Source organism: Legionella cardiaca (assembly GCF_029026145.1).
Classification (GTDB): Bacteria; Pseudomonadota; Gammaproteobacteria; order Legionellales; family Legionellaceae; genus Tatlockia; species Tatlockia cardiaca.
In genome coordinates this window covers 152,501-267,843 of record NZ_CP119078.1, presented here as the reverse complement: position 1 = coordinate 267,843, position 115,343 = coordinate 152,501, and the positions used below count along the sequence as shown (strand labels likewise).

Here is a 115,343-nt window from a genome sequence, read left to right as displayed (position 1 = left end):
ATCACAGCAGCCTCATATTGAGCCTTTAAAGATGCTACAATTGAATAAAAAGCAGCAAACAAACTTGCCGTAGTAAACAAGTTTGGCAATAGATAAATTCCTGAATGACTCTCTTTCTGATTCACGGTATCGGCTCAATATAATTAACCGCCCAAGATCCTATCATAATCTCTCCCTTCCTTGCTATTACCTCGTTGTTTTTACAAGATGATGCTATACTACGCATACTGTTTTCAAAGTATATAAACTCTTAACTTACTAGCATGACCGACTCGAAGACCAAAAAAATTGTCATTGAAGGTGTGACGGAACAAGGAAAACCGTTTCGCCCTAGTGATTGGGCTGAAAGAATGAGCGGAACCCTTGCGAGTTTTAAAAACAGACGAATTCATTACTCACCGCTTTTACAACCCAGCGTTAATACTGAAGGTTATAAATGCGTTTTACTTGACCCCAAACTTAAAGAATCCAGCCCGCAAGTCTATCAAGCAATTATTGATTTCGCTAAAGCAAACAATCTTAAAATTTGTGGCGAGGATGAGTAAGCTTGTCCAAATCAAAAGCCCTGATAATTCTTTACGGCTAACGTTAGCTGTGTCAGATGAGTCAAAATGGCATTTAACATATTAGTCGTATTCTGAAAATTCATCGCCAATACGCCTGCACATAGAAAAACCAATCCCTTAGGCCCCCACTGCACACCTGGCTCACTGGCGTGAATTAGTAAGACGCAACCACGAATGAACCAAATAAGACCTGCTGTTTGAATCACAAGTCCCATCGAACTATAAATATTATAGGGACTATAAGGAATATACTGCAAAACATTACCGACACCAAAGGCAGAATTTGCCAGTATCGTTAGCGCCGAAGGCAAATAAAGAAGCATCGCCGCCCCAGCCAGGTAGGCCATTGGAACAAAGATTTTTTCATTAGAAGATTGCTTCCCGGCCCCACCTATTTTTTTTAGTTTGGTTAAGGCAATGATAAAAAATGTAATCCCAAGTAGATACGCCAGCCCCGTCAAAAGATGCTGGACTGGAAAGAGAGATCGGCTGACATTGCCAATCATTGTGATTAAATCAGTGCTCATAGTCTAATTATATACCAATTCACATCTGGCTCTTGCAATGCATAAATTTTCCCCTATATTAGTGAACTTCCTTATTATGTTGTTATTATTATGCAAATTAAAACCTTTCCAATTACTTTACACGATGCCTTTATGCTTTCTCCTAAGGTAAAGCATTTTGTTTTTCGTACCGAACAATCGCCCGCCTTTAATTATCTGCCCGGACAATTTATTACCATACATTTTGAAAAAAATGAGAAAATGCTGAAGCGCAGCTACAGTATCGCCAATGTCCCAACACAAAACAATCAGATTGAGTTTGCAGCAGGTTATGTTGAGGGAGGTCCTGGAACTGAGTTATTGTTTAATTTAAAACCTGGGGACAAAATTAATATTAGTGGCCCCTTCGGTCGTTTAATTTTAAAAGACGAATTACCTAAACGATACATCCTGGTAGCAACAAGCACAGGTGTTACTCCCTATCGTGCCATGATAGAAGAATTGAAACGACGTTTGCAAAATAACCCTGAATTACAAGTCGTCATTCTACAAGGTGTGCAAAAACATGAAGAAATTCTTTACCCCGCTGAATTTCATGCCTTTGCCAAAGAATTCCCCCAAGTTACTTTTCGTGCGCATCTGAGTCGTGAGGCGGCTGGTAATTTACAAGCCTTTGAATATTCCGGCTATGTTCAACATGCCTTCCCCGATCTATCCTTAAATCCCGAGAATGATGTAGTTTATTTATGTGGAAATCCCGGTATGATCGATGATTCTTTCAGTTATTTGAAAGAAAAGGGATTTAATATGCAGCAAATTATTCGAGAAAAATATATTTCAGCCCCTGGTAAATAATATCTGGGAATACCTAAACAGGAGAATAAAACATTATGTATTATGATGAATTATCAGCGACCATGGAGCAACTACTGCAAGATGGCAAAGGCATTTTGGCCGCAGATGAAAGCACAAGTACCATCGGCAAGCGTTTTAATAGTATTGGTATTGAAAATACAGCGGAAAATCGTCGCGATTACCGCCTATTGCTCGCAACTACCCCTGATTTAGAGCAATATATCAACGGGGTTATTCTCTTTGAAGAAACTTTTGAACAAACAGATGAAAATGGCAAACCCATCGCTGATATCTTCACTGAAAAAGGCATTGTCCCGGGCATTAAAGTCGATAAAGGCTTAGTCACTCTCTCGAATACAGATAATGAACAAGTGACTCAAGGGCTGGATGGTCTTGTTGAGCGCCTGGAACACTTTAAAAAATTGGGCGCGCGCTTTGCTAAATGGCGCAACGTTTACTCTATTACCGAATTTACGCCAAGTTTAACTGCTATTAAAGCTGGCGCTGAGGTTTTAGCTCGTTATGCAGCAAGTTGTCAGGCTGTTGGTATTGTTCCTATTGTAGAACCTGAAGTACTCATGGATGGTGAGCACTCAATTGAGCATTGCGCAGAAGCCTGTGAAATGGTCTTGCATGAAGTTTTCCATGCGCTCTTTGTTCATCAAGTAGAATTGGAAAATATTGTGCTGAAACCCAGTATGATTACTTGTGGAAAATCAGTTAAGCCATTTAGTACTCCGGAAGAAGTGGCTGATTACACTATCAGTGTATTTCGTAATAATGTCCCGGCTGCGGTTCCCACGATTAACTTTCTTTCTGGTGGACAATCTCCTCAGCAAGCCACAGCCAACTTAAATGCTATTAATAGCACAGGCTATCAACCCTGGAATTTAAGTTTCTCTTATGGACGAGCATTACAAGAAGATTGTTTGCAAATCTGGAAAGGTAGCAAAGCGAACGTTAGCGCAGCCCAATCTGCTTTATTAAAGCGTGCTCGTCTTAACAGCGCTGCCTGTTTTGGTGAGTATCAAGCTGATATGGAATAATAACAAGGGGCTTTTTGCCCCTTATTTTTTACAAGTAACCTCAAATCGGGCTAACAGTGGAACATGATCGGATAACAAACGCCAAGGCTTTCCTTGCAAACATTGAACGTCTGCGACTTCCATACCCCGAAAATAAATTCTATCCACACAAAAAGCAGGTTTTATTGCGGGAAATGAGCGCGCATGTTGTCCTTCCACACGATAAAAAGCTTCGTGAATCCCCAATTCTTCTGCCAATGGTCTGGATAAATGATGACGCCAATCATTAAAATCTCCGGCCATGAGCAAGGGTTCATTTTCCGGCACAACGTCATTAATACGAGCCATTAAAGCTTTGCATTGCGAAGCACGCTCTGTTTTGAATAGGCCTAAATGCACACATAATAAATGGATAGTTATCGGCGATTCGCCCCCTACCTTGATTTGCCCATGAAGAATACTTCTTGAAGCTCTGTTCATTGAAGACAGATTCACATTCTCGAATTCTTCAAAAGCAAATTTACTTAAAATAGCATTTCCATGGTGTCCTGATTGATACACCGCATTTTTAGCATAAAGATAATGAGGCCAGATTTTTTCAGCAATGTATTCAAATTGCGGCAAGTCAGGCCATGCATCAATCCTTTTTTCACGGCGTCGATGCTCTCCTTGTACTTCTTGCAGAAAAACAAAGTCGGGATTTAACGAAGACAAAGCCTCTCGCATTTCTGGCAGCAAAAAGCGAACCCGGCCTAAACTAAAACCCTTATGAATGTTATAAGTTATCAAGGATAAATTGTGCTTTTGTGGTTGCATACAAGTTAATCAGATTAATCTCTTGTATAAAGCATACACCAGCTTTACTTCATTAGAATTAAGAGAATTAAGCTAAATTTTTCTCCATTATTATTTAATGTAACATATAGACTATGATTATGAAAAATATTCGAGCTCATCTCTATGAAAACATTTGATATTGCAATTCCTGGTTTTAATATTTCCGGTAAAGCTTTTGGTAATCCTGATTTACCACCGATGATTGCTCTTCATGGGTGGTTAGATAATGCCAACTCCTTCGAATTGCTAGCACCTTATATTACAAATCATTTTTATCTTCTGGCTATCGACTTACCAGGCCATGGCCATTCTTCTCATTTACCAGAAGGTTGTTATTATCATTTTACCGATGGCATTTTTACTTTTCTAGAAATTATTAAAGCATTGCAATTAAAACAAGTTCATTTATTAGGTCACTCAATGGGTGCTTGTCTTGCAAGCCTCATCGCCGGTGTCGCTCCAGAAAAGATCCTATCAATGGTTTTAATTGAAGGCTTAGGCCCTTTTTCAAAATCGGAAGAAACTTGTCGCAAACAATTGGCACAATACTTACAACATACTCAGCATAAAGAAAAAGAAGCAAAACCTTATGCATCACTGACCCTAGCCGCCCAAGCACGAGCTAAACGAGGTTATTTATCCCTGGAACACGCAGAAATTCTCTGCCAAAGAGGAACACGAGAATTTCAGGGCGCTTTTTATTGGCGTCATGATAGACGTCTTTTAACACCTACACCACTACGGATGACCGAGGGCCAGATTCTTTCCTGTTTGCGAAACATTACAGCAAAAAGCTGCTTGATATGGGCAAAGGATAATTCCATTTTTAATGAGTATGACATGGAGACTCGCACTCGCGCTGTAGCCAATTTAAAAGTTTATCACTTGGCAGGTGGCCATCATCTACATATGGAACATCCCGCAGCAATTGCTCAGTGTTTAGCTGAGTTTTATGGCTTTTGAATAGACCCCACGTCATCCAGAGGAGTTTACGACGAAGGAGCTCCTGAATATGGCATTCTCGTTAGGTAAGTACAAAATACCTATGCCGGATTCAGGGGATCCTTCGCTTCGCTCTAGATGACGCAGATGGTTAGAGCATAGAAGCATTTCTGCTCCTATGCATACTCGGTTCATCTTAGGAAGGATTGGTTAAATTGCAAAAATCATACTTCACGGCAACTTCGCCAAGAGAAGCCTTTACATCTTCCAGCGAATAATTTAGGTCTCTGGCAGCAGTTAGTACGCCACAACCACCTTCATCAAAAGTTGATGACGGCGTCCAATAATCCATATTCGCTTTCACCATCACATCAAACGCTTTACGCGTATCCCAACCAGGTTTGGTAGCTAGAATATAGAATAAATGATTAAAGACACCACTAGAAAAATGCACGTCTAAACCACTGTTATATTCATCTGCGGTATCAATAGACATCCCATCACGACTTGGCTTATCCATATAGCGAAGAGCATCCCATCCACTATCTTCTTTCATAATTTCTGGACCAATCTGCCAGCTATTTTTGCCCGTAGAATAAAATTCCGCAGCTTGTGCAGCCATATCAGAAAAAGCTTCATTCATTCCACCTGATTGGCCGTAATATTCAAGATTAGAATGTTGCTCTGTAAAACCGTGACTGACTTCATGACCACCTACGCCTAAGGAAACCAAAGGATACATCATGTTTTCGCCGTCACCAAAGGTCATTTGCTCACCATCCCAGTAAGCATTTTCATAACCCTCACCATAGTGAACTCGCATCACAAGCTGCATGGGTGAGCCATCAGCTTTAGTTAAAGCCTGCACACCATACCAATCCTGATACATATGCTTAATTACATAACCGGCATAAAGCGCATCGTTTGTGGGAGAGAAGGCGCCATTGTCTCTGTCATAACCATCCCCTTTATAGCCAGTCCAGAAAGTAAGTGTCCCGTCCGCAGGTTTTTTACAGGTAAATTTCATGGGTCTATTGTTGGAATAATAATCGTGCTTCATGTCAACTACTCTAACATCCGTATTTTCCATGTAACAAGTACTGCCTCGTTTTTCACGGGTAATATCGAGTAGAGGATAATTTTTACCGAAAGCATACTCACCAATTTTGCTGTTACCACCGAAACCCATTCCTTTTGCAGGTACACGAGCCGTTTTAATATCATTCCATTTAACAAAAGGCTGATAAGTGTTGGCATCAACAATTGCTGTAGGCCTTTCAGGGATTCTATCGGTATGGCGTACAAAAATACTGACCTTATAGGCCCAATGAGCTTGATGCTGTTCATCAATATAAACAACAGGAGTTACTTGTTCTGCACTAACATTTTTATCTTTGTATTGATCTTTTAATTGTTGCAGGGCGATTTGGCCATTTTTTACAAAATCGGCAGCAGGTTGTCCTAAGTCTTGTTGCAAACCACGATAGACAATACCATTCATGGTAACTGCGTTTTGCGTATTTAGGAGAGCAGCCATATTACCTTTACTATGGACAATAGCATAACCCCCAATCACTGGAAAACCAGCATATTGCTGTTGCATGCGAATATGAGTCACATGATTGCGGTCAGTGTGCTGTCTAAGAAATTGCAAGTTATCGACAGAAACCGCAGACGTTGCTTGTCTTACACCTGGGAGTGAAAGGTGAAATTGTTGCTGCAAATTTTTGAATGATTCAGACTGCAAAGATATTGGCTCTGCGGCCTTGACCGATGAAGCCATTGTTAATGCCAAAGAGGCAACCAGTGGTGATAAATAAAAATTAGGGTGCATTAATCTACTCCTTAAGTATATGAGGCAATCTCATCCGGGAGTGCCATGTTGTTAACATTTTTCCATGCTTGTCTTAACGCAAGTCTCAATGTTAGAAAAAGCATGATAACAACCCCTTGAACATATCCCGTTGAGCTGAAATTCGAATTTTAGATTAAGCAATTTCCTTGAGGTTGTCCTAGCTAAAATCCGAACGCCAATCTTAACAGGTATTGGTCAAACTAACATAATTTTTCTTTTTTTCAAATTAGGGCGAGCTCTCAATTATGCGCAATTAAAACAAAATAAGAAAAACTCTGTGCTAAAATTACTCATTTAAAGCGACAAGCTTTGTTTATTTTGGTCAAATGTGTATAAAATTCATCAACCAATTCAGCTACTAGAAAAAGTTTAACTTGTTGAGATATTTTTTTTACAATATTACATAAACACTGAATAAATTTGTCTAGTTGCTGTAATCAATGCATAAATACGGGACGTTTTATTTTTTATGAGCACCATAACTACTGATATTGAATTAGCAAAAACTTACCTAACGCGCGGAGATATTGTTGCCATCCCTACAGAAACAGTTTATGGCCTTGCCGGCAACGCCGAAGATGAAACAGCCATTCGTAAAATTTATGCGCTAAAAAACAGGCCATTAAATCACCCTTTAATTATGCATGTGGCTCAACATTGGGATTTATCCAGGTGGGTTTCTTTTCTCCCAGATTATGCACAAACGCTGATTGATCATTTTTGGCCCGGACCATTAACCCTAGTCCTGCAAGCTAATATGGCTGAAGTTAGTCCACTTATAACCGGCGGCCAGGATACAGTTGCCTTACGTTGTCCCAAACACCCTATTGCCCAAAAACTGTTAACCGAGTTAGGCTTTCCTTTAGTGGCTCCTTCTGCCAATCCCTTTGGCAAAATTAGTCCAACAACCGCCGAACACGTCCGAGATAGTTTTAATAATAAGGATTTGCTCATTCTCGATGGTGGACGTTGCCAGGTAGGAATTGAGTCTACTATTCTTGCAGCAACAGCACCTGAGCATTATCAACTTTTACGACACGGCGTGATTACGGAACAGGAAATTATTGCCAATTTACCAGGTAAATCTTCGCAGGCTGACAGTCCAATTCGCGCTCCCGGAAAATTGGCAAGTCACTATCAACCAGAAAAACCACTGCATTGTTTTTCAGATGTCAACGCCATTCGCCAATTTTGCAAAGAAACACCTTCTTTAGTTTATGTAATTAGCTTTGCTGATCCAGACAACTTTCCTGCTCATTTGCATTATCAGCTTCCACTCTCACCAGAAAAGGCAGCATTTGAGTTGTATTATCAACTTCGACGAGCAGATCAATCAAAAGCCGCGGTTATCGCGATTGAATTACCTCCCGAAAATGATGGCTGGCAAGGCATTCGGGAGCGAATTGTAAAAGCTGGGCATCGATAACAACAAGCTACCCTTCTTTCTGCACATGCATTAAGACTTGTGCAGGAGTGACTTTATCTCCTTTCTGGCAAAATATCTCAGCAACCCTACCATTAAACGGCGCTTGGATTTCAGTCTCCATTTTCATCGCCTCAAGCACTAATAACACTTGCCCTGTAGTTACTTGTTGTCCCACTTCAACATTAAGATTAACGATAGTTCCAGGCATAGCAACGTTAATATCTCCAGGTCCAGAGGTTCTTTTTTTACCAGCTATCACTGCTTCTTCTGCATCGTCATTCAGGTCAATAATAACTTCTTCAGGCACGCCGTCTACCCATAAAAAACAAGCTTGCTGTCCGCTTTCACGTTCACCATAACCTGCCACCTTCACATGATAACTCTCACCGTGTAATGTAATATCAAACTCTGACATACTACTTCCCTGGACATCCGCTGTTTTGGAGATGAGTGGCTCTGGTGAAAGCGCATTATTTTGTCGTTGCTCTAAAAATTGCTTACCAATTTCTGGGAACATGGCATAAGAAAGAACATCCTCATCGCTTTTTGCAAGCTCGCCAATTTCCTGTCGTAAGCGGCTAAGTTCCTGGGGAATTAAATCAGCCGGCCGAACATCAATAATTTCCGTGCGACCAATGGCTTTTTTACGTAAACTTTGACTAATTTTTCCAGGAGCAGCACCGTATTTGCCTTGGCAGTACAGTTTGACCTCATTGGTAATGGTTTTGTAGCGTTCCCCTGTTAAAACATTCATTACCGCTTGTGTACCAACAATTTGCGATGTTGGCGTCACTAATGGAGGATAACCTAAATCATGGCGTACGCGAGGAATTTCAGCATGCACAGCATTTATTTTATCCAGAGCTTGTTGTTCTTTTAATTGGCTGTACAGATTCGAAATCATTCCTCCTGGCACTTGGTAAACTTGTACTCGGGGATCGATATCTTGGGCTTCACTTTCAAATTGTTGATATTTTTTACGGACTTTTTTGAAATACTCACCGATATCAAGAAGAATATTTAAATCTAAACCAGTGTCATACTCCGTTCCTGCTAATGCCGCCACTAATGATTCAGTCGCAGGATGAGAAGCGCCCCCGGAAAAGGAGGAAATAGCTGTATCAATATGCCTGCAACCGGCAAGAACGGCTTGGTAGTGGCACATACTAGCAAGTCCGGAAGTAGAATGACTATGAAGATGAATAGGTAACTGCGTCGCATCAGCCAAGGCCTTGTATAAAGCCACCGTCGCAGCAGGTGTTAATAAACCGGCCATGTCTTTAATAGCAATGCTATCGCAACCCATCTCAGCAAGTGCTTTACCTAATTCAACAAAATTATCCAGGGTGTGAACCGGACTCGTTGTATAGCAAATTGTTCCTTGCGCATGTTTTTTATTTGCTTTGACTGCTTCCAGGGCCACCCTTAAATTACGCACATCATTTAACGCATCAAAAACACGAAAGACATCAACACCATTATTCGCGGCAAGTTTCACAAAAGCTTGCACCACGTCATCAGCATAATGACGATAACCCAATAAATTTTGACCGCGCAATAACATTGATAAACGGGTATTGGGTAAAGCATTACGTAATTGCCGCAATCTTAGCCAGGGATCTTCTTTTAAAAATCGCAAGCAGGCATCAAAGGTTGCCCCTCCCCAAACTTCCATTGCCCAAAAACCAACCTGATCCATTTTAGGACATACAGGCAGCATATCTTCCGTACGCATTCGAGTCGCTATCAAGCACTGGTGTGCGTCACGCAAAGTAACATCAGTAATATAGGTAGTCGCCATAAATCAATCCATTGCTTATCACAATCGTTTAGAATTTATTGACATCTCAAATCAAATTCCTGGTGCAACTATGATCGAAACATCAATAGCATTATACTAGAAGCTTATCATTATTAAGGTATTTCAAAGTGTTATTGAAGTACAGCCTTTATCGCTTTGCAAGAAAAGTGTTGTGTTAAATTTTCTCGATACTAAACTGCTCTATCATCAACGGTGACGGTGTTGCATAAAATTGACATAACTCCTGACGAAAGTGAGCAGCTCGTTGCGGCAATCCTCGTTCACAATAAGAAACTACTTGTTGATAAATAGCTTGTTTAAACGCATCAACATCCAAGGCTTGCCCATTTAAATTATCAACACTAACGTAGAAACGATATCCTGCAGCAACGGAGAGTATCCATTCTAAAGCCTGTGGTTTCGCTTCAACCCGTTGAAAAATAATTTGTTGCTCTGCCGTGCGGCCATCAGGCTCATACCAATAACCATAATCAACTTGTTTTCTGCGCTCCTTGCCTGCGATAAGCCAATGGGCACACTCATGGAGCGCACTACTAAAAAAGCCATGCGCAAAAAAAATGGCATGATAGGGTTGTTTTCCGTTGGCAGGAAGATAAACAGGTTCTGTATCCCCTTTAACTAATTTCGTGTTGTATCTCGCTTCAAAACAACGGTTAAAAATGGTAATTAAATCCTGATATTGATGCCTTACACCACTCAATACAATGTCTCCAAAAATTAGTGATTTTAATTTGAGCCTTCACTTAATTACCAGTGAATTTACGAAATTTGCCTACTTTTTGCCGTAAATAGTTTCTAAATTGCCTCCATCTGTCATTCTCCTTCATAACGTCATAAGAAAATAACTCCTTCGCACAGCATGACTGGAAAAAAACTGCTATCGTGCTGACATCATGCCGATATCCTCGGACATCTAGACATTATTACAAAGATCAGGCAGAATCCCTTCAATTTTGTCAAATCTCCTTATGATGAAGAAAATACTTGTTCTCCACGGGCCAAACCTGAATCGTCTAGGATTACGCGAGCCTAATGTCTATGGCTCAATGACGTTAAAGGAGTTAGATGTCTTGTTAAATCAAGAAGCCAAAACTGCTGGCATCTCGCTTACCAGCAAACAAAGTAACAATGAGGCTGAATTGATTGAGATGATTCATCAGGCAGCAGACGATAAAATGGATTATCTCATTATTAATCCTGCCGCTTTTACCCATACAAGTATTGCCTTACGCGATGCCTTATTAGCTGGAAATCTTCCATTCATTGAGGTTCATATCAGCAATATCTATGCGCGCGAATCTTTTCGCCATCATTCTTATTTTTCCGATATCGCCAAAGGCGTTATCAGTGGGTTAGGAGTTAAGGGATATTCCCTGGCTCTGCAAGCAATTATCAACGAATTAAATTAGAGAGTTATTATCAATGGATATTCGCAAAATCAAAAAATTGATCGAATTATTAGAAGAAACCGGTATCTCTGAAATTGAAATTAAAGAGGGCGAAGAATCGGTTCGCTTAAGCCGCCACAATTACTCAGGCGAACATCCTGCGCAAATACGTTATGTCGCTCCGCCAGTACACTCGACCCCACCACCAGCAGCACCTGCAGCAGCACCGAGTGAAAATAAAGCTACAGCACCAGTAACTGCAGGCCATAAAGTTCGCTCGCCAATGGTAGGAACAATGTATACATCACCCTCTCCCGATGCGGCACCTTTCGTAACTATCGGGCAGTCAGTCAAAGTCGGCGATACACTCTGTATTGTTGAAGCAATGAAAATGTTTAATGAAATTGAAGCGGATAGAGCAGGGAAAATAGTGGATATTCTGGTGGCTAATGGTGAACCCGTTGAATATGACCAGGCCCTATTTGTCATTGAAGAATAAGAGAGTTAATTGATGCTTAGTAAAATTGTTATCGCCAACCGTGGCGAAATTGCACTTCGTATTTTACGTGCTTGTAAAGAGCTTGGCATTCAAACTGTTGCAGTCCATTCTGATGTTGATAAAGACTTACTCCATGTACGCCTTGCTGATGAAACAGTATGTATTGGGCCTGCCAGTTCCCAAAAAAGCTATTTAAATATCCCAGCGATTATTTCGGCGGCAGAAATTACCGATGCTGTTGCAATTCATCCAGGCTATGGTTTTTTATCTGAAAATGCAGATTTTGCAGATATTGTTGAGCAGAGTGGATTTCGCTTCATTGGACCACGCGGAGATACCATTCGCTTAATGGGTGATAAAGTCTCTGCCATTGCTGCCATGAAAAAAACAGGCGTTCCCTGCGTTCCAGGTTCAGATGGTCCACTAACTGACGATGATGCCCGCAATCTTGAACTAGGTCGTCAAATTGGCTATCCGGTCATTATTAAAGCCGCTGGCGGCGGTGGTGGTCGTGGCATGCGCGTTGTGCATACAGAAGCAAATTTGCTGAATGCCATCGCACTAACTCGTAGTGAAGCAAAAGCAGCTTTTAATAACTCCATGGTCTATATGGAGAAGTTTCTTGAAAATCCACGGCATATTGAATTTCAGGTGCTTGGTGATGGCAAAGGGAATGCCATTCATTTAGGTGAGCGCGATTGTTCCATGCAGCGCCGACACCAAAAAGTCGTTGAAGAGGCACCTGCTCCTGGTATTAGCCCTGAATTGCGCCAAAAAATTGGTGAATCAGTCGTTAATGCCTGCCGTGAATTAAAATATCGTGGCGCAGGAACCTTTGAATTTTTGTATCAAGATGGTTGCTTTTATTTCATTGAAATGAATACCCGTATTCAAGTTGAGCACTCAGTCACTGAAATGATTACCGGTATCGATATTGTAAAAGAACAAATTAAAATTGCCAGTGACATACCCTTTACGTTACAGCAGGAAGATATCAAATTTCGCGGTCATGCTATCGAATGCCGAATCAATGCTGAAGATGCAAAAACCTTTATGCCTTCACCTGGTACTATTCGTTTACTGCACCAACCAGGGGGACCAGGCATTCGTTTTGACTCTCACATTTATAGTAGTTATACCGTACCACCGAACTATGACTCCATGATTGGGAAACTAATCAGTTATGGCGAAACACGGGCAGAAGCCTTTGCCAGAATGCGCAATGCGCTCGATGAGATTATTATCGATGGCATTAAAACAAATACAGAATTACATCAACGTATTCTTAAAGATAAGGCTTTTATGCAAGGTGGAACGAATATCCATTATCTAGAAAAAATGTTGAAGGAATAATTTCGTGTGGTATGAAGTAAAAATTGATCAATGCCACCGTGATGATGTGGATGCATTAAGTGAAGCGCTGGAAGAAACTGGCGCTTTATCGATTACCCTTACTGATAAACATGATGATCCTGTCTTGGAGCCAGAACCAGGAACCATGCCCCTTTGGCCTGATGTGATTATTAATGCCCTGTATGCCGAAGAGAATGATGCAAAGCAAGCGATGCAAAATTTAAGTTCGCAATATCAGAATTTGCAATTTTCCCTCCATACCTTGGCTGATCAGGATTGGGAACGCGCCTGGATGAAAGATTTCAAACCACAGCGCTTTGGCCAGAATCTATGGATTTGTCCTTCATGGATGGAGCCGCCAGAACCGAACGCGGTTAATTTGATTTTAGATCCCGGATTAGCATTTGGCACAGGAACTCATCCAACAACCTTTCTTTGCTTAACTTGGCTTGACCAGGCGCCATTGCAAGATAAAACAGTGATTGATTATGGTTGTGGCTCAGGAATTCTTGCTCTTGCTGCATTAAAACTTGGTGCTGCCAAGGTGTATGCTGTAGACATTGATGAGCAGGCTTTGCAAGCAACTACCAATAATGCTCTTGCCAATGTGGAGAATGCCTCCCAACTAAGCATAGGGTTTCCTGAGAATTTGGATAGTAAGGTTGATTTATTAATCGCTAACATTTTGCTAGCACCACTGCTTGGTTTGCAAAGCAAATTTAAAGACTTGCTTAAAACCAATGGGACCCTGATAATCTCTGGAATTTTGGAAGATCAGGCAGCCTCGTTAATTGAGGCCTATCAAACTGATTTTAATCACCACGACTCCAAAACAATGGATGGCTGGTGCTTATTAGTTTTTACCCGCCGCTAATAGACTTTGGTCCAACACGCCGCGGAATATATGCACTGAACTATAAATTGCGTTTTAATGGATCTCATAATCATGACTGACCAGAATTTTGTTCCTTTCATTCCCAAAAGAGCATTGTTAAGTGTTTCTGACAAACGGGGCATTGTAAAATTAGGGCAGGTACTTCACAGTCATGGAATTGAACTGGTTGCGACGGGTAATACAGCAGCGCTTTTGCAAAGTCATGACTTACCAGTAACGGACGTTAGTTCTTGTACCCATTTCCCTGAAATGCTTGATGGTCGAGTCAAAACATTACATCCGGCAATTCATGCAGGTCTTTTAGCACGTGGACAAGAAGATGAAATTCTCTTACATGAACACCAAATCGAAAGATTTGATTTATTGGTGGTAAATCTATATCCATTCGAACAAACTATTAGCAGCCATGATTGCGATTTTCAAAAAGCTATCGAAAATATCGATATTGGTGGACCAGCCATGATTCGCTCGGCTGCGAAAAATCATGCTCATGTCTTTGTTGTAATTACTCCTGATGATTATGATTCAGTGGAAACGTATCTACGTACTAAAAAAGCTCCGAAAAATTGGGGATTTTTATTAGCAAAAAAAGCTTTTGCTCATACAGCAGCCTATGATGCCGCTATCGCTAATTATTTAGGCACATTAAATGATGCTAAAGAACCTTCTGGTTTCCCCTCTGTATTGACATGTCAGTTTAAACAACAATCTGAGCTGCGTTATGGTGAAAATCCTCATCAGCAGGCCATCTTTTATCGAGATAAAAATCCCCCGCAAGATTCCTTAGCTATGGCGGAAGTAATTCAAGGAAAACAACTCTCTTATAATAACCTGCTTGATGCCGATGCCGCTTATGATTGCGTTCGTTCATTCCCGACAACAGAAGCAACCTGTGTGATTGTCAAACACGGCAACCCGTGCGGAATAGCTCTAGGTGACACAATTGGAAATGCTTATTTACGTGCCTTCCAGGCTGATCCAATCTCAAGTTATGGTGGAATTTTAGCCTTCAATCAAACGATTGATGAAGAAACCGCCAAACTTATTCTGGAAAAGCAATTTGCAGAAGTCATCATTACTCCTGCTATTACTGAAGCAGCCAAAGCTATTTTTGCCACAAAACCAGCGATTCGTATCTTAATCACCGGCGAATGGCAGGTACGAAATGAATCCAGATTAGACCTGCGTAGCATTCATGGTGGATTACTTGTGCAAGAGCATGACGACTATTTAATTAATAACAAAGAATTTAACTTCATAACTGAAAAAAAACCGACAAAGCAAGAGATTCAAGATTTAATGTTTGCATGGATAGCAGTCAAACATGTCAAATCAAATGCCATTGTTCTCGCTAAAAATACGGCTACTTTGGGTATTGGTGCCGGACAAACCAGTCGCGTCATGAGTACACGCATCGCTTTATGGCAAGCAAAAGAAGGGGGATACTCTACCACAGGTGCAGTTCTGGCATCCGATGCATTTATTCCTTTTACAGATACAGTCGATATGGCCATTGAAGCAGGTATCACGGCTGTTATTCAGCCAGGAGGTTCTATCCGTGATAAACAAATTATTGAAAGAGCAAATACTGCTGGGATAGCAATGGTGCTGACGGGTTATCGCCATTTTAAACATTAATTAACTTTTTAAGTTCTTAGCGCATCAATTAGAAGTTGACGCTGATGCTGATGTTTGTTCTAGGGTGGCTACTGTTGGCCCATTGTCTTCTGTGCTTGAAAACATAGAAAGATTAGTCAGAGCAGATCGATTATCTTTGTATATTTCAAAAGGCCTATTGATATCAAGTACTCGTTTATCCTTAAGAATTGTTGAACTGTCATGATCTGCACGGATTAGAAAGCCTCTACCTTCAGTGCCATCATAAACAGGAACTTGACCAAAAGACGTTAGTAAATGAATATCTAATCCTTCCAGAGGCTTTTTTTCTCCCTTTGCTGCCTTTTGGTGATCGGCACAAATTTCCAAGCCAAAACGAATACCCTTGATGGTAAATTCTGGTGAGAAAAGAGCTTTATCAGTTAAATCAAGTTGACGTAACAAAGCACCTTCTCCAGGCAAAGGAGTTTTTCCAAACATCACTACCCTGGGGACCAAGTGTTCCAGCTCATCCTCAGCATAGCTAGCTACTTCTAAACGCTCACAATTAGATCCTAGAGCTTCAACAAAATCCGCTTCCAAACATAAGGACTTGCGTATCAATCGAGACTTAGCAGTTTTAGTAACACTTTTTAAATAATCCCCTTTTTTGATTAGCCTTAATAACTGTCCCTGATAAAACACTGGACTAATATTCTGTACGTAGAGCCCAGCATTATAATTTTTTGATTTATTCTGACGATAAAATTTGCGATCAGTTATTTCTTTCTCAACGGATAAATAAATAGTTCCAGGAATAAGCAGAATATTGGGGTAGTTCTCACTGAGCTTAGCAAGTTCCTCTACAAAATAATTTAATCCTTGGGCTTGAGAAACACATTGAATGTGTTTTCCACCACTTTCAAAAAAATCTTCATGCCCAATTACAATTCCCATGCAATCAGACTCTTCACTTATCAATTCATTCGTATGATCCATAGCCAGTTTTATGACTTCTCTGGCTTCCATCAAAAATAGGTCTGTCTGCTTTTCAATGGTTAAGTTGGAATCAATATCAAGCGGTTTAAATACAGGTAAGAAAGTAACGCGAAACTTCATTATTGTCACAAAAAGATTAATAATTGATCATTATGTCAAACCAAATCCAATGTGGCAATAATTAAATCATAAAGTATCTTAAATAATCTTTATTATAATCGACACCACACTAGTTACTGCAGCATCGATTAAGACAAAGAAACTAGTTAATACCTGTCATGATTAAGTGCTTTATAAATATCTATAAACGTAGATACCCTATTAATATCGATGGGGACGTGAAGACGACGCGCAATATCACTTGCAGAAAGAATACCGCGTATATGATGGATATCCTCTTCAATAACTAAAAAATGTTGCTTTCCTTCATTCTTCAATGTTTCGACCACATCTCTTATCCTACACCGCTGCAAATCATGAAAGGCAATCGCTTTTAAACCAGTCCGGGGTGTCATCACGTCACTAACTAAAATTTGATGTCTAGGGGTATGGTGAGAGAGCGCCATCATTTTCTCGCCAACCAAGTCAGCATAGGCCACAGCACCAACAAACTCGTCATTTTTCATAACTAGCTTTAATCTGACATGTGTTTTCTTCATCAAATCTTCCGCTGCCACCACGCTCAGGGATTCATCAATCACTAAAGGTTCTATTTTTTGGAAATCTGTAAAAATATCTAATGCAGGGGAATCCAGTGTAATGGGCAAGGCTTCCTCAGGTGTAGTCAAGTGATCTATTTTGTTAATGTCATAAGTTTTTAAAATCATAATATGGCTTCCTTGTACAGCGATTATCTAATAACAGCTAACAAACTAATTATTTCATAAAGATAGAATTTTGTCCCGTTGATTACTAATTCCTCACTTGACAATATACCCCTTGGGGTATATACCTTATAGGGTATATTGGAGAAAAGTATGTTGAAACATCCTACTCATGAAAAAGAACTTTCACGGATTAATCGTGTTCTTGGACAACTTGAAGGCATTAAAAAAATGATTGAGGAAAAACGTTATTGTGTCGATATCATGACGCAATTGCGAGCCTCTCGTAATGCGCTAAAGACAATTGAGTTGAGCGTTTTAGAAACTCATATTGGTCACTGTTTAGCGCAGGCTTGTACTACAGGTTGCGAAGCCGACAAAAATGAACGTATTCGCGAAATTATTAATTTGCTGCAAAAATACGAGTAAGTAAATTATGAATCATGACCATCAGCATCATCATTCTAAAAAATCCAAACATCAACATAGCTGTTGCCATGCTCAAGCAACCTCACAATCCGTGAAATCATCTCGCACACTGCAAGGAGCAATTTATACCTGCCCCATGCACCCTGAAATTCGCCAAAATAAACCAGGGAATTGCCCAATTTGCGGCATGGCATTAGAGCCTGAGACCATTACTCTGGAAGAAGAAAAAAATCCTGAATACACAGATATGCGTTTTCGTTTCTGGGTTGGATTCATTTTATCATTGCCTGTTTTCATTCTTGCTATGGGTGAAGCACATTTATTTCCCAATTTTCCAGCACGACTTTCAATATGGATTCAACTATTGCTAGCGACTCCCGTTGTTTTATGGTGTGGCTGGCCTTTTTTTCTTCGTGGCTGGCAATCATTGAAAACCAGACATTTAAATATGTTTACACTTATTGCCATGGGTACGGGGGTAGCATGGGGTTATAGCGTTATTGCCACCTTGTTTCCAGCGCTCTTCCCTTTAAGTTTTCACAATGACCAGGGCGTTATACCAGTCTATTTTGAAGCAGCAGCGGTAATAACTACCTTGGTATTACTAGGTCAGGTTTTAGAGCTTAAAGCTCGCGAAAAAACCGGTGGGGCTATACGTGCTTTATTAAAGTTAGCCCCAGATACCGCTCATCGATTGGACGATAACAACCTTGAGAGTGAAATTAGCCTGGATAAAATTGCAACAGGCGACAAACTGCGTGTCCGCCCCGGAGAAAAAATCCCAATTGATGGGGAAATTATCGAGGGATATAGCAACATTGATGAATCAATGATTACCGGAGAACCCATTCCCGTCACCAAAGAATTAGGTGCAAAAGTTATTGGTGGGACTATTAATCAAACGGGCAGCTTTATTATGAAAGCTACTCATGTAGGTAGCGATACCATGTTACAACGCATCGTCCAAATGGTGAGTGAAGCGCAACGCAGCCGTGCCCCAATACAACGCCTTGCAGACACCGTTGCTGCCTGGTTTGTTCCTATTGTTATTTTGGTGGCACTTTTTTCCTTCGGTATCTGGTTCGCAGTAGGTCCACAACCCTCTATAAGTTATGGGTTAATTGCTGCCGTTTCTGTTCTTATTATTGCTTGCCCCTGTGCTTTAGGTTTAGCAACGCCGATGTCCATCATGGTTGGTGTGGGCAAAGGTGCTGGTACAGGCGTACTCATTAAAAACGCAGAGGCTTTGGAGCGTTTAGAAAAGATCAACACGCTGGTAGTAGACAAAACAGGAACACTCACCGAAGGACATCCCAAACTCACACAAATCATTACACCCCAATTTTCACAAGAAGAAGCCTTATCACTCGCAGCTTCCTTGGAAAATAACAGCGAACACCCCCTGGCTCGCGCGATTGTTTTGGCAGCCAAGGAGAAAGAGTTAGCTCTATTGACTGTTACAAATTTTGACGCACCTTCAGGAAAAGGAGTCCGTGGCATCATTAAAGGTCAATCTATCGCCATTGGCAATGCAATCTTGATGAAAGAAGAGCAAGTCGACATTTCCGCTTTTCAAGTGAAAGCAGATGAATTAAGAGCGACAGGCGCATCTGTTATGTACATGGCAGTTGAACATGAAATTGCAGCCATGTTAGTCATTGAAGATCCCATTAAAGACAACTCGAGCAAAGCCCTTAAAGCCTTACAAGAAGAGGGTATCGAGATAGTTATGTTAACGGGTGACAATCGCAAAACAGCGGAAGCAGTCGCAGCCAAACTTGGTATTCAACAGATTGTCGCTGAAGTGTTGCCAGCCGATAAAAGCCGCATTGTTGCTGAGTTACAACAGAAAAACAAACTCGTTGCTATGGCTGGTGATGGCGTAAATGATGCCCCTGCACTTGCTAAAGCAGACATTGGCATTGCCATGGGTACAGGAACGGATGTGGCTATAGAAAGTGCTGGAATTACCTTGCTCCATGGTGATTTACATGGCATCGTTAAAGCTCGACGCCTCTCAGAAGCAACTATGCGCAATATTCGGCAAAATCTATTTTTTGCATTTATTTATAATGCCTTAGGCATTCCTGTCGCCGCAGGAATCTTGTACCCATTAACAGGCTTATTACTCAACCCAATGATCGCCGCTGCTGCGATGTCATTGAGTTCTTTCTCAGTGATTATTAATGCATTGCGCTTGAAGTGGACTACGTTATGAGGTTTTGTCGAGTACATTTTACAAGAGCACTCTGCACTATAATCGGCTTGGTGCCAGCCTTAAGCGTGGCTGCTTCGCCTTTGAATTTAAATCAACTAACAAAAATTGCTATTGAAAATAATAAAGATTTAAAAGCAGCACAATATAATGTTTCTCTTGCAGCAGCTCGCATAAAGCAGGCAGGATTATGGCCAAATCCAAGTTTACAACTGGCAACAACCGATGATCGTTTTTTTACTAATGAAGGCGAATATACACGCAGTGTAGGGTTTAGCCAGGCGTTCCCGGTTTCTGGGCGTTTGGGAAAACAGAAGAACGTTGCTCGCGTAGATATTGCCATTGCCCTGGCAGAAATCAGAAATGCTAAACGACAACTTAGAGGTCAGGTTGCTGACAGTTTTTATGCAATTCAAATTACCGATAAACGCTTAAAGCAATTGAATAATCTTTTAGTTATAAATCAGCAGTTAATGCAGGTTAGTCAAAAACGTTTTTATGCTGCAGAAGTCTCGGAACTGGATGCCAACACCGCTAAATTGGAATACCAACGTATTTTACAGGAAAAGCAGGGCCTGGATAGTTTGAAAATAAATCAAGTGGCCCAACTTAATCAATTGTTAGGACGCACCGAACAAACCCCATTAATCCTCGATAAACGCCTGGTAAAACCTGGAGTATTACCTGCTTTAGCGGAACTACAAACCAACGCCTTACAACAGCGGCCAGAGATACAAATTGCCTGGCTAAATTTTCATCGTGCCCAAGCCGACCACCAGCTTGCTCGTGCCGAACGATGGGCAGATTGGACCGTGGGCTTAGGGGTACAACAAGATAAAATTGCAGTCGACGGGGCTCCAGTGCAAAAACCCGATCGCGCCCTTAATGTGAATTTAGCCATTCCCCTACCGCTATTTAATGCGAACCAGGGACGGATTAGAGCTGCAGCACTCACCGGCACTCAAAATCTTATCAAAGTACAAGCTCTTCAACTAGCGATTAAAACGGAGATTGCAAGCAGTTACGGGCAAGTAAAAGCGTTACAAATGACGTTAAGTCAATCGCAAACTGGTGAAACCAGCAAACTAATTCAGCGCAATGTGAAATTAGCCCGAGAAGCTTATCGAAATGGCCAAATCTCTTTACTTGAGGTCCTGCAAATCCAACGGCAACAGAATGAACTGCAGACAACCAGACTCAATATTCTTGAAAAATACTTACAAGCCGTAGTGAAATTATGTACAGCATTGGGAAATAACAAGTTGGCGCTATGTGCCCCCTTTTCAGATAACAGGATTATCAATGTGTGCATTCATCATGAAATTTCTTAAAAGACCATTACCCTTTTGGCTCATTTTTTTGTTGCCCATGACTTATAGTGTGGCCATCTTTGCCCATGGTGAAAAAATTGAAATATCAGATAAACCCCGTGGACCTGTTTTTTTGACGAAGGAACAAGAGAACATCATCGATTTAAAACTTATTAAAGCAAGTAAGAGCCCATTGGTGCAAACACTTGGCCTTAATGGAGAAATTCAACTTTTACCTGATGAACAAGCAGATGTCAGCGTAAGAATTAGCGGTAATGTTGCGGCCTTATATGCCAATCTTGGCGATCAAGTAAAAACTGGACAACCATTGCTCAAAGTGCAATCGCGATTAATTGGAGATCCTCCTCCAAGTATTGTCATTAATGCGCCCATGTCAGGCATTGTTGATGCGCGAAATGTCACGCTTGGACAAGCAGTAGAACCCAATACCATTCTCTTTCATATTAGTAATCGAAATCGTCTTCTCATGATTGCTAAAGTCTATGAAGAAGATCTAGGGAAGGTAAAACTTGGGCAAAAGGCTTACCTGCATGTATTAAGCTATCCCAAGCAAACTTTTATCGGCAAAGTGATTTTGATTGAGCCGAACCTTGATTCCATTACAAGAACCGTCAATGTGCAAATCCTTCTTGATAATTCCGACGATTTATTAAAGCCTGGTATGTTTACACGGGCTAGTTTGGTTTTACAAGAAAATAAAGAGGCACTTACCGTTCCTAATACCGCTATTTTGGAAGCAAACGATGAAAAATTTGTTTTCCGCCGCAAAGGCAATCAGTTTCAACGTGTCGTTGTCAAAACGGGTATGAGCGATGACATGAATACGGAAATTATTGAGGGTCTTGTTGAAGGTGATGAGGTTGTTATTCAAGGAAATCGGCAACTTTATACTCTTTGGCTAACCGGTGGACAACCATCAACAACAGAGGATCAGCAATAGATGTTTAATCGTCTCGTCGCATGGTCACTTGCCAATCGTGCCTTGGTGCTGGCCCTGACCCTTGCCTTATGCATTCTGGGTGGTTACGTCTTGCAAAAAATGCCAGTCGATGTTTTCCCCGAATTTGCTCCACCTCAAGTGGTTGTACAAACCGAAGCGCCCGGCATGGCCCCTCAAGATGTTGAAGCTCTAATTACCTATCCCTTAGAAAGTGCAATTAACGGTACTCCCGGGGTAACGAATGTCCGTTCAAGAACATCCGCAGGCTCATCAACCATTGTGATTATTTTTGATGATAAAACAGATATTTATCGCGATCGGCAATTAGTTAATGAGCGTATTCAACAGGTTGCCAGTAAACTGCCACCCGGCACAACGCCTCCTGTCATGTTACCCGTTATTTCTGCTGTGGGCTGGATGATTAAATATGCGCTAATCAGCGACAGCCTCTCTCCCGAAGAATTAAGAACCATTTCAGACTGGGTAATTCGTCCACGAATCCTGGCTTTAGGAGGCGTTGCGTCTGTCGTTTCTTTAGGCGGGGAAGTAAAGCAATATCAAGTTCTTTTAGACTCTCAACGTATGCTTGCCTATCGTATTAGCATTGAAGAAGTTCGCCAGGCATTAGAAAATTCCAACCGCAATGTTCCCGGTGCATTTCTGCAAAAATCAGGAAGAGAATTAATTGTGGGAACCATCGGTAGAATAAAAACATTGGAGGACATACGCAAAACGATTATCACAACACGCAAAGGTATTCCAATCACGATTGGTAATGTTGCAACAGTTACTTTCGGTGGTGAAATAAAACGAGGTGATAGTGCTTATGGGACTCAAAATGCCGTTATTGGCACAATTTCCAAATCTTATGGAGCAGATACTCTTACCACGACTCATAAAGTGGAAGCTGCTTTAGCGGAAATTAAAGCCTCTCTTCCACCTGGCGTACAATTTATAACAAATGTTTTTCGTCAAGCCAATTTTATCGAAGCAGCCATTAAAAATCTTAGCCTTGCGCTTTTAGAGGGCGCATTAATTGTGATTGTTGTTCTCTTTATTTTTTTAATGAATATACGCGCTTCATTGATTACTTTTATCTCTATGCCTATTTCTTTTGTCATTGGTATCCTAATCCTGAGTTTATTTGGTCTTGGCATTAATGCAATGACTCTTGGCGGCATTGCGATTGCTATTGGCGAGGTCGTTGATGATGGCATTATTACTGTAGAAAATGTCGTGCGGCGGTTACGTTTGAATCGCCTGTCAGCCAACCCTCTTCCAAGTTTATCGGTTATTTTTGGTGCCGTACTTGAAATCAGGAACTCCGTTATTTATGCAACCATTATCATTTGTTTAGTATTCATCCCCATTTTCTTTCTTTCCGGTGTTACAGAGCGAATCTTTACTCCCTTAGCCGTTGCCTATATCGCCTCAGTTTTGGGTTCCCTCGTGGTCTCGATAACAGCAGTCCCAGCGCTTTGCTATCTTCTCTTAGTCAATAAAAAAGAGAAACAAAATGATGAACCTGTTCCCTTACGGGAGTTGACACAGCAACAAACTTCGCCGGTATTATTGCCAATACAAGAGAATGATTATGAAGAAAAAGAATCGCGTTTTGCGCTTTGGCTTAAGCATCATTTTCAACGTATTTTGCATTGGTCACTTCATCATTTCTGGTTAATTATTAGTGCAGCTCTCTTGGCTTTAGCATTGACTTTAGCTCTCTTTCCATTTTTTGGCTCAGCCTTTTTACCTGAATTTCATGAAGGGAATTTCATCATTGCCATGACAACCTTACCGGGAACCTCTGTTGAAGAATCGATGCGTTTAGGTAAACAAGTTCGCAAACGCTTATTAAAATATCCTCAAGTTATTTCTATCGCACAACGTGCAGGACGTAGTGAATTAGATGAGGATGCATTGCCACCTAATGTCAGTGAATTCGATCTTTATCTTGACTTTGATAAAGATAAAACCATGCCCCCGGCAGAGTTATTAAAACGCATTCGTCAGGATTTAGCATCTATTCCCGGTGCCGTGTTTAATATAGGCCAATTCATTGCCCATCGTATGGATGAAGTACTCTCTGGTGTACGAGCTCAAGTCGCTATTAAAGTTTTTGGCGATCACCTGGCAACCCTCAATCAATTAGGCGACTCTATTACCAAGCTACTTAAAGAAATCCCAGGGATCGTTGATATTAACAAGGAACAGCAAATTAACGTACCGCAGTTAATTATTAAAATTGATCGTGAGAAAGCAGCTTATTACGGTATTAATGTCGGGCAAATTTCTGAAGATATACAAACCTTACTCAATGGTATCCGGGTTTCAAGCGTACTTGAGGGACAGCGTACCTTTGATCTCTATTTACGGCTAGCTGAGTCTGGACGGTACAGTGTTAAGGCGGTTCAGGATATGCTAATTGATGCCCATGGTATTGTCTCCTCACAAACAGAAAAAATTCCCTTACGTGCAGTTGCTGAAATTTCAGAGCAGGAACAACCTTTTTTGATTAATCGTGAAAACGTGCAACGCATGATTGTTGTAGCCTTTAACGTAGAAGATCGTGATTTAGGTGCAGTGATTGGTGAGGTTAAGCAATTGGTGAAAGAAAAAGTAAAGCTTCCCGCTGGTTACTTCATTCAATACGGTGGACAATTTGAAAACCAGCAACAGGCTGCTCGTATCATCATGCTTTTAGGTGGCTTGGCTATTCTTGCCATGTTATTACTGTTGTATAAAGCATTTGGCACCCTACGGGAAGCGATTTTGGTACTTTTTAATTTGCCTCTCGCTTTAATTGGAGGCGTTCTGTCACTCTTTATAGCCAGTGGCGAAATGAGTATTGCAGCTATGATTGGCTTTATCACGCTTTTTGGTATTGCAGCTCGCAATGGCATTATTCTGGTTACTCGTTACAATCAATTACAAGCAGAAGGAAGACCATTACAAGAGGTGGTCATCCAAGGCACCATGGATAGATTGATTCCTGTATTAATGACAGCAACTACAGCAGCGCTCGGTTTAATCCCTTTATTGTGGGGTTCGCCAGTAGGTAAAGAATTGGAACGACCGTTGGCACAAGTTTTATTAGGTGGCCTTTTCACATCGACCTGCTTAAATATGATTGTCGTGCCAACGGTATATAATTTTATTGAACAGTGGCGAGCGCGACGCAGTGAAATATAAGCCATCTTCACGCCTCACCAGTAAAACGAATTTTTATATAAACCACAAGTGGAGTCATGTTGTGAAAAAACTGAGTCGTATTTTTAAGAAAAAACCTTTACTTATTTTTCCCTTGTTGACCATGGCTTATCAATCTTTTGCTGCTAATATTCATTCAGAACATCAGCATCATCATCAACATCATGTAAAGTCTGTTTCGTTAAAAAAATTACCTACTGTCCATTTAACAATTGAAAAAATAATTGATCGTAACGGAAAAAAAGTTGTCTTTTTTAAGCTTATTGAGAGTGCAACTAATAAACTTGTTCGCTTAAGTGATCTTCAAGAAATTCACACCCAGAAAATTCATTTATTAGTCATTGATGACAGTCTGTCGGATTACAGTCATGTTCATCCACAAGCGACACAAGAACCAGGCGTGTATCAATTTGAATGGCAACCCGCTCGAAAAAATGCCACTTATCGAGCCTGGGCGGATCTCGTTCCACTCAAAACAAACACACAGGAATATATTATCACTGATTTAATCACTCCCAAATCCGCAAACATCACGCACAAAATTAATAATCAACCATTTTATGAGAGTGTCGTTGATGGCTATCACTTCAAATTATCCTTTGATAAAGCCACACTGGAAGTTGGGCAACCAGCCATGGGAAAAATAATAGTAACTAATGCTAAGGGACAACCCATTCATTTCTTACAACCAATCATGGGAGCTTTTGCTCATATCGTTGGCTTTAATGATGATCTCAAAACAGTTGTTCATCTTCATCCTATGGGTAAAGAGCCCACAAAGGCAACTGACCAGGGAGGACCTGAATTGCTATTTCATCTAGAACCTGAAAAAGCTGGCTTTACGAAAATCTTTGCTCAGGTAAAAATCCATGGAAAAGAGCTTTTTGCTCCCTTTGGAGTCATTATTGAAAAGACTACCCAAGGGTAGGACTGTTGTAAATTAGTCTTTATGCAGCATGTCACTCCCGCCTTCGCGGGAATGACACAGTATGGACAATAGATTTGTTTAAGCTGCGGGTGCTGCTATAGGGGCCAAATTTTTATCCAATTCCTCGATATGTTGCTGCGTTGCCGTTTTTGCAAAGAACAGGCAAGAATTAAACGACAATTTATTATCCTTGATTCCGGAGTAAAGTGTTTTGCCTATTATTGCTACAGCACCAAATACAGTCAGTGCAAGACCAATATTGATTAAGATAGGTTTCCAAATTTCCCGATGCGTATTCATTAAGTCGTCCTGTGAATGCAAGGAATCATGAAATTGTTTTTTCATACCCTTAATTTTTTCTTCATCACGATCAGATTTTTGCACTTCAAAATAAAGAGCTTCCCACTGTTTTTGTAGGTCAACGGCAAGTTTTTTCGCAGCAATACCTTTTACGCCAATCAACGTATTCCCTACTCTCTCTATTTCTTTAATTCCTTGCGATATGGGTAGATTATCAAAATCCGTCAATTGCTGAGAGAGCCTCTCGATAAGAGAAGGAAATAAAACAAACGATTTAAACTTGCTATAAAAGATACGCTTTAAAGCTATTGTACTATCGTTCCCCAAAAGAATTGGTTCAACCGTATCCTCAATTTGTGACTGAAGTTTAGCTTTTTGACTCATAACCTCTTCTTTGTCACCATTTAACTGTAACGATTTATAGTACAGTTCTTGCCATTGCCGCAGAAAATCCGCTGATTGAAGATCTTTATATAAGGCATGAAAAGCCATCATTCCATTGAGCGCTACAGTAAGGTCTTGCTCGTAAAACTCGATGATTCGAGCATTAATTTCCATAGTAATTGGTTTAAGCACAATTTCTGCGGAAAAGACATTGGCAAATTTACTCATGATGGCCCAAGAACTTTGTTCTAAAATAAAATTCTTAGTCTCATTTACTAATTGCTGCTTGAATTTAATTTTCATCTCTTGAATAAGAGTAGAGTTTTTATTCACTTTTGCAGATTCTTTTAGGATAGATCCCCATTTTAATCTTAAATCAGCCAGAAACCTTAAAAACTCTGCTCTTTTTTCTACATCACACTCCCTCTGACCAAACTCCTCCATTTTTTTGATAAGTTCATGGGTATCATCTGGATTTTCAAGATCAATTAAAAAAGCAGCAAATTCTGGTGACTCAGTAACATCCAGATCGCAGCAGTACTCAGAAAATGATGGTATAGCAGAAGGATATTTAGCAAATAAACCTTTTATTTTGGAAAGATTAACGTCAGCTTGAAACTGTAATTCATGAAAAACTCTTCTCTCTAATTGATTTAACAGATAGTTAATCGCCTTGTCTTCGTTCGATATAGACCCTTTAGTAGTAAATTTTTTACGACCTGTAGCTATATCCTTGCTAACCTGTGCAATATCCCCCGCCAAGTTTAAATCTTTGGTTAATGACCGACACAAATCAATGAAATCTGCGTTCCAAAAAGCGCTATCTTCATTGACTTTGCTGTAAATTATTGCAAGACCTAACACATACTGCGAAAACTCGGCCAAGTTAACAGCACCATCCTCACTGCTTTGAAATTTTTCATATGCTTTTTCGATAACCCCTAATAACATGCCTACTGGAAGTTTTTCCTTATGAACGTCATTTCTTAAACCGGAAAACAATTTTTTCAAAAAAGATTTCGCTTGCTCTTGTTGAGCAATTGTTATTTTGGCCACTAAAGGCTGCATCAGATCGGTATACCACATACATTATTCAGGTTGTTGCTTTGTAGCAAAGATAACATTTGAATATTAAGGTATTATTAAAGAACAAATTGCCAATCTCATTACCAGACAACACAAATGAAGCTCATGCTTTACGCGTGGATGAAGATCGCTATGTGTGCTAACTTAAAGTCATTACTATTAGAATCATGAGCTTGCAAAAAAATCGTTCCTATTCCAGAACCAAAGTTCCCGCCTCTGGGAACTCCCAGGCATCCAGTTTTTTTGCTTTATCAAGCGCATCTTCCCCAGACAAACTGTGAAAAAAAGTAAGGAAGTATCTCTCGCAGCGATCTTGTAATTTATAATTATCGGCAGATATATCTGAGGGCAACATAACGTTTCCTTGACCACCAAATTGACAAATCTTCTTCGTTGGATTGGCTGCAAATCCAATAATCGAATTTTCAATATCCAGAGGCAATCTCAGCCGTTTTTTGGAAACTTGTTGCAATAAACTGGCAATGGATATTAACGATGCTTTTTCTTTGTTAGGTTGAGACTGCATCCTACTCTTCATGGCTGCAAGATTTTTTCTTATTAAAAGCAAATTGTCTTCTTGATTTTCTTGCATGCACAGTTGCATTTCTTTATCAAGAATTTTTCCATACAAATGCAGACGCCTTAGTGTCGCTTTTATTTGTAACTCAAGATATTGTGAGTGAAATTCATCAATAATTTTTTGTAAAATAGAGGCCTTATACCGTTCAGTCAAACTCCATGATATGGTTGATTCTTCATAACGCTCAATCATTGGCATTTCACCTGTACAACTCCCAGGGCAATCATTTGTAAAATAGATTGGCTCATTTGATACAACAGTAATTTTTCTCGTTAACAGTTGCTTTAATTCTTCAGGGTTACTCGGGTACACCGCCAGATGGTCACAGGTTCTTTTAAACCAGTAAAAATCGATTTGACTCCCTATTTTGAGTTTTGTAAATAGAGGTGCCCAAAGTTGTTGATAAACTAGACCTGAGTCATCTGCCTGGAGTGCCTCTTTAATCCGTTGACTCAGTTCACATAGCTCCGTTTTAATTTGAGATTGCAGTAAAGTTACACGTAGTTTTTGCTGGTAACGAGCCAGACTATCATTGATATAAGAGAGGTTAATCTGATATAGCGGTTGAACAGCGTCCTGAAGATGTTTTAGTTTTTTCCCAATATCACCTTCAAAATTTTTGATTTCTCTATTCGTGATTTTGATTTTATCAATATACTTTGCCAACTCATGGATATTAAGATAAAAATCATCGCTTTGTTCTTCAGTAACTTCTGCAATAAGACGGTGATATAAATCGTTCAACCTGCCCAGTGCTTTTTTACGACTCTCTTTTCTGCTCTTTTTGTCTCCAAAACATTGCTGCAAAGCATTAATGCCTGTTGTTCTTTCAGGGTATTCATTATTGGCATTTAAAATATCAATAAAAATAATTGCCTTCAGTAGTGACTTTCTTGAACTTTCGTCCCTTTTTAAAAAAGAAGGAAGATGAACGGCCTCATTTCCATTTTTATCTATTTCTTTGTTACGTTTAGTAAATAGTATTTTGATGCCAGGCATAGCAAGTCTCCGAAAACAATTTGCGTAGTATTTTCTCGACAATTATTTGGCTGAGGATCTTGGTTAGCACTTCACTAATATCTTAGTGGTTGCTCTCTAGCAGTTAGAACTTGATAGGTAACTGCCAGAGATATTACGATTTTTGACAAGTTAAATCGACGCTTCAATTAATCAAGTAAGCCCAATTCCTTAACGGTATCGCGTTCTTGACGTAGTTCCTCTAAAGTAGCGTTGAACTTGCCCTGGCCATAATCATTAAGTTGCAAGCCTTCGACAACTTGAATTTCGCCATGTACACGTCGACAAGGGAAAGAGAAAATTAACCCTTCATCAACACCGTACTCTTCTTGCGAACTCAAACACATTGAGAATGATTCATTGGCAGGCGTATCATTGGTTAGATGATTAACTCCCTGAATAATTGCATTAGCAGCTGAAGCAGCTGATGATGCACCGCGCGCTTTAATGATTGCCGCACCACGTTGTTGTACGGTTGGAATAAAGGTATCCTTTAGCCAAACTTCATCATTAATCACTGACGCAGCAGGTAAACCATTAATTTTTGCATTATAGAAATCTGGATATTGCGTGGAAGAATGATTTCCCCAAATGGTCATTTGACTCACTTCAGTAATATCAACACCCGCTTTTTTAGCAAGCTGTGTGCGAGCACGTAATTCATCCAGGGTTGTCATCGCGTAGAAGCGATCATTAGGAACATCTTTAGCATGGTTCATTGCGATTAAACAGTTGGTATTACAGGGATTTCCTACAACAAATACGCGGATATCATCGGCAGCATAATCATTAATAGCCTGCCCCTGCTTTGTAAAAATACCACCGTTAATTTGTAGTAAATCAGAGCGCTCCATCCCTTGTTTGCGTGGTACTGAACCAACTAATAAAGCCCAATTTACTCCATCCATAGCTTGATTTAGGGAAGACGTACAAACAATGCGCTTTAATAAGGGGAAAGCACAATCGTCTAATTCCATTGCCACCCCTTCAAGTGCTGGCAATGCGGCTTCCAACTCTAATAATTGCAGCTCAACATCCGTATGGGGTCCAAACATTTGCCCTGAAGCAATTCTAAATAATAAGGCATAACCAATTTGCCCGGCAGCACCGGTGACTGCAACTCTCACACGTTTATTCATTATTCTTTTCCTTTCTCCACCATTGTTTGACTAAGAAAAGCGCAGCAATACTTCGCGCTTCCGAAAAATCAGGCCGTAGCAATAATTCATCCATAGCATCCAAGGGCCACTCCACCACCTCAAGCGGTTCAGGTTCGTCACCGGGTAGGGGTGAATGATATAAATCATATGCAACAACCAGATCTAGCGCTGCACCAAAATAACCAGGTGCTAACGTCATTCTTCTTAGCGAGTGCAATTTTTTGGCTGCAACACCCACTTCCTCACGTAATTCACGATTGGCAGCCTCCAAGGATGTCTCTCCCTGGTTGACCACCCCTTTGGGAAAGCCCAACTCATAAGCATCCGTTCCAGCCGCATACTCACGAACCAAAAGTAACGATTCTGCAGCAGTAATCGCTACAATGAGTACGGCGCCATGACCATGACTGCGAATTCGTTCATAAACTCGTTCTGCACCGTTTGCAAAATGAAGCTGCATTTGCTCAATGGTAAACAGATTGGATTTAGCAATCACCACCTTTTTTGAACAAACTGGCTTCTCTCGCATCTTCTCATTACCTTCCTGGAAATTATCAAGTAGAGCAAATACCAACGACAAAGATCAACTAAAATAGAAAATTAATTCCTTTTTATTCATCCACCTTCAGGCATGGAATCGCTGTAAAGGAGAATTTGTTAGTCAATGCTATGTTTTGTAAAATTTATAGTCATGATACTATTGCATGCTCCAACAAGCCAGTCCGATTTAAAACAATGCTGCCTACCTCCCTGTATATTCATATTCCGTGGTGTATCCGCAAATGCCCGTATTGCGATTTTAATTCACATAAAAGTCCAGGGAATTTACCTGAAGCTGATTATGTCCAGGCATTGGTAAATGATTTTAAAGAGGATTTGTTATTTTTTCGCGCGTCTGAAATTAACAGTATCTTTATTGGCGGTGGAACACCGAGCTTACTATCGGCCAAAGCGTATGAATCCCTATTCAACCAATTGAGTCATTTAATCTCGTTTTCAACGAATATAGAGATAACGCTTGAAGCCAATCCAGGCACCGTCGAGCAACAACGCTTTAATGATTACCGTCAATTAGGAATCAACAGACTTTCTTTAGGTATACAAAGCTTTAATGCAGACCATTTAAAACGTCTTGGCCGCATTCATGATGATGAACAGGCTCATCGTGCTATTGACGCAGCGCGGCGGGCAGGATTTGATAACATTAATATCGATCTTATGCATGGCCTGCCTGATCAGTCCATTGAACAGGGCCTGGAGGATTTAACCACTGCTATAAATCATCAACCTGAGCACCTGTCCTGGTATCAATTAACCATTGAGCCCAACACTGTTTTTTATAAGCAACAACCTGCTTTACCTAATGAGGATGATGCTTATGAACTAGAAGAACAAGGGTTAGCTCTCCTGGCATCCATGAATTTTTCTCGCTATGAAATATCAGCATTTTGTCGCGCTGACAAATCGGCCCAACATAATTTAAATTATTGGCTCTTTGGTGACTATTATGGCATCGGTGCCGGTGCTCACGGAAAAATCACCACAGCAAACGGCCAGATTTATCGAACACGAAAACATCGTCAACCCGCAGATTACCTGGACAGGAGCAAACCTTTTCTCGCAAGCAAAGAGGAGATAGAAGCTAGTTCTTTATTGTTTGAATTTATGCTCAACACAACACGCCTGCAACAACCGATTCCTTACGCTCTTTTTCGTGAACGAACTGGACTTTCTTTGACAATGTTAGAACCTTTGCTTGCAAAAGCTGCCCACAAAGGATTAATTAGCCTGCATGACACCTACTGGCAAATTACTGATTGGGGGCGACGCTATACCAATGATCTGCAAGGTTTATTTCTACCAGAATAAGGACAACCTCCAGCAATAGCCATGATATTTAATTAGCCATTTAGTATTATTTTAATAAGAAATTACTCAATTTTATCATTGCATCTCATATCTCCTATCTAGATATCTTCACAACGATTCAGCTTTCATTAATAATGAAGTTCTTTTTCTTTGCTTGGAGGCGTGATGTTATCAGCCCTGTTGTTTCTTTTCGTTGTCGTGGTTGGCTATTTAGCAGGCTCCGTTTGCTCGGCTGTTATCGTTTCTCGCATTTTTTCACTTCCCGATCCGCGCAGCACTGGTTCTCAAAATCCTGGTGCCACCAATGTTTTAAGACTTGCAGGCAAAAAATATGCTGCCATTGTTTTATTAGCGGATGTTTTTAAAGGTCTTCTTCCTGTTTTATTTGCCAAAGCACTCGGTGCAGGCCCTATAGCAGTGAGTTTTACTTGTTGGGCCGCCGTAATGGGCCATATGTATCCTGTTTTTTTTGGTTTTCGTGGTGGGAAAGGTGTTGCCACAGCCATCGGGGCATTCTTGGGATTGCATTTTATGCTTGGCGTTTTAGTTATTGCGACTTGGTTACTCGTTGCTAACTTTACTCGTTACTCCTCCCTGGCTTCTATCGTTTCCATGACAATGGCTCCATGGTATAGCCTTTTTATTCCTGATGGCTTATTAATGTTTCCTCCATTATTTTTTATTGCGATGTTTGTGCTTTACAAACATCGAGATAACATCACTCGATTAATTGATCGCCAAGAGCCAAAGATCAAATTTACTCGTTCGTCGCTAAGAGAGGAAATTAGCGCAACATTACTTGAACAAGAAAAGGAACAAGAGCTGGAGCAAGAGCAAGCTCTTGAAAATTCTACTCCTATTCCGCCAGCATTACCCACACAAGTAACCCCTGCACAATCATTACAAATAGAAAACTCAACGCAGTCGAAAGAAAAGAAAGAGCCAGCAACAACCGCAACCAGCGGAAAAACAAAAAAGAAAGCGCCGAAAAAGGCAGCCGAAAAAGTGACTGCGAAGAAAGCTGGTGAAAAAGCACCAAAGAAGACTGCACCGAAAAAAGCTACAGAAAAAAAGCCCAAAAGACCGACTTAATTTAACTTGCTGGTTCAATCATTTGTGTAGGTAGGTTGGGTCATTTTGACCCAACAAACTTTATGCTAAAGGCCAACGTGCTTTGACTTCAATTGCTTGGTAACCGTCTTTTTCACCACGCAATAAACGCAAGCACCCTGCATAAGCAACCATTGCCCCATTATCGGTGCAGTATTCTGGACGAGGAAAATAAATTTCCCCTCCCGACTTTTGCATGAGCATAGTTAATGCTGCTCGCAGAGCCTGATTCGCCCCTACCCCGCCAGCAACGACCAGACGATTACTGCCAGTTTGAGTGACTGCCCGCTTACATTTAATAACAAGCGTTTCAACGATTGCTTCTTGAAAGGCGTGAGCAATAGCAGCTTTTGTTTGTTCATCTTTTTTACTATTATTCCAGGTCGTCAATGCATGCGTTTTTAATCCACTAAAACTAAAATCCAGACCAGGTCTGTCCGTCATTGGACGAGGAAATGCTGGTAATGCCTTCGCTTCAGGATTTGATGCCTTATCGGCGAGACTCGCTAAAATCGCCCCTCCAGGGTAAGGTAATCCCATTAACTTTGCTGTCTTATCAAAAGCTTCCCCTACTGCATCATCCAAGGTTTCACCAATAATATGGTAGTCTCCTAAAGCACGAGCTTCTATTAATTGGGTATGTCCACCAGAAACTAATAAGGCGAGAAAAGGAAACTCAAGTTCGGGGGAATCAAGTTTAGCAGCCAATAGATGGGCCTCCAGATGATGAATAGCCAATGCTGGAATCTGAAGTCCAAACGCTAAACTTTTAGCGAAACAAGCTCCTGTCAATAAAGCACCAATTAAACCAGGGCCACCGGTGTAAGCTATCGCATCAATATCTTTTTTAGTAATTGCCGCCTGATGAAACGCTTCATCTACTAAAGAGACAATGTATTTAACATGATCACGTGAAGCCAGCTCAGGTACCACCCCACCATAACGCTGATGTGTCGCCATCTGTGAATGAAGAGCATGTGCCATTAACCCCTTCTTGGAGTCGTAAATCGCTATTCCCGTTTCATCACACGATGATTCAATACCCAGTACTCGCATCGATACCTCTTCACTATGCTCAAAAAATAATCTGTCATTATAATACGAAAGATAGAACGCAAACACTAAGAATGCGCAGACAAGTTCATTGCAATTTAATTAAATGAATTTAAAATTCAGTATGACAATAAAACTTGACGATTGCCTTAACTGGCACTAGAATTGCCAGCCTATTATATTAAATTAATCAGAGGAAATAAGTTAATGCCTACCGTTCGTGTGAAAGAAGGCGAAAATCCTGAATACGCACTGCGTCGCTTTAAGCGCTCTTGTGAAAAAGCAGGAATTCTAACTGAACTACGTCGTCGCGAGTTTTACGAAAAACCAACTGCAGAGCGTAAGCGCAAGCAAGCTGCTGCTGTAAAACGTCATCTTAAGAAAGTTTCTCGTGATGTATCCATGTCTGCTCGCCGTAACGCTAAGCATAGACGTAAATAATCATGACCATTAAAGACCGTATCAGCAATGACATTAAAGACGCGATGCGTGCCAGGGACAAAATGAAACTGGATACGCTTCGCCTCATTACTGCTGCAGTCAAGCAAGTTGAAGTTGATGAACGCATCGACGTAGATGAAGAGCGCATGCTCGTTATTCTTGATAAACTTGCGAAGCAACGGAAAGAATCAATCGCACAATTTCAAGCTGCAGGACGTGATGATTTGGTTGCACAAGAGCAATTCGAGTTGGATCTTATCAGTCATTATTTACCTGAGCCGCTTTCTCAAGAGCAAGTTGAAGCGCTAATTGGCAAGGCAATTGCTGAAGTTGGTGCTGAAAAAATGAGCGATATGGGTAAAGTCATGGCTCTTCTAAAGCCTCAGCTTCAAGGTCGTGCCGATATGACAAAAGTCAGTGCGTTAATAAAGGCAAAACTGAGTTAATTCCTTATCATGTCTGGCTTAATTCCGCAGCCATTCATTGATGAACTGCTTACTCGCACCGATATTGTTGAGTTTATTGATAGCTACCTTCCCTTAAAAAAGAGTGGCCACGCTTTTGTGGCATGCTGCCCTTTTCACAATGAAAAAACCCCTTCTTTTAACGTTGTCGCCAGAAAACAGTTTTATCATTGTTTTGGTTGCGGGGCGAGTGGCAATGTCATTAGCTTTGCCATGAATTATCTCAATCAAGGCTTTATTGAAGCCGTAGAAACATTAGCTTCACGACTCGGGCTTCAGGTACCCCGAGAAGGGCGCACAGAGAAAAACCAACAATCACTCAGCCTTTATCAATTATTAGCGCAAGTTAGCCAATTTTATCAACAGACACTTAAAACCAAAGGGCAAGCTGCCATTAATTATTTACGTCAGCGCGGACTTACCGGGGAAATTGCCAAGCTTTATCAAATTGGTTATGCCCCTCCCGATTGGCAAAATCTCGAAAAACAATTCAAGAGTCATCGCAGCGAACTCATTGCAACAGGAATGCTTATTGAAAAAGAAGATGGCAAAACCTACGACCGTTATCGTCATCGCATCACCTTTCCCATTCATGACAGGCATGGTCGCATTATTGGTTTTGGTGGACGGGCCATTGATGCTCAACAAAAGCCTAAATATTTAAATTCACCTGAGACGGTTATTTTCCAAAAGAGTCGCGAACTTTATGGTTTACACCAGATTCTGCAGAAACAAAAGACAATTGATAATATCATTGTCGTTGAAGGTTATATGGACGTCATTGCCTTGGCACAACATGGCATTGACAATGCCGTTGCCGCCTTAGGCACCGCCACCAGCATTTATCACATTCAGTTGCTGCTTAAACATACGCAGCATTTGATATTTTGTTTTGATGGTGATGCAGCTGGACGACAGGCAGCCTGGAGAGCTTTAGAGAGTTGCTTGCCCCAATTAAACGCCGGACTTAATGCAAGTTTTATTTTTCTGCCAGAAGGCCATGATCCCGACAGCCTTGTGCGCGAGGAAGGCAATCAGCAGTTTATGGCTCGTTTAAAGCAGGCAAAGCCCTTAAATCAATTCTTCTTCGAAACGCTTTCTCGTGACATTGATTTACTTTCCGTTGCCGGTAAAAGCCAATTGGTTAATGCAACCAAACCTCATCTATTGAAAATGCAGGATGGTCCCTACAAGCAACTGTTGTTGAATGAATTAGCACGCATTAGCCATATTGAAGCTCATCGGCTCTTACAAATGATAAGCGATAACACCCCACAAACGAATCAAGCTACTAAAACCATTACCCGCTCACCGATTCGTCTTGCCATAGCCTTGCTTCTGCAAAACCCGGAAATTTTTAGTGCGAGTAAAAATTACATCGATCCTAATCTTTTAGACGACAAGGAACAGGATTTATTAAAAAAACTATTACTGCAAGTTGCAAATTCACCAGAAATTAATACAGCCACACTCATTGAACAATGGCGTAATACGCCCTATTTTGAGGCGTTAGGAAAATTAGCTGGTTGGGACCATCAAGTCCCTGAGCAAGCACTGGTAAAAGAATTCATTGATATTATTTTATTTTTGCAAAAACAAAATTTAGAAAATAAAATTAACTTATACATTGCAAAATCTCGTAATCAGGGCTTAACTTTATCAGAAAGGCTTAAATTACAAGAGATGCTGAAACAACGGCATCAAAATGTTGATGATAAAAAATAACGCAAAATATACTGGCATGTTTGCCATTGCGGGTTTATAATCAAGACCTTTTTGTGGCCCTTAACCTCACCAATGCCTATGACGACTATGAATGATCAAGAACAGCAGCACTCGCAAATCACAAAAGTCATCCGTTTAGGGAAAGAACAAAATTACCTAACTTATGCACAGATTAATGATCTGTTACCCAATATCGTCGATACCGAACATTTTGATGTCATCATCAGCATGTTGGAAGGCATGAATATTAAAGTCTTCGAGGTATCACCCAGTGAAGATGAATTAGCCCTACTCGGCACAACTGAAGAGGCACCTGAAGACGTTGAAGAAGCAGCCGCTGTTCTTGCTTCTGTCGACAAAGAAACAGGCCGTACTACTGACCCAGTCCGTATGTATATGCGGGAAATGGGAACAGTCGAGCTTCTCACTCGTGAAGGTGAAATCCGCATTGCCAAACGTATCGAAGAGGGAATTTATCAAGTCCTCAAATCTCTGGCGCACTACCCAGAAACAGTACAATTGGTTCTTGAAGATTATGACCGCGTTGTCACTGAAGAAATTCGTCTTAGCGATATCATTAGTGGTTTTGCTGATGTCGAAGAAGAAGCACCTGCATCCAACATTGGCTCTATGCTTGATGAGTCACAGCAGGAAGAACTTCTTCTTGATGAACTTGATGAAGAAGGCGAAGAAGGTGAAGGTGGTCTTAGTGAAGCTGATGAAGGCCCCAATCCTGAACAAGCGAAAGTTTATTTCGACGATTTACGTGAATGCTTTGCGAATGCCATGAGTGCAATGAGAGAGCATGGTCGCACGTCGGCAAAGACGGTTGCATTTTTAGATGCAATGTCTGAATCTTTCTTGAAATTAAAACTGACTTCAAGACAAGTTGACCGATTAACACGCCATTTTCGACAATTGCGTAATCATATTCGTGAATTCGAACGCACCATTATGCGTTTATGTATTGAAAAAGCACGCATTCCTCGTAAGTTGTTTATTGATACCTTCCCCGGTCAGGAAACTGATTTAACCTGGCTGGAAACCATCATTAGCAAGCATGCGAAAAAACTCGACATGACTCGCATCGAAGAGTACAGCGAAGAAATTAAGCGCTTACAAGCTAAACTAGCCAGCTTCGAAGAAGAATATGGTTTGATCATCAGTGAAATCAAAGACATCAACCGTAAAATGTCTATTGGTGAAGCGAAAGCCAGACGTGCTAAAAAAGAAATGGTTGAAGCCAACCTGCGTTTGGTTATTTCTATCGCCAAAAAATACACCAACCGCGGTTTACAATTCCTTGATTTGATTCAGGAAGGAAATATCGGCTTGATGAAAGCGGTTGACAAGTTTGAATACCGCCGTGGCTATAAGTTTTCTACCTATGCCACCTGGTGGATTCGTCAAGCAATCACCCGTTCAATTGCCGACCAGGCACGAACCATTCGTATTCCAGTGCATATGATTGAGACGATTAACAAACTCAATCGTATTTCACGCCAGATTCTCCAGGAAACAGGCCGCGAAGCAACACCTGAAGAATTGGCAGAAAAAATGGATCTGAGCGAAGACAAGATACGAAAAGTCTTAAAAATTGCGAAAGAACCCATTTCAATGGAAACCCCTGTGGGTGATGACGACGACTCACATTTAGGTGACTTTATTGAAGACAGCAATATCGAATCACCCATTGAGCGCGCCACAGCCGAAGGCTTGCGTGAAGCAACGCTGGAAATTCTGGAAACGCTAACACCACGCGAAGCCAAAGTGTTACGTATGCGCTTCGGTATCGAAATGAACACCGACCATACGTTGGAAGAAGTAGGTAAACAATTCGACGTAACCCGCGAACGTATCCGCCAAATTGAAGCCAAGGCCCTACGTAAACTACGTCACCCATCACGCTCAGAGAAGCTCCGCAGCTTCCTGGAAGGCGATGATAACTAGCTATGCAATTTTTGGGATAAGGAATAAACAAAACCTTATCCCAATTATGATTGAATTTAGCAAAAAATTTAAAAATTGTAGTGGTATTAAGTCCTTAGAACTATTACAATGACACCTCCTCCGGGCCCATAGCTCAGTTGGTTAGAGCAGCGGACTCATAATCCGTTGGTCCTAGGTTCAAGTCCTAGTGGGCCCACCAATAAAATCAAGTAGTTACGGTAGTTTTTAGAAAGTTCGAAAAAGTCATGTAGACGCAATGTAGACAGTAAATCACTTCGACTGATAAATATATATTGACCGAGTTGTAAAGGAACATTGGTAGTTTCACTTTCCAACTTGTACTACAATAATTATTAATATGTTAAATTAGGTATTGTGATGGCAGAGCAGATTCCTATTAATCCATCCATTTTAAAATGGGCTAGAGAAAAAGCTGGATATACGCTTGAAGAGGAATGCCAAAAAAACTCTAAGCATGAAGAATGGGAAAATGGGGTAAGTTATCCAACTTATAGCCAATTAGAAAAGTTATCTATACATTATAATCGCCCATTAGCAATTTTCTTTTTTCCATCCCCCCCTGAAGAAAAAGATGTAGAAAAATCCTTTCGTGCCTTATCTCAAGAAGATATTCATACCCTTTCTCCACATATACGATATCTATTCAGAAAAGCGACAGCGTTTCAAATTTACTTGAAAGAGCTATTTCAAAGTGAATATGAAGAGCAGAAAGAAAAAGTGAACTGGCTTAATTTTAAATCAAATAACTCAACGTCCGATATAGCCAAAAAAGCAAGAGCTATATTGGGTGTTACTATAGAAGAACAAGCTAAATGGAAAAATTCAGAGCAAGCACTAGAAGAATGGAGAAATGTTTTAGCAGAACATGGAGTATATGTTTTTAAAGAAGCATTTAAAGATAGTAGAGTATCAGGCTTTTGCATTTATGATCAAATGTTTCCAATTATTTTTCTTAATAGCTCTATGTCTAAAAATAGACAAATTTTCACCCTATTTCATGAGGTTGCTCACTTAATTTATAAAGAAAACTACTTAGATGTCTTTGCTGGAGAGTTCTGGAATCTAGAGTTTTCTGATCCCACAAATATTGAAGTAAAATGTAATTCATTTGCAGCAAACTTTCTTATTCCAAATGATAGTTTTATTACTAAATTACAAAACAGTATTCTTACTGATAATGAAGTAATTGCTCTCGCTGGACATTATAAAGTAAGTACAGAGGTTATATGGAGAAAATTACTCTCATTACAACTGATTAGCAAAGAAGAGTATAAATCTAAAATACAATCCTGGAATGATGACATTGCCAAAAGAAATTCAAAAGAATCTAGTGGTCATTATTATTACACCCAATTATCGTATTTAGGTAAAAATTATTTTTCAAAAATTCTGGAAAATTACCATCAAGGAGTAATAAGCATTGAAAAAGCCGCTGACTATGCAAATGTAAAGCCTAAGTCATTCATTACAATGGAAGAATATTACTTAGCAAAGGTATAATAAATTGTATATTTTTGATACTTCAACATTTAGTTTGCTTTTCAAATACTACCCTAGTAGATTTCCTAGCTTATGGGCTAAATTTGACGAATTAATAAAAACTCAAAAGGTTGCTTCTGTTATCGAAGTATTTAAAGAGCTTCAAGGCTTGGATAAAAATACAGCGGCAATAACTTGGACAAACGACAATAAAGACATTTTTCATAAGCCAAGCGGCATTGAAGCAAATTTTATGATGGAGTTATTTAAAGAAAAAAATGGACATTTCCAAGGAATGATAGAAAAAACTAAGCAATTAACAGGCGGATTATGTGCAGATCCCTTTCTTGTTGCAAAAGCTAAAATTAATAACCTTACTATTATTACTGAAGAAAGATATAAACCCAATAGCACTAAAATTCCCGCTATATGTGAATACTACTCTATTCCATGTAACAATTTAGAACAATTTATGGTTAAAGAAAATTGGGTTTTTTAGTATAAATAATAATCTCTCTAATAAAATTAGAGTGAAGCCTTGATTGTGATTTTATCCATCAAGTTATGCTGGTAAGTTAATTTTCGGTAAATATGTTACAGGTCATAGGTTTCACATCCCTGCATTCAACTTTACACGTATCTTCAATTTTCACTACTTGATGAGCAACTTTGTTTTTAGGTTTTTTAATTTTTATAGAGTATGAACCGATTTTCTCAAGATAAAGAACTTTTCTTGCGTTACCATCTTGATCAGTATTTCCTATTGGCTCTTGATCAAAATAAATTTGTGCATTTGGATATAGATTCATCAGAGTTAGTTCCATAAAAACCCGTTTTGGAAAGAGGATATTTGTTGCAGAATCAAAAGAGTTAATATTTCCGTTTAAATCAAATGTTGTAGAATAACTACCTATTGATAAAAAATAATGATTATTCTTTTTTCCAACATAGCCCTGCTTTGATGTAACAGCCTGTTTAAAACTTATAATTTTATTTTTTTCTTGAACATACACATCATCCAATCCGAAGCTATAAGCAAATGGAATAAAGAAAAATATACCCATAATTGATGCTAGTTTGCGTCTCACTTTACTTTTCCTTTTTGATAAAAAATATCGATACTACAAAAACAATTAATGAGGTTATCTCAAGTCCAAACTGCCAATACACACCAAATTTCAGGGAGGTTAAATCTGGTAACTTCTGGGAGGCATCTAAAATCAAACCTAGGATATTGCTATACACACACAACCCCACAAATAAATTTACTATTGCTAGTAAGAACGCGGTGTATATAGTAAGGTAAAAAGGACAATTCTGATTTTTACGGTTCTTAAAAAAGATAACAGAGATTGCTGTGATTAAAAGAATGCCCATTTGTTGAAGATATAATACATAATCCCTATAAACATTTAAAAACTCTGTATATATCCATAATTCCTGAGGATCGGCCGCCATATAAGATGATCCTTATCTTATAATTCATTAATTTCTAAAATAAATATAGCACAGGGATAACGGTGATAGACCTTGAATTGTGAGTTTTCAAGCGAATATCTCCTTTTGTGTATTTATAATTCAAATTTCAAGTCTTGCCCCTAAAGTACTTAGTTCATTATCAAAAAGATAACTAAATCAATATGCTCAGACCCGATTGATTAACATTTATCATCAAGAAAATAAATTCACATAAACATGTTAGCCAATATCTCGGGGACAAAGGGGACATCTGGGGCAGGCGTATTACTGCTAGGTTTTATCACTCCCCCCCCTTCGCCATGAAGGTGGGGCATGTGGGACTTATTGGATACTATATCAATCAATAAAAATGCATTTCATCATCATAATAATTCCTTTAAATTAGGTGACGAATTAAAGCTAAATGAAGTTATGGTGGTCGGCTTTTCTCTTTGTCCTGATTTATGAACAGTCTCTTCTGTTACTGAACGTTGACATCCTTTTGTGAATACCCGGACTTTTGACTATTCAAGTATTTCAATACATATAACCGGAATGTATTATACGTTGCTGAAAAACTCCCCTCATCCCTAAGTGTTTCCCAAATGATTGTAATCGACCACCCTTTTTCCAAGGCTTCGGAAATGTCTTGGCGCATAGCCAGAAATGCCACTTTATTTTTTCTAGTGTTTGTTCTTTGTGGGCTCTGTTTAGAAGCCATTAAATTTTCTGTTAAGGATTTTTTCATGGCATTGTCTCCATATTGCTGGTTATCCAATCCGTTGAGTTTAGTTTCTCACTACCTACGTCCCGCTGCTTGTCAGCGGGATCCATGCGCTCTAATTAAGAACTCTGGACCCCGCTGACAAGCAGCGGGGCGTAGGGGGAGTAGTTACGTTTATTTTTATTTATTTTCGACCTTTTATGTCTCTGACTAAGCCCTTTTTGGTAATTTTCGGTAATTTATTATTTATTTCCGTTTATTCATGATTATTTTCGTTACTAATCGTTACATAACGAACAATTACGAATAATTACCAAAATACGATTCCAAAATAAATTTCAAAATGCAGGGCAAGATAGGTGAAGTTAGCTAACCTGCAAGCAGGTTACCTAATTCACTTAGCTTATTCGCACCTGCGGTGCTCAATGTATAAAACATAAAATCCTCCCAAAAAGTGCCCAAATAATTAACTATTCAGCATCCAGTACTTTATTAGAGAAGACATACAACCGTGGCGTACCTACCCCTTTGATTCTTGGCTTGTGGGATGCCTTACCATCATTGGTTGGAACCAGCCAACCACACTCTAATAATATTTTGGTTACTGTGCGTTGATCAAAGCCCTGACAAAGCTCATTTTTATACACTTCAGTCAATACCATAAAGCGGCGAAAACCTTGATCATCAGTTCTATAAAAGCCTGCTCGATTAACTACTTTCTCATTATTGGGAGCGTTAGCGTTATCAAACCGGCTCGCACCATGCAGCTCAAAGAATGCCCTTACCTGCGCTTTAATGGCACGGTCTTCTCGATTACCCTTATCACCAAAAGCAAGCAACCATGCTTTAAAGCATTTCTTTGCCGCGGCGTAGGATTCACCTTTCTGCCAACCAGTCAGATTAAATTGGGTAGCAAGCTCACCCGCCGCGCCCACCAAAGCAAAACGTCTGGCAACGCGGATGACTTGACCGGTTACATCCGAATCGATAACCGTATCGACAAACTGCTGAATCCCTTGGTTAAGCAACCGAGCAAGAACATCTTGGTTTGTGACCACAAACTGTAGCCATGCTTCCCCCACTGCTCCATAATACTTGCTTGAATAGTTCTTAAGCGTGAGCGCAAGGCTAGCTGGGCTTAGTTGTTGATGTAAGGTTTCAAATAATCCCATGCCGCAACCCGCGTCAGCTTCAATATCCGCTAAGCGAATTTCTTGCCCTGCATTACAACGCCTGCCAATTCGTGCCATTAAGGTAGCAAGAGACTCTTCACCTGCTGATAGAAATATCAAAGCCCACTTATTCGTTGCTTTGATCGTACCTAACTTTGAAGCTCTATTTTTACCTTGCCCATTTGCAAGCAGATAAGCAGCTTCACCCGCCTCGCTAGGATCAAGCTGGCTGAGCTCATCAAGAATCAATAAGCCATCGTTATGCATTGCAGCCAATCCCTCTAAGCCATTAGCAGTGGCACGCCATAAGCGTATATATGAATTTGGCTTACCCCATACCGAGGCAGCCACATTCAGTGCCGTGCTTTTTCCAGAAGATGAAGCACCCCGAAAATGAAAACCACCAGAGTCTTCACCAGCAAGTCTTGCAATGGTTGGAGCAAAGGCACTGGCAATAGCAAACACCAGTCTTGAATTACCTATGGCAAGCTTGCCTATAGAGTTTTTCCATTCTTCAGCACTCCCTGAGGTTGATAGTGATGATTCAATGGCATTGGTATTTTGAAAAACGATTTTTTCTTCCGATTGGCCAATAGCTTGCTTAGGTGTAACAAATACTTTGTTATGCCAACCCAGCTTATCTACACAACGTGCTCGCGCTTCTACTGGAAAGACTTGCACGTAAGATGTTAATAAATCCCGTGCATGATGGCCTGGCGAAATGGTTAAACCTAATCGAACTAACTCACGCCGTACTTCTGAGGCATCCCCTTGCAATAAGGCCAGTGGCATTGCCCATTGGTGTGTTATACCATCATCATCCTGCCATTCTAATAAGCGACCCCATTCGCCATTATGCGCATCACGCGTTTTTGCAGTTACGTACAGTGGCGAACAGATCCACCGTGGTGCAAGTTCATTGCTATCTTTATCCCTACCCAAATAAAATACGCCTTTATTGTTTATCTGAAACTTGCCACCGGCATAGTCACAGTAGGTTATTTGCGATTGGTGGTCGGCTTGTTTGACTTTTACATCAAAGGCGATGATTTGATTGTTGCTCATAATATTCTCCAACATATGCTTGCAAAGACGACACAAGGCAACCTTTGCTGATATTTACTTCCAGACAAGTTGATGTGTGCTATGAATAGCTTTGTTGACTTGTTGAGCTATAAATTTTCTGTTGAATATATTCGAGTACATCGCTTTTGCGATATAGAACTTTACGACCAATTTTGATGTAGGGGACACCGCCACCAGCCCAACGATTACGTTCAAGCAAGTGAGTAGAACAACTAAGAACTGCGGCAATGGTGTGTTGATTAAAGAGAGCTGATTGGGGGGCTAACTCAAATTCATTTAATAGGTGTAACCGAGATGTTTTTGGTGAAGACATGAATACCTCCGTTTCATAATACATTCAGCATAAAGCTGACTTTTTAATGTATTTTTCATTATGCAATCCTTTGATTAATATTATTTAACAAACACAGCACACTGTATTAAACAGTTGAGCAATGCTTGCTACTCTTTCCTGCCCATTAGGAATGGTTAGCAGGTCTGGCTTTAACTTCAAGCTCGACCAGAGTATTGCTGGTTTGCTAAAACTCTGTCAAGCAAAAAAGCTCGAATTAAAAGAGGTGTTATCAAATGATATTGATTGATATTGAAAATCTCTTTAAAAATGAAGGTGTCCCATACGTCCCATGGTTCCAAAATAAGATGGGGACGTGTCTAGCCCAGTAATGACGCGGATGCCCCACTTGTCCCTTTCGCCCCAAGTATTTTTTAATTGAACTAAATGTGTTTGCAATCCATTTTGGACGAACATATAATCCATATTAGACGGACTTATAATCCATTTTGGACGAACCTATAATCCATAATGGACGGAATCATAATCCATATTAGACGAAATTTAGGATACCTCATTGAAAATGAACAACAATAATTTTCCAAGACAACTTAAAAGTCGAATGGAAATTGCCATGAAAGATACACCAGTTGTTTTAATTAACGGGCCCCGGCAATCAGGAAAGACAACTTTAGTCAAAGAATACTCACCCTCATTGCCTTACTATACTTTAGATGATGACAATATACTCAATGCAGCAAAACAAGATCCCATTGGTTTTGTTAATAGAATTGACAAAGCAATCATCGATGAAATTCAACGAGCACCAGAATTACTGCGTGCGATAAAACTATCAATTGACCAAAATAGACAGCCCGGTCGTTTTTTATTAACTGGATCAGCTAATCTACTCGCATTACCTCAAGTTGGAGATAGCCTGGCGGGTCGTATGGAAATATTAACCCTATTCCCACTGTCTTTAGCTGAAATTCAACGCCGAGAAAATCATTTTATAAAGTATGCTCAAAATCAGTCTTGGCCTACAAAAACCATACATTCAGAGCATTATGATGTTATTTCGCAAGCTCTTACTGGAGGATATCCAGAAATGTTAACGAGACCAACCTTCGAAAGACGAAGTGCTTGGGCTAGATCATATATAAAAGCAATAGTAGAGCGCGATGTTAAAGATATCTCATCAATTGAAAAATTAGTTGAAATGCCTCGTTTACTCGAAGTACTGGCTCAACAGTCAGGTAAACTGACCAATTTTACTCAGATTGGTGGTCAATTAAATTTAGATACTAAAACGGCACAAAAATATGTTAGCTTGCTTGAAACGCTATTCTTAGTAGATCAATTAAAACCTTGGCACGATAATAACCTAAACAGAATCGTTAAATCACCAAAAATTCATTTTATTGATAGTGGTCTTCTAGCTTGTCTAAATAGAATTTCACCCGAGAGCATCGAAACGGATAGATCATCTTTTGGGGCCTTACTAGAAACTTGGGTGTATAGCGAATTATTAAAAATGTGTACTCTAACAGATGAGCCATGGAATATTTATTACTATCGTGACAAAGACCAAGTGGAAGTGGATTTTATTATTGAAAATCATGCACGCAAGATTATTGGTATTGAAGTTAAAGCAAGTCAAACGATTCTTAATCAAGATTTCCGTGGTTTGAGAAAGCTGGCTAATATAGCTGATAAAAATTGGGTAAGCGGGATAGTTCTATATAGTGGAGATAAATGTTTGTCATTTGGGGATAATCTTTGGGCAATACCCTTCTCGCTTCTTGATTAAATAATCGCTGTCATAATTTTATTACTTTTTTGTCACGAATTATAATATAAAACGTGACAAAATTAAGTTCGAAAATGATCCTCATACCCAAAGTCCAGCGCTCTATTAGTTCATTAATATTCATAACTCAGCCGTCTCCATCATATGCTCAAGTATAAAATTGGTTACTTGTTGCATGGGTTTCCTCAACCGTTCAACGTCTTTCATGATGTACCCCGCTGTAACATCATTGTTCATTTTATGGTTGAGTAATCGCTTCAAAGCATAAGCAGGTAAATCAAGGCTATCAGCAACAGTAGCGAATGTTCTTCTCAGATCATGCAAAGTAAATGGAACACCTGATAATTCCACCACCCTATTCACCGCCTTTTTAGGCTCATAGATATAACCCGTTTTACTTTCAGCTGGGAAAACAAATTCAGTGGTTTTATTCCGGCTTCTGCGTTCCATCAACTCATAAACAAAGTCAGACATAGGCAAGGTGTGGATTTCGTGGTTTTTGGTATCTTGCAGAGTGATGGTTTTGGATTTGAGATCAATATCTTCCCAGCGCAAAGAGGCTGCCTCCATTTTTCGCATGCCGGTGAATAAGAGCAATAAAAAATAATCATGCCACAATAAGGCGTTGCGATAGTTATCAGTCTCCACCAATACAATAACTGCTTTATACCAGTCAGCTAGTTGATGGGGTTTGATGACTGTTTGTTTTCGATCTACTCGATACCATGCACGGGTATGCGAGAGGTATTTGACTGGGTTAATGGTGATAATTGGATGACCATTGCCGTCTTGATATTCATACATGGCGTAATTAAAAATAGCTCTTAATACCCTCATGGCATTATTAGCGCGAGCTTTACTATTTGCCTGACCATGCTTGCTATGTCGTTTGGCAATCATCTCTCGTGTAATATTCACCAAGGGTTTATCAAGCCAGTCAGGCACGACTTCATGCAGCACACATTGATAATCGTTTAAGGTGCGTGGCTTTAAATCTTTTCTTGCTTTGAGGTAGTCATTCAATACCTGCTGTAAGGTCATGGCATGAACTTTTTTAGTTTTCTTCTCCGCTATCGGATCATCACCTCTGGCCACACTACCCAACAGACTCTTGGCTTGCTTTCTGGCTTCTTCAACCGTTAAATTACCGTATTTTCCTATAGTGACTCTTTTTACTTTGCCGTTGATTCTGGTTTCTACGATAAAGCTTTTGACACCACCGGAAGTAATTCTTAAAGCAAAGCCCTTTAAATCATTATCACGATAAAAAGTTTGAGTTTTTCCAGCGATATGTTCGAGTTTATCAACGATGGTTTTGGTTAATTTAATACCCTTTTCAGCTTCTGCCATAATTTACCCCTAAAATTCCATGTAGACGCCATGTAGACACTTTATTTAAAACTAAATAAATTTCAATATGGCAAATTATGGCTTATAAACGTTGATTTTAAAAGGTTTTTGAAAGAATTTAAAATTTGATAAAACGCGCTAAAACCCCTATTTTACAGACTCATAATCCGTTGGTCCTAGGTTCAAGTCCTAGTGGGCCCACCAATAAAATCAAGTAGTTACGTGTAGTTCGAAAAAGTTGAAGACCTCTGAGGGGCACTGATGGGGCACTCAGAAATAACAATAGACAACTATTCACAATAATTTTAAGGCATCTGCTATAGGAATAAAGCCATGGCTTATAGTTGTGCTATCATGCTTTTCAGATCCTACCGTTGCGATTCCAATAACTTCATCATTACTATTTAATACAGGTCCACCACTGATTCCATGAGTTATCGGAATATCGATTAACCACACATTTATGCCAAGAACTTTTTTCCTTTGAGTAATCTTTCCCATATTACAATGATAGTGATCACCTATATTGTAACTTGGAAAACCTATTAATTTGATTTCATCACCTTGTTTTAATTTAGCACTATCCCCCAACTTAAGCGGGACTATGCCTTGAAAATTGTTGCTAAACTTAAAAATTGCCAAATCTTTGCTTTTAGAAGAATTATGTAGAACCGCCTTTCTCTTAATGTCACTATCATAAAATCTAAAAAAATCTAAAAAACAACTGGTTTCACTCGTTACTCCCTCTACAACATGCCAAACAGTAACCAAGCCTAATTTGTCGACTAGAAAAGCTGTTCCCTGAGTACCTTCTATACTATGCTCAACAATGAATATACTATCTGCGAGAATATCATTTGAAGTTTTTTTCAGATTTTCATCGGGCTCGCCATTAAGAACACTGTACTTATAAAGCAGCTTTTTATAGATACTATCTTGATTGCCTCTTACCATGCCAATATAGTTAATTCGACCTTTTATGACTAAATTAAAATATGCTGATGGTTCAGAAAGAATTCTTTTTTTATCGTATGTTCCATAGTCTTTTTCTAAATAACTGGTGATATATTCTTTGGCTCCTGCCTCTAAACCAAATCTTTCCCAAGCATAAAGCATAGATCGAGTTTTATTAATAAAACCACGTTGTACATTAGTTTTATTATTTACAACTATACCCGTAACTTTTTGACTTTGTGTAACATGATGCAATCGACATTTACTCAAATTAATTTCAAAGCCATTTTTTTCTATTATCTTTTGCAACTTATTCCCTGGAGTAATATTCTCATCCCCATTCAAGCAGATGATATCAGGGGGTAATTTATTTTTCTGACAGGAAAATGAAAAAGTTAGATCATCTACGTACCTAGTAAAAGAGCATTTATTTTCAATGGATAATTTCAGTAACTCATTATCTAATTTGAAAGCAATCATATTAGTTAAAACAGGCGACGTGGGCGCTCCTTGAGGCAATCTTCCATTATGGCAACAAATATGAGCTAGAACAGTAGCCACCTCATAAGTAAATGAAAATAAATTACTCATAAATAGATTTCTTACCCTCCCAAAATGGATAGAGGGGAAAAAATCTTTTAAATCCAAATTGAAAACATATTTTTTATTTATGTGATGTTTAGCATTTGTAATAATGCTTCTTTTACAAATAAATCCGTGCGCATTAATTCTAGGCAAATAGATTTGATTAAACTCTTTAACCAAAGCTCTCTGGATAGACTTAAGTTTTGCTTTAGGAGCATCTATTATTCTGTCAGATCCGCTTTTTTTAGGAATAATAAAAGTTATATACAAAGAGCTTGTACTTGGATAAATCATGGAGGATAGCTGAGAGTAATCCATACCCAAAAATCTGGATAAATCTTTAACCGTAAGGCAGTCTTTAAATGAAATTTTGTCCATATAGATCGCCCGAAAATTAATGGGTGGTAATAATTTTTCTTTTATAATTTAGCGTCACCCATAATAACTAGTAGCAATGAGCGAGTAATAGATAATAGTAATCTTAAGAATAACCATCGCAGATAGACAATGGAAATTTAATTTGTACCACCCAAGTAAAATTAAAGCTTAGAAATATGAAAAACTCAACTTTAAAGTTTGAATAAAATCCTCATTATAGATCCCATAGGATAGACCGCCATTTAACCACTATTACCAATAATAGACCTTTAGGCATATTTATAGACTATATTTATATAATAAATGGAATTTTGAGATTATCATGGAAATTACTACTGCATTGCATTGGGACACAAAATCTAAATCTATAAGATATCTTATTGTTAATACAGAAGAGTTTGAAATATTAATTGATCCAGTCTTGTATAAAATATCGGACCAGCAAGTAGGTTGGGTCATTTTGACCCAACAAATTCCACGCCCCTCACTCTCCAAATAAATTCTCGCTAAAATCATGTACACATGCCCAATTTGCCTCTAAAAGTCCTGCTTTAATGTCGCGATGTATACTTGAATAAGGCCAATCTGAAGCACGTTTTACATAACCATGCTTTACGGGATTAAAGTGAATGTAATTTAAATGATGTTCATAATCTTTTTCATCGCGAATGAGATGCTCCCAAAATCGTCGCTGCCAAATTCCTCGTTCACCTTGTTTCCTTCTTGATGGACCAATCGATTCATTAATATGAAGTTGATGGGTAAAAACACTTTTAATCAATCGTATTCTAAGTGAGTAATTACTATCTCCTGCTGGGAGACGGATCATCATATGAAGGTGTTCGGGCAAAATGACAATGCCTTTAATTTTAAAAGGGTATTTTCTTTTTATTTGTTGAAAGGCTATTCGTAACTTATCAATCTCTTTAACTAGTAATTCACTATTTCTATTTTTTAAATTCAATGTAAAGAAATAAACCGCTCCAGGTATGATTACTCTTCGATATTCCATGATTTAGACTGCTTTATATTTCCTTAAGCTATCCTTATATTGTTTTTGGATTGTTCTTGCAATCAATTTTAATTTTGTTGGGTCAAAATGACCCAACCTACTATTTAATTGCAGCCCTGATTTTGGATGCAGTTGCCATTAGAATCACATGTTTGGCAATTGCTTGAACCATTGAGAATAACTGTCGGAGCAACCCAACCATTGTTTGGATAGTAATGATCAACGTTTTCATTATTATAATGATACACCCCACCGACACCGCCTACGCCACCGACACCGCCTACGCCACCAACACCACCTACGCCACCAACACCGCCAACGCCACCAACACCGCCAACGCCACCAACGCCGCCAACGCCACCAACGCCACCAACACCACCAACGCCACCAACACCACCTGGCCCACGGAAACCACGATCGGCGAAACAGTTTGTAGAGGCAACACTAATAACAACGATAAAAATAGACAAAAATGGATAAACCAACTTAGATATACTCATAACTATCTCCTTGTCAGCGATATATCTTAAAAGAGGATCATGTATTGAAGTATAGATGATTTGTTAGGTCAAAATGACCTAACCTACTGTAAAGCCAGCTTTTTTCTTAGGGAATCGCTTAACTCTTCATTTGGGCATTTAATTGACAACCTCAATTTTAAAGGTACTATAGCAAATTTTGGACGGCTAACTCTTAATCGATTTAGTCTTTTAAAGGAGTTAATTACATGCCTGGCTTTGATTCCCAATTAGACCTCAACAATTCTGATGACTCGCTATCGAGTACTTATACTTTATTACTCCTATTTACTGGGGTTGTTGTAGCGACAATGGCGCTTGTAAAGTTTGCTGAATCTAACAATCGTCTTAACTATGATAATCGTTTGGCTCGTATTATAGCCGGTGTTTTAGTATGTATGACGCGCATGATGCATACGAAAGGTGGCGATTTAGAGATTCCTGATGCAGAAAGTAAACTCCTTGCACTAGGTCCCCATCGAACTGGCTGGGAAGCCGTTGTGGTTGCCTCAAAAATGAAAGGCACCCCACCTCGTTTTTTTGCCACAGATTCATTTAATGCAGTACCCGGGGTAGCTTCTTTTATGAAGATGTTTAAAACTATACCGGTAAAAGCCCATGCAACTAAAGATGATAATGGACGCTCCGCTAATTCCGACGCGTTAGAACTCGCAAGTGAAATACTTAACAATAAAGGCTGTGTTGCTATTTTCCCGCAAGGTAATTTTGCAAGGTTAGAACAAGAACCACCTAGAGTCTACAATGGCGCGGCCAAGCTAGCATTAAAAAATAAAGTACCTATTCACGTAATTAGACTTGATGGTTTTTGGTGTTTACAAAACTCCTGTCTTCCCAGATTTATTCGCAACAGTGTCTCTTATCGTGCATTTTTGTCCGCGTTTCATATGAACAATGTACGCACCACATTGTGTAGTGTAATAGATTTTCACCTACAACCTGAAAATGAAAGTCTAAGTGATGAAGCAAAAATTGAAGAGATATGTGCTCAACTTTATGCTTACTATCGTCATACACAAGAACTTACTGTTGAGCAAATTGGTACTATTAAAAAAGAAATAGCTGATAAAACGCATCTCCTTATTTGGCAACACAGACTCAAACAAGATGACGTAACCAAGCAACTTTTAACCCTTAAAAAAGAAGGGGCTAAATTGGAAGAACCAACGTTAACAGCGATGCAATTAAATTAAGGATAAGTGGGTTTGGGCCAACATGCCCAAACCCACACGTTTGATTTTTTAAGAAGTTTTGTCAGATCAAATTTAAATTTTTCTATCCAGATGGATGAATTTGCTACCAGCAATTTACGCCGTTGCAAGATAATCTTTTCCATACTGCTCTAAATAATCATTGTAATTACCCAGAAACTCCTGCACCCCGTATTGTTCAGTTAATACAATGATCCTGGTTGCAATGTCATCTATAAAATAACGATTGTGACTGACAAATAATACAGTCCCAGGAAACAGCTGAATTGCTTCGATTAGGGCATCTATCGACTCGAGATCTAAATGGTTGGTTGGCTCGTCAAATATTAAAACGTTATGTTTCTCCAAAATTAATTTGGCCATAATTAACCGAGCGGACTCGCCACCGCTTAATACCCCAATTTTTTTATCAACATCTGCCCCTCGAAAAAGTACCTGGCCAAGCACTTTCCTGATTTCCTGTCCGGGTGCGGCTATATTATTTTCCATCCATTGCAAAATAGTTTGTTCTGGATCCAGTTGGGTTCGATAATCTTGAGCAAAATAACCAATGGTTACCGTATCACTCCATTCAAAATGCCCCTGATCGGAGTGTACTTCACTTAATAATATTTTCAGTAAAGTCGATTTTCCAATACCATTGGGTCCAATAATGGCGCATTTATCGCCACGTTGAATGGTAACCGATACATTTTTTAATAATACGCGCTCATCAAATTTTTTGTGCAACTGTTCTACTTTAACAACCAGTTTTCCAGAAGATTTCTTTTGCTGGAAATTAAAATAGGGTTTGAAAATATTAGATTCTTTGATCTCAACTAACTCGATCCTGTCTATCATTTTTTGTCGCGAAGCCGCCTGACTTGCTTTACTTGCTTTTGCCCCAAAGCGATCAACAAAACCTTGCAATGCCTCAATTCGCTTTTCCTGGTTCTTCAACTCACTTTGTTTTAATCGCAATCGTTCCTCTTTAGCAAAACAAAATTTATCATAATTTCCCGGGTAATCGAGAATCGTATCATAATCAATGTCGAGTATATTGGTAGATGTATTATTGAGAAAACTTTTATCATGAGAAATAAAAATCAATAGTCCTTTAAATGATGTTTTTAAGAACTCTTCCAACCATGCAATCGATATAATATCCAAGTGGTTGGTTGGCTCATCGAGCAACATAATGTCTGGTTGTTGATAAAGAACTTGTGCCAATAAAACACGTAATTTGTAGCCACCTGATAAAGCACTCAATGGGCCATAATGAAACTTTTCGGCAATACCTAAACCAAGCAATAAATTTTTTACTGTTGCCTCAGCTTCATAACCACCTTGATTCATCACAATTTCTTCTAATTCGCTCAGGCGATAACCATCTTCTTCGGTAAACGTTTCTTTAGAATATAAGCTCTCTTTTTCGGTAATCGCATCCCACAAAACGGCGTTTCCACGAATAACCACATCAACAAGACGCTCCTCTTCATAACGGAAGTGATCTTGCTTCAAAATACCTATTTTATGATTTTTCGCTTTTTCAACTGTGCCATGTGATGCTTGTTCTTCGCCGGCCAATATTTTTAAAAAAGTAGACTTTCCAGTACCATTGGCACCAACTACTCCATAGCGTTGTGTAGACAATAGGGTCAAATTCACATCCTGGAATAAAGATTTTGGTCCAAACAACATACTTAAACTTTTTACTTCTAACATTGACCCAGCCTCACTTGACCTATTTTAAAGAATTAACACTTAATTGCGTTGCAAATTCACCTCGAATGAGCTTTAGCCCTCTCTTATACGTGTATTTTTCAGATTGAACATCAGAAAAGTGAGTAAAAATCTCTTTTACCAGCTGAATCTTGAGAAATAAAAACCATATTCATAATTTGTTAAAAATGTATCGAGATACCAGTTTGCATCAAAAACTCATCAAACACGATGATCACAATTAAATCAATTTGTGTTTTTTATGTAATTTTACCATTATTTGAGACGATTAGCATCTAACTTAACATTTTAGATTAGCTTAATTATCTCCTGGCAAAAAACTCCAATATATTGATTGGGCAGGTTGTTATCTTTTACCAATATATAAGCAAGTAATTAAACTACCATCGCTGTTTGGAATAAAGAGCAAGATAATAAGCTATAGGCAACCTATTATCTTGCTTTTAGTAATTAAGATTGAGAACTAATGATAAGACCTGCAGCAAGGCAAACCGCTCCCGTCACTGCAATTCCAATTTCTTGTTTATGATTCCATAACTTAGTAAAAAATGAAGGTTGATACTTTGGCTCATCACCTCTTTTCTCATCCTGAACAGGAACTGCAGATGCAGCGGTTTTGTGAGCTATCTCTAACTCGGAGGTAGAGGTTCTTTGAGTTTTTACACTTGCCTTCGGAGCAAAGAAGGGACATTTGCTAATAGCCTGAGTTGATATTCTGCTTTTTGCTTTTTCTTTATCAACAGGTTTTACTTCAGCTCTCACAATAGTGTCCGTAGGAATTCCTAACGACTTTGCCAACAGGGGATCCAGGTGAGCAATTAAGGGTTGAAGCCCAGCATTGATTCCTCTTGATCCTGCTGATTCAGCACTGGTTAAGGGGGATTCTTGTAATTTTAAACCTATTCCATACAAAATTTTTAACCCATGGGTTAATTGCTCAACTTCCTTGGGAGTACAATGAGAAATTGCCTCTTCGGTGCTAACTCCGGGTTTTGCAAGATGACAAATTAACTCAGGTAATTTATTCAAACCTAGATTTTTGCGTAAAATCTGTAAAACAGGTTCGCAATAATCAAACTGAGTACCAGTAATAACCTTGCCATCTTCTTTGGGAAAACTTTCTGTAACAACAGTTAACTCGTTAATTATTCTTTGAGCGGCTTCCTTGTCTAAAAGCTCAGATAAGAGATTGAATAAATGACTCTTGTCCTTTGAATGAAGTGCCTCTGGTAATAATTGCTCCAGTATCATTTCTTCTGCGACTAACAAGGCAGTAGACAAAACGGCTGCAACATGGCTGCTGGTATTAAAAGAAGGGCTAACCAAATAGCCATTAACTTTAGCATCAATAAAATCACCATGGCTCTTAATAATTTCACCCTCATCAAAAGCTCGAAAGATAGGCTGGCTTGCGCTGTCTTTCATATCAAAAGCATAAGCAATCGCCTTTAAGTTGTTATAAGTCACCTCAAAATTATTTGTAAACCTTATAGGTAAGACTGTGCGTTTACTTCGCGGCTGACTCACACGTAAAGGCTGCACCATTTCATCCTGCAACGCCCCCACCAGAAAATCATCCACACAGGAAGGATCTTCTTTTATGGCTTTTTGCATACGACTATAAGCAATAGATAAGGAAGAACTTAGTAATGGTCGTGGGTCAAAATTGTATTTTTGCAAGTAATCAAAAATGACATACATCGCATTAAAGGCTTGGTTTTGAATAAACAAACCTAAACCACTGCTATTAACAAGGTTACCTGCTTGTAAAATTTTTTGTTGTGTAGAACGTTTTTCATAAAACCCACCTTCTGAAATTGCTGTCACGCGAATGATGTCTTCGGTTATTTCTTGTGGCAACACTTCTCCTGTTTGAGCGTGAATAATCCAACCTAAAGGTGCAAATTTTTCATATTCAGGTGTAGAAATAGCAAGTCCATTAGATTCGCTGGTATATTCTTGCTTGTCATCCATATAAAAGCCAAGCTTGCTTATTTGGGAAATTTCAGGCTTCAAATCAAATTTAGAAAATACTACGTCAACGGGTTTTCCTGATTCTCTTAACTCTTTGTCGATAACTCTTCTATCTACAGGACTAACGGTAGAAGGACAAGCCAGATAAATGAATCCTTGTTTGGTCAGTTCATAACGCATATTTCGACCAACATTCCATACTGGAGCGTGAATAATATCCCATAGGGCTTGTTCGCCATAAGTCATTTGTTTATTCACATGCACCAAAGGCTGCGCTCTTTCGTTTAATAATTTTGAGCGACCTAGTGGTAGGTGACTTGCAAATTCTAAAGCTTGGCCAACCGCTTTGGAGCTCATGACATCAGAGCCATCAAAGAACATATCAACCTCATCATTTCCGTGGGCGGGTCGCTCTACAGGGTTATTAGAGTAATCAAATTTTGCGACTTGTTGTAATAATCCAGCACGTTGCCCCTGCCCTAAATGAAATCTGATTACTAACGCTCCAATATTCTTGAAGCGTTCAGTAAAAGCTTCGAGTGGGCTTAAATCTGAATTAAAATCAATATATCCACTTTTATCAAAGTTGGCTTCTCCATAGTGTGCCCCCTGATAGGACAAGGTAATCCCTTGATAAGATTTTTTGTCTTCCTGAATTTGTTCATAAATACTCGCCATAGATTTCATAATAATCACTACATGCAAAAAACAAACATCCTACATCATGATCATTAAGGCTAAATTAACAGCCAATATTGCTTATATTGAGAGCCAGAATGGTTTTGGGTCTGAAAATAATGGGGTAGCTTTCAAAGTAGCATTGTCTTTAAAAAAACTAGTAAGCGTAATTGGGGGCGAGCCTTATAAGAAACCCGATGGTCGCTCTGCATCAACCAGGCTATTTTTCTGCCCTTCGCCAATATTTTTAAACTTGTGCAATAATTAATTAATCTTAGTATAAACTTTATCCAGTCTAAGATATGGAGATCTTATGAAAAATGGAGATAAAACTGGAGAGTTTGCCATTTCCTTTACTCAACTCGAGGGGTGTGATTCAACGCTGGCTATAAACAAGGAACCGTCTGTCATTCGGTATAGTCAGATTTCCCCAATCATCAAGCAGGATAAAGGTGGAAAAAAAAATCTCTACTTTAATCCTTGTCAGCCCTTTCGAAATTTGACGGATAAGCAAAAAGAAAGTGTCTTCAAAAAAATTGCCGAAAATCTTCATGACAATATTCCTATTATCAAACAAATAAATTCTGGTTTGTTACCTGAGCCATCTTCAAAAAATAGAAGAGCAGAAAAAATACAAATACTCATTCACAATAAAATTTTAAATTCGAAGCAAAAAACAAAATTTGATGAAAACGAAGTACATAAACTTTACCAGCAACTTATAAACGATATTGCAGATGATCAAACTAAATTGTTTATTAATAACATCCATCCCGCGATTCAGATTTCTAAAAAAGATTTATCTGATCCTGATAAGCTGTCTAAGGCAATAGGGGCAAGTTCACTATTCCAACCCTATTTTTCCTATTCTGCAAAATATTCAGTCGGATTATTTTTGACTTATGAACAAGCGTGGAATCACCTTGGGTATTCACGGGGAGAATTAATAAAAACATTAGAACTAGCGCCCGGAGAAACCGTAACTTTAGAGTATCATTACTGGGATAAATCCATTATTAAAAATGAAAATGAATTAGCTACCGAACTTGAACTAAAATCGAGTTCAACCTTAACCCAGCGTGATACAAAACAAATTTTGGACGAACTTACGGCCAACAATCAATTGCACCTTAACGGTCACGAAGGCGGAAGCATTAAAATTCCTGATACGCCAATCACACTTGAAGCAGGTGCTGATGGCGGGATATCCTCTCAGCTCCAACCGCACGTTTCAAATACAATCAGTAACACAGTCGAAAGTGTTATTAGCACTACCAATAATTTTAAACAAAACAGAAAAGTAAGAATTGAAGAAACCAGAGACTCTGGAATCGAAAACAAACAAACCCGTGTTGTTGCCAATACGAACAGATGCCATACAGTGCAATATAATTATTTCGAAATTATTTCTAATTACAAAATAATCACACGATTATCGGCAATTCGCCCCTGTATTCTACTGCCTTACTCAGTAAGCTATGAAAATAAACCTTTAACCCCCAAACGCATTGATTATAACTTTATTTTATGCCAGGAAAATATTCTTAAGGGTGCCTTATTAGATAAACTATTCCTTCCTGGATTTGAAGCGGCAAAAAAAATTGCTTCATTCAATAAAGTTAAAAAGTTGCTTGAGGGTGACTTTGCTCAAAGTGGGAATAGTTCAGCACCCGGTTCCGCTGCAATAACTCAAAATTTGGAAAAAGAATTTGCAGACTATAGAAAAGATATTATCGCTGATTTTGATAAAATTATTGGTTCGCAAAAACCCTTTGTTGATTTTGCAAACACATTGGATTTATCAAAAGTCGATGACACGGTTGTCAAAGTTACCAATTTTATCATTGAACTTTTGAACCATCCCAATCGTGCCAGACATGTCTTATATTTGATATCATTATCCCTTAAGAATGATGCTATGAACGCATTAAAAGACTTAAAAAAGTCAAAGGAAGATAATAAGCCTGCTGAAAAAGCGATGATCGATTTTTTTGCCAAAGTTGACGAGAATGATTATCAATTTCTCGATCCGGTTTCAGGAGAGATCGCCAAATTCTTTCAGTCCTTTGGGGTTCCCAATGATGCTGCGGATTTACTGGCAGGTATTGTTGAGTTCTTTTTAAGCACACAGGCAGCGGCTATAGCAGGAGCTATCATTGGCACCTTGATTGAACCCGGCATAGGAACTGCAATAGGTGCTGGCATTGGAGCTGCGGCAGGTGCTGCCCTTGGGGCTGGTGGTGGAACCTTACTATTATCACTTCGAGATGACGCCGGATTGCATAATGATGTTGAGGCGGCTCAGTCATTCTTTAAAAACACAAAATTATCCCCAACCGGTGCAGTGAATGAAAATTTATCAAGCACTTCACCAGCTTCCCCTACTTCAACTTATGTCAAAACAGTCGCCGATTTTATTTCTATTACCGAGATTGCCGATGCGAATGTAGAACTGGAACGATTAATTTGTCACATTAAATGCAACTTCGAACATTATAAACAAGCACTCTGGTCAAGCAAAAATACCGATTACAGAACTTATGAATTAATTAAAAGTGGCTTTTTTGACTATGTAATCAATGAAGTGCTCGGCTTTACAGGCGGATATGTTGCATACCCTCTGAAGAGTGTAGATTTTATTGATAAACTTATCGACGTTAATGTTTTGAAGTTAAATCTCAAAAAAATTAAAGAGGAATCAAAAGAACAATCCGCCGTTATTACGATACCGACCTCTTCAACCATTATTACCGGTCAATTGGGTGAGTGCGATTTGTGCGAGGACTATATCGATAGAAGCAGGGATGCTGATATCAGACAACAAAATGCAAAAGCCGCATTGGACGAAGCAGAAGTCGAATACAAAAAAGCTAAAACAAAAGTTACTGAACAGGAAGCCTTACGAATTGAAGCGCGACTAAACGCCAGCCCCCCAGATTTGACTGATCCCATAGAACACAATAACGCCAAGATCGATATTACTGTTACGCATCCTGATGATAATCCATAAGGAATAGGTCAATGGCCGATATAAAAAAACCAAATACCGAAACAGGGGTTTCTCCAGCAGAAGCAGGGACTGCAAAGAATGAAGGATTAACTGTAGTTAAAGGTAAACCTATACCCTCAGGACATGATGCTTTGGGTGGTGCCTCATCTGAAGAATTGAGTAGAAAATTTTACAGATGGCAAAATGGCACGCTAAAGTTGGTAACCCAAAGACCTCAAGTTAAAGGAGTGACCTACTTTGAAGTACTCGACAGGGGTGGCGAAAAAATATTAGCCTTATCTGAAGGCACCGACATATCAGCAGGCGAGGTCGAAAGAGTAAAACAATCCTTGTTTAAAGATTTTAAAATTAAAATCAGTAACAGCCGATTCAGTTATAAAGGCGTTGCCAGAGGATTTTCGACGTTAGGAGTATCAGGAAGTTTAATGATTTTAAGCGGTGTTCTTGAGGCTATTCAATTATTAGAAATACCCGAGCAGATAGATGCCATAAAAGAAACTAATATAGATCCAATTATTGTTGATGTCGCTTTAAAACAAAGTAAGGTCAGCGCTCTTCTAAGCAATAAAAGAAGTACTTTGCAAAAAATTTCCTGGGAAGAAGGAACCGAACTACGCTCTACTAATCTTTTAATAGATACCGAAACCGGGAATTTAGCTACTGTCGTGCTTGAGGCAACCGATAACTTTGAAGTTGGCCAAATCATCGGTATTGGCCGGTCAAGATTTGTTGCAGAAAATGTGTTGATGAAGTCCAATATGTATAAGGACAATCGCACTAATGACCTTTATTTTCAATCTGAAAGAGGAAATTGGTTAGTAATTGGACCATCCACAGGCTCATGGGAATTGTTTCCCTTTCAATAATGCAATTTATTTTCCTGGTTAGAATTTCTGAATTATTTTGCTACAATTACACGCTAATTTTCCCACTTTGGGTGTATTTTATATTTTTTCTAGGTTTTTCAATTTATAACGACGTAGTTTCTAATATATTTTTTTAAAGGTTTTTAACATGATTTTACCCTCTTATTTGCAACCTCTCACTAATTACGACAACATTGCCCAAATGCAAACCTGTGCAAACTTAGCCAGACAAGTATTTGCTAACGAAGCTGTGGATATTAATTTAATCGACAAATTGCGCGGACAGTTGTTGCGCACACTGAAAGAGTCATTACAACATAAGGCTACTAATAACGGTGTTTACTATTCGCTGAAGCACTATGCCTTGAGTTTTTTCACCTTGTCTCAGCCTGTTTCCAGCTTAGAAAGGCTACCGACAGCGACGATTCAAGAGATCGAAAATGCAATTGTTACTGCTTTAGAAGGTTTGGCAGAAGACTATCCAATTAAAGACATTGACCCCATTGACCTCAATCCAATTAATGATGATGACATCTATTTTCTAAGTCTACAGGGACGAAAATACCGTCTTGAATCATTAGCTGACTGGATAAAGTTCAGTAAACAGTTTGTTTACCCGGATAATAATGACGAGATGTTCTCACAGGATATCGCTAAATTGAAACAGTTATGTACTCTTCATGGTGTATCTCTAGAACCTACAAAAAGCTATTCCTCTACGTTGCAAACAGCAATTCGCGAGGCAGGATTTACTGTCGAAGAAATGAAGGATTTAGTTGTTCCCGAACTACATAAAAATCATATTAATGCATTGCAGATGCTTACAACTAAATATCATTTTAGCTTTGTAGAAGCGATTAAAGAACTTCAAAAATTAAATTCCGAGCAAGCGGAGGCTTTAAATGTTTTATATGCTTATGGACTACGAGGAGAGCATTTAAGAAATCTATCTATTGCTGAAAGTGAATTTAGCGCTCATCATACGGCTGTTTTACAATTGCTCGTGCATGACAGAAACTACGATATTGATATGGCAGTAAATGCAATATCAGATTGTGATTTTGAAGAAGTGCAGAAATTCTATTCCACATCTCCGCAGCTATAATTTAATAGAAGTTTACGTCGGGTTAAGACCCGACGTTCTCTATTTCAAGTGGATTTTTATTTAGATAAGCACGTACGAGCTAACTCGGTAACTCATCAAATCGTTGCAAATCCTTTATCTTATCTTCCCAAGATGAGCGACTAGCACAGAAGATATGAGCCGTAGGCACGAGAGAAGAATCCTCATCTAATGTACCTGCTGGTAAAACCACATAATTTTTCTCATTCCTAGGCAATGGGCTGCCACAAGTCTTGCAGAATGCTCGTTCTTTTCGTGTCCCTTCTAACTGAAAATAACTGATATTATTATTGCCCTTCTCCCACGATAACCGAGACCCATTAAAGAAAACAGTAGCGCCGTGAATCGTGCCAGTTTCTTTTCTGCAGCGACTACAGTGACACAGATACATTGCCGTTGGCTTTTCTCCTGTTATGACATAGCGGCAAGCACCACATAAACATTCACCCGTGTAGTGATTCATTTAAATCGCTCCCTATCTGGATTCATTTCAACAAAAATATTCAAGGATACTATCTACTTAATGATAGAAATAAAAGTTGTCAAAACAGTGGAAGTAGCGATTTTATAGCAAGAGTAGATCATGGCATAAGCTACTCTTGCCTTAGATTTACGTCAAACTTGGAGGTTCATAACTGCTATCTGCGTCATGATTGATAGTCATGCCCGCAAACATGTCCCTGTCTTCCCAAGTCATGCTTTTGGCATGGGTAACTGGCTCACGTGCTAAAACATTTTTAATAATAACTTGGGGTACCCCGGTAAACATGGGCTCCACCCCCGCCTCTGTGCATTTTTCTACGTAATTAGCAATCTCCTGCTGCAAGACCATAACTTGCTCATCAACCTGATCTGCAATATCTTCAGGGCGAGCACGTAGAAGCTCATTGTCTCTTTTCTCCAGAGCCCGCAATCTAAAAATGACACTTGCCATAAAATTGATATCTACTTTAAGAGGTCCTTCTTCACGCCCCGGAGGAATGCTCTCCCCATAATTCAGTGTAATTTCAGTCGCCTCACCTAGACGGTTATTAAGGTATCTGGAGAGCAATCCTCCTATTTGCTTGGAGTTATTGTCCATCCAGTCGCGCGACACATTCATAAAGCATCCACGTAAAATCATCTTCCCCGCATTATTGGGACCAATTTGATATTCAGGCTGGACTTTAGGCATGGCTCTCTTCCTTAAGAGATGTTTGATTAAAGTATAGGAAATAATGGGAAATGTTCAAAAAGAACCGTGAGCAATATGCTTGCTGTTTTTTGCAATAACTTATATCTGGGGTTGGCTTAAGTGCAGTTAACTTGAATCTTCCAAAGAAAACCCGGTTGCCGACTTGCGCCAACCAGGCTATCAGGCTTTTATTGCTACTTACATCAATCGCGATTTGGAGGGAACGAGCCATAGCAACGTCATGCTTCCTATGATGGCAAATACTGCGCCATACAGAAAAACAATCGCATGGCTTAAATGATCCCATAATAAGCCGGCAACTACACTTGCAAATAATTCTAATAATCCAATTGTCGCGTTATACCAACCGATGCCACTCGCATGAAGCTGTTCTGGTAAAAAGTCGATTGCTAATGCTTTACCTACTGCGCGAAATATGCCTTGGAAAAGTCCATAAATTATAAAGAGAACAGCAAGTATCTCAATACTTTGAGTCAAAGCAAATCCCAGGTAAACAATAGCAAAAATGATAAATGATCCTAGCAAAATATTTTTTCTACCGAACCTATCAGAGAGAAAACCGGATGGATAGGAGATAAACGCTGCTACCAGATTAAATCCTGCATAAATAAGCGTTGTTGTTACCAATGAAGTGCCTATGCTTTGTGTCTGTAGAATCAGAAATGCATTACTGGAATTACCCATTCCAAATAAAGCCGTTGCTAAAAGATAAAGCCAATAAGCTCGAGGGAATTGTCGAACATTAATATCTAGTTTTGATTTGGCTTTTATCTTTAAAGTGCTTTCCTTAACCCAAAGAATCATACAAAAAGCCAGAAAACCAGGAATGAAGGCCAGATAAAAAATAAAACGAATATCGACAGTCATTACAACAAGTAAAAAAACAGCAACTAATGGTCCTAGAAAAGCGCCTAAATTATCGCCAATGCCCTCCAGGCCAAATGCTTTTCCACGATGTCTCCTGGTTACCGAGGATGCAAGCAATGCGTCTCGCGGTGCAGAACGTATGCCTGTACCCGTGCGATCAAGAAACCGTGCGCCTAAAACACCTTGCCAAACCGTAGAAACTCCTATTAAAGGCTTCGCGATTGCTGCTAATAAATAACCTGTTAAAGCAATTAATTTTCTCTCTCGCAGCTTATCTGATAACCAACCGGAAAATCCCTGTACAATGTTTTGTGCAGCTTGAGAAATTCCCTCAATAAGGCCGATAATGCTTCCACTCGCATGAAGCGTTTGTGACAGAAATATGGGGAGTACGGGATAGAGCATTTCAGTAGCAATATCGGAAAATAAACTTGCGATAGCAAGAAGGTAAGTATTCCTGGAAAGGCCAGAAAAATATTTTTTTATTGATTTAACTGCCATTTAAATACTAATTCCTTTTAGCCATTATGGTTTTATCCAGTTTGCTACAAATCTCAGTCAGATGGAATTAGGCGATAAGAGAGCAAGCTCCATTCGCTGGTTATATTCTATACTGAAAAGAGCTTATGGCTTATGAAGGGTGATAACAATGGGTAGCGAACGTGGGGATTTTCGTACTATTCATAAAGGATTAGCTATTGATGATTTGATTATCCAATATATGGAGGAAAATCATATCCCCGGTATGTCTTTGGCTATAGTTCAAGCGCCTTATATTACCCGTGTAGTTGGCTATGGATTTGCAGACCTCGATAAAAAACGTTTGGTTTCGACACGTACACTCTTTCATGTTGGGCAATTAACCAATGCCTTTACTGCGGTTGCCATCATGCAATTAAAGGAGGAGGGAAAAATAGAGTTAGATGACTTCATTGCTGATTATTTGCCGCATTTACCTGCTACCTGGCAAGCCATTACCATTCGCCAATTAATAACCCATACTTCCGGAATACCCGATTATTCAGAATGCAAGGATTTTTCCCACAGCACTGATTATCAACCCGAAGACATTTTTAATTTATTGCAAAATCACAATTTATTATTTCCTTCCGGGAGCGAAATGCAAAGCAGCGCTACCAATTTTTATTTACTTGGATTGATTATAGAAAAAGCCAGTGGTATCAGTTATGACGCTTACATAACTAAAAATCAAATTGAACGAGCAGATTTAAAACATACTTTTTTTATTAAAAATACCTCGTCCATCGATAATGAGGTAAATAACGGCACCATACCTTTCAAACACAGTAATTTTTTGCAAAATTATCTGCATGTTCATCCTTTGGAACTTGCCGTAGGTTATACCTCTGACAATAAAGAAGCTACCTCTAGTTCGTGGTCATCCACCTTTGCAAACAGTGGAATAATTGCTTCTGCTGAAGATATTAGTAAATGGGATATCTGTCTGGCAGGTTCTATCTTCATTAAAGAAACTGAAAATAGAAGTTTTTTATACCAGAATATAATTTTAGATAATAAAAAAGTCATTCCGGGTAATGCAGGTTGGTTATTTCCCGGTCATAAGGGGCTTATGCAAATAAAGGGAAATATTCCTGGCTATTCCGCTTTCTTAAGCCGCTTTACAGCACCCAACGAGCTATTGTGCGTCACGCTTTTAGCTAATAAGGAAAACTTACCTGATTTAGATATTCTGGCGCGTAAAATTGCAGCCGCATTCGATATTCATCTGGAAGCCCCAGAAGGTGTAAATTCAGAAACCATCCAAAGCCCCTATTCCGTGCCGCAAACAAGAGAGCGGATACTCGCGATTGTTAAGAAACAAGGCGGAACAATATTCGCCCATATCGACCACAGTGACGAGGCCCAAAAAGTCAATCTCTCGCTTCTTCCGACCGAGGTGCTTATCCTTGGAAATCCAGCCAAAGGCACCGCATTAATGCAAGAAAATGCAGCGATTGCGCTGGATTTACCTTTACGAATAATGATAACAGAGGATAAAACTGGCCAGGTGTGGTTAAGTTTTACTGATCCACTGCAATTAGGGAAACAATACCATATGCAAGGCAAGGAATTAAAACAGATTGCCACGGCCTTGCGCAAACTTTGTGATAAAGCCGTATCCGCACAAAGTAATCTTTAAGATGAAGCACCACCCGCGATTAAAAATTAGCGATGCTTGCATTGTGTCCTTTTGCAGAGCAAATCGCTTGGTCATCACTCTTTGTATATTCCGTTTGCTCTCGCGCAAAATTAGCCAGTGATTCAAGCCAATAGTTTACTTCGTGGCTGACAGTGGATTGTAATAGATTAGCGAGAAAGAAATTTAGATTATCCTTCTGTTTTTCGCCTGTTGTTTCACCAACTTCATTAAATATCCCATCAACAATTTCCCATTGCTGATTTAGTTCATCATACATGAGGTTATATTCATGGATGTCCCAGAAAGTGAATTTGGGATGATTGATGGATCTCATAAAATCAACAAAACTCTTTCTTAAAATAAATGCATCAGGGCTAATGAAGGTCTCATCCTCTAAATAGTGATGTAGGGTTCTACCATTTACACGGGTTTTAAATTGCGCATAAAAACTGTTGGTTTTAAAAAACCTGATATTCGTCATTCCATTTTTTTGTAAAACCTGATTGGTATTCTTTTCTTTGGCTGCCTCAAAAAAACTGTGCCATGGCAATTTGAAACGAAAAGGATGCGAGGGATTTTCATAGATCATTCTTAATGATGTTTTTGCTATTTTGACGCAGTATTGACCTGGCTCTGTACCAAATGAACCGGATCTGAATAGCCAATCATAGACATAAGGAAACAGGTAAGAGAAGATGCCTTTTTCATTCTCAGGGCGAGGAACCACTGGATAAACAGTACCAAATACCCCTTCCCCAAGAGGACGACTATAATCAATTTTGTAATCTGCAAATGACATGGACTTTTTAGCTTCATATTCCAATTTTGCTTGCATAATTATCGATATTTTTATTAGTGAGCCCTGGCATTAGTCTATTGGTCTTGATTCAAGGTATCAAGATGCACAAAATATAGCTTGAATATTGCCTAACCAGTTTCTATTAATTCCCGATCGGTAATATTTGTTATTTAAACATTCAAAAATACTAATTTATTCCCGAAAGGGAATATTATCTGGATTTTTTCCTAGCCAACGTATAAAGTTACCGTACGGGAATATAAAAAACTAACTATGATTCAATCAGCTGAAAATATCGGACAAGTTATTCGTAAGGTGCGCAAAGATCTAGGAATCACCCAACGTGATTTAGCCCTATCCTCTGGTACAGGATTGCGTTTCATTATTGAGTTGGAAAAAGGAAAATCTACTTGTCAAATTGGTAAAGTATTACAGGTATTGCAAGTGCTTGGTATTCAGCTGCGTCTATTCCATGCGGAGATAGAAATTGCAAAATCATAAATTAGATGTTTACCTTAATCAGACTTTGATTGGTCAATTAAATATCGATGTCTTCGGTGATATGGTCTTTGTTTATGATGGAAACTATCTAGAAAATAAAAATAATCGCCCTTTATCACGCTCGCTTCCTTTACAACAAGAACCCTATACGGCTAAGCAATGCCGTCCTTTTTTTAGCGGTCTTTTGCCTGAAGCCCATTTACGCACATCCATCGCTCGCCAATTGGGTATCAGCGAAAAGAATGATTTTGCATTATTGACAGCGATCGGAGGTGAATGTGCTGGTGCTATAACCCTACTCCCCGAGTCTGCTCGACAAAGTGATTTAAAACCGGACTATCGCATCATTGGTGACAACGCAGTAGCCGATATTTTACAAACCTTGCAGCAAAGACCCATGTTAGCTGGCGAAGATGGGATACGTTTATCATTGGCTGGCGCACAAGATAAATTAGCCATTGCTATTATTGATGATCATATCGCTATCCCGTTAAATGGTGCACCCAGTACGCATATTTTAAAACCAGTCAATCGTGATTTCCCCTCTTTAATTGAAAATGAATGTTTCTGTCTAGAGTTAGCTCGAAAAATTGGCTTAAATGCAGTTGAAGCGACCCTACATCATACCAATGGAATTCCCTATCTTTTGGTCAAGCGGTATGATCGAATTGCAACGGAAAGTGGCATTCAACGTATACATCAAGAGGATTTTTGTCAGGCCATGGGCATTAGTCCAGAAATGAAGTATCAGCGAGAAGGGGGACCAGGAGTCAGTGATTGTTTTCAACTACTAAGAACTGCATCAAGTCTCGCAGTCATTGATATTAAAGAATTATTGCAAGGAATTTTGTTCAATTTGTTCATTGGTAACAATGATGCACATGGCAAAAATTTTTCGTTTTTATACCAAGGACAACAAACACGGTTAGCTCCATTCTACGATATGATTTCAACTATCTATTATCCTAATCTTGCAACTAAAATGGCGATGAAAATTGGCAGTAAGTATGAGTTTGATGGTTTATTTCCACGCCACATTGTACAAATGGCTGAGGAAGCCAATCTATCAGGAGCTTTAGTGCAAAAAGAGGCTATGAAGATATTAGATAAAATCCAAAATAATATTACAGAGAGCCCCTTTACTACCACCATCTTGCAGCGTATTGATAAGTTCAATCAACGCTTTCAGCAAGTATAGGGATTATTGCCTGCTCCATCCATACTTGCCCATCATTGTATCAACATGATAGAATTGCGCGCAATTAGATTCCGTCAGGTAGAGACCTGTTCCCCACAAACACCAAAAAATTATATTTATAAACAGAGTTGTTGCTCATTAAAATCACTATGATAGGAGAAGGATAGTATGCCTAAAAATATTTCCGTAGTTGGCATCATGATTGGTGCAGAATACAAAGACTTTAAACTTTATCATATAGAAGAGAGCTGGGAAAAAACCGCGCAACATTTCAAGTCTTCAGCAGGTACTTCCGAGGCCTCAGGTTTCCAGATTCTTCAATATTTAGCCAATCCATCGCTTGATGCTAATACGCAATTTATTATTGCCTATGATGTAGCTTCCCCTAATAAAGAAGCACATATTAAAACAATCCTTACAGGATTAAAAAAAATAAAGAAAAATGATTTACTCCCTACTTTAGTAGCAATAGGACATGAGTCTTCTCCTTGGAGTGAAGATATTATGGAGCAAGTTACTTTCAAAGAAGTTGAAAGTACTGACAATCATTACGACTTATTTAAAAGTATCATTGATGAAAAGTTCAAAACTCTTAAAGATGAACTACCTTTTCATGAAAGGTTGGAAAATGTATCTCCGCTACCCGAAGCATCTTCGCCCGCAATGAACAATACTTCGCCAGCAATGAGCAATATTAGTATGTTGGTATTAGATGGCTTTATCTTTACACTAGGAATTGCAGCTATTGCCGTAGCCTTTACCGTGCTTAATGCTGCAACTTTCGGGGTAGGAGGATTAATAGTCGCAGGCCTTGGCGTTGCTGCAGCTCTTACAGGATTTGGATTATTTACTTCTCATGTCCGTGAGAGACATACCATACCAGACGAATCACCTGATTTTGCACCTTAACTTCCCCGGAAATAAACGTTCTCTTGGACATGCTATCCGCATAACGCCAAGAGAACAGACATTTACCTAGCTTTTTTCATTTACATTTAACTTGGTGAGCTCAGTAATTTGTTGGTAATAATTTTCATAATTTTCTGAGCCTGGAGAGGAATAATTCAAATTTTTAAGTAGGCTTGTTATTTTCATGAAGAAATTGCGTGCCTCTTCTTTTTCTTTAAACTCATACTCTTTTGTAATCATTGCTACAAGCAGATTAAATAGCGTTTTCTGCCTCTCGATTGGTACCGATACATCAACAGCATCGTAGGCATCCTGTTGTAAGTAAGCCATATCAAACACGAGAGACTTTTGATAGGTAACATAATCTTCCATGGTAATCCCTTCTTCTCCTGTGACCTGCATCATATTAAAAATATCCTGCCCCTGGTGCAGAAGCTTTGTTATTTGATTGACTTTCATAGTCCAGGTTGGTTCCAGATTCGTTTCAAACCATGATTTTAACTGTTCAAAATAACGTGACCAGGAAATTAGTGGATCAACAGCAGGATAAAAGCGTTTATAAGCCCTGTCGTAACTCAATCCAAGAAATGTTTTGACAGCACTCAAGGTAGATTGCGTTACTGGTTCTTCAAAATTACCACCAGCTGGAGATACTGTACCAACAATAGTTAAGCTTCCTAAGGAATTATCAGTACATTTAATAATACCGGCACGCTCATACAATCCACGAATGCTGCTATCTAAATAAGCTGGAAAACCTTCTTCTCCAGGAATTTCTTCCATACGTCCGGAGGTTTCTCTCATCGCTTGTGCCCAGCGTGAGGTAGAGTCAGCAATTAGTAATACATTAAACCCCATTTGGCGATAGTATTCTCCCAAAGTAATTCCTGTATAAATTGATGCCTCTCTTGCTGCGACAGGCATTGAAGATGTATTACAAATAATGATTGTTCTGTCCATCAGAGTCCCACCTGCTCGGGGATCAATCAATTTTGGAAATTCGGTAATCGTCTCCACGACTTCACCAGCACGCTCGCCACAAGCCACGATGATGACGATGTCGACATCAGAGTAACGAGCAATCAAATTTTGCAGAACAGTCTTTCCTGCGCCAAATGGGCCGGGAATGCACGCAGTCCCTCCTCTTGCGATAGGAAAAAAGGTATCGATTAAACGCAAGGTTGTAATCATCGGTTGGGAGGGATAAAGACGTTCAGCAAGATGATTTGTCATCAATGTTTGGGCAATGGAAAATCGTACAGGCCATTTCTGGCTCATACTTATTTCTCGCGCATGATGATGCTTATCGACCAATCTGGCTATAGGCGTTTCTACAGTAAACGTACCTTGCTGAATCCACTCAACACTTATATTTTTTCCCATATCAAAAGGAACCATTATTTTATGGGTCAATCTGCCTTCCTGGACAACACCTAATACGCTACCAGCATTCACTATATCGCCAGCATGCACACAAGGTGAAAAAACCCATTTTTTGTTGCAATCTATCGATGTTTCTCTTACACCACGGGGTAAAAAATAACCATATTGGCGAGCAAAATTAAGCAAAGGATTTTGTAAACCATCATAAATCATTCCCAACAACCCAGGTCCTAAGGTAACCGACAATTGTTTTCCTGTTTGTATAACAGCATCGCCAATTGCAATCCCACCAGTCTCTTCAAATACTTGAGCAACAGCTGTATCTCCTCTTACGTGTAAGATTTCAGCCATAATTTGTTCATTACGATGGGTAAGTTGTTGCTGCGGGCAAATATAGATAATTTCATTTTTTACAATAGGTTGTTTACCCACTTGTTTGATATGAACGATTCCCTCTTGAAGCGCAATTACTTTAGAATTAGCTACTTGTGAAGCTTTTCCTGCTTTCATGACAAGTGTGTCCTTTATTTTTTATCAAAATCCCTTTTGCTAATGTTTTTCATGAATTAGCGAATCTACCAATTCATTTACCCTATTCAACACATTGGCATTATTGAATTTTGACCAGTAGTTAATAATATCCCAACGCAATAAATAAATAACAAGGGCTTCAAAATCAAAGTAGTGTCCTGTTTCTATAACAGCCAAGTATTTCCAGATGTAAGCTAATAAAAACTCTTCGACTGTCGCTGTGTCTTCTCTTGCTAACTCAGTAGTGATCCTGGTAATCCAAGGATAAACAAATTTTAATCCAAAATCAGGCTCATTCCAGTTGCGAATCAATTGACGATCCCAACGTGTAATCCAATAATTCTTAGGGATTTCAGGAGGTAATTCTTTATCATTCCTCATGCGAATTGCTGAAAAAACACTACGCAGGTCTAAATACCAGGTAACAATGTTATGAACAAAAGCAGAATCCGATTTAAGAACGCGTTGATAAGCTTTCCTGGTTTCATTTACAGTTTGTTGTGGCTTAAACCAACTTGTCCAAAGTAATGATTCAATTTCATAGAGGAGCCTTCGTTTTTCCTCTGACAGAGGCTGCAAACGTTTCTCCAATTGCAATCTTGAAATGGGTGTTTCCTCGATTTTAAAATACGTATTCATTCGAGGTAAGCTCGAAACAATCATGTAAAATTGTTGAGTCATTGTAAAAGTCCTTCTAACAACGCACGAAACCTGGGCTGCATATGTTTGATCAATAAGCTACTAACCGCCTCTTCTGTTAGATCCAAAACAATTTCATCCTCAACAAGATAAACTCGAATTCCTACTGGTTTTTGCGCATCAGGATTAATTGTTACACTCATTCCCGCCTTGAGCATTTGTTTGGTAATCGATTGCACTAATTCTTTTAAGGAGTCTTTCTCCATTAAATCAGGACTATTGCGAATCTCTTCAAAGTCCAACACTTTTTCCGGCAATTGAATTTGCGTTTTTTTCGCTTTAAAAGCTTGCAGTTGCTCTTTGCTATCTACAGCAATCAAGAGAATTAACTGGCGTAACATTTCTTCATTATCTAACTCCTTATGCACTATGCGACTTACTTCTTGTTTAAATCTATCAATTAGATTTTGTCTTAACTCAAGGCGCATATTACGAGCAGCAAGTTGCAGAGCATCTTCCGTGGCCTTTTTTTCCTGAAGAATCGTTTGATGCGCCTCCTTAATGAGTGCTTGTGCTTTCTCCTGTGCGCTATTTAATATCGCATTCGCTTTGGCTTTAGCTTCATTAATTAATTTCTCCGCCTCTGTTTTTCCAGCGTTTACTCCTTCCTCTTTTAATCGATCAATTAATGTTTCGATACCTTGAGAAATTATATTTGCAGATTTATCTTGCTTCGCTTCCATTGCAAGCTCCTATATTCCAGTGCTCAATACCAGAGCAAATACAAATATAAATACCGCAAAACCTTCAACAATTGCTGCAGGAGCAATCGACAAACCAAAAATTTCCGGTTTATTTTTTGTTGCATTGATTGCGCTTGCACAGCAATACCCTTGTTGAATTGCACAAATCATCAGCGCAATGCCACTTAGCATCCCAATACCGAATTGTGCCCCTGCAATTGCTGAGGTTACGGGTTTGTTCAAGGTGAACATAATCACAATCCCCATAATAGCTTGCGTCGAAGGAAGCACGGAAACACCGATGTATTTACCATAACTGCCCTCCGTATCAAGCATGACACCAATAGCCGCCTGGCCTGCGATAGCACAACCACAAATACTGCCAACCGTTGCCAGAGCCATTGGTGCAAAGATTCCTAACCATCCAAATAACGGCATTAACTCATTCATGAGAGATCTCCTGCTTTTTAAATGGTTGAAAACAATAGCCATCTTCCTTAATAGACCATTTGAAAAATTCGATATAATTCAAGCGTAGTCCATGGATCACGGCACTCATTAGACATAAAGCAAAATTTAAAGTCTGGCCGATTAATAAAACTAACGCAGCCAAAACCCAGCTGGTTTGCGCAAGATGATGAGCAATTGTATTAAAGGTGATTGCCAATGAGGCTCCTGCTAACCCCAAAGCAAATAAACGTAAATAGCTGAGGATATCACCAAAAAGGGAGGGTAATTCTGCTAGAGCGGCAATACCACGAAAAATTCTTATTAATAACGATTTGAAACTTTTCACGGGTTCATTGGAAGCAAAAAACATGATGATTAACAAACTTAGCGAAAGTACGATAATTGCCAGTTTCGTTATCTTGTCTTGATGGTTTATTAATCCCATAGCTAATCCTAAGGCTGCGATAATAAAGAAAATAAACCCAATAGATTGTACCCGCTCGTTAAAATTCGCTGCAAACCAAGCTCGCATACCACTACCTATGCATATGTGTATGCAACCTATAATAATTACCAAGGTCATCATCGCATTAAAATTATTGATATTGATGATCTTTAATGCAGCCAAAAACGTGCCTGCTTTAGGCTCAACGCCCCAATAACTACCCAGTAAAACACCATAAATAATTGAAAAAATACTGAGAGCAACCAATAAAGGTCTTAACCATTCTGCTCCGTTATACTTACCTAGCCATTTCCAACTAAAGAGCGTGAAGAGAGCCAATACAATTCCATAACCTGCATCCGCTAAAATCATGGCAAAAAAAAGTGAAAACGAGAAAAAAACCATAAAAGATGGATCTAAGGCGTGGTAACCTGGAGTTTGATAAAAATTTACCAGTTTCTCACCAGCTGTTAACCAGGAATGCGTTTGAAGCAAGGTTGGCGGTAATTCATCCGGCAATGGCGACTCAATTGTCATCCCGATTTGATGTTGATGACAAAATTGTTTCATCGCCGATAATTGAGCAACTGGGAGCCATCCTTGTAACAGAAAAAAATTGTCATGCTCCTGACTCATTTCCGATGCTTTTTTCAATTGTGTCCGATCTGCAAATTGCGCCACCTCTGACGATAATAGGTAGCGATATCGCGTTAAACTTCGGCGCTCACCGATAAGATCATCTATTTTTTCATCGACTTCATCCAATTCTGCAAGCAGAACATTTAACGACAATGAACCTGTATGAATACGATGAGTGGGGAGTGTTTCATTTTGAGACTCTGTCTCAGATGGAATAACAATATAGACATAACGATTATTGCGGTATAATTCCTGGATTGGTTCATCCTTAGGAATTACATCAAGCTCTTTGATATTTATTTTATAAAACCACAATTTTATTCCAGCTAACTCTTTCTCGGGCGGTAATTCAAAATTGCCCCACTCCGATAGTTCCTGAATGCGATTGCTAAGAAAATCACGTCTATCAGTATATTTCCTAAGTTCCCGTTGATTTCCTAAAACACGTTCAACAATTTGCTCAGCAGTAACATCTTTCCATACTAAACGTTGACGTCCTTGTTCCGGGGAGTCTTTGAGATAGCGTATTGCTATCTTTATTTGGTCAAGGAGGGTCGTTGAAGCCGTGGTTAAGGATTTACTGGGTGGTTTAATAGCAATTAAATGCAGGAAGCCAAACTCCTGTAGAGCATTCATCAACTCGACTTTCATGCAGTTTAAACCTATTAGCGTTACTTTTTTAAATGCGGCAATACTCATGATGATTGTTGCCTTTTTCTTTTAGCGATCTTCGATCTGACAACAGCAGCACGCTCGCTATCTGCCAAAAAAATCTGTATTAACCGAATATGATTTAAGGCATTGGGAATCAAAACTTTCTCAAATAAATTTTTTCGCTGAGTAACTGTTTGAATAGATTTGGTTAATAATTGCAATCGAGACAATGTTACCTCTGTTTGCAAGCGAATCTCAGTGAGTGCACGCACTGCACTTATTAAATTTTCAAACCAATGGGGTGTATTAAGGTAGGCATAATCTTGAATATTAAATTGGATGGAATTGAATATTGGCAGCTTCACACCCACAATATTTTCCTCTCGCATATCGATCGCTGCAATTTTTACCAATTGTTTAACCAAAGGTATATATTCAGAAGCCATGGGCAGGTTTTTTTCAATATTATCTTTTAACGTCTTTTCTCTTTCTTTAAATACTTGAAGTTGGTCATTAACAATATTTCGTTCAGATAATAATTTTTTTCGCTTCAATTCCAAGGAAGGAAGATATTTTTGATAATTTTTTAAATTCTTTTGTTCGAGGCTTAGAGAGGCCTTATTAAGTTTGATTTGTGTCATGAAGCTTTCTCTCCCCGAACGTCAGCTTTAAAATACTTGGAAACTAACTCTTGTTTAATCAGTAATTCATTTTCATGAAAACATTCACCAAGTGTTTGCCAACACAAATCCAACGCTTTTTCCAATGGGATAGATACCTTAATATCCATGAAACGTTCACGAAATAACTGGCCAAATTTTAATAATCGCTCATCAAACTCGGAAATTTCAAAAGCCATTGCCTGTTTCTGCTCGGCTTCGCAGGCTGCAGAAAAAAACCGAATCATTGCATTCATAATTTGCCCATGATCATCCCTGGTTTGTTTGCCTATAACATGCTGCTTCAGTCGCGATAATGAGCCAAAAGGATCAATAGAACCGGAATGCAAATAGAGTTGCCCTTCGGTGATATATCCGGTGTTATCTGGAACAGGATGAGTCACATCATTACCTGGCATGGTAGTAACCGAAAGAATAGTTACAGACCCAGCCCCCTGGAAATCACATGCTTTTTCATAGCGTCTGGCTAATTGGGAATACAAATCTCCCATATACCCACGGTTAGAAGGAACGCGCTCCATAGCAATTCCTACTTCTTTTAAAGCATCCGCAAAAGCAGTCATGTCCGTTAATAGCACGAGGACACGCTTACCTTCCTCGACAGCCATTTTCTCAGCTACAGCCAAGGCCATATCTGGGACAAGTAAGCGTTCTAAAATAGGATCAGAAGCCTGATTAACAAACATAATGGTGCGAGCGATAGAACCATGATCTTCAAATGTTTTGCGAAATGCATAATAATCATCAAATAATAATCCCATTCCACCAAAAATAATGACATCAGCATCTGCTTGGGTAGCAATTTTTGCTAATAATTCATTATAGGGTTCACCCGCAATTGAAAATACCGGTATTTTTTGACTTTCTACCAGGCAATTGAAAATATCAATCATGGGTATATTCGTACGAATCATTTTTGAAGCCAGGATTCGACGCGTTGGATTCACTGTTGCAGTTCGAATAGGTATTTGATCATCCTGATCAAGCTTAGGCCCACCATCAATAGGGGTACCAGTGCCATTAAACACGCGTCCTAAAACATTTGCGGAATAACTTACCATCATCGGATGACCAAGCAAGCTTACTGAGGAATCCGTTGATAAGCCTTTGGTACTTCCAAAAACCTGTAACGTAATAACATCCTGTTGTAGCTGGGTAATTTGAGCCAATAATGTTTTGCCTGTGGTGCTATGAATAAGGGCTAAATCATCCAATCTTGGCATGGTGATTGATTTTTCATTGTCATGCATTTGTGGCACAGCAATTTTAAGAATATCACCAGTAATCTCACGTATATTCTTATAATGAATAATACCCATGATCTTCCCTCATTGTATGCTTGGCATTTGCCATGAGAACAGCTACGGCACATGAACCCAGCCGAGAACGTACGCCATCAGCTCGACTCGTTAAAATGATAGGAACTGTTGCGCCTAAAATAATGCCGGCAGCAGTTGCATCAGCTATTAAAACAAGCTGTTTCGCCAAGATATTGCCTGCTTCAAGGTTGGGAACAACAAAAATGTCCACTTCTCCAATCACAGGTGATTTAATATTTTTGGCAAGAGCGGCATGCAAACTGAATACATTATCATAGGCAAATGGGCCATCTACTATCGCCCCCGTAATTTGGCCTCTCTCAGCCATCTTGGCTAAACAAGCAGCATCTGTGGTGGACGTCATGACAGGATTTATTGTTTCAACTGCTGATAAAATTGCTACGTTGGGAGTAACATTTTGATTGAATGCATGAAAAAGATCGATAGCATTTTGGATGATGTCTCTTTTGGTTATCAAATCAGGCATGATATTAATTGCAGCATCTGTCACTATAAAAGGCTTATGATATTTTTCAATAGCCATGATAAACGCATGACTAATACGACGTTTGGTCCGTAATCCCCCTTCTTTTTTTATAACTTCATGCATCAATTCGTCGGTATGCAAACTACCTTTCATCAACGCATCTACTTTTCCGGCGTGCGCCAATGCCACCGCTTTGGCTGCACAGGAAGAACTATCAGCGTCATCAATAACCTCATAATTGCTTATATCGATTTTAATTTGCTCAGCCAAATCTTGAATTTTTGCCTTAGGTCCCACTAAAACAGGTTCAATTAATCCCAATTTTGCTGCTTCCAGTGCTCCATCAAGAGCATCCTGACTACATGGATAAACCACTGCCACCTTAATTTTTGGCAATGATTGACATTTATGCAGAAATTGCTTGGCTAGTTTGTCAACGTCGAGTTTTTTTTCTTCCATGACTTCGACCATCCTTTTTCGCACCAGAACCATTTGTAGTTATGAAATTATTAATTTCGGGAATAATGGTGTTACGAAACTTGCTACCATTAAATAAGCCGTAATGCCCTACTCCAGCTGCTAAATGATACTTTTTCATGTCATCGGGAAGATTTTTACAAAGACTAATGACCGATTTTGTTTGCCCAAGTCCGGTAATGTCATCTTTTTCCCCTTCGATAACTAAAATCGATGTTTTTCTTATATCCTGTAATCTTATGTCCTTTCCTCTGGATTTATATCTTCCCTTAACCAGTAGATGCTCTTGGAAAACGGTATGAATTGTTTGCATATAAAATTCAGCCGTTAAATCCATTGTCGAGAAATACTCAAGATAAAATTGGATGGTCTTAATGGCTTTATCACGCTGGTTTGCGCCATAGTTATGAATAGCATTTTTAAGAGATTCCATATGTCTTTGCATATTCATACTCATAAAACCAGACAATTGCATAAAACCTGGATAAACAAGCCTCATTGCTCCAGGAAATCTTGCTGGAACCATTGAAATGACATTTTGTTGGAACCAATCTTCACCTCGAGACTCGGCTAATTCATTAACTGCAGTAGGTGACTTACTCGTATCAATAGGTCCTCCCAATAAGATGGCAGAGCGCGGTAGTTTTGGATCATCATTGGTTGACATCAGGGCCAACGCGGCCAATACAGGAACCGTAGGTTGGCAAACAGCCATCACATTTAGATCAGGACCTAGTAGCTTAAAATGGGAAATTAGGTAATCAATGAAGTCATTTAAATCAAAGGCCCCTTCCTTTAGTGGCACATCGCGAGCATTTTTCCAATCGGTGATATAAACATCATAAAAGGGCAATAAGCCCTTGACAGTATCTCTTAACAACGTTGCATAATGACCGGACATGGGAGCAACTAGAAGCATTTTAGGAAATGCACCCTCACTAATCTGTCTTTTTTTAAATCGAATTAAATTACAAAAACTTTTTTCATCAATGATTTCTTCGAAAATATCAAAATATTCATCATCAATTTTTACTTCTTTAATATTAAATTTTGGCTTCTCATAGATATTTGTCATCATATGATAAACATAAAAATAGCCTGCAAGCTCGCGATAGTTCTTAATGCCAAATTGCATAAAACTTTTAATAACGTCTTGTTGCATGTCAGAAAGAAAAGGAATGGTTACTGGCAAATCCATGGTATTTGCTAATCGCTGGCAACGTTTTGATAAGGTAAGGGAATAATCCGAATACGGCTGAATAGCCCTCATGGTAAAATCATACCAATTATAAAGAGAGCGGTTATCTAGAGGATTAAATAACATAGAAGTTCCTTTTCTATTGTAGATAGCTGAGCAATAGTTACGTTAAAGCTAGTATAGAATAGATTTAAAGTTATGTCCTTGCACGTGAGAAGTCATCTATACTAACGTTAAAATCTTTATTAAATTCCAACGATTAAATGAAAAATTATGGATAATAATCATGCAATTGTCATAAACTCAGGCTCGTCGAGTATTAAATTTGCAATCTATAAGTTTACACCCTCTTTAGATAAACTCTTGCATGGGGTTATTGAAAATCTACAGATAGAGCCCACCCTGAAACTATTTGATCATCAAAATACCTTAATTCGCCAGCAGGGTTTCAGTAAGGATTGTGATTATAAATTCTTTTTTGAATTACTATTTTCTGCACTTAAAAACAATCAACTTGGATTTAATATCACCGTCGCCGGTCATCGTGTTGTTCATGGGGGTAATGATTTTCATGCACCAACTCTGGTTTCACCAGAGATTGTCCAACAGTTACAAAAATTTATTCCCTTTGCGCCATTGCATCAACCTTATAACCTGGAAGCAATTACAACTATCTCGCAATTATATCCTGAATTAAAACAGGTAATTTGTTTTGATACGGCATTTCATACTACCCATCCTCCTGTTGCCAACCAATTTGGTTTGCCCCGTTCTCTTACTGAAGAAGGAATAAAGCGTTATGGTTTTCATGGTCTTTCCTACGAATTTATTATGCATCGGCTGAATGCTATCAATACTCACAAAAGCCAGAAACGTATTGTCATTGCCCACTTAGGTAATGGGGCCAGCATGTGTGCAGTAAACCATGGAAAATCACTCGACAGTACCATGGGTTTTACGGCTGTCGATGGCCTTGTAATGGGCACTCGCTGCGGCAATCTGGATCCAGGGGTTATTCTTTATCTTTCCCAGGCTAAAAAAATGTCTCCTGAAGAAATTCAGAATTTGCTTTACAAGCAATCAGGATTATTGGGCGTTTCAGGTATTAGCTCTAACATGCAGCACTTACTTGAAATTGATAGCGCACCAGCCAAAGAAGCTATCGATTTATTTGTTTATCGCATACGTCGTGAACTAGGTGCTCTTAGTGCCGTACTTGGTGGTCTCGATGTACTGGTATTTACTGGAGGCATTGGGGAGCATGCCTGGCAAATTCGGGAGGCTGTTTGTCAAAACAATGCATGGCTGGGTATAAAATTAGATCCTCATGCAAACAAATCAAATCAATTAACTATTCACGATAAAAGCAGTAGCGTGGATCTTTATGTGATTCCAACCGATGAGGAATGGGTTATTGCCAATCACTGCTACCAACTTATTAATAAAGGAATTTAATATGGACAAAACCTTACTTTTAGGGAAAAAAGCATTAGTCGTGGGTATCGCCAATGATAGCTCCATTGCTTATGGATGTGCACGCATGCTGAAAGCTGCTGGTGCAGAACTAGCCATTACTTATCTTAATGAAAAAGCCAAACCCTTTGTTGATAGCATTGCCGAAGAATTAAAACCTGCTATTTATACTCGTTGTGATGTTACGAGCAAGGATGATTTAGTCAATTTATTTTTAGAAATTAATAAAACCTGGGGTGAAATTGACATTGTAATTCACTCCATTGCTTTTGCTCCCAAACAGGATTTGCAAGGTCCCTTGGTTGAGTGCTCGAAAGAAGGTTTTCTTTTAGCAATGGATATTTCATGTCACTCGTTTATACGCATGGCTAATCTGGCTAAGCCTCTTATGAATCATGGAAGCTCCTTATTCGCGATGTCGTTTTATGGGGCAGAAAAAGTGGTTGAGAATTACAACTTAATGGGGCCAGTTAAAGCAGCATTAGAAGCCTCTGTCCGTTACATGGCTGTTGAACTAGGTCAACACAATATCCGCGTTATCGCCCTTTCACCTGGTCCTCTTAAAACAAGAGCAGCATCAGGCCTTGATAAATTTGATAATTTATTAAAGCAAGCAAAAGAAAAATCCCCGCTTCACTCCTTAGTAGATATCGACGATGTAGGTGCTATGGTCGTTTTTCTCGCCAGCAATTATGCAAAAAATATTACTGGCGATACCATTTATATTGACAGTGGTTATCATATTATCGATTAATTAACTCTTGTTTTGCTCTGTCCGGTTTTATCCGATATAACATGCAATAAAAAACGGGAACTAAGAGCATGGTGAGAACCGTGCCTAAGGTTAATCCAAACATAATGGTGACAGCCAAAGAAACCCAAAAAACATCTTGCAATAAGGGAATAACTCCCAGTATCGTTGTTACCGCCGCGTTAACCACCGGTGATAAACGACTTAAGGCAGCAGAAATTACCGAATCATAGGGTTTCATGCCAGCAGCCAAATTAAGATTGACTTGATCAAGCAGGACTACTGAATTTTTTATCATCATACCTGACAAACTCATAGCTCCCAGCAAAGCAATAAAACCAAACGGAACCCCCGTTATTAACAAACCTGCAGTAACACCAATCATGGCAAATGGAATCACCGCAATAATGATTAAAGGGGGGCGATAAGCATTAAATAACATGACAATGATCAACAACATGATGATAAGCGCAGGGAATAATCCTGGCTTTAACGCATCGGCAGACTCTTTACTGCTTTTGTATTCACCATCCCAAGTTAAAGTATATCCTGGCGGGAGTTTAATTTTTTCAAACTGCGGCAGGATACTATTTCTTAACGTACTTGCAGTAACTTGATCAGGCGAGCATTGCACCGTAACCGCCCTTCTACGATCCCAGCGCCAAATAATTGGATCTGTCCATGCTAACTCAATCCCACTAATGACCTGTGAAACCGGTATCGTTTGGGTATTCAATTGAGAATTGACCTGCAAAAGTGGTAAATCAACTGCAGCCGTATTACGCTCCGTCTCTGGTTGCCGCAGCACAATAGGAATTAAATTGTCTTCTTCGCGATATAACCCCACGGGGATCCCATCACTGGCTCTACGAAGCGCTTGTGCCAAATCCAGCCGAGAGATGCCCGCCCAGCGTGCACGCTCCTGTTGGTAATCAGGCACAATTTGCAATACTCTCTCACGCCAATCGGTTCTTACATCCTTGGCATAAGGACTGGCTTTTAGTATTGCCATAGCCTGATCGGCAAGATTACGCAAAATTGCCGGATCCGCATTTGCAGGCCCACTAAATCTGGCAGCTATTTTCCAATTATTAAAAGCGCCAACAGCGTATTTTCGTACTCTAACCAACGATTGAGGAAAGTTTTTTTCATTCCACGACGGCAAGATTGCAACTATTCGATCGACGTCTTTCAGAGTCTTCACATTAACAATCAATTGAGCATAGGAGGAGTAAGGAAACTCTGACTCAACAGGAAGATAAAATCGTGGTGGTCCCTGACCAATGAAAGAGCTCACACTCGTCACACCAGGATCTTGCAGAAGTTTTTGCTCCAATTTTTGTACATCAGAAGAGACGGCTTGAATTCGAGTTCCTTCTGGTGCCCAGTAATCAATCATAACCTGCAATCTTGAGGAATCAGGGAAATACATGATAGGTACGAATCGAAAACCCCAAATAGAAAGCACAAAGAGGGCACACATAACTGTCGTAAAAATCACTCGATAACGAACCACTGTTTCAAGGATGGACTTATAAATTTTATAAAATCGGTTATTGTATTTATCATCTTGCTCAGTTGTTTGTTTAGGTTGTGGCATAAAGTACATACAAAGAAGCGGTGTTGCTGTCTGCGATAAAACCCAGCTTAGAATCAAGGATACTGCGATAACTGTAAATAAGCTTCCAGCATATTCACCTGTATCGTAGGTGGAAGCAAAAATTGGATAAAACGCCATGGAAGCGACGATGGTGGCCCCGAGTAAAGGCAAAGCCGAAACTTTTGCAGCCTCGATGGCTGCTTGTTCTCGCTCCATACCTTGTTGTCGCCGGGTAATAAATCCATCGACAACAACGATGGCATTGTCCACCATCATACCCATAGCAATAATCAAGGCGCCCAAAGAAACACGTTGCAAGTCAATATGCAGCAGCTGCATAACAATAAAGGTACCCAGAATAGCTAGAATTAACCCAGACACGCCGATAATCATGCCGGCTCTGAAACCCATTGTAAAAGCCAACACAATTAGCACAATGATCACTGCTTCGACCAGATTGATAAGAAACGCATCGATTGACTCAGCAACAATATCCGATTGCCAGGAAATTTTATGAATTTCTATGCCCCTTGGCAGTGCTGCCTGGATTTGCTCGATACGCTTATTAACAGCATTCCCTACTTCAATGGCATTGACACCAGGTAGAGGCGCTAAAGCGATGCCAATTGCTGGAAGCCCGGAATAACGCATTAACTGCTGAGGAGGTTCTATATATTCTTCTTTAACCTCTGCAAAATCACGAATCCTGATAATTTCATCACTTTTCTTATTTTCTTTGATTTTTAATTCAGGAATGATAGCTAAATCACTAATCGCCTCGGCGCTGCTGAACTCACCCGTTGGAGCAACTCGCATGCGTTGAAATTGATAATCTACCTGACCTGAATCAACAACTTGATTCTGTAACTTCAACGTTCGCTCCAGATCAGCGACGGTAATACCCAATTGTGAGAATTGGGTATTGGAAATATCCAGATAAATTCGTTTCTGCTGGACACCCCATAAATCCACACGGGCAACCCCTGGAACAATACTAAGCTCTTTTTGTAAATGTTTCGTGTATTTCTCAAGTTCAGCGTAACTAAAACCATCAGCACTTACGGCCAATAAAAATCCGAATACATAGCCGAAATCATCTCCAACAATAGGAGCCTCGGTACCCGGCGGTAAATTTCCTTTAATATCTTGTATTTTTTTCCTCAAGGTATCCCATACCTGAGGTAAGCGATCAGACCAGTATTCATTTTTAATGTTAACTTTAATAATGGATAGTCCTGGTCTGGAAATAGAAGAAATATCTTTTACCTCAGACATTTCCTGAATTTTTTTCTCAATAAGATCAGTAACCTCAAGTTCAACTTGTTCAGCATTGGCACCAGGATAATGAGTAGTGATCGTTGCCGTTTTAACCGTAAATTCAGGGTCTTCTAAACGGCCCAGGTTAAAAAAGCAAACTGAACCTGCGACAGCTAACAATAAAATAATAAACCAGGTTACTTTTTTACTTTTAACAGCATAATCAGCTAAAGAGGCCATTTAGTTATCCTCTTGATTTAAAATAGTCACTGCTTCCCCTTCTTTTAGGGAATGAATGCCCGCAATAACCACCCAATCACCAGACGTTAATCCGCTCAATACAGATATTCCGGTGGATGTGAGCTCTCCAATTTGAATCTGCTGACGATGAACCTTTTTTGTTGTCGGATTCAAAACCCAAACATAAGTTTTATTATTTGTACCCATTGTCAGCACCGCAGAAGCAGGAACAGTTAATTTATTGTGGGAATTTTTCTCAATTTTTCCTTTCACTTTGCCTGCCATGCCCGGCAAAATTTCAATGTTTTTAGGTTGCTGCATAATGAGCGTTACAGGATACGTCCGTGTATCTGGAGACGCTTCATTACTAATTTCTTTAATTTTTGCAGGAATAAGTTGATCGGGAAAAGCATCAAATTGCACAGTGATATTTTTTGCCTCTGGAACAAGACTGATTGCATTTTCGGGGACTTGAATAACCATTTCGATTTGTGAGATGTTCAATAGTCTTGCGATATTTTGCTGCGCAGAAATGGTTTGATAATTCTCAACATGCAGATTTGCAATCTGTCCGTCAAAAGGCGCCTTAATTACGCTATCTACCAATGCTTTTTCCGCTAAATCCAAATTAGCTTGCGATATTGTCCATTTAGATTCAACCAGATCATAGTCCGACTTTGAAATATGACCTTTTCCAACAAGTTCTTGAGCTCGCAAATAATTTTGTTTGTCACGTGTTGCTTCTGCTTGGGCTGATTTTAATTTTGCTTCAAATTCTCGAGGGTCAAGCTTTGCGATGAGGTCACCTTTCTTAACCTTATCGCCAACCTTAATAGGTAGCTCAATCAACGATCCACTTACATTAAATGACAGATCGACTTCTTGAGAAGCCTTGGCTCGACCAGGGAAAGATCGACTATCGAACGATTTAAAATTACCAATTTGAATTACTTTAACGGGTCTTGCCTGAGCCGCAGATTGGTTATTTCCATTTTCACCACACGATATTAGTAATGTAATGGATAACATTAAATAACAAACTCGTGGCACTACCTTGTTCATAATCATCCTTGATTGATTTATTAAAGCGTTTTCATCTCATAATAATACTTTAATCAAATAAATCCACTCCAAGGGTTATCTGGATTTGGCGAAATTTGTTTAGTTTTTAGATAGCCTTATCTTTTTAATCACCTTTCGTGCTACTTTAAAGTTGCAATGTTTTTTTACAAGGAGAAGTAAATGAAATGTTATGCTTTAGGAATACGTCTGGATGACACTGCCACGTCGTTTCAATGGTTAATTCCTGGTAGTAATATCACCAGTTTTTTTGCTCAGAAAATCGTCGATAAACATAAAAAAGAAATCATTGCTTTTTGTGATCAGTTGCAACCCAACGAAACGCAGGGGCGACAGAAGGAAGGGTATTATTTTTATATTAAACGAATAAGTTCTGAGTATTGTGTTGTGGTGACTGATACCCAATTAGATGAAAAACAAATGAATTATTTAAGTTGGTACTTGCTGCGTGCAGGCATACCAATGAATATCATTGCCCAAGACATAGAAAAATATACCAAAGATTATAAGGTTGAAGATTTAAAACGTGAACTTAATGAAACGCATAAAATCATGCTTGATAATCTTGATAAAATCATTCTTCGCGGAGAAAAAATTGAAACGCTAGTCGCAAAAAGTGAAGGGCTCGCGACCACTTCATTTCAATTTAAAAAGAAGTCAGAAGAATTAAATAGTTGTTGGCCTACTTGTGTCTTAATTTAATGCGTTTATCTTATCTACATCTGTTTTTGTGAACTCAGGAAAGGAGCTCTTGCAAATGCTGGAATCCTTTCAAAAAATAATTAATTTCGCAGGCAATGACATGAAACCCTGCTATCTGGTATAAACATCCATCCCATTCTTTTTTATTAAATGTTATGAAGGAAATTATTTTAGCCACATCCAATCAAGGAAAAATTGCTGAATTAACAGCTATCCTTTCACCCATTGCCTGTATTTCACAAGCCGCCTTGGGTATAGAATCCCCGGAAGAAACGGGATTGAGTTTTATTGAAAATGCCCTTATTAAAGCCCGTCATGCAAGCCATTTAAGCCAAAAGGCGGCCTTAGCCGACGACTCCGGTCTGGTTGTTGAAGCTTTAAGTGGTGAGCCTGGAATTTATTCCGCACGTTACGCAGGACCTAAAGCGACAGATTCAGAAAATATTGATTTATTGTTAGCAAAGCTTTCCCAGACACCTGTAGAACAACGCCACGCCTATTTTTATTGCGCCATTGCAGTGGTGGCTTATCCTAATGATCCCACCCCTCTTCTGGCAACAGGTAAATTTTCTGGCAAAATTACTTTAGTAAAAGCAGGTGATGGAGGATTTGGTTATGATCCCGTATTTTTTATTGATGAACTCCAGTGCACAGCAGCACAATTACCTGCTAAGATTAAAAATACAATTAGTCATCGCGCGCAAGCATTAAATCAACTGCGCCATCAACTTTTTGAAAAACAAGCCTATGATTAACCTGATTATTCGCTCTTATGATGAATTGAGCAAACAAGACCTTTATGACATCCTGGCTTTACGTAGTGAAATCTTTATTGTCGAGCAAACCTGTTTTTATCAGGACTTGGATTATAAAGATCAAGATGCTCAACACCTTTTGATGTATGAGAATGGAAAATTAATCGCTTATGCACGCATTTTATCTTATGGTGATGAGGGCATGAGTTTTGGTCGTTTAGTGACTGCAGCATCTCACCGCGGACTAGGACTTGGTAAGCAATTAATGGACTCGATTTTGAGTTATTTAAAAACGCATCACCCAAGCCAACCCATTATCATCATCGCGCAGAATTACTTGCGAAATTTCTATGGCACTTATGGATTCATCGCCGAAGGAGAACCTTTCGATATGGACGGGATTCCACACGTGCGTATGGTAAAAAGTCCATGATTCCAACTGATTCAGAATGCGATACTTTATTTGCCGAAGCCTATTTATTGCAACGGCAAAATGAATTACCGCAAGCCATCAAACTCTATGAAAAGATATTAAAGCTTGACTCTAAGCATAGCCAAACACTACATTTTCTTGGCCTTGCTTATGCGCAACTTGGAAAAATAGAGAAAGCACTGGATTTTTTATATCAAGCTTTGGAATTAGAACCGAAAAATGCCAGCTTGCATAATAATTTAGGCAATGCCTATAAAAAAACCCAACAATTAGATAAAGCAATTGAGCATTACCAACGTGCTATCGACTTGGTTCCCGATTATGCGCAAGCTCATCATAATTTAGCAACGATTTATGCCACCCAAAATGATTACCTTAAAGCTTTACACCATTATCGTTTAGCCGTGCATGCAGAACCCGATTTTGCGGCAGCTCATTTTAATTTAGGATTGTTACTGCTTAAACATAACGAATTGGCCGCAGCAAAGATTCAATTTAAAAATGTGCTGGCTCTCCATCATGATCATCTGGAGGCCAATTTTTACTTAGGCGTATTAAATCTGGAAGCCAATTTATTAAACGAAGCAGAGCAGGCGTTTCAAAATGTGTTGCAACACGATTCCCATCATGTGGAAGCACTCACGAATTTAGGCGTCATTGCTTTGAAACGGGAACAAGGGCAACTTGCGGTTGATTACTTCACTAAAGCATTGGCCATTGATAATAATCATATTGATGCACGCAATAATTTGGCTGCGACGTTTATGCACCACGATCGTTTTGAGAATGCTTTAATGCATTATGATGTTTTGCTAAAGCAAGACTCCAAAAATAAAGAGTACCTTTATAACTCCGGTGTTGCGCAGATGGCACTGGGGCATTTAAGTGAGGCAATTACTCATTTTGAAGATATTTTACACGAAGAACCCACGCATTTTGCCGCGCTTAACAATTTAGCAGCCATCTACATGCGCCTTGAAGACAAAGAGAAAGCCCGTACTTTACTTAAGCTTGCCGTAGCGGCCAATCCTCATGACTCAGCAAGCCAACACATGCTCCATGCTTTAAGTAATGATGAATTAAATCCCAAAGCATCTCCTGAGTATGCCACCAATTTATTTAATAATTATGCGCTTTATTATGATCAACACATGACAGGCCCTCTCGCTTATGCCCTGCCACACCATGTAGGCCGCATTCTACATCAATTAAATATCCACCATGTTGAAAATACACTCGATTTAGGTTGTGGGACGGGCTTAAGCGGTGTTGTTTTAAGAGAAATTAGTGTCCGCTTAACGGGAGTTGATTTATCCGCCAAGATGTTAGCGCAAGCAAAATCTAAAGGCATTTATGATAAGCTCATTGAGGCGGAAGCACTCAGCTTCCTGCAACAAAATGAACAATCTTATCAATTAATTGTTGCCGCTGATGTGCTCCCCTATTTTGGAGAATTAGATAGCCTTTTTGCAGCAATAGCAAAATCGCTTACCCTTCAAGGCTATTTCATTGGTAGTGTGGAAATAAGTAACGATAAACCATGGCAATTGCAACCCAGTGCACGTTTTTGCCATAAATCCGATTACATTAAAGCACTGGCAAATAAATATTCTTTAACTATTATTCACCAGGAACAAGTTATAGCCAGACATCAAAATCAGCAAGTTTTAGCGGAAGAGCTTTTTGTTTTACAAAAGCTCTGACTAAAGCTTTTTATACCTGCAATTGTTTTTCATACTCTGCAGTGCAATCTCCAATGTACATCGCTAGATCTGAATTCGCTGTTGCTGCTGCCGTTTGCTGATTATTATTCTTAATATCAGTCCGGGCCCTGCAAGAATTAGAAGTCGAGTCATTTGCTTATCGCCTTTGCTTACCGCTTTATGCAAAGGTGTATTGCCATCTTTATCTTGAATATTTAAGGAAGCACCTGCATCTATCAAAACTTTTGCACAGTCTAAACTGCTTTCAACAGCCCAATGTAAAGCTGTTCGGTTAACAGCTGCATCTTGACGATCAATTAGACTAGCGTTTGATTTCTTTATGAACTTAATAAGAACTTTAAGTTCAAATAAACGTCCCCAGGAGGCAGCTCGTCTTAATGCCTGATCATAAACCGGGTTTGTCAATTCTCCTGATTTACGTAAAGAAGCACAAACTGAGTTAACCTGGATTAGATCATTGGTGCTTCGTCCACCATTAATAAATCCTAGAAGCCTTGGGGCAATTTTGCCATTTGCCTGCTCAATAATAGTCTGATTTACCGCAATCATTTTTGAACTTAACACAGATATTGCCAATAGGCTTTGTGTTTGTTCCATATCAGTTTTGCTTAGAGGCTTAGCAGCGAAAAGCAAATTAGAAAGCTCCATTAACATTTGCGGTAGACAGCCTATTAAGGAGCTATCACTTGCTGCAATTGACTTCACAGCATGTAAATAAGCGGCTACAAACTCGGCATTTGTACCTTCAAGATCTTGGTAATAAGTCAATTTTTTATCTTGCATCGCCTCAAGAGTACTGGTGACACCAGTTGATAAAACTAAAGCGCCCGTGGAATCTGCTACCATCTTGCGCATTACAGTATTGGGTAATGATTGATGGTATTCAATTTGTGGTAAAGTTTTTTTCGGACTTACTAAGGTATTATCCGCATTATAAGCACCTTGGATTTGCATTTGCTTATTCGTGAACTCTCCGACGAGCACATATTTATCAAGGTTAGATAACTTAATATATTGGGCTATCAATTTGTAATCTTTACTAGAATCAACCAGCGCGAGGTACATAAATCCATATTCACCTGTAGGTAAAAGAGCAGTTTGATTCCTGTTTAAGGTAGGTAAATCTTCTGCTTTAGTAATCGAAGGTAACCCTAATCTGTCAGAGCCCAAACCAGCACTACCTAAAAACATATCGTCATCATTAAAATAATCGTAGAGGTTTGGTTGTTCCGATTTTACCTTTACTTTGTAGTAGGTCTGTATAGAGAAACTTGAATAGGCATGTTGGTTAACATTTCCCACAAATAAAAATTTAGTTTCAGGAGAAATCACGCGCTTGATGATTTCCGCCGCAGTGTGTTTACACCGATTGGCATCAATAAAAGCTACAACCTGATTGTCCACTGCATCAAATTGTTCAAGGGCAGCAAGTCCAACACTTGTCTCTTCGATACTCACGCGACCATCCACGGGGTCACCATAAAGACTTTTAAATCGTCCAATATCAAGGAGGGGGCTTACTAACACCACATCAATACCCAGGCTCTTCGTTTCAATCTCTCGCTGAAGATCTTTAGCTATGTTTCCAGCGAAAGCAAAATCACCTTTTGCTGTAGGATTATGACAATTAGCATGAACAAGAATTACTTTACCCATCTCTAGCTCTTGAATTACTGATTAACTATGAACAAAATTTTAAAGCGCTAAAATTAACAAAATATTAACAAAACACGTATTTTTATATCTTTTTGTTTAATTTAAAATCATTTGGCAATAGAAGAAATATCTAGAAACAGTGAAGGTCTAGAAAACCAATTAAATTGGGCTCAAAGCCATTTCTCATAAAATACCTTTCAAAGATTAAGAAAATATTAAATTTAGTAAAACTCTGCGCACGTTGAGTCCGCCAAAAAAGCAAAAGCAGGAACCCTTTCTAAATGCCGAACTCTATACATGAAACGCTGTTATGTCCGCGCAAACAGGAGGAATTTTTCTTGTCCTGTGCAGAGGCTTATAAGAGTCATACCGCGAGCGAAGTCGCGGTATGAAATCTGAACTTAAAAAGAGAGGATTAAATCTTTATTCATATCATGCAACTGCGCCCTGAATAAGGCTTGAATATGCTTAAGACCCGTTTCATTTTGAGCTTCAAACCGAGCCACCAGGCAAGGTGTCGTATTCGATGCGCGCAAGAGTCCCCAGCCGAAGGGGAATTCAACACGTAAACCATCAATAGTGATTATTGTGGCTTCGGGAAACTGCGCTTGTTCGCAAAAACGCTGCATAAAACTAAATTTCTGCTCTTCCGCGATAGGAATTTTAATTTCAGGCGTATTAACACTATTGGGAATTGCAGCAAATTGTTCACTGACGGTTTGTGAGCTTGAACTTAGAATTTCCAATAAGCGACATGCACTATAAAGAGCATCATCAAAGCCATACCAGCGATCTTTAAAAAAGAGATGCCCACTCATCTCACCTGCAAGCGCCGCATCTTCTTCTCGCATCACCGCTTTAACAATCGAATGGCCTGTAGGGCACATTTTGGCAATCCCTCCTGCCTTTTCAATTAATTCACGCAAATGACTGGAGCATTTCACATCATAAACAATCGTTGCACCTTTCTTTTTTTCTAGAAGATGGCGAGCATAAAGCATCAATAATCGATCAGGCCAAATCACTTCGCCCTGATTTGTAACCACACCAAGTCGGTCAGCATCACCATCAAAAGCTAAACCAATATCGGCTTGATGACGAATGACGGCTTCTTTTAAATCCTTAAGATTTGTTTCTACACTCGGATCAGGATGATGATTAGGAAAATGCCCATCAACGTCACAATAAAGCGAAATGACTTCACAACCTAAGGCCGTGATGATATTCGGGATTACGGGGCCACCAATTCCATTACCGCAATCAACAACGACTTTTAACGGGAGCTGTAATTTAACATCACCAACGATACGCTGCAGATAATCAGGAATGATGTCTACTTTCAAATAATCACCACTTCCTTGTTTTCTTTTGGCCGCTCTAACTAGTTCAAAGAGATTATCAATATCCGCCTGAACCAGAGTTTTCCCTGCGAGAACAATCTTAATACCGTTGTAATTGGCAGGATTGTGGCTGCCTGTGACCATCAAACCACTATCCGTATCATGAGTATGGGTTGCATAATACATCACAGGTGTAGCAACCATCCCCAAATCAAGAACAGTGATACCACTGTCCATTAAGCCCTGCTGCAGCGCCTTCACTAAACGTTCACTTGTCAAACGACCATCACGCGCGACAAAAATTTTGTTCCGATTTAACTCGTGCAAGCGCCAGCTAATAGCCAATCCTATGCTATAAAAAGCATCCTCATCTAGCTGCTCACCGATAATACCGCGAATATCGTAGGCTCTGAAAACTGAACGGTCGATCTGTTTTTGTTGGTAAACCACTAGACTCTCCCTGAACTACCAAACCCATCTTCGCCGCGACTGGTTTCTATAAACGCGTCTACTATTTCAAACTGAGAATGAACAATAGGGAGAAAAACCAATTGAGCAATACGCTCGCCAGGATGCACTGTAAAATGTTCTTGACCGCGATTCCAACACGAAATTTTTAATTCCCCCTGGTAATCAGAATCAATAAGGCCTACTAAATTACCCAAAACAATACCATGTTTATGGCCTAAACCTGAGCGTGGTAAAATTACAGCAGCTAAATTGGAATCGGCAATGTAGATGGCTATTCCAGTCGGTAATAATACTGTCTCTTGTGGGGCAATTTGCATAGGCTCATCAATACAGACACGTAAATCCAGCCCCGCAGATCCAGGCGTGGCGTAATGAGGTAATTCGATTGTCTTGCCAATCCGTGGGTCTAAAATTTTTAATTGAATAGCCTGTTTCATATTATTCCTCTATTAAGACGATGCGCCATTGTGAATAGTTGCTGCAAGGATTGCAATAATTCTTCCTGCAAGTCGTGCTTTGTGCGTTAAGGGAAGTTCCCATTGTTCATTTTTTGTCAGTATAGTCACTTGATTACAATCATTCTCAAAACCCAGACCATGCCCTACTTGATTTGCAATAATCATATCGAGTTTTTTTGCCTTTAATTTACTTTGGGCATGTTGCAAAACTTGTGTTGTTTCCGCTGCAAAACCAATCACAAATGAAGCTTTACCACTTTGAGCGACGCTTGCAAGAATATCTGGATTACTGGTTAACTTCAGTGTTAATTCATTTTGTGTCTTCTTTTTGATTTTTTCCTTAGCCGGCGACTCAACCGTATAGTCGGCCACAGCAGCCGTACCAATAAAAATCATCCCTTCCTGGAAATGAGCCATGACTGACTCATGCATTGCCTTTGCAGAATCGACGTAATGAACCTCAATACCAGCAGGAGGAGTAAGACAAGTAGGACCGCTAACCAAGGTCACATGAGCCCCCGCTAAACTGGCCGCCTCAGCCAAAGCATAGCCCATTTTTCCCGAACTGAGATTACTAACATAACGAACTGGATCAATGGCTTCACGGGTTGGACCCGCCGTAATTAAAATACGTTGTTCGGCTAATAGCTGATGAACCTCATGAAATCTTAACGCATTGATAATTGCTTCCGGCCTACTTAAGCGTCCGAATCCTTCTTCACCACAGGCTTGAGAACCTTCTTCCGGTCCTACAAAAATTATTCCTCGTTCCTTTAATGTTTCACAGTTTTTTTGTGTCGCAGGATGCATCCACATGGAGCGATTCATTGCAGGACAAACAATGGTGGGAGTTTCTGCAACTAAACAGACGGTACTGAGTAAATCATCGGCAATTCCATTGGCCATTTTTGCCAAAAAATTGGCTGAAGCCGGTACGATAACTAAATAGTCAGCCCAACGCGCTAACTCAATATGTCCCATGGCTCGTTCGGCTTGGAGATCAAATAAATCAACATGCACTTCATGGCCGCTTACAGCTTGCAGTGTTAGTGGCGAAATAAATTGCCGCGCAGCAGCAGTCATGACCACACGCACGTCAGCCCCTAAACATGTTAGCTCCCGAACCAAATAAGCTGCTTTATAAGCGGCAACACCGCCGCAAATGCCGAGTACAATTTTTTTATTAGCAAAATCTTGCATGGTTTATCATTTTTAATAAGAATACCTGCGATCAAAGCATAAACCTCGCAATAAAGGAATAACGATGACTAAATCACGAGTCTTGCCACCTCCATTACAGGTGCGTGAGAAGCTATTATTTAAAGGCGCAAACAGTTTATCAGATGCCGAATTACTGGCTGTTTTTATTAGCAGTGGCAATAAAAAGAGAACTTGTATGCAGCTTGCTTTTGATTTAATTAATCACTTCGGTGATTTGCGCGCAATCTTAAATGCCGATTTACAAGCGTTTAATCAGATACCGGGTTTAGGGATAGTACGTTTTACCCAGCTACAAGCAATGCAAGAAATTTGTCGTCGCAGTGATTTTATTAGTTTACAAAAAGATATTCAGTTAACCAATTCGCAACAAACGCATCATTACCTGAAACGCCAACTAAGAGATAAGAAAAATGAAACCTTTTCTGCTTTGTTTTTGGATAATCAACATCGCGTTTTAGCCTATGAAGAATTATTTAGTGGGAGTATTAATATGGCCAATATTCATGTACGACCAATCATCGCTCGGATATTTAAATTAAATGCTGCAGCCGTTATTCTTGCGCATAACCATCCTTCTGGACTATCCGATGCGAGCCCCCATGATATCGCAGTTACCAAGCATTTAAGTCAAGCCTTGGAGCTGATTGATGTTCGCTTGCTGGATCATTTAATTATTGGTGACAATGAAGTTTATTCCATCATGCATAAAACCAAATGGGCTTCTCATTAAACGTCAAACAGGCCTTTGATTTTTCAATAAATTGCACTATTCCTTATTTCATTTTATGCTAATTCAAATTCAATAAAAACAAGGACGTTTTATGCCGATTGGTAAAAAAGTATTCTCCGATAAAGATATCTTCATTATCATTGGTGCAGGACCTTCCGGACTTTTTGCTGGCCGAGCTCTTGTAAAGTCAGGAGTTCCCCAAAAAAACATTGTATTTTTAGAAAAAAATAATCGCGTGGGAGGTAAATGTTATAGCTATACTGACCTCGAAAATCCGAGTTTAGTTACAGAGTATGGTGCCGCCTTAATAGCCCACAATTATGGCGTTGTTTTAGATGCTATTTTTGAAAAAAAAATCACCTATGAAACAGTATTGCCGACGGATATTCAGTCTATGGGCTTCATGCAGCAATATTTGCAAAAAGACACAATAGGACGTATTAAATTTTCAGCTGCATTTGCTGAAGAATTAATCATTTATGAGAAATACCTGCTTGAATACAAGCATGCTCGTGATAATAATTTGCCACTTCCGAAAGCTTTTGAACTCCCTTTTGTCGAATTTGCCAAGCAGAAAGGCTTAACTAAATTAAATGATTTATTACGGCCTTTAGTAACTGGTTTTGGTTATGGCGCAATGCAGGTTTGTCCAACTTTTGCAGTCTTTGAATACATGGGCCATACAACCATCCCCGGAATGCAATTAATCCCTACACTTTTAAGACAAGGCCCTTTCTATGCCATCCAGGGAGGCATCCAACGACTAATGGAAGCCATCGCTGCTGATTTTGAAGTTCTTACCGAAGCAGACGTTCAATCAATTGATCGCAGTAATGGCATATCTGTCGAGTTTTTACATCAAGGTCAGAAAAAAACACTCAAAGGAAGCTATCTCATTTTGGCATTGTCTCCTCTCCACTGGCCAAAATTAGGTTTAGACATGAGTGCAACCGAAGAGCTCGCCGTAAAAAATTTAACTTATTATCGTTATCCGGTTGCTATCTGTAAATTAAAAGGGCATCCACCTGTTCAGCGATTTTTTGAGAATGGCTTACAACCCGAGGGCTTTGGTAGTCTCGCATTAATCACTACTCGCGATGCCGATCCCCAACCTAAAGACCGTCTTTGCACTGCCTATGTTAATCTTCCACAAGGGAAAAATGATTACAATTTGTCTATAGATAGCACTGAAGGCCAGAAATTAAAATCTGAACTCGAACATGTTGAAGGCATGGAAGCAGTGCAGTTAATTAAAACCCATACCTGGGAAGACTATATGTCAATGTTACCCTGGGAGACTCGTTGTAAATTACAGGCCACACAGTTTGAAACAAATACTGGTTACATTAATTCGTGTCTATGTTTTGAAGATGTGGGTTGTGTTGCCAATTACGGCACAAACTTAATCGCACAAACATTTGCTCCCCAACCCACTAAAGTCTATGACGAATCATTAGTCACCGATATTGGGCGTATGTATCGTTTATTTAAAGCACCGCAACAAGCCCCTGTAAAAATAACACAACCCAAATCGTCAGAGATCAAGTTTATGCAAAATAGCAAAGAGAAGGAAGAAAACACAGGCACATTCCTTCACTTTTAACAATGGCAAACAGCAATTATTGTTTAATAATTGCTGTTTAAATTTTATTACCCATACATAAAAAGGCTATGCAATCTTTAACAATTGCTCTTCTTGAAGCACATAGTAAAGACTACCCGATTCTGCAAAATCTAGCGTGCTTTTATGTCTATGATATGTCCCGTTATTGTGGTTTTTTACCAGGATGGAAATGTCCTGAAACAGGTTTATATAAAAGTTATGATTTTAAAAAATACTTTGAAGATGAAAATCATTACCCTTTTATCATCCGTGTTGATGAAGAATTAGCAGGCTTTGTGCTTGTCAATAAAATTGCAATAACATCAGATGTCGATTGGCATATGAGCGAATTTTTTATTACCGCAAAATTTCAGCGACGAGGAATTGGCCAAACCGTTGCAAAGCAAATTTGGGAAAAATTTCCTGGTAACTGGGAAGTATCTGTCATTCCCCAAAATGAAAGAGGGTTAAATTTCTGGCGTAAAGCAATTAAAGCAACAACTAATGATCAGTATGTCGAAAACATCGTAAAAGTAAGTTGGGATATAACCAATCCTCGTATTATTTTTAATTTTAACATAGCAACTTAGTCAGAAAAAAAAGATTAATCTTGGCATTTTTATTGCCTGGACCGATACAAGACGAGGGAGAAGTCAACATGACAGAAAAGAAATTAGAGGTACTGGTCGTCGGCGCCGGACCTGTTGGTCTATTTTGTGCGAATGAATTAATTCGACATGGCATCCATTGCCGCATTATCGATAAAAAATCCACCATCAGTGATAAATCCAAGGCTTTAGCTATCCACATTCGCTCGCTTGATGTACTCGAAGATTGTGGATTTATTGATGAAATATTAACGCAAGGTCAAAAAATTAATGGCCTACTCTTTAGATTCAAAAATCAACAATTGGCGGATGTCGATTTTTCTTTGCTTGACACAAACAGGCATTTTTTAATCGCTTTACCACAAAATCAAACTGAAAGTATTTTGTATCAGGGGTTGACTAATAAAGGTTTAGTCGTTGAATGGGAAACTGAACTCACTGAAATTACTCAAGACGCTAATGGTGTCACTGCCCTATTAAAACATCAGGATGGCCATAGCGAAACAGTGCAAGTCCCTTGGATTATTGCCTGTGATGGCTCCCATAGCACCTTAAGAGAACAGGTAAAAGCAGAATTTAGTGGTGATAGTTACAAACAAACCTGGTGGCTTGCTGACTTGAGACTTGATTGGAATTTACCGAACAATAAAATAATCATGTTTATTAGCCAGGAAGGCCCTATGGCTTGCTTTCCCATGGGAGGAAATCGCTATCGTCTTGTGATGACTGCTGAAGAAAAAATATCTCATACCGACCCAACTTTAACGGATATTGAACGCGTCTTTAAGAGACGCTGCAAAGATCAGGTTAGTTTTTCTGATGCTGTATGGATTACCCAATTCGGCATTGCTCATAAGCAAATTGACAACTATCGCTATGGACGCGTATTTTTTGCCGGTGACGCAGCCCATGTGCATAGTCCTGCTGGCGGACAAGGTCTTAACACCGGCATGCAAGATATTTATAATCTTGTTTGGAAATTAGCCTTAGTGCAAAAAGGCTTTGCACGAGAAAAACTATTAGACAGTTACCATAGCGAACGACATCCCATTGGCGAGCAAATTTTAAAGAAAACCGGTATGCTCACCCGCATGATTATGCTCAGAAATCCTTTATTAATTTTTCTGCGTAATAAACTAATCAAATTGGTCACTTCATTTAATTGGTTCAAAAAATACCTAACGACTGATATGGCCGAACTAACCATTTCTTATGCCCAAAGTCCTATTGTGAAACAATTAGGTAATAAAACTGCATTTAAAGAAGGCGAATTTCCTCTTGATTTTTTCTTAACCGACTTACACACGAAAGAGAGACAATCATTTTATGAAATAATTCGCGGTACAATGCATCATCTATTTTTATTTACTGGCAAAGACAATATCCATCTTGCTGCAGCCTTAAAAACAGCGTCAGTAATGAACCAACGGTATGCTTCACTCATAAAAACGCATCTTGTGTTAGCAGATGAAGCTGAAATTCATAGCTCCAACTCCGTCTTTTTTGATCCCGGACAAGTAGTACATCAACGCTTTGCAATTAACGAGACCACTGCGTTATTAATTCGTCCAGATAAATACATTGGTTTAACTCAATGTCCTATAGAGCAGGATGCATTAGTGCGTTATATCGATGAATTTTATTTAATAAAATAAGCAATAAGCCGGAGTTTAATAATGATGATGCTACTTTTCTTTCTTTATTTCATTGTAGGGTTACAAATCGTATTTAAACCGAATCGCTTTATAACCTTGCAATTTTTGTTTTGTTTGTTTCTAACCATGTTAATGTTTAATTACCACAGTCACTTTGTGAGAATATAATGACACAAAATAAAGTTCATCAATTCGGTAATTTTGCTGGCCTGGTATTGATTTGTGTAGTATTGGCCCTAGCCTTTTATCAACAATTGGTAGAGCATACCTTACCTTGTCCTCTATGTTTATTACAAAGATTGTGTTTCATTGGTGTTGGACTATGTCTTTGTATGAATTTGCTAAATGGCATTCGCATTAACTACTACGGATTGATGCTTCTTACGTCATTGTTAGGTCTTGGTATTGCCTTGCGACAAATTCTTTTACACGCTACTCCAGGCGACCTCGGTTATGGCACGCCTATTTTGGGGTTGTATTTATACACTTGGTCGGCCATCGGTTTTGTTATCATTATGGGGGTAATGGCCATCGCTCTTCTTTTTGAACGTGGATTTCATGAGCAAAGCTCACAGCCTGGACGCTTAAGTTATCTATTGGCAAGTGTATTTCTTCTCTTGATTCTTGCGAATGGAATCAGTACATTTCTCGAATGTGGTCTTTCTATATGCAAAGGCAATCCCGTTCGTTATGATTTTTTAGATAGTATAGGTTAACGTCTGTTGTCATTTACGACCATAAATTAATTAACAGAGCAGGAATATCAATGCGTGCTTTAATTTTCTTATTCTTTTTATTGTGTACTCTTAACACTCAAGCGGATACGATGGATCATTACATGAATATTTCCAACAGCATTCCGCAAATGGAAATGAAAGCGGATCCTCAGGCACAAGCTTGGGCAAGATCGGCGCGAAATGTACTCATCATAACGAATGAAAGTATTGCTGAGACACTCTTACAAGCCAATGAGTTAGCCAAATCGCAAGGAAAACCATTATTTTGTCTTCCTCAAGGTACCAACCTAAACGCAATTATTTTAAATGGCATTATTCTGGAAACTTATCGCGATATTTCTAGCCAACAAAGTGATAAGGATAAAATGACTGTTTCTCAAGTAGCCTGGTTAGGAGTTACTAAAAAATACCCTTGTCAACCGGATACACACGGCAAACAAATGGAACATATGGCAGCCTTATTAGCACATTAAAAGACTAAATTTTCTGGCTTATCGCAAACAAAATGTAAATTTTTTGACAAAACAGCGCTATTCTTAGTACATTAGTTTTATTATCTCTAAAAGCCGGAAGTGCATGAATCCTTTATTGCCCCTAATGAGGAGTGAGAAACCGCTTGGCATTGATCAACAACTTGCCAAAGGCGATGTCGCATCTGCCTTAAAAGACGCATTCACTGTTCTTACTGGTGCAGCCGGCCTGTCTTTGAGTTCAGAAATCCCCGTATTTTTCAGCATCGACTCCAATGAAACTGCCTACAACCCTTATATTCCTTTCGAAGATAAATTTGAGGAAGCCATAGCGGAACATATAGGTACCCCCAATGCAAAAATCTGCCACATGAGGCTTTATGCTGATGAAAGTGGGAGAGCACATTGGCATAGTTTATTTGCCGAAATGGATGAAGATGGCAACTTAAAACAAATAACGATTACTGATTCTCGCTTAAAGGATGGCGGAGGTATCACTGCTCAAAAAGACATCGATAACAATCTTTTTTTACGAGAGAATGCAAATAAAATTAAATTTATTGCCGGAGAATCGCAGCCTTTTGGGGTTCATATTTGTTGGATTTATTGTTTGGCAAATCTCGCATCTCTTGCTGCATGCGGTAAGGTTTATCAATCCAAAACAAAACATCTGGGTATAGAATTGGCAGATATTATTGAGCGTCATAGCAAACTCAAAAAACATTCCTCTGCACTTGCAACAACTACAAAACAAATTACAGAAACGCCCTTATCATCGCCGCCACGCTCAGAATTAACAGACGCAACTACTGAAATTATTGAACGACAGGAAGATTCTCCCTCAGACGAGATTACATTCACCAGCAAAAAAACGCAGACAGCTACCTCAAGCTTGAATAACCTTTCGCACTTTGGTCTGTTTCCACCTGTTGAAGATAAACAAGAGAAGCCATCAGAGATAGAAATTTCCAATAGTACCTCTGCCCTGGCAATAGCAGATCCAAATCAATCATCCTTGGCCTTAAAATGGGGCGGAGCAAGTTCATTATTTGTAGGTGCCGGTACATGTATTGTCGGTGGCTTATCATTAACCCCCTTATTACCTCTAAGCCTTCCCTTTAGTATCGCCTTAATTAGTGTAGGAGTTGCCTTGGCATTAGCAGGTATTGTGATGTTAGCGGTTGAGCACTTTAGCCAAAAGAACCTGGAATCGGGGGATGTAAACACACCTAGTGTTGTACTGTAGAAATATTCAACAGATAAATCGATAGTCTTCATATCAACGGAGATATTATGACTATCGAGAGTTTAATTAATGTTTATGCATTAAATTCTTCGAATGCTTCTAAAGCCTCGGCCGCATACATCAGTGAAGGACCACCGCCCATATACACTGCCATTCCTAAAGTTTCCATAAGTTCTTCGCGACTTGTTTGCAATTTGACTAACGCTTGTGCATGAAAACCAATGCATCCTTGACAATGATTTGCTACAGCCAGTGCCATAGAAATTAATTCTTTCGTTTTTTTATCTAAAGCACCATCTTTTGTTGCCGCTTGTGCCAGCGCGGAAAATCCTGCCATCACTTCCGGCATTTCTTTACGCATTTTTGCTAATTGAGCATTGATTCCCTTGGTTACCTCGTTGAATTTACCTGACATGATGCCTCCTTTATGGATTGCGTTGAATAATTGCAAGATTTTATATCATGTCTAATGATTACGAACAATCGCTCCAATGTAGATTGATAGCATTAGACAATTTGGAATTATAGATAACAACAAATGATTAGTTGGTTCAAAACTCTCTTAATCTTACCCTAAGAAAAGAGGCGTATAATGTATTTATTTAGAGCAATATAAGGTTTTATATGCCAATCCGCCCCATGAAGGTAGAAGATCGCGAAGCGATTCTTGCAATTGATCCAATTATATTTCCTGACGAAGTGCCTTGGGGAAAGACAGAATTTAACACCTATTTTAGGTCCAATCTCTGCTTTGTGTCTTATGATGACAATACAAAAGAGATTACCGGCTATATTTTTGCTCACCCTACCGGAAAAAATATTCATATCAGCAATATTGGCGTGCATCCTACTCAAGCAGGTAAGGGCATTGGTTCGCAATTCATAGAGCAGGTTATTAAAGCTGCACAACAGCTTTACGGCAATAATGAATCAGTTACGCTTCAAGTTCGCACACACAACCTAAAAGCTATCGGTTTATATAAAAAATATGGTTTTGAATTATCAACAGGCTATGCAGATAAAGGATTCCAGGCGATGGCACGTCCTTTGAGTCTTAAGCTTGAAACGCAACATACCGAACAAGTGAAACCTACGCAAACTCTGGATGCCAAAGAAACCCAAGAAGCCAAAGAAACCCAAGAAGCCAAAGAAACGGTATTAAGCAGTGAGCGCATCGAAGCCATTAGCAAGGTCAAGGATACTGCTGCACTATCGGTTAATTCTCGCCGCGATGTAATAGCTGTAAGAAAAGAAATTAACCGTTTACGAGTCAACGCATTGTCTCTATTTGGCATTGGCAATGCAGCCAAAGCTGATTTAATTGAAAACGCTCTTATGAAAGCACTTGAATCTAGCGTCAACGATGTTAGGGGTGATGCAGTGGTTAGAGAAGCTTTAGGAAAACATCGAATTTTTAGCTTTTTTGGAACTAAAACAGCCAAAGCGCTCACTAACGTTGATGAAAGTTACTCCAACTCTATAACGAAAAAGTGAGGTTAAAGTAACTTTGACATGGGGCTTTTACTAATCTTTTAAGCAAAAATTTCCTTTAAAAAATTAGTCATTGCCAGCAGAGCACGCCGCTCTGCTTTGGCGTTATATACGGTCCCTAATTGCGTGTCATGTGCATGAGGATTTGCAAAGGCATGTTGAGTATGCCCGTACATATGTACTTGCCAATCCACATTGGCTTCTGTCATTTCTCGACAAAACTCATTCACTTGCTCAGGTCTGACCATTGGATCATCATAGCCATGAAGGGCTAATATTTTCGCACGAATCGTTTGATTAGGTATATCTTTAGGCTTATCCAACAAACCATGAAAACTAACAACTCCTTTTAAATCAGCACCACTACGCGCCAAATCTAATGCACAAAGTCCGCCGAAACAAAATCCTATCACCGCAATGCGATTAATATCGACTTCAGCCATACCAATCAATGCATCATACGCGGCACGAATACGAGCACGAAGCAATAATCGATCATTTGCCAAGGGTTCCATCAGGGCCATTTTTTCGTGGGTACTAGCACCCAGTCTGCCCTGTCCATACATATCCAGAGCAAAGCCTACATACCCCATCTCTGCTAACATGCGTGCCTTTTCACAGGCAAAATCATTACGACCAGACCAGTCATGAGCAACTAATACAGCAGGCCGTGGTTTATCAACGCTTTCGTCATAAGCTAGAAAACCATGTAACTCTTGTTCACCATGGTGATACAAATAATTTGAGGTATCCATAGATAAAATCCTTTTGGCTATCATTGCTTTTAGTCTAAATTGATATTTATAAAAGTCCAGTGACAATTTCTTAGAGCGCTCTCTATCTCAGCCAGTTTTACTAAAAAATTACTCAACTTTTATTTTTCTTGAACTAAGCTAAATTTATAATAAATAAAAAAATAAAGGTATTATTATGCTTGCGGATAGGTTGACTGAATTTAGAGACTTGGTTCACGCACAACTCTGTTATCAATTGTTTATTACTCCCCTACATCTGCCAATTGAAAAAGAGTATCGCGATTTTGCTCGTCGAGCGTGTGATTTTTTTTTAGAAAATCGTACAAATGCGATTCATTGCCACACGCCGCGACACCATGTTATTCACCGTTTCGCTCCCTTAAAGCAAACTCAATCTAAAAAAGTACTTATTACGCATGGCTGGATGTCACGAGCTGCTTATATGGTTCGACTCATTCACGCATTAAGAGAGCAAGGTTTTGACGTCTATGCCTTGGATTTCCCTGCCCATGGCGAGGCAAAAGGCGTGCAGTTAGCATGGACTGACGCGGTGTTACTCCTTAGGCAAATCCTGAATAAATTAGGACCTTTTTATGCGGTGATTGGGCACTCTTTTGGTGGTTCAATGCTGCTGAACACCTTAAATCTTGCCAGCCAATTTCCAGACTGGCAGATTGATTTTGCTCCAGAACGAGTCGTATTAATTGCTTCACCAACACGAATGCGCGTCCCTGTAAGTAAATTAGCACGTCAGCTTAAATTAAGTCGTCAGGGTTTCTTATTTTTACGCAATGTCTTCCGTGAACGAGCTTTCATTGACTTAAAAAATCTTGATTTTCATCATCTTACTGAGCGCTCTGACACACCAATTTTATGCATTCATGGGGAAAATGATATTTCCATTCTGCCTCAGGAATCAATTGTCTTTTGTGAGCAATATCCCCACGGTTACCTGGCGCTATTGCCTGGCGCAGATCACGTGAGTGTACTAATGGATGAACGGGTTGAAAAAACTGTTAGTCAATTTTTGTTTTGATTACTTATCTTATTAGTTAATTAAACGCTAGTCTGAAATTAACCATCTCGCATCAAATATTAGCTATCCTTTTACTGTTAATCTAATGTTTGACGGTAACGTTTAAATCCAATAAACATCACTATTACCATAAATATGGCAATAGGTATTATTTCACTCCATACCTCGAGAAAACCATTGCCCTTCAATAAAATACCCCTAACGATAATAAGAAAATGGGTCAGTGGAAGAATATTGCCAAGAACCTGCGCCCAATCAGGCATACCACGAAAAGGAAACATAAACCCTGATAATAAGATGGAGGGTAAAAAGAAAAACATGGCACCTTGTACAGCTTGTAACTGATTAGAGGCTAAGGCAGAAAAGGTTAAACCCACCGATAAATTTGCAGCGATAAAGGGCAAGCAAAGCAATAATAAGAGCAAAATATTGCCTTCCATGGGAACACCAAAGAGAAATTTTGCCATTAGCAAAATCATAGTTACTTGCGCATATCCTACGATAATATAAGGAATAATTTTACCAATCATTACCTCTAAAGGCTTCAAGGGTGTCGCGAGTAAATTCTCCATCGTACCACGCTCGAATTCACGTGTAAGAACAAGAGCCGTAATAACAACCATTGTCATGGTTAAAACAACGCCAAGTAAGCCCGGAACAATATTATAAGAGGTGATCGCTAAGGGATTATACTTAGCATGGATAATAGGCAGATAAGGCGTAGCGTTTGTAGATAATTTTTCCAGAGGCCCCACCAACTCCTCATTTAAAACGGTAGAAGCCATTTCGGTAAAAACATTCAGAGCTCTGCTTGTCGCTGCTGGATCTGTTGCATCGGCTTGTAGCAATAATATCGGTTTTAGCCCTCTGATGAGATCATGAGTAAAATTAATGGGAAAATTAACTACAAATTGCACCTTGCCTCGTTTTAATAAATCTTTTGCCTCAGCCTCGGTCGCAGCAGGAGATATAAAACGAAAATAGGTTGAATTCTCCATAGCCACTAAAATACGTCGGCTTATATTACTATGATCGGGATTAACTATAGCAGTAGGTAAGTTGCGTGGATTTGTATTAATTGCAAAACCAAACAGAAACAATTGAATCAAAGGGATACCAATAATCATGGCAAAAGTCGCTTTGTCGCGGCGCATTTGAATAAATTCTTTGACGATAACGGCTCTTAGTCGAGCGAATGAAAATCTTGTCAATCCATATCTCCATGACTTTTTTTCACTAGACTAATGAATGCATCTTCCAAGGTTGGCTCAATTGGTCGCCAACTAATAGAATATTTTTTTGCCAAGTGTTCTAATTCAGATTCTATTTCTGAGCGCTCATAACCGCAGATGTGTATTTTATTGCCAAATAGAGCTGCCTGTGTCACACCACGCATTGACTTCGTTTCCTGTAATAGCGCCGTTGTGACATTCCCTGCAATTTCCCAGGTGTACAAGCCTGTTTTAGCGATTACTGTTTTAACAGTGCCCGTTACTAATAAATCACCATAAGCCAAGTAGGCGAGCGAGGTACAACGCTCTGCTTCATCCATATAATGAGTAGAAACCAAAGTTGTAATTCCTTTTTCACTTAAAGCATGAATTTTGTCCCAAAATTCACGACGGGCAATCGGATCCACACCAGCAGTAGGCTCATCTAAAAGCAATAATTCAGGCTCATGCAACAAACAGGCGGCAAGAGCAACCCGTTGTTTCCATCCACCAGATAACTGTCCTGTTAATTGTCGGCGCCTATGACTTAAGCCTAAATCCTCTAAAGCTTTTTGTACTCTTTCTTTTTTATTATCTAAATTATAAACACGGGCAATGAAACTTAAATTTTCTTCAATGCTTAAATCGGTATAAAAACTAAACTTCTGGGTCATATACCCCACATGTTGCTTTATTTTTTCCGACTCAGTAAGAATGTCATAACCTAAGCATGTACCTTGTCCAGCATCCGGTGTTAGTAGCCCACACAACATGCGAATGGTGGTTGTTTTACCACTACCATTAGGGCCTAAAAAACCAAATACTTCCCCTTTCTTAACTGATAAAGCAATATTATTAACTACAACCTTTTCGCCGAACGATTTACGTAAATTGGATACATCGATGACAATATCACTCATGGTATAGTAACCATTACTGGTTGTCCTGGTTTAAATTCCCCAGGGTGTTCAATCCTGGCTTTTATTCTAAAAACTAACTTGTCTTTATTCTCACGACTATACACAAGTGGCGGTACAAACTCTGCCTCAGGAGAAATATAATTGATAATTGCTGTACTTGAATGCAAACAGCCTAAACAAAGAAATTGCACTTTTTGTCCGCGAGATAATTTACTTAAAGTTTCCACGGGGACAAAAAATTGGATTCTTACATTTTCAGGTGGTAACAACGACAATACGGCTTGATCATTACTTACGAACTCTCCCTCCCGATAATAAGTATCAAAAATATAACCGTCAGCAGGCGCATAAAGTCTTTTCTGATCAAGTTGCCATTGTGCTTCTTTTACTTTTGCCGTTAAAGAAATAACCTGAGCCTGCTGTGCTTTAATTTGCTCATCGCGACTTCCAAGCCTTGCCAGCTCTAGATTAGATTCATATTGAGCCTTAAGTTGTTGCTGTTCTTTAAAGAGTGCCACAGCTGCATCGACGGAATCTTTGTCAATGGCATTTTTCCTATAAAGTTCTTGCATGCGGCCAACGCGAATTGCAGCTAGTTTTAGACGCGCATCTGTTTGTTCGATTTGCGCTTTGATTGCTTCAATTTCTGGATTTCGGCGAGGCAATTCCAAATCATTTAATGTCTTTTGCGCTTGAAGTAAATCTGCTTCATTTTGCTTAATCACGATAGCCTGTGGATCTCTATCAAGTTGAAATAGGACTTGTCCTTTCTTAACTTGATCTCCACGATGTACAAATAACTGTTTTAAAACACCAGAATTCGGTGATGCTAAATAAACATTTTCCCCTTCCACATAGCCTTGAAAATACTGCTCCTTTTGCTTGCAGCTCACTATCATTACAACGATTAGTGTAAGAAATAGAATTCTGAGTTTCATACCAACGATCAGTGATGGTTTTAAGCTAAGTATAATGAAAGCACCGAGGTATTTCAGCTGTTCATCTAATGAAATCAAAAATTTAATAAGTAGATCATGCCGCAGCCAGATGTTCATTTGAACAATGGCTAAGGGTTATGCTAAAGTGCGCATCCTTTGACCTATTTCGAGGCGATAAAAGGCCTTATACAACCTCTCTCATTTGGATGTACTTATGTTTTATATAAATACCAAAACTGCTGTTCTTCGCAAAATCTCTAGTGGTAAAACTTACAATAACACGTTGACCAGCGCAGGCGTGACAACACTAGAACAAGATTTACACTCTCTTACTATAACTTATATAGACAAAGATGGGCAGATTGTTCGCTTACCCGATAAAACCACTACTAAAGATCAAGCGGCCCAAAAAGGCGGACTCTGTTGGTATTACGCATCAAAAATAAAACGCTTCGGCAAATTTTTTATGGGACAAGAGCGTCATTATGAGAAAATCATTTCCGATTATCGTAAAGTCTGCACTGCATTAACTGATACAAAGGCTATTGAAGATGCCTTTGTCGATCATTTTAATGAACTACTTGAGAAAAGTAATATCCAGGACGCTGTTTCTTTGTCAAAAGATAAAATTCTTGCCCAGCATATTTTAAGCAACAGTGTGTTTAAAGATCCTGCAATTCCTAATCTGCTCAAAAGCTTTTTATCGAGTTCTGAGTCTAGCGATCTTACCTATTTTACACTGGAGCGCCAGGCTAAATCTATTGTGGCAGCCACCACCGTTGCCAGTGCACAATTACAATTTGATATCAAGAAAGCGGTCTCTGAAGCGCTTGAAACAGATGGCAAAACAGCTAATCCGGAAGAACTTGACATTGATACTTTAGCGACTTATTACGATCGCGCACTTATTCGGCATATTTGGCAACTACAAGGCTATGATACGTCTTCCTGGCACCCTGCCAAAGGCGTGGAGGCATTAATTGAGGAGCTCCGCAATTTCATTTGTATCGCTGAAATCGATTATAATCTAATCAAAGTTGGTTTAGGTAACCCAAGCCACCAATTTGCTGATCAGGAAGACAAGGGCTATTTAATCTACAATGTTACCCAAGCAGAAGATGAAGACAGCGGAGAGGAAACACATATTATCCGTATTATTGGTGCTGATTTAGAACATGTATATTTCATTGATCCCAATGATGAAAGTCCTAGCAACAAACCACGAATAATTCACAAAATACCTTATCAACTTTTTTGCCAAATTCTTCAAGATGACTATGGTTTTAGTGTAGAGAACTCCATGTCAACGAAGATATTACCTCCCGTCTTGCACCATATAACAGCTGAAAGCGCTGGTCTAATTCATCCACCGTCACCAAAACAACGATCCAAAAGAGAGCATACGCCTCAAATGCCACGACGAACTAAGGTAGAAGAAGTAGAATTTAAGCAAGCAAGTCCGACAATCACTAAAAAAGAAGCTTTTTCGCCTCTTCTGCATAAAAAACCTAAGATACAGGATGAGTCTCATAAAAATAGTCCAAGGTGGTTTCGTAAAAAGCCCAATGAACAAGTGGCTACGACAGCTATCAACTCGACTCCGCAAAAACCATAGTCCAGTATCTGCATTCATTCAAAATGGACAAATGCTAACCCACCGTAATTTCAATCCTCTTGGTAGTTATCAAGAGGATATTTCAATGATACATTGCATAGTAAATAACTAGGGATTAGAAAAGATGAAATTTGATCTGCTTGTTTTAGGTGGGGGCAGTGGCGGCATTGCAAGCGCAGTACGTGCTGCGCGTCATGGAGCGAATGTGGCTGTTGTTGAAGAAAGCTACTTAGGAGGAACCTGCGTTAACCTTGGGTGTGTTCCCAAAAAAGTCATGTTCAACGCATCTATAGTGGCAGACATAATCAGGAAGTCACCTGATTACGGCTTTAATCCCACCGAAGTAATACTTGATTGGTCCCTCTTAGTCGCTAAACGTAATGCTTATATAGAAAAATTACGTGAAATTTATGCCAAGCGGTTTAGTGACAATATGATGACTTATCTCCATGGTAAGGGGGTCTTTGTTGATGCTAAAACAATTGACGTCAATGGTAAAAAATATCAGGCTGACCACATTATTATTGCAACCGGCGGTGAGCCGATACTTCCCCATGATCTGCTCGGTGTCGAGTATGCGATAGACTCCGATGGCTTTTTTTCTCTGGCAGCAAGACCCAATAAAGTCGCAGTCATTGGCAGCGGCTATATTGGTGTTGAACTGGCTGGTTTACTGCATGCTTTAGGAGCAGAAACCCATCTGCTTGTTCGTGGAGATAGACCCCTCACACGCTTTGATTCCATGCTGGGTGAAACACTGTTAGAGATCATGCGCCAACAAGGATTAAATGTTCATCTTAATCACCATGCCGATAGTATTATTTTGCAGGATGATAATCGTAAAGCAATTAAATGCCACAGCGGTTCTGTTATTTCTGATCTTGATACAGTAATAGCAGCAGTAGGACGAGCTCCGCGCACTTTTGATTTAAATTTAGATGCTGTTGGCATCGTCAAAGATACACGCGGGCTTATTCATGTTGATGCTTACCAAAACACTTCTGTCCCTGGTGTTTACGCCATTGGCGATGTAACCGATGCGCCTGCTTTAACACCAGTAGCTATCGCTGCTGGACGCAAACTGTCGGACAGACTTTTTGGTGGCCAGAAAGATGCTCATTTGAATTATGAAAATATTTGCTCTGTTGTTTTTAGTCATCCTCCTATTGGCTCCGTTGGTTTAAGTGAAGAAGAAGCGCTTGCGAAATTCGGTAAAGATCAGTTGAAAATTTATAAGACACGCTTTAATCCAATGTTCGACGCTTTAAGCGAGGAAAAAACCCCCACAGCCATGAAATTAGTAACTGTAGGTAGCGATGAAAAAATAGTTGGTTTGCATGTGATTGGCTATGGTGCTGATGAAATGCTGCAGGGTTTTGGGGTTGCTGTTAAAATGGGGGCTCTTAAACGCGATTTTGATAATACTGTTGCCATCCATCCAACTAGCGCAGAAGAATTAGTAACCATGGTGTAAATATGCATAACGTTCGAACATTTGAAAATAAACATCCCGTTCTTGGCAATAGCGTCTATATTGATCCTCAAGCAACCGTTATTGGTGATGTTTACCTTGGAGATGATGTATCTGTCTGGCCAATGGCCGTCATTCGCGGTGATGTAAATTCCATAACTATCGGGAATGCTTGCAGCATTCAAGATGGTGCAGTTCTACATGTTACTCATGATGGTCCTTATACCCCAGGAGGAAAACCACTTATTCTTGGTAATGGCATTACCATTGGCCATAAGGCTGTTTTGCATGCTTGCACTCTAGAAGATTATTGTTTAATTGGCATGAATGCCCTTATTTTGGATGCAGTACACATTGAACATCATGTTATGGTTGCCGCCGGCAGCCTGGTTCCTCCCGGCAAACGCTTACAAAGTGGTTATTTATATCTTGGCAATCCCGCTCGTGCGGTTAGGGCATTAACCCCAGATGAATTAGCTAACTTAGAATATTCTGCAGCCCATTACGTACGTTTAAAAAATAGGTATTTATCGCTGTAAATCATACCCTTTAGTGTCAAAGATTGAAATACAAAGCTGGCAAACGACGCCAGTAGATACCTTTTATTTTGCGTAGCTATGTGGGTAATAATCATCGTCAGCATCCTCTGTCTCGAAATTTAGTCTATAAATAAATAAAACCTTATTTAGCTGTAGCATCAAATTTCCCAAGAATACTAATTATTAAACATCTCACAGGGATTGATTGCTTCAACTATTACCTGGAGAGGCTAAGATGATTGCAAACCTCATGCTTCTTATTGCAACCATACTTTTAATGGTTTCATTTATTCCGTTTATAAGGAAAATACTGCGCAACAAAAATTCAAAAGGGGTTTCCTTAACGATGATGATATTAGGAATATTACAATCGCTATCCTTTATCTTGCATGACATTTATTTTGAAAGGTACATGATGATAATCCCCTTTGCTGTAATTACTATTTTCTTCATTACACTTAGCGTTTTTACCATAAAATACCGGTGATATGATGGAATTATTCGTTAACGTCGTCTGCTATTTCGGTCTTCTTTGTGGAGCACTGCGGGTTTTGCCACAAACCTATAAGACCTTGCGCACCAAAGAAATCAGCAATATTTCTTTATCCTTTTTTAGTTGTCATTTCTTTGCAGGCATTTGCGGGCTTATCTATGAACTCATCACCATAACTTCATTTAGCATCGCCCATTTTCTTTTTTTCTGTATGGTTATTCTAACCAATGCAATACAAATTACTTACACCTTATATTTGCAATATTCTGGTAAAAATAATTTGAGCGTAGATTTGGGAAAGTAACTAAAACCTTGTGGATCGCTCGCAGATAAATCGCTTTTTGCGGTGGATAACTCTATATATTCAAGTCTGGGATGCCACTAAAAGCACCACTAGTAGGACATTACTAACAGAGGATTAGGCCTAACTCTATCATTCCTTTAAGGTGATAATCTCAAACAACCCGGGTGCATACGGAGCAATTCAATTAATAGCTCATGGAGAATACCTTTAATAAAAGGATTACCATTTTTTAAGAAGTAATAATTGATGATTAAGCGTGATTGTCCTTTTACATAAAGGAGATTGTTGAAGGTTGAGAAGATTTTTGTAAAAAAAAAGCGGCCAGAAGGCCGCTTGGAATAAAGCCCTGACGATGACCTACTTTCGCATGAGGACGCCTCACACTATCATCGGCGCTGGTCTGTTTCACTTCTGAGTTCGAGATGGAGTCAGGTGGTTCCAGACCGCTATAGTCGCCAGGAAAACTGTTATCCTGCGGAGAAGCAAAGGGATTAAGCTTTGCCTGTCTCACAGGCTGGTAAAGTAAATTGCATTGGTTACACAAGCATGTCATTCAGTTGCCATACCTGAAGCGATTCAGGTTATATGGTCAAGACAATCAGCCAATTAGTACGAGTTAGCTTCACGCATTACTACGCTTCCACACCTCGCCTATCAACGTCGTAGTCTTCAACGGGCTTCATGGGAAAACTCATCTTGAGGGAGGCTTCCCGCTTAGATGCTTTCAGCGGTTATCCCGTCCGAACTTAGCTACCCGGCAATGCAACTGGCGTCACAACCGGTACACCAGAGGTTCGTCCACTCCGGTCCTCTCGTACTAGGAGCAGCTCCTCTCAATTTTCCTACGCCCACGGCAGATAGGGACCGAACTGTCTCACGACGTTCTAAACCCAGCTCGCGTACCACTTTAAATGGCGAACAGCCATACCCTTGGGACCTGCTTCAGCCCCAGGATGTGATGAGCCGACATCGAGGTGCCAAACACCGCCGTCGATATGAACTCTTGGGCGGTATCAGCCTGTTATCCCCGGAGTACCTTTTATCCGTTGAGCGATGGCCCTTCCATTCAGAACCACCGGATCACTAAGACCTACTTTCGTACCTGCTCGAGCCGTCACTCTCGCAGTCAAGCACCCTTTTGCCTTTACACTCTTGGTACGATGTCCGACCGTACCGAGGGTACCTTTGTGCTCCTCCGTTACTCTTTGGGAGGAGACCGCCCCAGTCAAACTACCCACCATACACTGTCCTCAACCAGGATTACTGGTCCAAGTTAGAACCTCAATAATAACAGGGTGGTATTTCAAGGTCGGCTCCATGCGAACTGGCGTCCGCACTTCTTAGCCTCCCACCTATCCTACACAGTTATCATCAAAGTCCAGTGCAAAGCTGTAGTAAAGGTTCACGGGGTCTTTCCGTCTAGCCGCGGGTACACTGCATCTTCACAGCGATTTCAATTTCACTGAGTCTCGGGTGGAGACAGCGTGGCCATCGTTACGCCATTCGTGCAGGTCGGAACTTACCCGACAAGGAATTTCGCTACCTTAGGACCGTTATAGTTACGGCCGCCGTTTACCGGGGCTTCGATCAAGAGCTTCTCCGAAGATGACCCCATCAATTAACCTTCCGGCACCGGGCAGGCGTCACACCCTATACGTCTTCTTTCGAATTTGCAGAGTGCTGTGTTTTTAATAAACAGTCGCAGCCACCTGGTCTCTGCGACCCTCACCAGCTTCGTTACGCGTGGTAACTAACCAGCAAAGGTGTACCTTCTCCCGAAGTTACGGTACCATTTTGCCTAGTTCCTTCACCCGAGTTCTCTCAAGCGCCTTAGTATTCTCTACTTGTCCACCTGTGTCGGTTTGCGGTACGGTTCTCTATAGGTTATGGCTAGCAGCTTTTCCTGGAAGCGGGGCATCAATGACTTCTCTGCACCACGTATGGTCAGAACCACTCAGCACCTCAGCGTTTCGAGAAACCGGATTTGCCAGGTCTCTCCGCCTACATGCCAGTACCGGGGCAACCAACGCCCGGCTCACCTAGCCTTCTTCGTCCCCACATCACCACCTATAAAAAGTCCAGGAA

103 protein-coding genes, 1 tRNA gene and 2 rRNA genes (2 of these 106 running past the window's edge) are annotated in these 115,343 nt (G+C 39.5%); 56 read left to right on the top strand and 50 right to left on the bottom strand.

From position 1 onward, the window contains the following. Positions 1–125: the 5' end (the start) of a CDP-diacylglycerol--serine O-phosphatidyltransferase gene (gene pssA / locus PXX05_RS01200; protein ID WP_275089227.1), read on the bottom strand. Its footprint begins 634 nt before the window's first position; only the first 125 of its 759 coding nucleotides appear in the window; it begins with the start codon at positions 123–125; its stop codon lies off the left edge, out of view. A gap of 138 nt (positions 126–263) precedes the next feature. On the opposite strand from pssA, the gene PXX05_RS01195 reads away from it, so the two are divergent. After that, entirely contained in the window at positions 264–545 is a 282-nt protein-coding gene (locus tag PXX05_RS01195) for a DUF3579 domain-containing protein (protein ID WP_275089226.1), read from the top strand. A gap of 11 nt (positions 546–556) precedes the next feature. Here PXX05_RS01195 and PXX05_RS01190 read toward each other — a convergent pair whose 3' ends face one another. Continuing rightward, positions 557–1,093 (bottom strand): type IV secretion protein IcmC, encoded by a 537-nt coding sequence (locus PXX05_RS01190; protein ID WP_275089225.1) that lies wholly within the window; start codon positions 1,091–1,093, stop codon positions 557–559. A gap of 90 nt (positions 1,094–1,183) precedes the next feature. Between PXX05_RS01190 and PXX05_RS01185 the strand changes: the two genes are divergently transcribed. Together PXX05_RS01185 and PXX05_RS01180 are read left to right on the top strand one after the other, a co-directional pair. Beyond that, positions 1,184–1,927, top strand: coding sequence for a ferredoxin--NADP reductase (locus tag PXX05_RS01185; RefSeq protein WP_275089224.1), 744 nt, complete (start codon positions 1,184–1,186; stop codon positions 1,925–1,927). 35 nt (positions 1,928–1,962) lie between these two features. Continuing rightward, entirely contained in the window at positions 1,963–2,973 is a 1,011-nt protein-coding gene (locus tag PXX05_RS01180; RefSeq protein WP_275089223.1) for a class I fructose-bisphosphate aldolase, read from the top strand. Positions 2,974–2,994: 21 nt separating this feature from the next. Here the strand turns inward: PXX05_RS01180 and PXX05_RS01175 are convergent, their stop codons facing one another. Beyond that, positions 2,995–3,768: an endonuclease/exonuclease/phosphatase family protein gene (locus PXX05_RS01175; protein WP_275089222.1), complete on the bottom strand. Its 774-nt coding sequence runs from the start codon at positions 3,766–3,768 to the stop codon at positions 2,995–2,997. A 144-nt stretch (positions 3,769–3,912) separates the two neighbouring features. On the opposite strand from PXX05_RS01175, the gene PXX05_RS01170 reads away from it, so the two are divergent. Beyond that, positions 3,913–4,752: an alpha/beta fold hydrolase gene (locus tag PXX05_RS01170; RefSeq protein WP_275089221.1), complete on the top strand. Its 840-nt coding sequence runs from the start codon at positions 3,913–3,915 to the stop codon at positions 4,750–4,752. Between the two features lie 175 nt (positions 4,753–4,927). Here the strand turns inward: PXX05_RS01170 and proA are convergent, their stop codons facing one another. Further along, positions 4,928–6,565, bottom strand: coding sequence for a zinc metalloprotease ProA (gene proA, locus PXX05_RS01165; protein WP_275089220.1), 1,638 nt, complete (start codon positions 6,563–6,565; stop codon positions 4,928–4,930). A 490-nt stretch (positions 6,566–7,055) separates the two neighbouring features. Here proA and PXX05_RS01160 point away from each other — a divergent pair, with 490 nt between their 5' ends. Beyond that, positions 7,056–8,012, top strand: coding sequence for an L-threonylcarbamoyladenylate synthase (locus PXX05_RS01160; RefSeq protein WP_275089219.1), 957 nt, complete (start codon positions 7,056–7,058; stop codon positions 8,010–8,012). Positions 8,013–8,019: 7 nt separating this feature from the next. Here PXX05_RS01160 and oadA read toward each other — a convergent pair whose 3' ends face one another. After that, on the bottom strand, positions 8,020–9,813 hold the full coding sequence (gene oadA, locus PXX05_RS01155; RefSeq protein ID WP_275089218.1) for a sodium-extruding oxaloacetate decarboxylase subunit alpha: 1,794 nt from the start codon (positions 9,811–9,813) through the stop codon (positions 8,020–8,022). Positions 9,814–9,988: 175 nt separating this feature from the next. Next, positions 9,989–10,534 carry an elongation factor P hydroxylase gene (locus PXX05_RS01150; RefSeq protein WP_275089217.1) on the bottom strand — a complete coding sequence of 182 codons (546 nt, stop codon included), beginning with the start codon at positions 10,532–10,534 and terminating at the stop codon, positions 9,989–9,991. Between the two features lie 271 nt (positions 10,535–10,805). Between PXX05_RS01150 and aroQ the strand changes: the two genes are divergently transcribed. The 5 genes from aroQ to purH all read left to right on the top strand — a co-directional run bounded on the left by aroQ (position 10,806) and on the right by purH (position 15,607). Beyond that, a complete protein-coding gene (aroQ, locus tag PXX05_RS01145) occupies positions 10,806–11,243 on the top strand; it encodes a type II 3-dehydroquinate dehydratase (protein WP_275090440.1) in 438 nt (145 codons plus the stop codon). 13 nt (positions 11,244–11,256) lie between these two features. Continuing rightward, entirely contained in the window at positions 11,257–11,721 is a 465-nt protein-coding gene (gene accB / locus PXX05_RS01140; RefSeq protein WP_275089216.1) for an acetyl-CoA carboxylase biotin carboxyl carrier protein, read from the top strand. A gap of 12 nt (positions 11,722–11,733) precedes the next feature. Beyond that, on the top strand, positions 11,734–13,074 hold the full coding sequence (accC, locus tag PXX05_RS01135) for an acetyl-CoA carboxylase biotin carboxylase subunit (RefSeq protein WP_275089215.1): 1,341 nt from the start codon (positions 11,734–11,736) through the stop codon (positions 13,072–13,074). A 4-nt stretch (positions 13,075–13,078) separates the two neighbouring features. Then, complete coding sequence (gene prmA / locus PXX05_RS01130; RefSeq protein WP_275089214.1) at positions 13,079–13,948, top strand: 50S ribosomal protein L11 methyltransferase; 870 nt, start codon at positions 13,079–13,081, stop codon at positions 13,946–13,948. Between the two features lie 69 nt (positions 13,949–14,017). Beyond that, entirely contained in the window at positions 14,018–15,607 is a 1,590-nt protein-coding gene (gene purH / locus PXX05_RS01125) for a bifunctional phosphoribosylaminoimidazolecarboxamide formyltransferase/IMP cyclohydrolase (RefSeq protein WP_420844639.1), read from the top strand. Positions 15,608–15,631: 24 nt separating this feature from the next. Here the strand turns inward: purH and PXX05_RS01120 are convergent, their stop codons facing one another. Together PXX05_RS01120 and PXX05_RS01115 are read right to left on the bottom strand one after the other, a co-directional pair. Further along, the gene (locus PXX05_RS01120; protein WP_275089212.1) at positions 15,632–16,684 is read right to left on the bottom strand and encodes a hypothetical protein; all 1,053 of its coding nucleotides are present in this window, start codon (positions 16,682–16,684) and stop codon (positions 15,632–15,634) included. A 146-nt stretch (positions 16,685–16,830) separates the two neighbouring features. Further along, the gene (locus tag PXX05_RS01115) at positions 16,831–17,391 is read right to left on the bottom strand and encodes a CBS domain-containing protein (RefSeq protein ID WP_275089211.1); all 561 of its coding nucleotides are present in this window, start codon (positions 17,389–17,391) and stop codon (positions 16,831–16,833) included. A 150-nt stretch (positions 17,392–17,541) separates the two neighbouring features. Here PXX05_RS01115 and PXX05_RS01110 point away from each other — a divergent pair, with 150 nt between their 5' ends. From PXX05_RS01110 to PXX05_RS01085, 6 genes are all read left to right on the top strand, one after another. Then, positions 17,542–17,817, top strand: coding sequence for a metal-sensitive transcriptional regulator (locus tag PXX05_RS01110; RefSeq protein WP_275089210.1), 276 nt, complete (start codon positions 17,542–17,544; stop codon positions 17,815–17,817). Between the two features lie 7 nt (positions 17,818–17,824). Further along, on the top strand, positions 17,825–20,035 hold the full coding sequence (locus PXX05_RS01105) for a copper-transporting P-type ATPase (protein WP_275089209.1): 2,211 nt from the start codon (positions 17,825–17,827) through the stop codon (positions 20,033–20,035). Next, entirely contained in the window at positions 20,032–21,363 is a 1,332-nt protein-coding gene (locus PXX05_RS01100) for a TolC family protein (RefSeq protein WP_420844603.1), read from the top strand. Before PXX05_RS01105 ends, PXX05_RS01100 begins: the two co-directional genes overlap by 4 nt. Further along, positions 21,350–22,303 (top strand): efflux RND transporter periplasmic adaptor subunit, encoded by a 954-nt coding sequence (locus PXX05_RS01095; protein WP_420844602.1) that lies wholly within the window; start codon positions 21,350–21,352, stop codon positions 22,301–22,303. The genes PXX05_RS01100 and PXX05_RS01095 overlap by 14 nt, the downstream gene beginning before the upstream one ends. Continuing rightward, on the top strand, positions 22,304–25,495 hold the full coding sequence (locus PXX05_RS01090; RefSeq protein WP_275089207.1) for an efflux RND transporter permease subunit: 3,192 nt from the start codon (positions 22,304–22,306) through the stop codon (positions 25,493–25,495). Positions 25,496–25,616: 121 nt separating this feature from the next. Further along, positions 25,617–26,441, top strand: a complete 825-nt coding sequence (locus PXX05_RS01085) for a hypothetical protein (protein WP_420844638.1) — start codon at positions 25,617–25,619, stop codon at positions 26,439–26,441. Between the two features lie 78 nt (positions 26,442–26,519). Here the strand turns inward: PXX05_RS01085 and PXX05_RS01080 are convergent, their stop codons facing one another. The 4 genes from PXX05_RS01080 to nudE form a co-directional block, all read right to left on the bottom strand. Continuing rightward, positions 26,520–28,211: a hypothetical protein gene (locus PXX05_RS01080; protein ID WP_275089205.1), complete on the bottom strand. Its 1,692-nt coding sequence runs from the start codon at positions 28,209–28,211 to the stop codon at positions 26,520–26,522. A 190-nt stretch (positions 28,212–28,401) separates the two neighbouring features. Beyond that, positions 28,402–29,790 (bottom strand): hypothetical protein, encoded by a 1,389-nt coding sequence (locus PXX05_RS01075; protein ID WP_275089204.1) that lies wholly within the window; start codon positions 29,788–29,790, stop codon positions 28,402–28,404. A 167-nt stretch (positions 29,791–29,957) separates the two neighbouring features. Further along, entirely contained in the window at positions 29,958–30,947 is a 990-nt protein-coding gene (locus PXX05_RS01070; protein ID WP_275089202.1) for a malate dehydrogenase, read from the bottom strand. Further along, on the bottom strand, positions 30,940–31,548 hold the full coding sequence (gene nudE / locus PXX05_RS01065; protein WP_420844601.1) for an ADP compounds hydrolase NudE: 609 nt from the start codon (positions 31,546–31,548) through the stop codon (positions 30,940–30,942). Before nudE ends, PXX05_RS01070 begins: the two co-directional genes overlap by 8 nt. A gap of 155 nt (positions 31,549–31,703) precedes the next feature. Between nudE and hemW the strand changes: the two genes are divergently transcribed. Both hemW and plsY read left to right on the top strand, forming a co-directional pair. Next, positions 31,704–32,837 (top strand): radical SAM family heme chaperone HemW, encoded by a 1,134-nt coding sequence (gene hemW, locus PXX05_RS01060; protein WP_275090437.1) that lies wholly within the window; start codon positions 31,704–31,706, stop codon positions 32,835–32,837. Positions 32,838–33,002: 165 nt separating this feature from the next. Continuing rightward, on the top strand, positions 33,003–33,929 hold the full coding sequence (gene plsY, locus PXX05_RS01055; RefSeq protein ID WP_275089201.1) for a glycerol-3-phosphate 1-O-acyltransferase PlsY: 927 nt from the start codon (positions 33,003–33,005) through the stop codon (positions 33,927–33,929). A 60-nt stretch (positions 33,930–33,989) separates the two neighbouring features. Here the strand turns inward: plsY and tsaD are convergent, their stop codons facing one another. Continuing rightward, positions 33,990–35,003 (bottom strand): tRNA (adenosine(37)-N6)-threonylcarbamoyltransferase complex transferase subunit TsaD, encoded by a 1,014-nt coding sequence (tsaD, locus tag PXX05_RS01050; protein ID WP_275090436.1) that lies wholly within the window; start codon positions 35,001–35,003, stop codon positions 33,990–33,992. A 204-nt stretch (positions 35,004–35,207) separates the two neighbouring features. Between tsaD and rpsU the strand changes: the two genes are divergently transcribed. From rpsU to PXX05_RS01015, 7 genes are all read left to right on the top strand, one after another. Then, positions 35,208–35,441: a 30S ribosomal protein S21 gene (rpsU, locus tag PXX05_RS01045; RefSeq protein WP_058442419.1), complete on the top strand. Its 234-nt coding sequence runs from the start codon at positions 35,208–35,210 to the stop codon at positions 35,439–35,441. A gap of 2 nt (positions 35,442–35,443) precedes the next feature. Then, a complete protein-coding gene (locus PXX05_RS01040; protein WP_275089200.1) occupies positions 35,444–35,887 on the top strand; it encodes a GatB/YqeY domain-containing protein in 444 nt (147 codons plus the stop codon). A gap of 9 nt (positions 35,888–35,896) precedes the next feature. After that, positions 35,897–37,630 (top strand): DNA primase, encoded by a 1,734-nt coding sequence (gene dnaG, locus PXX05_RS01035; RefSeq protein WP_275089199.1) that lies wholly within the window; start codon positions 35,897–35,899, stop codon positions 37,628–37,630. Positions 37,631–37,717: 87 nt separating this feature from the next. Continuing rightward, the gene (gene rpoD, locus PXX05_RS01030) at positions 37,718–39,580 is read left to right on the top strand and encodes an RNA polymerase sigma factor RpoD (protein ID WP_275089198.1); all 1,863 of its coding nucleotides are present in this window, start codon (positions 37,718–37,720) and stop codon (positions 39,578–39,580) included. A gap of 122 nt (positions 39,581–39,702) precedes the next feature. Then, positions 39,703–39,779 (top strand) — tRNA-Ile (locus tag PXX05_RS01025). A gap of 179 nt (positions 39,780–39,958) precedes the next feature. After that, positions 39,959–41,101 (top strand): ImmA/IrrE family metallo-endopeptidase, encoded by a 1,143-nt coding sequence (locus PXX05_RS01020; RefSeq protein WP_061640374.1) that lies wholly within the window; start codon positions 39,959–39,961, stop codon positions 41,099–41,101. Positions 41,102–41,105: 4 nt separating this feature from the next. Beyond that, a complete protein-coding gene (locus tag PXX05_RS01015; protein WP_061640373.1) occupies positions 41,106–41,579 on the top strand; it encodes a PIN domain-containing protein in 474 nt (157 codons plus the stop codon). Positions 41,580–41,655: 76 nt separating this feature from the next. On the opposite strand, the gene PXX05_RS01010 is transcribed toward PXX05_RS01015, so the two are convergent. Both PXX05_RS01010 and PXX05_RS01005 read right to left on the bottom strand, forming a co-directional pair. Next, on the bottom strand, positions 41,656–42,168 hold the full coding sequence (locus tag PXX05_RS01010) for a hypothetical protein (protein ID WP_061640372.1): 513 nt from the start codon (positions 42,166–42,168) through the stop codon (positions 41,656–41,658). A gap of 1 nt (position 42,169) precedes the next feature. Further along, positions 42,170–42,538 carry a hypothetical protein gene (locus tag PXX05_RS01005; protein WP_275089197.1) on the bottom strand — a complete coding sequence of 123 codons (369 nt, stop codon included), beginning with the start codon at positions 42,536–42,538 and terminating at the stop codon, positions 42,170–42,172. A gap of 333 nt (positions 42,539–42,871) precedes the next feature. Here PXX05_RS01005 and PXX05_RS01000 point away from each other — a divergent pair, with 333 nt between their 5' ends. Beyond that, entirely contained in the window at positions 42,872–43,006 is a 135-nt protein-coding gene (locus PXX05_RS01000; RefSeq protein WP_275089196.1) for a hypothetical protein, read from the top strand. 13 nt (positions 43,007–43,019) lie between these two features. Here the strand turns inward: PXX05_RS01000 and PXX05_RS00995 are convergent, their stop codons facing one another. The 3 genes from PXX05_RS00995 to PXX05_RS00985 all read right to left on the bottom strand — a co-directional run bounded on the left by PXX05_RS00995 (position 43,020) and on the right by PXX05_RS00985 (position 45,833). Beyond that, positions 43,020–43,286, bottom strand: a complete 267-nt coding sequence (locus tag PXX05_RS00995; RefSeq protein WP_230305622.1) for a TraK family protein — start codon at positions 43,284–43,286, stop codon at positions 43,020–43,022. 446 nt (positions 43,287–43,732) lie between these two features. Then, entirely contained in the window at positions 43,733–45,499 is a 1,767-nt protein-coding gene (locus tag PXX05_RS00990; protein ID WP_275089195.1) for a DUF927 domain-containing protein, read from the bottom strand. 79 nt (positions 45,500–45,578) lie between these two features. Further along, positions 45,579–45,833 carry a MerR family transcriptional regulator gene (locus tag PXX05_RS00985; RefSeq protein WP_275089194.1) on the bottom strand — a complete coding sequence of 85 codons (255 nt, stop codon included), beginning with the start codon at positions 45,831–45,833 and terminating at the stop codon, positions 45,579–45,581. A gap of 580 nt (positions 45,834–46,413) precedes the next feature. Here PXX05_RS00985 and PXX05_RS00980 point away from each other — a divergent pair. Next, positions 46,414–47,601 (top strand): ATP-binding protein, encoded by a 1,188-nt coding sequence (locus PXX05_RS00980; protein ID WP_275089193.1) that lies wholly within the window; start codon positions 46,414–46,416, stop codon positions 47,599–47,601. A 120-nt stretch (positions 47,602–47,721) separates the two neighbouring features. On the opposite strand, the gene PXX05_RS00975 is transcribed toward PXX05_RS00980, so the two are convergent. The 4 genes from PXX05_RS00975 to PXX05_RS00960 all read right to left on the bottom strand — a co-directional run bounded on the left by PXX05_RS00975 (position 47,722) and on the right by PXX05_RS00960 (position 52,380). Next, on the bottom strand, positions 47,722–48,951 hold the full coding sequence (locus PXX05_RS00975) for a tyrosine-type recombinase/integrase (RefSeq protein WP_275089192.1): 1,230 nt from the start codon (positions 48,949–48,951) through the stop codon (positions 47,722–47,724). 294 nt (positions 48,952–49,245) lie between these two features. Next, the gene (locus tag PXX05_RS00970; RefSeq protein ID WP_275089191.1) at positions 49,246–50,868 is read right to left on the bottom strand and encodes a trypsin-like peptidase domain-containing protein; all 1,623 of its coding nucleotides are present in this window, start codon (positions 50,866–50,868) and stop codon (positions 49,246–49,248) included. Between the two features lie 484 nt (positions 50,869–51,352). Next, positions 51,353–51,880: an REP-associated tyrosine transposase gene (locus tag PXX05_RS00965; RefSeq protein WP_275089190.1), complete on the bottom strand. Its 528-nt coding sequence runs from the start codon at positions 51,878–51,880 to the stop codon at positions 51,353–51,355. A gap of 104 nt (positions 51,881–51,984) precedes the next feature. Further along, complete coding sequence (locus PXX05_RS00960) at positions 51,985–52,380, bottom strand: hypothetical protein (protein WP_275089189.1); 396 nt, start codon at positions 52,378–52,380, stop codon at positions 51,985–51,987. 227 nt (positions 52,381–52,607) lie between these two features. Between PXX05_RS00960 and PXX05_RS00955 the strand changes: the two genes are divergently transcribed. Further along, positions 52,608–53,609: a lysophospholipid acyltransferase family protein gene (locus PXX05_RS00955; protein ID WP_275089188.1), complete on the top strand. Its 1,002-nt coding sequence runs from the start codon at positions 52,608–52,610 to the stop codon at positions 53,607–53,609. 114 nt (positions 53,610–53,723) lie between these two features. Here PXX05_RS00955 and PXX05_RS00950 read toward each other — a convergent pair whose 3' ends face one another. Both PXX05_RS00950 and ceg17 read right to left on the bottom strand, forming a co-directional pair. Then, positions 53,724–55,331: an ABC-F family ATP-binding cassette domain-containing protein gene (locus PXX05_RS00950; RefSeq protein ID WP_275089187.1), complete on the bottom strand. Its 1,608-nt coding sequence runs from the start codon at positions 55,329–55,331 to the stop codon at positions 53,724–53,726. Between the two features lie 468 nt (positions 55,332–55,799). After that, the gene (gene ceg17, locus PXX05_RS00945; protein ID WP_275089186.1) at positions 55,800–58,010 is read right to left on the bottom strand and encodes a Dot/Icm T4SS effector Ceg17; all 2,211 of its coding nucleotides are present in this window, start codon (positions 58,008–58,010) and stop codon (positions 55,800–55,802) included. A 304-nt stretch (positions 58,011–58,314) separates the two neighbouring features. Here ceg17 and PXX05_RS00940 point away from each other — a divergent pair, with 304 nt between their 5' ends. The 3 genes from PXX05_RS00940 (at position 58,315) to PXX05_RS00930 (ending at position 62,982) form a co-directional block, all read left to right on the top strand. Beyond that, positions 58,315–61,011 carry a hypothetical protein gene (locus PXX05_RS00940; RefSeq protein WP_275089185.1) on the top strand — a complete coding sequence of 899 codons (2,697 nt, stop codon included), beginning with the start codon at positions 58,315–58,317 and terminating at the stop codon, positions 61,009–61,011. 11 nt (positions 61,012–61,022) lie between these two features. After that, complete coding sequence (locus PXX05_RS00935) at positions 61,023–61,877, top strand: hypothetical protein (RefSeq protein WP_275089184.1); 855 nt, start codon at positions 61,023–61,025, stop codon at positions 61,875–61,877. Between the two features lie 148 nt (positions 61,878–62,025). Further along, positions 62,026–62,982 (top strand): hypothetical protein, encoded by a 957-nt coding sequence (locus PXX05_RS00930; protein WP_275089183.1) that lies wholly within the window; start codon positions 62,026–62,028, stop codon positions 62,980–62,982. A 79-nt stretch (positions 62,983–63,061) separates the two neighbouring features. Here the strand turns inward: PXX05_RS00930 and PXX05_RS00925 are convergent, their stop codons facing one another. From PXX05_RS00925 to PXX05_RS00915, 3 genes are all read right to left on the bottom strand, one after another. Beyond that, positions 63,062–63,463, bottom strand: a complete 402-nt coding sequence (locus PXX05_RS00925; protein ID WP_275089182.1) for a GFA family protein — start codon at positions 63,461–63,463, stop codon at positions 63,062–63,064. A 147-nt stretch (positions 63,464–63,610) separates the two neighbouring features. Beyond that, positions 63,611–64,174, bottom strand: a complete 564-nt coding sequence (locus tag PXX05_RS00920) for a hypothetical protein (RefSeq protein WP_275089181.1) — start codon at positions 64,172–64,174, stop codon at positions 63,611–63,613. Positions 64,175–64,372: 198 nt separating this feature from the next. Continuing rightward, positions 64,373–65,563 (bottom strand): MFS transporter, encoded by a 1,191-nt coding sequence (locus tag PXX05_RS00915; RefSeq protein ID WP_275089180.1) that lies wholly within the window; start codon positions 65,561–65,563, stop codon positions 64,373–64,375. 148 nt (positions 65,564–65,711) lie between these two features. Between PXX05_RS00915 and PXX05_RS00910 the strand changes: the two genes are divergently transcribed. Further along, the gene (locus PXX05_RS00910) at positions 65,712–67,223 is read left to right on the top strand and encodes a serine hydrolase (RefSeq protein ID WP_275089179.1); all 1,512 of its coding nucleotides are present in this window, start codon (positions 65,712–65,714) and stop codon (positions 67,221–67,223) included. A gap of 19 nt (positions 67,224–67,242) precedes the next feature. On the opposite strand, the gene PXX05_RS00905 is transcribed toward PXX05_RS00910, so the two are convergent. Continuing rightward, positions 67,243–68,058, bottom strand: a complete 816-nt coding sequence (locus tag PXX05_RS00905) for a hypothetical protein (protein ID WP_275089178.1) — start codon at positions 68,056–68,058, stop codon at positions 67,243–67,245. 237 nt (positions 68,059–68,295) lie between these two features. Here PXX05_RS00905 and PXX05_RS00900 point away from each other — a divergent pair, with 237 nt between their 5' ends. The 3 genes from PXX05_RS00900 (at position 68,296) to PXX05_RS00890 (ending at position 70,630) form a co-directional block, all read left to right on the top strand. Then, positions 68,296–68,523, top strand: a complete 228-nt coding sequence (locus PXX05_RS00900; protein WP_275089177.1) for a type II toxin-antitoxin system Y4mF family antitoxin — start codon at positions 68,296–68,298, stop codon at positions 68,521–68,523. Further along, complete coding sequence (locus PXX05_RS00895) at positions 68,510–69,721, top strand: type II toxin-antitoxin system HipA family toxin (protein WP_275089176.1); 1,212 nt, start codon at positions 68,510–68,512, stop codon at positions 69,719–69,721. Before PXX05_RS00900 ends, PXX05_RS00895 begins: the two co-directional genes overlap by 14 nt. A 168-nt stretch (positions 69,722–69,889) precedes the next feature. Next, positions 69,890–70,630 carry an NfeD family protein gene (locus PXX05_RS00890; protein ID WP_275089175.1) on the top strand — a complete coding sequence of 247 codons (741 nt, stop codon included), beginning with the start codon at positions 69,890–69,892 and terminating at the stop codon, positions 70,628–70,630. A gap of 66 nt (positions 70,631–70,696) precedes the next feature. Here PXX05_RS00890 and PXX05_RS00885 read toward each other — a convergent pair whose 3' ends face one another. Genes PXX05_RS00885 through phaZ form a run of 9 tightly spaced genes read right to left on the bottom strand, consistent with a single transcriptional unit; the run spans position 70,697 to position 80,401 of the window. Further along, positions 70,697–72,523 (bottom strand): V-type ATP synthase subunit A, encoded by a 1,827-nt coding sequence (locus PXX05_RS00885; RefSeq protein WP_275089174.1) that lies wholly within the window; start codon positions 72,521–72,523, stop codon positions 70,697–70,699. A 39-nt stretch (positions 72,524–72,562) separates the two neighbouring features. Beyond that, on the bottom strand, positions 72,563–73,225 hold the full coding sequence (locus PXX05_RS00880) for a DUF2764 family protein (RefSeq protein ID WP_275089173.1): 663 nt from the start codon (positions 73,223–73,225) through the stop codon (positions 72,563–72,565). Next, positions 73,222–73,926, bottom strand: a complete 705-nt coding sequence (locus tag PXX05_RS00875) for a hypothetical protein (protein ID WP_275089172.1) — start codon at positions 73,924–73,926, stop codon at positions 73,222–73,224. Before PXX05_RS00875 ends, PXX05_RS00880 begins: the two co-directional genes overlap by 4 nt. Before the next feature lie 9 nt (positions 73,927–73,935). Beyond that, positions 73,936–74,376 carry an ATP synthase subunit C gene (locus PXX05_RS00870; RefSeq protein ID WP_275089171.1) on the bottom strand — a complete coding sequence of 147 codons (441 nt, stop codon included), beginning with the start codon at positions 74,374–74,376 and terminating at the stop codon, positions 73,936–73,938. Then, positions 74,369–76,159: a V-type ATP synthase subunit I gene (locus PXX05_RS00865; RefSeq protein ID WP_275089170.1), complete on the bottom strand. Its 1,791-nt coding sequence runs from the start codon at positions 76,157–76,159 to the stop codon at positions 74,369–74,371. Before PXX05_RS00865 ends, PXX05_RS00870 begins: the two co-directional genes overlap by 8 nt. After that, complete coding sequence (locus PXX05_RS00860; protein ID WP_275089169.1) at positions 76,156–76,755, bottom strand: V-type ATP synthase subunit D; 600 nt, start codon at positions 76,753–76,755, stop codon at positions 76,156–76,158. Before PXX05_RS00860 ends, PXX05_RS00865 begins: the two co-directional genes overlap by 4 nt. Beyond that, positions 76,752–78,113, bottom strand: a complete 1,362-nt coding sequence (locus PXX05_RS00855) for a V-type ATP synthase subunit B (RefSeq protein WP_275089168.1) — start codon at positions 78,111–78,113, stop codon at positions 76,752–76,754. Before PXX05_RS00855 ends, PXX05_RS00860 begins: the two co-directional genes overlap by 4 nt. Then, complete coding sequence (locus PXX05_RS00850) at positions 78,094–79,059, bottom strand: bifunctional enoyl-CoA hydratase/phosphate acetyltransferase (protein WP_275089167.1); 966 nt, start codon at positions 79,057–79,059, stop codon at positions 78,094–78,096. The genes PXX05_RS00855 and PXX05_RS00850 overlap by 20 nt, the downstream gene beginning before the upstream one ends. Beyond that, positions 79,034–80,401 carry a polyhydroxyalkanoate depolymerase gene (gene phaZ / locus PXX05_RS00845; protein ID WP_275089166.1) on the bottom strand — a complete coding sequence of 456 codons (1,368 nt, stop codon included), beginning with the start codon at positions 80,399–80,401 and terminating at the stop codon, positions 79,034–79,036. The genes PXX05_RS00850 and phaZ overlap by 26 nt, the downstream gene beginning before the upstream one ends. A 147-nt stretch (positions 80,402–80,548) precedes the next feature. Between phaZ and PXX05_RS00840 the strand changes: the two genes are divergently transcribed. Next, complete coding sequence (locus PXX05_RS00840) at positions 80,549–81,730, top strand: acetate/propionate family kinase (protein ID WP_275089165.1); 1,182 nt, start codon at positions 80,549–80,551, stop codon at positions 81,728–81,730. 1 nt (position 81,731) lies between these two features. Then, the gene (gene fabI, locus PXX05_RS00835; RefSeq protein ID WP_275089164.1) at positions 81,732–82,502 is read left to right on the top strand and encodes an enoyl-ACP reductase FabI; all 771 of its coding nucleotides are present in this window, start codon (positions 81,732–81,734) and stop codon (positions 82,500–82,502) included. Here the strand turns inward: fabI and PXX05_RS00830 are convergent. After that, on the bottom strand, positions 82,492–85,596 hold the full coding sequence (locus PXX05_RS00830; RefSeq protein WP_275089163.1) for an efflux RND transporter permease subunit: 3,105 nt from the start codon (positions 85,594–85,596) through the stop codon (positions 82,492–82,494). The genes fabI and PXX05_RS00830 overlap by 11 nt on opposite strands. Beyond that, on the bottom strand, positions 85,597–86,658 hold the full coding sequence (locus tag PXX05_RS00825; RefSeq protein ID WP_275089162.1) for an efflux RND transporter periplasmic adaptor subunit: 1,062 nt from the start codon (positions 86,656–86,658) through the stop codon (positions 85,597–85,599). Between the two features lie 180 nt (positions 86,659–86,838). Between PXX05_RS00825 and PXX05_RS00820 the strand changes: the two genes are divergently transcribed. The 4 genes from PXX05_RS00820 (at position 86,839) to PXX05_RS00805 (ending at position 90,269) form a co-directional block, all read left to right on the top strand. After that, positions 86,839–87,378 carry a hypothetical protein gene (locus PXX05_RS00820; RefSeq protein ID WP_275089161.1) on the top strand — a complete coding sequence of 180 codons (540 nt, stop codon included), beginning with the start codon at positions 86,839–86,841 and terminating at the stop codon, positions 87,376–87,378. Between the two features lie 155 nt (positions 87,379–87,533). After that, positions 87,534–88,133, top strand: coding sequence for an RdgB/HAM1 family non-canonical purine NTP pyrophosphatase (gene rdgB, locus PXX05_RS00815; RefSeq protein ID WP_275089160.1), 600 nt, complete (start codon positions 87,534–87,536; stop codon positions 88,131–88,133). After that, a complete protein-coding gene (locus tag PXX05_RS00810; RefSeq protein WP_275089159.1) occupies positions 88,126–88,566 on the top strand; it encodes a GNAT family N-acetyltransferase in 441 nt (146 codons plus the stop codon). The genes rdgB and PXX05_RS00810 overlap by 8 nt, the downstream gene beginning before the upstream one ends. Further along, a complete protein-coding gene (locus PXX05_RS00805) occupies positions 88,563–90,269 on the top strand; it encodes a tetratricopeptide repeat protein (RefSeq protein ID WP_275089158.1) in 1,707 nt (568 codons plus the stop codon). The genes PXX05_RS00810 and PXX05_RS00805 overlap by 4 nt, the downstream gene beginning before the upstream one ends. A 63-nt stretch (positions 90,270–90,332) precedes the next feature. On the opposite strand, the gene ankY is transcribed toward PXX05_RS00805, so the two are convergent. The 4 genes from ankY to coaBC all read right to left on the bottom strand — a co-directional run bounded on the left by ankY (position 90,333) and on the right by coaBC (position 95,415). Beyond that, positions 90,333–91,946: a Dot/Icm T4SS effector AnkY/LegA9 gene (ankY, locus tag PXX05_RS00800; protein WP_275089157.1), complete on the bottom strand. Its 1,614-nt coding sequence runs from the start codon at positions 91,944–91,946 to the stop codon at positions 90,333–90,335. A gap of 401 nt (positions 91,947–92,347) precedes the next feature. Then, entirely contained in the window at positions 92,348–93,736 is a 1,389-nt protein-coding gene (locus tag PXX05_RS00795; RefSeq protein ID WP_275089156.1) for a phosphomannomutase/phosphoglucomutase, read from the bottom strand. After that, on the bottom strand, positions 93,736–94,194 hold the full coding sequence (gene dut, locus PXX05_RS00790; RefSeq protein ID WP_275089155.1) for a dUTP diphosphatase: 459 nt from the start codon (positions 94,192–94,194) through the stop codon (positions 93,736–93,738). The genes PXX05_RS00795 and dut overlap by 1 nt, the downstream gene beginning before the upstream one ends. A gap of 12 nt (positions 94,195–94,206) precedes the next feature. Further along, the gene (coaBC, locus tag PXX05_RS00785) at positions 94,207–95,415 is read right to left on the bottom strand and encodes a bifunctional phosphopantothenoylcysteine decarboxylase/phosphopantothenate--cysteine ligase CoaBC (protein ID WP_275089154.1); all 1,209 of its coding nucleotides are present in this window, start codon (positions 95,413–95,415) and stop codon (positions 94,207–94,209) included. 64 nt (positions 95,416–95,479) lie between these two features. Between coaBC and radC the strand changes: the two genes are divergently transcribed. From radC to PXX05_RS00750, 8 genes are all read left to right on the top strand, one after another. Then, positions 95,480–96,166, top strand: a complete 687-nt coding sequence (gene radC / locus PXX05_RS00780; RefSeq protein ID WP_275089153.1) for a RadC family protein — start codon at positions 95,480–95,482, stop codon at positions 96,164–96,166. Between the two features lie 91 nt (positions 96,167–96,257). Continuing rightward, positions 96,258–97,769 carry an NAD(P)-binding protein gene (locus PXX05_RS00775; RefSeq protein ID WP_275089152.1) on the top strand — a complete coding sequence of 504 codons (1,512 nt, stop codon included), beginning with the start codon at positions 96,258–96,260 and terminating at the stop codon, positions 97,767–97,769. A 68-nt stretch (positions 97,770–97,837) separates the two neighbouring features. Continuing rightward, positions 97,838–98,359: a GNAT family N-acetyltransferase gene (locus tag PXX05_RS00770; protein WP_275089151.1), complete on the top strand. Its 522-nt coding sequence runs from the start codon at positions 97,838–97,840 to the stop codon at positions 98,357–98,359. 68 nt (positions 98,360–98,427) lie between these two features. Continuing rightward, positions 98,428–100,032 carry an FAD-dependent monooxygenase gene (locus tag PXX05_RS00765; RefSeq protein ID WP_275089150.1) on the top strand — a complete coding sequence of 535 codons (1,605 nt, stop codon included), beginning with the start codon at positions 98,428–98,430 and terminating at the stop codon, positions 100,030–100,032. Between the two features lie 21 nt (positions 100,033–100,053). Then, positions 100,054–100,200, top strand: coding sequence for a DUF5993 family protein (locus PXX05_RS15115; RefSeq protein ID WP_420844600.1), 147 nt, complete (start codon positions 100,054–100,056; stop codon positions 100,198–100,200). Beyond that, the gene (locus tag PXX05_RS00760) at positions 100,200–100,748 is read left to right on the top strand and encodes a disulfide bond formation protein B (protein ID WP_275089149.1); all 549 of its coding nucleotides are present in this window, start codon (positions 100,200–100,202) and stop codon (positions 100,746–100,748) included. Before PXX05_RS15115 ends, PXX05_RS00760 begins: the two co-directional genes overlap by 1 nt. A gap of 50 nt (positions 100,749–100,798) precedes the next feature. Further along, complete coding sequence (locus tag PXX05_RS00755; protein WP_275089148.1) at positions 100,799–101,242, top strand: phosphatase; 444 nt, start codon at positions 100,799–100,801, stop codon at positions 101,240–101,242. Positions 101,243–101,345: 103 nt separating this feature from the next. Beyond that, the gene (locus tag PXX05_RS00750) at positions 101,346–102,485 is read left to right on the top strand and encodes a hypothetical protein (protein WP_275089147.1); all 1,140 of its coding nucleotides are present in this window, start codon (positions 101,346–101,348) and stop codon (positions 102,483–102,485) included. A gap of 73 nt (positions 102,486–102,558) precedes the next feature. Here the strand turns inward: PXX05_RS00750 and PXX05_RS00745 are convergent, their stop codons facing one another. After that, positions 102,559–102,900 carry a carboxymuconolactone decarboxylase family protein gene (locus tag PXX05_RS00745; protein WP_275089146.1) on the bottom strand — a complete coding sequence of 114 codons (342 nt, stop codon included), beginning with the start codon at positions 102,898–102,900 and terminating at the stop codon, positions 102,559–102,561. A gap of 209 nt (positions 102,901–103,109) precedes the next feature. Between PXX05_RS00745 and PXX05_RS00740 the strand changes: the two genes are divergently transcribed. Further along, entirely contained in the window at positions 103,110–103,979 is an 870-nt protein-coding gene (locus PXX05_RS00740) for a GNAT family N-acetyltransferase (RefSeq protein ID WP_275089145.1), read from the top strand. A gap of 38 nt (positions 103,980–104,017) precedes the next feature. Here PXX05_RS00740 and PXX05_RS00735 read toward each other — a convergent pair whose 3' ends face one another. Beyond that, complete coding sequence (locus PXX05_RS00735; RefSeq protein ID WP_275089144.1) at positions 104,018–104,731, bottom strand: dienelactone hydrolase family protein; 714 nt, start codon at positions 104,729–104,731, stop codon at positions 104,018–104,020. Positions 104,732–104,906: 175 nt separating this feature from the next. Between PXX05_RS00735 and PXX05_RS00730 the strand changes: the two genes are divergently transcribed. Beyond that, positions 104,907–105,767, top strand: a complete 861-nt coding sequence (locus PXX05_RS00730) for an alpha/beta hydrolase (RefSeq protein ID WP_275089143.1) — start codon at positions 104,907–104,909, stop codon at positions 105,765–105,767. 77 nt (positions 105,768–105,844) lie between these two features. Here the strand turns inward: PXX05_RS00730 and PXX05_RS00725 are convergent, their stop codons facing one another. Genes PXX05_RS00725 through PXX05_RS00715 form a run of 3 tightly spaced genes read right to left on the bottom strand, consistent with a single transcriptional unit; the run spans position 105,845 to position 108,836 of the window. Then, positions 105,845–106,978 carry an ABC transporter permease gene (locus PXX05_RS00725; protein ID WP_275089142.1) on the bottom strand — a complete coding sequence of 378 codons (1,134 nt, stop codon included), beginning with the start codon at positions 106,976–106,978 and terminating at the stop codon, positions 105,845–105,847. After that, positions 106,975–107,898 carry an ABC transporter ATP-binding protein gene (locus PXX05_RS00720; RefSeq protein WP_275089141.1) on the bottom strand — a complete coding sequence of 308 codons (924 nt, stop codon included), beginning with the start codon at positions 107,896–107,898 and terminating at the stop codon, positions 106,975–106,977. Before PXX05_RS00720 ends, PXX05_RS00725 begins: the two co-directional genes overlap by 4 nt. Continuing rightward, positions 107,895–108,836, bottom strand: a complete 942-nt coding sequence (locus PXX05_RS00715) for an HlyD family secretion protein (RefSeq protein ID WP_275089140.1) — start codon at positions 108,834–108,836, stop codon at positions 107,895–107,897. Before PXX05_RS00715 ends, PXX05_RS00720 begins: the two co-directional genes overlap by 4 nt. A gap of 214 nt (positions 108,837–109,050) precedes the next feature. Between PXX05_RS00715 and PXX05_RS00710 the strand changes: the two genes are divergently transcribed. From PXX05_RS00710 to PXX05_RS00695, 5 genes are all read left to right on the top strand, one after another. Further along, positions 109,051–110,451, top strand: a complete 1,401-nt coding sequence (locus PXX05_RS00710) for a hypothetical protein (protein ID WP_275089139.1) — start codon at positions 109,051–109,053, stop codon at positions 110,449–110,451. A 124-nt stretch (positions 110,452–110,575) separates the two neighbouring features. Beyond that, complete coding sequence (gene gorA / locus PXX05_RS00705; RefSeq protein WP_275089138.1) at positions 110,576–111,925, top strand: glutathione-disulfide reductase; 1,350 nt, start codon at positions 110,576–110,578, stop codon at positions 111,923–111,925. A 2-nt stretch (positions 111,926–111,927) separates the two neighbouring features. Next, positions 111,928–112,461 (top strand): gamma carbonic anhydrase family protein, encoded by a 534-nt coding sequence (locus tag PXX05_RS00700; protein WP_275089137.1) that lies wholly within the window; start codon positions 111,928–111,930, stop codon positions 112,459–112,461. Positions 112,462–112,696: 235 nt separating this feature from the next. Then, positions 112,697–112,948, top strand: coding sequence for a PQ-loop domain-containing transporter (locus tag PXX05_RS15110; protein ID WP_420844599.1), 252 nt, complete (start codon positions 112,697–112,699; stop codon positions 112,946–112,948). A gap of 1 nt (position 112,949) precedes the next feature. Continuing rightward, positions 112,950–113,258 carry a PQ-loop domain-containing transporter gene (locus PXX05_RS00695; RefSeq protein ID WP_275089136.1) on the top strand — a complete coding sequence of 103 codons (309 nt, stop codon included), beginning with the start codon at positions 112,950–112,952 and terminating at the stop codon, positions 113,256–113,258. 344 nt (positions 113,259–113,602) lie between these two features. Here PXX05_RS00695 and rrf read toward each other — a convergent pair. Together rrf and PXX05_RS00685 are read right to left on the bottom strand one after the other, a co-directional pair. Further along, positions 113,603–113,718: ribosomal RNA gene (gene rrf, locus PXX05_RS00690) — 5S ribosomal RNA — on the bottom strand. Between the two features lie 125 nt (positions 113,719–113,843). Beyond that, a 23S ribosomal RNA gene (locus PXX05_RS00685) occupies positions 113,844–115,343 on the bottom strand (it continues 1,395 nt past the right edge of the window).

Excerpts from the sequence above, each read along its gene's own strand:
- PXX05_RS01195 (WP_275089226.1), top strand. The coding sequence starts at position 264 with ATGACCGACTCGAAGACCAAAAAAATTGTCATTGAAGGTGTGACGGAA.
- PXX05_RS01190 (WP_275089225.1), bottom strand. The coding sequence starts at position 1,093 with ATGAGCACTGATTTAATCACAATGATTGGCAATGTCAGCCGATCTCTC.
- PXX05_RS01185 (WP_275089224.1), top strand. The coding sequence starts at position 1,184 with ATGCAAATTAAAACCTTTCCAATTACTTTACACGATGCCTTTATGCTT.
- PXX05_RS01180 (WP_275089223.1), top strand. The coding sequence starts at position 1,963 with ATGTATTATGATGAATTATCAGCGACCATGGAGCAACTACTGCAAGAT.
- PXX05_RS01175 (WP_275089222.1), bottom strand. The coding sequence starts at position 3,768 with ATGCAACCACAAAAGCACAATTTATCCTTGATAACTTATAACATTCAT.
- PXX05_RS01170 (WP_275089221.1), top strand. The coding sequence starts at position 3,913 with ATGAAAACATTTGATATTGCAATTCCTGGTTTTAATATTTCCGGTAAA.
- proA (WP_275089220.1), bottom strand. The coding sequence starts at position 6,565 with ATGCACCCTAATTTTTATTTATCACCACTGGTTGCCTCTTTGGCATTA.
- PXX05_RS01160 (WP_275089219.1), top strand. The coding sequence starts at position 7,056 with ATGAGCACCATAACTACTGATATTGAATTAGCAAAAACTTACCTAACG.
- oadA (WP_275089218.1), bottom strand. The coding sequence starts at position 9,813 with ATGGCGACTACCTATATTACTGATGTTACTTTGCGTGACGCACACCAG.
- aroQ (WP_275090440.1), top strand. The coding sequence starts at position 10,806 with ATGAAGAAAATACTTGTTCTCCACGGGCCAAACCTGAATCGTCTAGGA.
- accB (WP_275089216.1), top strand. The coding sequence starts at position 11,257 with ATGGATATTCGCAAAATCAAAAAATTGATCGAATTATTAGAAGAAACC.
- accC (WP_275089215.1), top strand. The coding sequence starts at position 11,734 with ATGCTTAGTAAAATTGTTATCGCCAACCGTGGCGAAATTGCACTTCGT.
- PXX05_RS01120 (WP_275089212.1), bottom strand. The coding sequence starts at position 16,684 with ATGAAGTTTCGCGTTACTTTCTTACCTGTATTTAAACCGCTTGATATT.
- PXX05_RS01115 (WP_275089211.1), bottom strand. The coding sequence starts at position 17,391 with ATGATTTTAAAAACTTATGACATTAACAAAATAGATCACTTGACTACA.
- PXX05_RS01110 (WP_275089210.1), top strand. The coding sequence starts at position 17,542 with ATGTTGAAACATCCTACTCATGAAAAAGAACTTTCACGGATTAATCGT.
- PXX05_RS01105 (WP_275089209.1), top strand. The coding sequence starts at position 17,825 with ATGAATCATGACCATCAGCATCATCATTCTAAAAAATCCAAACATCAA.
- PXX05_RS01100 (WP_420844603.1), top strand. The coding sequence starts at position 20,032 with ATGAGGTTTTGTCGAGTACATTTTACAAGAGCACTCTGCACTATAATC.
- PXX05_RS01095 (WP_420844602.1), top strand. The coding sequence starts at position 21,350 with ATGAAATTTCTTAAAAGACCATTACCCTTTTGGCTCATTTTTTTGTTG.
- PXX05_RS01090 (WP_275089207.1), top strand. The coding sequence starts at position 22,304 with ATGTTTAATCGTCTCGTCGCATGGTCACTTGCCAATCGTGCCTTGGTG.
- PXX05_RS01085 (WP_420844638.1), top strand. The coding sequence starts at position 25,617 with ATGGCTTATCAATCTTTTGCTGCTAATATTCATTCAGAACATCAGCAT.
- PXX05_RS01080 (WP_275089205.1), bottom strand. The coding sequence starts at position 28,211 with ATGTGGTATACCGATCTGATGCAGCCTTTAGTGGCCAAAATAACAATT.
- PXX05_RS01075 (WP_275089204.1), bottom strand. The coding sequence starts at position 29,790 with ATGCCTGGCATCAAAATACTATTTACTAAACGTAACAAAGAAATAGAT.
- PXX05_RS01070 (WP_275089202.1), bottom strand. The coding sequence starts at position 30,947 with ATGAATAAACGTGTGAGAGTTGCAGTCACCGGTGCTGCCGGGCAAATT.
- hemW (WP_275090437.1), top strand. The coding sequence starts at position 31,704 with ATGCTGCCTACCTCCCTGTATATTCATATTCCGTGGTGTATCCGCAAA.
- plsY (WP_275089201.1), top strand. The coding sequence starts at position 33,003 with ATGTTATCAGCCCTGTTGTTTCTTTTCGTTGTCGTGGTTGGCTATTTA.
- tsaD (WP_275090436.1), bottom strand. The coding sequence starts at position 35,003 with ATGCGAGTACTGGGTATTGAATCATCGTGTGATGAAACGGGAATAGCG.
- rpsU (WP_058442419.1), top strand. The coding sequence starts at position 35,208 with ATGCCTACCGTTCGTGTGAAAGAAGGCGAAAATCCTGAATACGCACTG.
- PXX05_RS01040 (WP_275089200.1), top strand. The coding sequence starts at position 35,444 with ATGACCATTAAAGACCGTATCAGCAATGACATTAAAGACGCGATGCGT.
- dnaG (WP_275089199.1), top strand. The coding sequence starts at position 35,897 with ATGTCTGGCTTAATTCCGCAGCCATTCATTGATGAACTGCTTACTCGC.
- rpoD (WP_275089198.1), top strand. The coding sequence starts at position 37,718 with ATGAATGATCAAGAACAGCAGCACTCGCAAATCACAAAAGTCATCCGT.
- PXX05_RS01020 (WP_061640374.1), top strand. The coding sequence starts at position 39,959 with ATGGCAGAGCAGATTCCTATTAATCCATCCATTTTAAAATGGGCTAGA.
- PXX05_RS01005 (WP_275089197.1), bottom strand. The coding sequence starts at position 42,538 with ATGGCGGCCGATCCTCAGGAATTATGGATATATACAGAGTTTTTAAAT.
- PXX05_RS01000 (WP_275089196.1), top strand. The coding sequence starts at position 42,872 with ATGTGGGACTTATTGGATACTATATCAATCAATAAAAATGCATTTCAT.
- PXX05_RS00995 (WP_230305622.1), bottom strand. The coding sequence starts at position 43,286 with ATGAAAAAATCCTTAACAGAAAATTTAATGGCTTCTAAACAGAGCCCA.
- PXX05_RS00990 (WP_275089195.1), bottom strand. The coding sequence starts at position 45,499 with ATGAGCAACAATCAAATCATCGCCTTTGATGTAAAAGTCAAACAAGCC.
- PXX05_RS00985 (WP_275089194.1), bottom strand. The coding sequence starts at position 45,833 with ATGTCTTCACCAAAAACATCTCGGTTACACCTATTAAATGAATTTGAG.
- PXX05_RS00980 (WP_275089193.1), top strand. The coding sequence starts at position 46,414 with ATGGAAATTGCCATGAAAGATACACCAGTTGTTTTAATTAACGGGCCC.
- PXX05_RS00975 (WP_275089192.1), bottom strand. The coding sequence starts at position 48,951 with ATGGCAGAAGCTGAAAAGGGTATTAAATTAACCAAAACCATCGTTGAT.
- PXX05_RS00970 (WP_275089191.1), bottom strand. The coding sequence starts at position 50,868 with ATGGACAAAATTTCATTTAAAGACTGCCTTACGGTTAAAGATTTATCC.
- PXX05_RS00965 (WP_275089190.1), bottom strand. The coding sequence starts at position 51,880 with ATGGAATATCGAAGAGTAATCATACCTGGAGCGGTTTATTTCTTTACA.
- PXX05_RS00960 (WP_275089189.1), bottom strand. The coding sequence starts at position 52,380 with ATGAGTATATCTAAGTTGGTTTATCCATTTTTGTCTATTTTTATCGTT.
- PXX05_RS00955 (WP_275089188.1), top strand. The coding sequence starts at position 52,608 with ATGCCTGGCTTTGATTCCCAATTAGACCTCAACAATTCTGATGACTCG.
- PXX05_RS00950 (WP_275089187.1), bottom strand. The coding sequence starts at position 55,331 with ATGTTAGAAGTAAAAAGTTTAAGTATGTTGTTTGGACCAAAATCTTTA.
- ceg17 (WP_275089186.1), bottom strand. The coding sequence starts at position 58,010 with ATGAAATCTATGGCGAGTATTTATGAACAAATTCAGGAAGACAAAAAA.
- PXX05_RS00940 (WP_275089185.1), top strand. The coding sequence starts at position 58,315 with ATGAAAAATGGAGATAAAACTGGAGAGTTTGCCATTTCCTTTACTCAA.
- PXX05_RS00935 (WP_275089184.1), top strand. The coding sequence starts at position 61,023 with ATGGCCGATATAAAAAAACCAAATACCGAAACAGGGGTTTCTCCAGCA.
- PXX05_RS00930 (WP_275089183.1), top strand. The coding sequence starts at position 62,026 with ATGATTTTACCCTCTTATTTGCAACCTCTCACTAATTACGACAACATT.
- PXX05_RS00925 (WP_275089182.1), bottom strand. The coding sequence starts at position 63,463 with ATGAATCACTACACGGGTGAATGTTTATGTGGTGCTTGCCGCTATGTC.
- PXX05_RS00920 (WP_275089181.1), bottom strand. The coding sequence starts at position 64,174 with ATGCCTAAAGTCCAGCCTGAATATCAAATTGGTCCCAATAATGCGGGG.
- PXX05_RS00915 (WP_275089180.1), bottom strand. The coding sequence starts at position 65,563 with ATGGCAGTTAAATCAATAAAAAAATATTTTTCTGGCCTTTCCAGGAAT.
- PXX05_RS00910 (WP_275089179.1), top strand. The coding sequence starts at position 65,712 with ATGGGTAGCGAACGTGGGGATTTTCGTACTATTCATAAAGGATTAGCT.
- PXX05_RS00905 (WP_275089178.1), bottom strand. The coding sequence starts at position 68,058 with ATGCAAGCAAAATTGGAATATGAAGCTAAAAAGTCCATGTCATTTGCA.
- PXX05_RS00900 (WP_275089177.1), top strand. The coding sequence starts at position 68,296 with ATGATTCAATCAGCTGAAAATATCGGACAAGTTATTCGTAAGGTGCGC.
- PXX05_RS00890 (WP_275089175.1), top strand. The coding sequence starts at position 69,890 with ATGCCTAAAAATATTTCCGTAGTTGGCATCATGATTGGTGCAGAATAC.
- PXX05_RS00885 (WP_275089174.1), bottom strand. The coding sequence starts at position 72,523 with ATGAAAGCAGGAAAAGCTTCACAAGTAGCTAATTCTAAAGTAATTGCG.
- PXX05_RS00880 (WP_275089173.1), bottom strand. The coding sequence starts at position 73,225 with ATGACTCAACAATTTTACATGATTGTTTCGAGCTTACCTCGAATGAAT.
- PXX05_RS00875 (WP_275089172.1), bottom strand. The coding sequence starts at position 73,926 with ATGGAAGCGAAGCAAGATAAATCTGCAAATATAATTTCTCAAGGTATC.
- PXX05_RS00870 (WP_275089171.1), bottom strand. The coding sequence starts at position 74,376 with ATGAATGAGTTAATGCCGTTATTTGGATGGTTAGGAATCTTTGCACCA.
- PXX05_RS00865 (WP_275089170.1), bottom strand. The coding sequence starts at position 76,159 with ATGAGTATTGCCGCATTTAAAAAAGTAACGCTAATAGGTTTAAACTGC.
- PXX05_RS00860 (WP_275089169.1), bottom strand. The coding sequence starts at position 76,755 with ATGACACAAATCAAACTTAATAAGGCCTCTCTAAGCCTCGAACAAAAG.
- PXX05_RS00855 (WP_275089168.1), bottom strand. The coding sequence starts at position 78,113 with ATGGGTATTATTCATTATAAGAATATACGTGAGATTACTGGTGATATT.
- PXX05_RS00850 (WP_275089167.1), bottom strand. The coding sequence starts at position 79,059 with ATGGAAGAAAAAAAACTCGACGTTGACAAACTAGCCAAGCAATTTCTG.
- phaZ (WP_275089166.1), bottom strand. The coding sequence starts at position 80,401 with ATGTTATTTAATCCTCTAGATAACCGCTCTCTTTATAATTGGTATGAT.
- PXX05_RS00840 (WP_275089165.1), top strand. The coding sequence starts at position 80,549 with ATGGATAATAATCATGCAATTGTCATAAACTCAGGCTCGTCGAGTATT.
- fabI (WP_275089164.1), top strand. The coding sequence starts at position 81,732 with ATGGACAAAACCTTACTTTTAGGGAAAAAAGCATTAGTCGTGGGTATC.
- PXX05_RS00830 (WP_275089163.1), bottom strand. The coding sequence starts at position 85,596 with ATGGCCTCTTTAGCTGATTATGCTGTTAAAAGTAAAAAAGTAACCTGG.
- PXX05_RS00825 (WP_275089162.1), bottom strand. The coding sequence starts at position 86,658 with ATGAACAAGGTAGTGCCACGAGTTTGTTATTTAATGTTATCCATTACA.
- PXX05_RS00820 (WP_275089161.1), top strand. The coding sequence starts at position 86,839 with ATGAAATGTTATGCTTTAGGAATACGTCTGGATGACACTGCCACGTCG.
- rdgB (WP_275089160.1), top strand. The coding sequence starts at position 87,534 with ATGAAGGAAATTATTTTAGCCACATCCAATCAAGGAAAAATTGCTGAA.
- PXX05_RS00810 (WP_275089159.1), top strand. The coding sequence starts at position 88,126 with ATGATTAACCTGATTATTCGCTCTTATGATGAATTGAGCAAACAAGAC.
- PXX05_RS00805 (WP_275089158.1), top strand. The coding sequence starts at position 88,563 with ATGATTCCAACTGATTCAGAATGCGATACTTTATTTGCCGAAGCCTAT.
- ankY (WP_275089157.1), bottom strand. The coding sequence starts at position 91,946 with ATGGGTAAAGTAATTCTTGTTCATGCTAATTGTCATAATCCTACAGCA.
- dut (WP_275089155.1), bottom strand. The coding sequence starts at position 94,194 with ATGAAACAGGCTATTCAATTAAAAATTTTAGACCCACGGATTGGCAAG.
- coaBC (WP_275089154.1), bottom strand. The coding sequence starts at position 95,415 with ATGCAAGATTTTGCTAATAAAAAAATTGTACTCGGCATTTGCGGCGGT.
- radC (WP_275089153.1), top strand. The coding sequence starts at position 95,480 with ATGACTAAATCACGAGTCTTGCCACCTCCATTACAGGTGCGTGAGAAG.
- PXX05_RS00775 (WP_275089152.1), top strand. The coding sequence starts at position 96,258 with ATGCCGATTGGTAAAAAAGTATTCTCCGATAAAGATATCTTCATTATC.
- PXX05_RS00770 (WP_275089151.1), top strand. The coding sequence starts at position 97,838 with ATGCAATCTTTAACAATTGCTCTTCTTGAAGCACATAGTAAAGACTAC.
- PXX05_RS00765 (WP_275089150.1), top strand. The coding sequence starts at position 98,428 with ATGACAGAAAAGAAATTAGAGGTACTGGTCGTCGGCGCCGGACCTGTT.
- PXX05_RS15115 (WP_420844600.1), top strand. The coding sequence starts at position 100,054 with ATGATGATGCTACTTTTCTTTCTTTATTTCATTGTAGGGTTACAAATC.
- PXX05_RS00760 (WP_275089149.1), top strand. The coding sequence starts at position 100,200 with ATGACACAAAATAAAGTTCATCAATTCGGTAATTTTGCTGGCCTGGTA.
- PXX05_RS00755 (WP_275089148.1), top strand. The coding sequence starts at position 100,799 with ATGCGTGCTTTAATTTTCTTATTCTTTTTATTGTGTACTCTTAACACT.
- PXX05_RS00750 (WP_275089147.1), top strand. The coding sequence starts at position 101,346 with ATGAATCCTTTATTGCCCCTAATGAGGAGTGAGAAACCGCTTGGCATT.
- PXX05_RS00745 (WP_275089146.1), bottom strand. The coding sequence starts at position 102,900 with ATGTCAGGTAAATTCAACGAGGTAACCAAGGGAATCAATGCTCAATTA.
- PXX05_RS00740 (WP_275089145.1), top strand. The coding sequence starts at position 103,110 with ATGCCAATCCGCCCCATGAAGGTAGAAGATCGCGAAGCGATTCTTGCA.
- PXX05_RS00735 (WP_275089144.1), bottom strand. The coding sequence starts at position 104,731 with ATGGATACCTCAAATTATTTGTATCACCATGGTGAACAAGAGTTACAT.
- PXX05_RS00730 (WP_275089143.1), top strand. The coding sequence starts at position 104,907 with ATGCTTGCGGATAGGTTGACTGAATTTAGAGACTTGGTTCACGCACAA.
- PXX05_RS00720 (WP_275089141.1), bottom strand. The coding sequence starts at position 107,898 with ATGAGTGATATTGTCATCGATGTATCCAATTTACGTAAATCGTTCGGC.
- PXX05_RS00715 (WP_275089140.1), bottom strand. The coding sequence starts at position 108,836 with ATGAAACTCAGAATTCTATTTCTTACACTAATCGTTGTAATGATAGTG.
- PXX05_RS00710 (WP_275089139.1), top strand. The coding sequence starts at position 109,051 with ATGTTTTATATAAATACCAAAACTGCTGTTCTTCGCAAAATCTCTAGT.
- gorA (WP_275089138.1), top strand. The coding sequence starts at position 110,576 with ATGAAATTTGATCTGCTTGTTTTAGGTGGGGGCAGTGGCGGCATTGCA.
- PXX05_RS00700 (WP_275089137.1), top strand. The coding sequence starts at position 111,928 with ATGCATAACGTTCGAACATTTGAAAATAAACATCCCGTTCTTGGCAAT.
- PXX05_RS15110 (WP_420844599.1), top strand. The coding sequence starts at position 112,697 with ATGATTGCAAACCTCATGCTTCTTATTGCAACCATACTTTTAATGGTT.
- PXX05_RS00695 (WP_275089136.1), top strand. The coding sequence starts at position 112,950 with ATGATGGAATTATTCGTTAACGTCGTCTGCTATTTCGGTCTTCTTTGT.